This is a genomic window from Lampropedia hyalina DSM 16112 (assembly GCF_900129055.1).
Taxonomy (GTDB): domain Bacteria; phylum Pseudomonadota; class Gammaproteobacteria; order Burkholderiales; family Burkholderiaceae_C; genus Lampropedia; species Lampropedia hyalina.
This window is the reverse complement of sequence record NZ_FQUZ01000006.1, coordinates 44,756-128,183: the sequence shown is the minus strand read 5'-3', so window position 1 is coordinate 128,183 and position 83,428 is coordinate 44,756. Positions and strand designations below refer to the sequence as shown.

General features: G+C 62.8%; 71 protein-coding genes. 34 read left to right on the top strand and 37 right to left on the bottom strand.

The features are described 5' to 3' along the window. From BUE21_RS14785 to bamE, 4 genes are all read left to right on the top strand, one after another. Positions 1-1,417 (top strand): TolC family outer membrane protein (locus BUE21_RS14785; RefSeq protein ID WP_084522816.1); only part of this gene is annotated, 1,417 nt, incomplete at its 5' end. Further along, the gene (locus tag BUE21_RS03990) at positions 1,414-3,672 is read left to right on the top strand and encodes a type I secretion system permease/ATPase (RefSeq protein WP_084522814.1); all 2,259 of its coding nucleotides are present in this window, start codon (positions 1,414-1,416) and stop codon (positions 3,670-3,672) included. The genes BUE21_RS14785 and BUE21_RS03990, both read left to right, overlap by 4 nt. Next, on the top strand, positions 3,672-4,838 hold the full coding sequence (locus BUE21_RS03985; protein WP_073354864.1) for a beta-barrel domain-containing protein: 1,167 nt from the start codon (positions 3,672-3,674) through the stop codon (positions 4,836-4,838). Before BUE21_RS03990 ends, BUE21_RS03985 begins: the two co-directional genes overlap by 1 nt. A gap of 80 nt (positions 4,839-4,918) precedes the next feature. After that, positions 4,919-5,401 carry an outer membrane protein assembly factor BamE domain-containing protein gene (bamE, locus tag BUE21_RS03980; RefSeq protein WP_073354862.1) on the top strand — a complete coding sequence of 161 codons (483 nt, stop codon included), beginning with the start codon at positions 4,919-4,921 and terminating at the stop codon, positions 5,399-5,401. Here the strand turns inward: bamE and BUE21_RS03975 are convergent. From BUE21_RS03975 to BUE21_RS03965, 3 genes are read right to left on the bottom strand one after another with little or no spacing between them, the layout of a single operon-like run. Beyond that, entirely contained in the window at positions 5,384-5,941 is a 558-nt protein-coding gene (locus tag BUE21_RS03975) for a DUF2946 family protein (RefSeq protein WP_073354860.1), read from the bottom strand. The two genes, bamE and BUE21_RS03975, sit on opposite strands and share 18 nt — an antisense overlap. Positions 5,942-5,951: 10 nt before the next feature. After that, positions 5,952-7,358, bottom strand: coding sequence for a M16 family metallopeptidase (locus tag BUE21_RS03970; protein WP_073354858.1), 1,407 nt, complete (start codon positions 7,356-7,358; stop codon positions 5,952-5,954). Further along, a complete protein-coding gene (locus BUE21_RS03965; protein ID WP_073354856.1) occupies positions 7,355-8,797 on the bottom strand; it encodes a M16 family metallopeptidase in 1,443 nt (480 codons plus the stop codon). The genes BUE21_RS03970 and BUE21_RS03965 overlap by 4 nt, the downstream gene beginning before the upstream one ends. A 431-nt stretch (positions 8,798-9,228) precedes the next feature. On the opposite strand from BUE21_RS03965, the gene ftsY reads away from it, so the two are divergent. Further along, entirely contained in the window at positions 9,229-10,569 is a 1,341-nt protein-coding gene (ftsY, locus tag BUE21_RS03960; RefSeq protein ID WP_407656051.1) for a signal recognition particle-docking protein FtsY, read from the top strand. A 19-nt stretch (positions 10,570-10,588) separates the two neighbouring features. Here the strand turns inward: ftsY and BUE21_RS03955 are convergent, their stop codons facing one another. The 8 genes from BUE21_RS03955 to purU all read right to left on the bottom strand — a co-directional run bounded on the left by BUE21_RS03955 (position 10,589) and on the right by purU (position 16,585). Beyond that, a complete protein-coding gene (locus BUE21_RS03955) occupies positions 10,589-10,933 on the bottom strand; it encodes a DMT family protein (protein ID WP_073354854.1) in 345 nt (114 codons plus the stop codon). A gap of 159 nt (positions 10,934-11,092) precedes the next feature. Beyond that, positions 11,093-11,797, bottom strand: coding sequence for a pirin family protein (locus BUE21_RS03950; RefSeq protein WP_073354853.1), 705 nt, complete (start codon positions 11,795-11,797; stop codon positions 11,093-11,095). Positions 11,798-11,919: 122 nt separating this feature from the next. Further along, the gene (locus tag BUE21_RS03945; protein ID WP_073354852.1) at positions 11,920-12,864 is read right to left on the bottom strand and encodes a YihY/virulence factor BrkB family protein; all 945 of its coding nucleotides are present in this window, start codon (positions 12,862-12,864) and stop codon (positions 11,920-11,922) included. Between the two features lie 404 nt (positions 12,865-13,268). Further along, on the bottom strand, positions 13,269-13,925 hold the full coding sequence (gene adk / locus BUE21_RS03940) for an adenylate kinase (RefSeq protein WP_073354851.1): 657 nt from the start codon (positions 13,923-13,925) through the stop codon (positions 13,269-13,271). Positions 13,926-14,132: 207 nt separating this feature from the next. Then, positions 14,133-14,987 (bottom strand): 3-deoxy-manno-octulosonate cytidylyltransferase, encoded by an 855-nt coding sequence (gene kdsB, locus BUE21_RS03935; RefSeq protein ID WP_073354848.1) that lies wholly within the window; start codon positions 14,985-14,987, stop codon positions 14,133-14,135. Further along, positions 14,984-15,166 carry a Trm112 family protein gene (locus BUE21_RS03930; RefSeq protein ID WP_073354915.1) on the bottom strand — a complete coding sequence of 61 codons (183 nt, stop codon included), beginning with the start codon at positions 15,164-15,166 and terminating at the stop codon, positions 14,984-14,986. Before BUE21_RS03930 ends, kdsB begins: the two co-directional genes overlap by 4 nt. Before the next feature lie 63 nt (positions 15,167-15,229). Next, complete coding sequence (gene trmL, locus BUE21_RS03925) at positions 15,230-15,703, bottom strand: tRNA (uridine(34)/cytosine(34)/5-carboxymethylaminomethyluridine(34)-2'-O)-methyltransferase TrmL (protein WP_073354846.1); 474 nt, start codon at positions 15,701-15,703, stop codon at positions 15,230-15,232. Between the two features lie 30 nt (positions 15,704-15,733). Continuing rightward, positions 15,734-16,585 (bottom strand): formyltetrahydrofolate deformylase, encoded by an 852-nt coding sequence (gene purU / locus BUE21_RS03920; RefSeq protein ID WP_073354843.1) that lies wholly within the window; start codon positions 16,583-16,585, stop codon positions 15,734-15,736. A 406-nt stretch (positions 16,586-16,991) separates the two neighbouring features. Between purU and BUE21_RS03915 the strand changes: the two genes are divergently transcribed. After that, positions 16,992-18,227: an FAD-dependent oxidoreductase gene (locus BUE21_RS03915; RefSeq protein WP_073354841.1), complete on the top strand. Its 1,236-nt coding sequence runs from the start codon at positions 16,992-16,994 to the stop codon at positions 18,225-18,227. 24 nt (positions 18,228-18,251) lie between these two features. Here the strand turns inward: BUE21_RS03915 and BUE21_RS03910 are convergent, their stop codons facing one another. From BUE21_RS03910 to BUE21_RS03895, 4 genes are all read right to left on the bottom strand, one after another. Further along, positions 18,252-18,731: a tetratricopeptide repeat protein gene (locus BUE21_RS03910; RefSeq protein ID WP_084522812.1), complete on the bottom strand. Its 480-nt coding sequence runs from the start codon at positions 18,729-18,731 to the stop codon at positions 18,252-18,254. Then, complete coding sequence (locus BUE21_RS03905) at positions 18,728-19,507, bottom strand: ABC transporter ATP-binding protein (RefSeq protein ID WP_073354840.1); 780 nt, start codon at positions 19,505-19,507, stop codon at positions 18,728-18,730. Before BUE21_RS03905 ends, BUE21_RS03910 begins: the two co-directional genes overlap by 4 nt. Before the next feature lie 64 nt (positions 19,508-19,571). After that, entirely contained in the window at positions 19,572-20,411 is an 840-nt protein-coding gene (locus BUE21_RS03900) for an ABC transporter permease (RefSeq protein WP_084522810.1), read from the bottom strand. A gap of 81 nt (positions 20,412-20,492) precedes the next feature. After that, the gene (locus tag BUE21_RS03895) at positions 20,493-21,584 is read right to left on the bottom strand and encodes an ABC transporter substrate-binding protein (RefSeq protein ID WP_084522808.1); all 1,092 of its coding nucleotides are present in this window, start codon (positions 21,582-21,584) and stop codon (positions 20,493-20,495) included. 199 nt (positions 21,585-21,783) lie between these two features. On the opposite strand from BUE21_RS03895, the gene BUE21_RS03890 reads away from it, so the two are divergent. Continuing rightward, complete coding sequence (locus BUE21_RS03890; protein ID WP_159435795.1) at positions 21,784-22,575, top strand: transporter substrate-binding domain-containing protein; 792 nt, start codon at positions 21,784-21,786, stop codon at positions 22,573-22,575. A gap of 421 nt (positions 22,576-22,996) precedes the next feature. Next, positions 22,997-24,355 (top strand): branched-chain amino acid ABC transporter substrate-binding protein, encoded by a 1,359-nt coding sequence (locus tag BUE21_RS03885; RefSeq protein ID WP_234971040.1) that lies wholly within the window; start codon positions 22,997-22,999, stop codon positions 24,353-24,355. 21 nt (positions 24,356-24,376) lie between these two features. Here the strand turns inward: BUE21_RS03885 and BUE21_RS03880 are convergent, their stop codons facing one another. From BUE21_RS03880 to BUE21_RS03870, 3 genes are read right to left on the bottom strand one after another with little or no spacing between them, the layout of a single operon-like run. Then, on the bottom strand, positions 24,377-25,774 hold the full coding sequence (locus BUE21_RS03880) for a TolC family outer membrane protein (protein ID WP_084522804.1): 1,398 nt from the start codon (positions 25,772-25,774) through the stop codon (positions 24,377-24,379). Between the two features lie 2 nt (positions 25,775-25,776). Next, entirely contained in the window at positions 25,777-27,159 is a 1,383-nt protein-coding gene (locus BUE21_RS03875; protein WP_084522802.1) for an HlyD family type I secretion periplasmic adaptor subunit, read from the bottom strand. Further along, positions 27,156-29,033: a type I secretion system permease/ATPase gene (locus BUE21_RS03870; RefSeq protein WP_073354837.1), complete on the bottom strand. Its 1,878-nt coding sequence runs from the start codon at positions 29,031-29,033 to the stop codon at positions 27,156-27,158. The genes BUE21_RS03875 and BUE21_RS03870 overlap by 4 nt, the downstream gene beginning before the upstream one ends. 147 nt (positions 29,034-29,180) lie before the next feature. Between BUE21_RS03870 and BUE21_RS03865 the strand changes: the two genes are divergently transcribed. Beyond that, positions 29,181-29,426: a DUF6364 family protein gene (locus tag BUE21_RS03865; protein ID WP_073354836.1), complete on the top strand. Its 246-nt coding sequence runs from the start codon at positions 29,181-29,183 to the stop codon at positions 29,424-29,426. Then, on the top strand, positions 29,423-29,848 hold the full coding sequence (locus BUE21_RS03860; protein ID WP_073354834.1) for a PIN domain-containing protein: 426 nt from the start codon (positions 29,423-29,425) through the stop codon (positions 29,846-29,848). Before BUE21_RS03865 ends, BUE21_RS03860 begins: the two co-directional genes overlap by 4 nt. Positions 29,849-29,887: 39 nt before the next feature. On the opposite strand, the gene BUE21_RS14655 is transcribed toward BUE21_RS03860, so the two are convergent. The 9 genes from BUE21_RS14655 to BUE21_RS03820 all read right to left on the bottom strand — a co-directional run bounded on the left by BUE21_RS14655 (position 29,888) and on the right by BUE21_RS03820 (position 40,280). Continuing rightward, positions 29,888-30,025: a hypothetical protein gene (locus BUE21_RS14655; protein ID WP_159435794.1), complete on the bottom strand. Its 138-nt coding sequence runs from the start codon at positions 30,023-30,025 to the stop codon at positions 29,888-29,890. Between the two features lie 209 nt (positions 30,026-30,234). Then, positions 30,235-31,176, bottom strand: coding sequence for a calcium-binding protein (locus BUE21_RS03855; protein WP_143164407.1), 942 nt, complete (start codon positions 31,174-31,176; stop codon positions 30,235-30,237). A gap of 234 nt (positions 31,177-31,410) precedes the next feature. Beyond that, positions 31,411-32,745 (bottom strand): choice-of-anchor tandem repeat GloVer-containing protein, encoded by a 1,335-nt coding sequence (locus BUE21_RS14375; RefSeq protein WP_143164406.1) that lies wholly within the window; start codon positions 32,743-32,745, stop codon positions 31,411-31,413. Then, on the bottom strand, positions 32,729-32,923 hold the full coding sequence (locus tag BUE21_RS03845; RefSeq protein ID WP_073354830.1) for a hypothetical protein: 195 nt from the start codon (positions 32,921-32,923) through the stop codon (positions 32,729-32,731). The genes BUE21_RS14375 and BUE21_RS03845 overlap by 17 nt, the downstream gene beginning before the upstream one ends. A 42-nt stretch (positions 32,924-32,965) precedes the next feature. Then, positions 32,966-34,219, bottom strand: a complete 1,254-nt coding sequence (locus BUE21_RS03840; RefSeq protein ID WP_073354828.1) for a toxic anion resistance protein — start codon at positions 34,217-34,219, stop codon at positions 32,966-32,968. Between the two features lie 27 nt (positions 34,220-34,246). Next, on the bottom strand, positions 34,247-35,359 hold the full coding sequence (locus BUE21_RS03835; protein WP_234971039.1) for a hypothetical protein: 1,113 nt from the start codon (positions 35,357-35,359) through the stop codon (positions 34,247-34,249). Between the two features lie 119 nt (positions 35,360-35,478). Beyond that, positions 35,479-36,264 (bottom strand): 16S rRNA (adenine(1518)-N(6)/adenine(1519)-N(6))-dimethyltransferase RsmA, encoded by a 786-nt coding sequence (gene rsmA, locus BUE21_RS03830; RefSeq protein WP_073354826.1) that lies wholly within the window; start codon positions 36,262-36,264, stop codon positions 35,479-35,481. Positions 36,265-36,281: 17 nt separating this feature from the next. Beyond that, on the bottom strand, positions 36,282-37,715 hold the full coding sequence (locus BUE21_RS03825; protein ID WP_073354824.1) for a peptidylprolyl isomerase: 1,434 nt from the start codon (positions 37,713-37,715) through the stop codon (positions 36,282-36,284). Positions 37,716-37,796: 81 nt separating this feature from the next. Next, positions 37,797-40,280, bottom strand: coding sequence for an LPS-assembly protein LptD (locus tag BUE21_RS03820; protein WP_234971038.1), 2,484 nt, complete (start codon positions 40,278-40,280; stop codon positions 37,797-37,799). A 189-nt stretch (positions 40,281-40,469) separates the two neighbouring features. Between BUE21_RS03820 and BUE21_RS03815 the strand changes: the two genes are divergently transcribed. Together BUE21_RS03815 and BUE21_RS03810 are read left to right on the top strand one after the other, a co-directional pair. Then, positions 40,470-41,624 carry an aminoglycoside phosphotransferase family protein gene (locus BUE21_RS03815; RefSeq protein WP_073354822.1) on the top strand — a complete coding sequence of 385 codons (1,155 nt, stop codon included), beginning with the start codon at positions 40,470-40,472 and terminating at the stop codon, positions 41,622-41,624. Between the two features lie 14 nt (positions 41,625-41,638). Next, on the top strand, positions 41,639-42,412 hold the full coding sequence (locus BUE21_RS03810; RefSeq protein WP_073354821.1) for a 16S rRNA (uracil(1498)-N(3))-methyltransferase: 774 nt from the start codon (positions 41,639-41,641) through the stop codon (positions 42,410-42,412). A gap of 8 nt (positions 42,413-42,420) precedes the next feature. Here the strand turns inward: BUE21_RS03810 and yaaA are convergent, their stop codons facing one another. Further along, on the bottom strand, positions 42,421-43,209 hold the full coding sequence (yaaA, locus tag BUE21_RS03805) for a peroxide stress protein YaaA (RefSeq protein WP_073354819.1): 789 nt from the start codon (positions 43,207-43,209) through the stop codon (positions 42,421-42,423). 142 nt (positions 43,210-43,351) lie between these two features. Then, complete coding sequence (locus BUE21_RS03800) at positions 43,352-46,420, bottom strand: Rne/Rng family ribonuclease (RefSeq protein WP_073354893.1); 3,069 nt, start codon at positions 46,418-46,420, stop codon at positions 43,352-43,354. Between the two features lie 765 nt (positions 46,421-47,185). Here BUE21_RS03800 and BUE21_RS03795 point away from each other — a divergent pair. The 19 genes from BUE21_RS03795 (at position 47,186) to BUE21_RS03705 (ending at position 70,469) form a co-directional block, all read left to right on the top strand. After that, a complete protein-coding gene (locus BUE21_RS03795; RefSeq protein WP_084522798.1) occupies positions 47,186-48,205 on the top strand; it encodes an RluA family pseudouridine synthase in 1,020 nt (339 codons plus the stop codon). A 67-nt stretch (positions 48,206-48,272) separates the two neighbouring features. Beyond that, entirely contained in the window at positions 48,273-48,812 is a 540-nt protein-coding gene (locus tag BUE21_RS03790; RefSeq protein WP_073354815.1) for a shikimate kinase, read from the top strand. A 75-nt stretch (positions 48,813-48,887) separates the two neighbouring features. Next, complete coding sequence (locus tag BUE21_RS03785) at positions 48,888-49,415, top strand: sigma-70 family RNA polymerase sigma factor (RefSeq protein WP_073354813.1); 528 nt, start codon at positions 48,888-48,890, stop codon at positions 49,413-49,415. 6 nt (positions 49,416-49,421) lie between these two features. Continuing rightward, positions 49,422-50,414: a FecR family protein gene (locus BUE21_RS03780; protein WP_084522796.1), complete on the top strand. Its 993-nt coding sequence runs from the start codon at positions 49,422-49,424 to the stop codon at positions 50,412-50,414. A gap of 104 nt (positions 50,415-50,518) precedes the next feature. After that, a complete protein-coding gene (locus BUE21_RS03775) occupies positions 50,519-53,494 on the top strand; it encodes a TonB-dependent receptor (RefSeq protein ID WP_073354809.1) in 2,976 nt (991 codons plus the stop codon). A 40-nt stretch (positions 53,495-53,534) separates the two neighbouring features. Continuing rightward, complete coding sequence (locus BUE21_RS03770) at positions 53,535-54,422, top strand: ABC transporter ATP-binding protein (RefSeq protein ID WP_073354891.1); 888 nt, start codon at positions 53,535-53,537, stop codon at positions 54,420-54,422. 36 nt (positions 54,423-54,458) lie between these two features. Then, positions 54,459-55,145 (top strand): hypothetical protein, encoded by a 687-nt coding sequence (locus tag BUE21_RS03765; protein ID WP_073354807.1) that lies wholly within the window; start codon positions 54,459-54,461, stop codon positions 55,143-55,145. Beyond that, positions 55,139-56,413: a DUF4857 domain-containing protein gene (locus tag BUE21_RS03760; protein WP_073354805.1), complete on the top strand. Its 1,275-nt coding sequence runs from the start codon at positions 55,139-55,141 to the stop codon at positions 56,411-56,413. Before BUE21_RS03765 ends, BUE21_RS03760 begins: the two co-directional genes overlap by 7 nt. 135 nt (positions 56,414-56,548) lie before the next feature. Next, on the top strand, positions 56,549-57,163 hold the full coding sequence (gene bacA / locus BUE21_RS03755) for a biofilm formation regulator BacA (protein ID WP_073354803.1): 615 nt from the start codon (positions 56,549-56,551) through the stop codon (positions 57,161-57,163). A gap of 35 nt (positions 57,164-57,198) precedes the next feature. Beyond that, positions 57,199-57,954: a PspA/IM30 family protein gene (locus BUE21_RS03750; protein ID WP_073354802.1), complete on the top strand. Its 756-nt coding sequence runs from the start codon at positions 57,199-57,201 to the stop codon at positions 57,952-57,954. 24 nt (positions 57,955-57,978) lie between these two features. Then, positions 57,979-58,446, top strand: coding sequence for an RDD family protein (locus tag BUE21_RS03745; RefSeq protein WP_234971037.1), 468 nt, complete (start codon positions 57,979-57,981; stop codon positions 58,444-58,446). Between the two features lie 70 nt (positions 58,447-58,516). Then, positions 58,517-59,152 (top strand): hypothetical protein, encoded by a 636-nt coding sequence (locus BUE21_RS03740; protein WP_073354801.1) that lies wholly within the window; start codon positions 58,517-58,519, stop codon positions 59,150-59,152. A 21-nt stretch (positions 59,153-59,173) separates the two neighbouring features. Next, positions 59,174-61,222 (top strand): hypothetical protein, encoded by a 2,049-nt coding sequence (locus BUE21_RS03735; protein WP_073354799.1) that lies wholly within the window; start codon positions 59,174-59,176, stop codon positions 61,220-61,222. A 31-nt stretch (positions 61,223-61,253) separates the two neighbouring features. Continuing rightward, on the top strand, positions 61,254-62,249 hold the full coding sequence (locus BUE21_RS03730; RefSeq protein WP_084522794.1) for an alpha/beta hydrolase: 996 nt from the start codon (positions 61,254-61,256) through the stop codon (positions 62,247-62,249). Between the two features lie 16 nt (positions 62,250-62,265). Next, on the top strand, positions 62,266-63,804 hold the full coding sequence (locus tag BUE21_RS03725; protein WP_073354795.1) for an NYN domain-containing protein: 1,539 nt from the start codon (positions 62,266-62,268) through the stop codon (positions 63,802-63,804). Continuing rightward, a complete protein-coding gene (mntA, locus tag BUE21_RS03720; RefSeq protein WP_073354793.1) occupies positions 63,801-64,196 on the top strand; it encodes a type VII toxin-antitoxin system MntA family adenylyltransferase antitoxin in 396 nt (131 codons plus the stop codon). Before BUE21_RS03725 ends, mntA begins: the two co-directional genes overlap by 4 nt. Continuing rightward, the gene (gene hepT, locus BUE21_RS03715; RefSeq protein WP_073354792.1) at positions 64,186-64,599 is read left to right on the top strand and encodes a type VII toxin-antitoxin system HepT family RNase toxin; all 414 of its coding nucleotides are present in this window, start codon (positions 64,186-64,188) and stop codon (positions 64,597-64,599) included. Before mntA ends, hepT begins: the two co-directional genes overlap by 11 nt. Positions 64,600-64,613: 14 nt before the next feature. After that, the gene (locus tag BUE21_RS03710; RefSeq protein ID WP_073354790.1) at positions 64,614-70,040 is read left to right on the top strand and encodes a DNA repair ATPase; all 5,427 of its coding nucleotides are present in this window, start codon (positions 64,614-64,616) and stop codon (positions 70,038-70,040) included. A 63-nt stretch (positions 70,041-70,103) separates the two neighbouring features. Next, on the top strand, positions 70,104-70,469 hold the full coding sequence (locus tag BUE21_RS03705) for a helix-turn-helix domain-containing protein (RefSeq protein ID WP_073354789.1): 366 nt from the start codon (positions 70,104-70,106) through the stop codon (positions 70,467-70,469). Positions 70,470-70,574: 105 nt separating this feature from the next. Here the strand turns inward: BUE21_RS03705 and BUE21_RS03700 are convergent, their stop codons facing one another. Further along, complete coding sequence (locus BUE21_RS03700) at positions 70,575-70,919, bottom strand: zinc ribbon domain-containing protein YjdM (protein WP_073354788.1); 345 nt, start codon at positions 70,917-70,919, stop codon at positions 70,575-70,577. 130 nt (positions 70,920-71,049) lie between these two features. Here BUE21_RS03700 and BUE21_RS03695 point away from each other — a divergent pair, with 130 nt between their 5' ends. Continuing rightward, entirely contained in the window at positions 71,050-72,243 is a 1,194-nt protein-coding gene (locus BUE21_RS03695) for a zinc-binding metallopeptidase family protein (RefSeq protein ID WP_073354786.1), read from the top strand. Then, entirely contained in the window at positions 72,240-73,412 is a 1,173-nt protein-coding gene (locus BUE21_RS03690; protein ID WP_143164405.1) for a hypothetical protein, read from the top strand. Before BUE21_RS03695 ends, BUE21_RS03690 begins: the two co-directional genes overlap by 4 nt. Before the next feature lie 49 nt (positions 73,413-73,461). Here the strand turns inward: BUE21_RS03690 and BUE21_RS03685 are convergent, their stop codons facing one another. From BUE21_RS03685 to BUE21_RS03665, 5 genes are all read right to left on the bottom strand, one after another. Then, positions 73,462-74,895 (bottom strand): pseudouridine synthase, encoded by a 1,434-nt coding sequence (locus tag BUE21_RS03685; RefSeq protein ID WP_073354782.1) that lies wholly within the window; start codon positions 74,893-74,895, stop codon positions 73,462-73,464. A gap of 62 nt (positions 74,896-74,957) precedes the next feature. Further along, positions 74,958-75,251, bottom strand: coding sequence for a hypothetical protein (locus BUE21_RS03680; RefSeq protein ID WP_073354780.1), 294 nt, complete (start codon positions 75,249-75,251; stop codon positions 74,958-74,960). Positions 75,252-75,267: 16 nt separating this feature from the next. After that, the gene (locus tag BUE21_RS03675) at positions 75,268-76,248 is read right to left on the bottom strand and encodes a bile acid:sodium symporter (RefSeq protein WP_073354778.1); all 981 of its coding nucleotides are present in this window, start codon (positions 76,246-76,248) and stop codon (positions 75,268-75,270) included. Further along, on the bottom strand, positions 76,245-79,451 hold the full coding sequence (locus BUE21_RS03670; RefSeq protein ID WP_073354776.1) for an efflux RND transporter permease subunit: 3,207 nt from the start codon (positions 79,449-79,451) through the stop codon (positions 76,245-76,247). Before BUE21_RS03670 ends, BUE21_RS03675 begins: the two co-directional genes overlap by 4 nt. Positions 79,452-79,479: 28 nt before the next feature. Continuing rightward, positions 79,480-80,709: an efflux RND transporter periplasmic adaptor subunit gene (locus tag BUE21_RS03665; protein ID WP_073354889.1), complete on the bottom strand. Its 1,230-nt coding sequence runs from the start codon at positions 80,707-80,709 to the stop codon at positions 79,480-79,482. A gap of 198 nt (positions 80,710-80,907) precedes the next feature. Here BUE21_RS03665 and BUE21_RS03660 point away from each other — a divergent pair, with 198 nt between their 5' ends. Continuing rightward, on the top strand, positions 80,908-81,153 hold the full coding sequence (locus tag BUE21_RS03660; protein ID WP_073354774.1) for a helix-turn-helix domain-containing protein: 246 nt from the start codon (positions 80,908-80,910) through the stop codon (positions 81,151-81,153). A 138-nt stretch (positions 81,154-81,291) separates the two neighbouring features. Here the strand turns inward: BUE21_RS03660 and BUE21_RS03655 are convergent, their stop codons facing one another. Beyond that, positions 81,292-81,933 carry a hypothetical protein gene (locus tag BUE21_RS03655; RefSeq protein WP_073354772.1) on the bottom strand — a complete coding sequence of 214 codons (642 nt, stop codon included), beginning with the start codon at positions 81,931-81,933 and terminating at the stop codon, positions 81,292-81,294. Positions 81,934-82,238: 305 nt separating this feature from the next. Continuing rightward, positions 82,239-82,934 (bottom strand): hypothetical protein, encoded by a 696-nt coding sequence (locus BUE21_RS03650; protein WP_143164404.1) that lies wholly within the window; start codon positions 82,932-82,934, stop codon positions 82,239-82,241. Positions 82,935-83,428 lie beyond the last annotated feature (494 nt).

Sequence of the window (83,428 nt, the reverse complement as noted above, 5' to 3'; positions counted from 1 at the left end):
GACGGAGCAGACGGAGCAGACGGAGCAGACGGAGCAGACGGAGCAGACGGAGCAGACGGTTTCCGAAGCGGTGGGTGACGAAAGTTCCGTCGCGCAGGGTGGCGTTGCCGAAGGGGCGGGAGCCGCCACCGAGGCGCAGCCACCGGCAGAGGAGGAGGCCGGTCTGCCGCTGCTGGATATGCGCACGGCCGTGTACCAGGCGGTGAACTGGCATCCGGCGGTAGCAAATTCGGTCGGATCGCTGTTCCAGTCGGAGGAGTCCATCGAGGTGGCGCGGGCAGGCTATTACCCGCAGGTGCGGGCGGGCATTGGGTCTGATTTCAGCAACCGCAATATCGGCACGACCGGCAACCGGCGGCAGCACAGCCTGTCGTTGTCGGCCTCGCAGACGCTGTACGATTTTGGCAAGGTGGACAGCACGGTGGAGCGTGCCGGTGCGGGCTATACGGCCGCGCGTGCCCGGCTGCTGCTGTCGATTGACGATCTGATTCAGGATACGCTGCACGCGCTGGTGGAGGTACAGCGTTACGGGCATCTGGTGCGGCTGGCGCAGGCGCAGGCCAGCGGTGTGACCGCGCTGGCCGATCTGGCTCGGGAACGCCAGGCTCTGGGTGCGAGCACGCTCTCGGATGTGACCCAGGCGGCCACGCGCGAGGATGCGGCCCGTGCCACGGTGCTGGAGATGCAGGCGCAGTGGAGCCGCTGGAACACCAGCTTGCAGCATCTGACCGGCTTGCCTGCCGGTGCGGCGACCGTGGATGGGGACGATGCACCGGAGTTTCTGCATGGTGCCTGCCGACTGGAGGCCGTGAACTGGGAGGACTTGCCGACGGTGCGGCTGGCCCAGGCAGAGGAAGCGGCTGCGGTGGCCGGTTTGCGGCTGGCAGAGGCCAATACCCTGCCAACGCTGGCTCTGGAGGCGAGTGTGAGCCGCCGCCTCAACAGTGTGTCGCGGGCATCGGACAATGGCCGGCACGATGCGACGCTGGGGCTGAATTTCTCGGTTCCCTTGTATGAGGGTGGTGGCTTGCAGGCTTCTTCGCGCTCTGCCGCCCATGCGCTGACGGCCGCCGAGGCGGCGACGCGGCAGGCGCGGCTGGCTGCCAGCCAGAGTTTCGAGGATGCGCGCGAGCAGTCGCAGGGCTATGCCCAGCGCACGGCGGTGCTGAACACGCGCATCGGCAATATCGACCAGACGCGCGAGTTGTACCGCCAGCAGTATCTGGACATGGGCACGCGCTCGTTGCTGGATTTGCTCAATGCGGAGCAGGAGTTTCACTCGGCGTATTTCGATCAGGTGAACAATTTGTACGATTTGCGCCGTCAGCAGATTGCCTGCCTGCATGACAGTGGCCGTTTGCGCGAGGTGTTTGAACTGGAGGGTGCAGAGCTGTCCGGTGTGGAGATTCGACCATGAATATGGCCCAAGCTGGGGTGGCGGGGCGTCCTGCCAGTGGTGTGAATGCGGCCAGCGCGGCCGCTCCTGCATGGTTGCACGGCTGGCTGGATGCGATCTTGCAGGTGGCCAGCCATTACCGCGTGCCCTGTTCGCGCGAGAGCATCCGCACGGCGGCGGCCTGGGAGCAGAGCCGCGATGTGGAGCTGGCGGTGCGGCAGATGGCCCGGCAGGCGGGGCTGGCGGTGCGCTGGCTCAAGCCGGAGCTGTCGCAGGTGACGATCTGGCATTTGCCGCTGGTGGTGGTGCTGGACGACGGGCAGGTGGCGGTGATTACCGCGATGACCCGTGAGCAGGACTACGAGGTGCGCTTCAGCGGCGACCAGGGGCTGGCCGTGGTGCTGGAGGCCGAGGCTCTGCAACGGCAGGTGCGGCAACTGGCGGTGCTGCGCCCGGCGCAGTCGGTGCCCGATTCGCGCGTGGACGAGTACATCAAGCCCTATGAGCCGCACTGGCTGCGGGCGATTGTGTGGCGCGATCTGCGCCCGTATGCGCACATCATGCTGGCTTCGCTGGTGGCGAATGTGCTGGCACTGGCGGGGATTCTGTTTTCCATGCAGGTGTACGACCGGGTGGTTCCGGCGCAGTCCTTCCCGACGCTGTATGTGCTGTTCGGCGGGGTGATGCTGGCGATGGCGTTTGCATTCTTCATGCGGCAGGCGCGGGTGGCGGTGTCGGACATTCTGGGCAAGCGTGCGGATATGCGGGTCTCGGACAAGGTGTTCGGGCACGCGCTGCGGGTGCGCAATTCGGCGCGTCCGAAGGCGACGGGCACTTTTATCTCGCAGTTGCGCGAGCTGGAGCATATCCGCGAGTTCATGACTTCGACGACGATTGCCGCCGTGGCCGATCTGCCATTCTTCGCGCTGTTCTGTGTGCTCTTCTGGTATATCGCCGGGCCTTTGGTGTGGGTGCCGCTGGCAGCGGTGGTACTGATGGTGGTGCCAGGGCTGCTGGTGCAGGGCAGGCTGCACCGGCTGGCGCAGGAGGGGATGCGCGAGGGCGCGCTGCGCAATGCCATGCTGGTGGAGTCGGTGCAGGGCATGGAGGACATCAAGGTGTTGCAGGCCGAGCAACGCTTCCAGAACCAGTGGAACCATTACAACGCGGTGAGCGCGGAGTCGGGGCTGAAGCTGCGCGGTCTGGTGGGAACGCTGAACAACTGGACGCAGACGGTGCAGGGGTCGGTGTTCGTGGTGGTGGTGTGCGTGGGCGCGCCGATGGTGATGGAAGGCACGATGACCACCGGGGTGCTGGTGGCGGCATCGATTCTGTCGTCGCGGATGCTGGCTCCCTTGGCGAGTGTGACCGCGCTCATCAGCCGCTGGCAGCAGTCGCGGGTGGCGGCGGAGGGCGTGGGCAAGATTCTGCAACTGCCGGTGGACAACCCGGAGCAGCGGATGCTGATTCACCGCCCGCTGATTCAGGGCGAGTACGACATTCGCAATGCGGTGTTCAGCTACGACGGCAAAACGCCGGTCTTGCAGGTGGCATCCTTGCAGATTCGCCCCGGTGAGCGCGTGGCCGTGCTGGGCAAGAACGGGGCGGGCAAGTCCACGCTGCTGCAAGCCCTGTCGGGGCTGATGGAGCATGGATCGGGCACGGTGCTGCTCGATGGCGTGAACATGGCCCATATCGACCCGGCAGACGTGCGCCGCGATGTCGGGCTGGTGAGCCAGAATGCGCGGCTGTTCCATGGCACGCTGCGCGAGAATCTGCTGCTGGGCACGCCCCATGCTTCCGATGAGGAAGTGATTGCGGTGTTGCAGTCCACGGGTGCGTGGGGCTGGGTGCAGAAGATGGAGCAGGGGCTGGATTATCTGGTGCAGGAGGGCGGCCTGGGGCTGTCGGGCGGGCAACGCCAGAGCCTGCTGCTGGCGCGCACACTGTTGCGCAACCCCTGCGTGCTGCTGCTGGATGAGCCGACCGCGTCGCTGGACGAGGTGGCGGAGTCGCAGGTCATCCAGTCGCTGGCGGCACTGGGCAAGGGGCGCACGCTGGTGATTGCCACGCATCGCATGTCGATTCTCTCGCTGGTGGACCGGGTGCTGGTGCTGGACAATGGCCGCATCATCATGAACGACAGCCGCGACAAGGTGCTGGAGCGGTTGCGGGGCCATGCGCGGGCCAGCGAAACTCCGGCTGCTTCTGCGGCTGCCACGGGTGTGAAGGTGGCCGTGAAGGCACGGCCTGCGGGCGAAGGAGAGTCGCTGTGATGTATCTGCCGGATGAGATGGATGAGGTGCGTGCCAGCGGCTCGCGCAAGATCATTGCCCTGGTCGGTTTGCTGCTGCTGGTGTTTGTGGCCTGGGCCTGGTGGTTCGAGGTCGATGAGGTTTCCAGCGGTTCGGGCAAGGTGATTCCCACCTCGCGCGAGCAGGTGGTGCAGTCGCTGGAGGGCGGCATTCTGACCGAGTTGCTGGTGGCCGAGGGCGACATCGTCGAGAAAAACCAGATACTGGCGCAACTGGACGCGACCAAGACCGAGTCGAATGTGGAAGAGACGGCGGCCAAGTACCGGGCCGCGCTGGCCAGTGCTGCACGTCTGGAGGCCGAGGTCAGCGGCAAGGCCCGCATTGCCTTCCCCAAGGAGCTGTCTGGCTATGCACAGTTGCGTTCCACCGAGACGGCCCTGTTCAACTCGCGCAAGGCCAGTCTGTCGGAATCCCAGAGCGGCCTGAAGCAGGCCCTGACGCTGGTGCAGCGGGAGATGGATGTGACCCAGGCCCTGGTGAAGACCGGGGCGGCCAGCAATATGGAGCTGTTGCGGCTGGAACGCCAGCGCAACGAGATCGAGCTCAAGCTGGCCGAGCTGAATGCCGAGTACATGGTGCGCAGCCGCGAAGAGCTGGCGCGGGTCAATGCGGAAGTGCAGTCGCTGTCATCGGCGGTGCGCGGGCGCGCCGACTCCCTGACACGCCTGACGCACCGTTCGCCGGTGCGTGGCGTGGTCAAGGACATCGAGGTGACGACGATTGGTGGCGTGGTGCCGCCCAATGGCCGCCTGATGGAGATTGTGCCGCTGGACGAGCAGTTGCTGATCGAAGCGCGCGTGTCGCCCCGCGACATTGCCTTCATCCACCCGCAGCAGCCCGCACTGGTGAAGATCACCGCCTACGACTATGCCATCTATGGCGGGTTGGACGGCGAGGTGGTGACGATCTCGCCCGATACCATCCGCGATGAAGTCAAGCCCGAGGTGTTCTACTACCGGGTGTTCATCCGCACCAATTCGGACGCACTGGAAAATGAGGCCGGAGTGCAGTTTCCGATTGTGCCGGGCATGGTGGCCACCGTGGACATCAAGACCGGCAGCAAGACCATCTGGGAGTACCTCATCAAGCCGGTCAATCGGGCCAGAGAGGCATTGCGTGAGCGTTGAGGGGGCAAGGCATGCTCTTGCAGGAGTGAGGGCATGCAGTCGTTTGTTTTTGTTGAATGTATCAGTGAGAGGTTGATGTCATGAAAAAATCCATGGTGTTTCGCGCGGTCGTTGCCGCCGCAGTGTGTGCCGCCGCCAGCACGGCAGGCTGGGCGCAGCAGGTACAGCCCGCCACGACAGGGCCGGTGCTGGATTCCAGTCTGTCCTACGAGCGGGTCGAGGCGACCGTGCCGGAGCTGGACGAACCGTTCCGGCGCATCGGACAGCTTGCCGATCTGGGCAAGATTCATGCGGTGCAGCCGGGCACTTCTGCCCAGCAGGTGCAGGCATTGCTGGGTGAGCCTTTGCCTGCCGCGCAGGGCGGCGGTGGCAAGGGCAATGAATGGGACTACAACTGGAACCTGCGCACGGGCGAGCAGCGCAAGGATTTCATCGTCTGCCAGTACAAGGTGGTGTTCGACACTGCCAAGGATGAGGTGGTGGAAACCGCCTGGCGTCGCCGCCAGTGCAAGGCACTGGCCGACGAGTTTCTGGCAGCGCAGCAGTCACCGACCGTTCAGTGACTCGTTGCGGTTCAGGGCCTGCGGGCTGGGCACATAGCCGAACTGTGCGGGCAGTGCGTGGGCTGGAACCTCACGGGGCTGCCACAGGGCGTTGTCCGGTTGCTGTTCCTGCAAGCGGCTGAACGCGTAGATGTCCTGGCTGTGCACCAGCCCCAGCCCCAGCGGGGTGTGCAGGTACACGCGCCCCAGTTCGTCGAGCAGGCTGCCCTGTACGGTGACGCTCTGGCCGGTATGACTCAGGATGGTGCCATCGTCCTGAATGCGCCATATCCACGGGGTGCTTTCCAGTTCCACATAGACGCGCTGGGGGCCGTTCTGGAAGTACCAGCGGCCTTGGTCGTCGGCCGTGTAGTTGCGGCCGATGAAGGCGATCAGCCCGTCGTGCAGCAGGCGTGAGCCTTTGCTGTGGGCAAAGTCTCCCTGGGCCTGGGTGGCATCGTCGCGCATGTACCAGTGCCCGCGTGCGTCCAGCCCCAGCCAGCCGTAGCAGTCGGGGACGTTCGGCCATTTGGCCATTGCTTGTTTGACGATTTCATCCATGGCTGTGACCTCACGGGGTGGAAGGCTGGGGGGCGGCTGTCTGGCCCACGATGACGGTGGCCATGTGCTCGGGGTTCAGGTGCTTTTGCAGGGCGCGATGGATGTCGTCGGTGCCCAGGGCCTCGACGCGCTCGGTCCAGGTGTCCAGGTAGTCCAGCGGCAGGCCGTTCCAGGCGATGTTGCTGACGTTGCCCAGCAGCTTGGCGTTGCTGTCCAGCCGCAGCGCGAAGCCACCGATCAGGTTGTCCTTGGCGGCCTGCAATTCGGCTTCGGTCGGGCCGTTCTGCACGAAGTCGGTCAGGACTTCACGCACCAGTTGCAGGGCTTGCGGGGCTTGATCGTTGCGGGTTTGCAGGCTGATGGAGAATGCTCCCGCATGGCGGCCGGGGTTGAAGTCGCTGTACACGCCATAGACCAGACCGCGTTTTTCGCGCACTTCCTGCATCAGGCGCGAGGTGAAGCCGCCTCCGCCCAGAATGTGGTTGCCCACCAGCATGGCGAAGAAGTCCGGGTCGTCGCGCTGGATGCCGGGCTGGCCCAGCACGATGGTGGTCTGGGTGGAGGCCACCGGGATGGTTTTTTCCGAGGCTTGTTCCAGTGCGGCCACTGGCCCGATGTCGGCCAGCGGCGGGCAGGTGCTGCCGGGTGTGGCAGGCAGGTTGGCCAGCAGTTGCTGCACGATGCGGTCGGCTTCCTCGCGGTTCACCTTGCCCACCACGGTGGCGTGGGCGCGGCACGCACGCACGGCATCGGCATAGAAACGGCGCATGTCCTGCACGGTGATGCGTTGCAGGCTTTGCGGGCTGATCTGGTAGCCGTAGGGGTGACTGCCATAGACGGCCTGTGCGAAGGCTTCGGATGCCAGCGTGCTGGGGCGGGTGCGGGCTTCGGCCAGGCTGGCAATCCAACGCTGGCGGTCGCGTTGCCATACCGCTGCGGGCCAGGCGGGATGGCCGATCTGTCGCGCTGCCAGTTGCACGGCTGGCTCCAGCAGGGCAGGATCGGTCAGGCTGCGCAGGGAGAATTGCAGGGCATCGTTGCTGGCACTGGCAGAGAACTGCCCGCCCAGATCGGCCCATGCCTGCCCCAGTTGGTCTTCGTTGAGCGCGCGCTGGGATTGCCGTGCCGCCGTGCCTTTGGTGAGCAGGCTGGCGGTGGCCTGTGCCAGCCCGGCCTTGCCGGCAGGATCGCGGCGGCTGCCGGCATCGAACTGGATGCGCACATCCACCATCGGCAGGGCCTGGCTTTCCACCAGCCAGACTTTCGCGCCGCTGTCCTGCTGCCAGTGTTCGATGGGCAGCAAGGCCCAGGCGGGAGCCTGGGCCGTGAGGGCGATCAGCAGCAGCCCCAGACGGGGCAGTTGGGGGGCAGGAGCGCAGGAGCGAACGGGAGAGCGGTCAAGGGATGTTGCAGTCATGGCTTGCCTTTCGGGGCAGGGGCGCGGTTCGCGTCGGGTTTCTTGGGCACCAGGGTGGCCACGGTGAGCTGTTCGGGCTGGAAGTACTGCTGTGCCACGCGCTGCACGTCGCGGGGGGTGATGGTGCGCAGTTGTTGCACCAGCATTTCGGTGCGGTTGAGCGGGTCTTTCTGAATCCATGCCTGCCCCAGTGCGCTGGCCTGGGCGTACAGCGAGTCCTGTGCATACACTTCGGAGGCCGTCCACTGTGTCAGCACCCGTTGCAGTTCTGCCTCGGAAACGCCCGAGCGGGCAATGCGGCGGATTTCGGCCTGAAGCCCTTGTTCCAGCCGGGTGGGGCTGATACCCCGCGCCGGGATGCCGGTGAGCACGAACAGGCCACCACTGCGGCCGGTGACCATGGCGGAGCTGCCGACACTGTCGGCCAGGCGTTTGCCCCCGCGTGTGAGGGCGCGCTCCAGCCTTGCGCCATCGTAGCCATCCAGAATGGTGGACAGCAGCATCAGGGCCAGCGCGTCCCGATCCTGTGCATCGGGTGTTTGCAGGTTGCGCAGCAGCGGAGCCTTGTAGGCGAGTGTGAGCAGGTGCTGCTCGGCGCGGTCGTGCAGTTGCAGGCGGCGTTCGCCTTGCTGGGCAGGTTCCACAAAGGGTTTGCGCTCGGGCAGGGCGCGGGCGGGAATGGCCCCGTAGTGCTGCTGGGCCAGTGCCAGCACCTGTTCAGGCTCCACCTGCCCGACGACGACCAGTGCCATATTGCCGGGCACATACCATGTCTGGTAGAAGTCGCGCACGTCCTGCGGGGTGTAGGCGGCAATGTCGGCCATCCAGCCGATGATGGGGCGGCGTGCCGGGTCGGCCAGGAAGGCGGAAGCGAACATTTGCTCGAACAGCCGGGCACGCGGCTGATCGTCGATGCGGGCACGGCGTTCTTCCGTCACCACTTCGCGCTCGCGCAGGAATTCTTCGTCCGGCCATTGGTTGTGCGCCAGGCGGTCGGCCTCCAGTTGCATCACGTCGGCCAGCCGCTGTGCGGGAACCTGCTGGAAGTAGCCGGTATAGTCGCGGCTGGTGAAGGCGTTTTCCTGACCGCCCAGTGCAGCCACACGGCGCGAGAATTCGCCCGGTGGCAGGCTGGGTGTGCCCTTGAACATCATGTGTTCCAGCATGTGGGCGATGCCGGAAGTGCCATCGACCTCATCGATGGAGCCGGTGCGCACCCAGATCATCTGGATGGCGGTGGGCGCACGCCGGTCGGGCTTGACGATGACTTCCATGCCATTGCCCAGGCGGTAATGGTGGATGTCTCCAGTCTGTGCCACCAGTGTGGCGGGGGGGTGGCTGGCTGGCGCAGCCGATTCGGCGGATGTGCTGGACGGCACCGACGCGCATCCAGCCAGCCAGAGTGCCGCCGCAGCGGCAAGAAGGGTCAAACGTTTCATCAGAAGCAATTCCGGTTGGAAACAACCCCCTTCAGGGGGACAATGGAAAAGGGAAGCGGCGTGGCCCCTTCCCGGACTGGTCGCCCGATTCTGTCGGGCGTGGATTGAAACATAGAATCGGGGTAAGTGCCGCATCGCAGCGGCTACTGTTGCGAAAACACCGTGGCCCGTGCGATTGCGAGAGGCATACAGCCTCTGCATGCCGCTGGCGTTGCGGTTCATCACTTGTCAAAAGATTATTTATGTTCAGCTTTTTCAAGAAAAAATCCCCACCGGGTGGCAGTGACTCTCCCGCAGAGGCTGCACCGCCATCCGAGGCCCAGGGCCAGCAGGCAGGCACAGAGGCCGAAAGCGACAATGATAAACCCGTTGTGGCCGCACCGGCCAAGAGTGGATTTGCCGCCACGGCCATGGAGTGGCTGAACAAGCCGCTGTTTGGCACCGGCAAGGACAAGGGGAAAGACAAGGGGGCGGAGCCAGATGCACTGGCACCCGGTTTCGGGCTGGAGCAGGATACCCTGCTGGTTCCGCCACCACCGCCCCCGCCAGCAGCTTTTCCCGCTGAAGCTTCTGTGGCCCCGGAGCCTGTTGTGCCACCAGCCGCTGCCCCGCCCGCCATCACCGAGCTGCCGCAACAGCTTGCCCCGGTGGTGGCTGCACCCGCACCGGTGGTCGAGCCGGTGCCAGCACTTGTATCTGCACCGGCCGCCGTGCCTGTGCTGGCTCCTGAATCGGTCGCGCCCGTCTCTCGGCCAGAGCCGGTGGCCGTCCCCGCTGCTGTGGTTCCCGTGCCGCCGCCTGTGCTGGCATCGCCAGTGGCGGAACCCGCACCCGCACCCGCACCCGTGGTGGAGCCAGCCCCGGCTCCTGTGGAGCGCAAAAGCTGGATGGAGCGTTTGCGGGCCGGTCTGCGCAAGACGGGCAGCAGCATCTCCACGGTGTTCACCGGCACGAAGATCGACGAAGACCTCTACGAAGAGCTGGAAACTGCGCTGCTGATGGCCGATGCCGGGGTCAAGGCCACCACTTTTGTGCTGGACGATCTGCGCAGGCGCGTCAAGGACACCAAGACCACCAACCCAGCCGAAGTGAAGGCATTGTTGATCGACGCACTCACCGAGCTGCTCCAGCCGCTGGAAAAAGGGCTGGTGATTGGTGAGCACGAACCCACCGTCATCATGGTTGCCGGGGTCAATGGCGCGGGCAAGACCACCTCGATAGGCAAGCTCACGCGCCATCTGGCCGAGGCCGATGCTTCGGTGCTGCTGGCCGCTGCGGATACCTTTCGTGCCGCTGCACGCGAGCAACTGGGCGTATGGGCCACGCGCAATACCGTGGAAATCATCGGCCAGCAGGGGGGCGATCCGGCGGCCGTCAGCTTCGATGCCGTCAGTGCCGGCAAGGCGCGCCAGAAGGATGTGGTGCTGGTGGACACGGCAGGCCGCCTGCCCACCCAGTTGCATCTGATGGAGGAGCTGAAGAAAATCAAGCGCGTCATCGGCAAGGCCGAAGCCACCGCGCCGCACGAGGTGCTGTTGGTGATCGATGGCAACACCGGCCAGAATGCCCTCAACCAGGTCAAGGCGTTCGACGATGCCCTGCAACTCACGGGCCTGATCGTCACCAAGCTCGATGGCACGGCCAAGGGTGGCGTGCTGGCAGCCATTGCCCAGGAACGCCCCGTGCCGGTGTACTTCATCGGTGTGGGCGAAAAACTCGAAGACCTGCAAACCTTCAACGCACGGGAGTTTGCCCAGGCCATCGTGCCCTGAACAGTCTGGCAAGACCCCGTCAGGGGCTGCGGAACACGAAGTACACCGCCCCCAGGATGCACAGTGCGGCCCAGAGGTAATCCAGCTTCAGCGGCTCCTTCAGGTAGAAGAGTGCGAAGGGCACGAATACCGACAGGGTAATGACTTCCTGCAACATTTTCAGCTGGCCCACCGACAGCACGGTGTGGCCGATGCGATTGGCCGGCACTTGAATCAGGTACTCGAAGAACGCAATGCCCCAACTGAACAGGGCCGCCAGCAGCCAGGGCTTGCTGCTGAGTTCTTTCAGGTGGGCGTACCACGCGAAGGTCATGAACACATTGCTGAGGGTGAGCAAAAAGATGGTCAGTCCGATGGTGCGCATGGCGAAGCTGGAGGGCTGGAGGTGGAGTATGGAGGCCGTGGCGTGACGCAGACTGCAAAAATGGCGGGATGGTGTCGTATCCATCCCGCCATTCGTGGGCCATGCGTTGGCGTGCAGTCCGCCGGGCGGATTGTAGCGCAGGGCCTCTGGTGTATGCCTTTATGCCTTGCGGCTGTCCACCAGCACCAGTTCGGCTTCTTCGTGTGCGGTGATGCGGATCACGGCTTCGTCCTTGATGGCCGCACCGTCACGGGTGTGCAGCGATACACCATTCACGTCCACCGCTCCGGTGGCAGGCACCAGATAGGCGGCGCGGTCGCCGCCCAGCGCGTATTCCAGCGTCTCGCCTGCCTTCAGTGTCGCACCCAGCACGCGGGCATGGGCATTGATTGGCAGGGCACCTGCATCCCCTTCGATGCCGCTGGCCAATACCACGAACTGGCCGGAACGCTCCCCCTTGGGGAAAGGCTGGGTGCCCCAGGATGGCGTGGCTCCCCGGTAGTCGGGGAAAATCCAGATCTGGAACAGCCGCGTCACCACCGCTTCGCGGTTGTACTCGGAATGGCGAATGCCTGTGCCCGCGCTCATGACCTGTACATCACCCGCTTCGGTACGCCCCTGGTTGCCCAGGCTGTCCTGGTGGGTGATCGCGCCTTCGCGCACATAGGTGATGATTTCCATGTCGGCATGGGGGTGGGGTGGAAAGCCGGTGTGGGGCGCAATCGCATCGTCGTTCCAGACCCGCAAGGCTCCCCAGTGAACCCGCGCCGGGTCGTGGTACTCGGCAAACGAGAAATGGTGCTTCGCATCCAGCCAGCCGTGGTTCGCTCCACCCAGGCTTTCAAAGGGACGGCGTTCAATCATGGGGCAACTCCTTTCGTGTGCAACGGTATGGCTCCACTATAAGGATTTGTCGGCCCTGAATGAAGGGGCAGGAGTAGGACAGATTGTTGCGTTGCCGTCACTTGCCTTCGGCTAGGGCGAATCTAATGGATGACACGCCCTAGGGTGTCGCTTGGTTGCGCGTCGGCGTGTGGGGCGGCATCCGTGGCCGTCTGGCTGGCGGCTTTGGCACTGTCTGCCAGTGCCTTGGCACAACTGGCAGCCAGCAGCAGCACGGCACTGGTGAAGTACAGCCACATCAGCAGGGCCACCAGCGAACCGGCCGCACCATAGGCCGAAACCGCCGCCGCACCCGAGAGATAGCCGGTCATGAAGTGCTTGCCGATGGCGAACAGGGTCGCGCCGATGGCAGAACCCAGCATCAGATGCCGCAGTGCGGGCTTGGCCCCGTCACTGATGCGCATCATGCCGCAGAACAGCAGGGTGATGAACACGAAGCTGACCCCTTCATTCAGCGCAGACCAGAACCAGGGGTGGCTGATGTAGTCGTCCAGCCAGGTGGCCACCACCCGCAGCGCGGTACTCATGACCAGCGACAGCATCAGCAGGCCACCAAAGACCAGCATATAGCCCACGCCGCGCAGGCGGATCACCAGCATCCACCACCACGGCTGGCTGCCATCCTTCTGCTGTCCCCATATGACCTTGAGCGAATCCTGCAAGCCCACGAACACTCCGGTAGCCGCCGAGAGCAGCACGCCGGTGGCAATCAGCGAAGCAATGATGCCTTCGGACTTGGTGGTGGCACTGCTGAGGGCTTGCTGTACCAGGGCTGCCGTGCGCTCGCCGGTGAGGGCCTGCACCTGTTCGATGACATTGCTTTCCACCACCGAGCGATCCAGCCACCAGCCCAGCATGGCCACCAGCAGCACCAGCACCGGCGCAAGACTGAGCATGGCGTAGAAGGACATGGCCGCGCTCATGCGCAGGCCATCGGCCTGCAACCAGGACTGGACGGCCTGCACCAGCCAGAACTGTTCGGCGCGGGTCTTGAAGGTTTGGGCTTTTTCCAGATAGTGTCGGGGCATGGGCAGAACCTGTGTCGAAGTGAACGGATGCGACGAACGATCGCCGACGGCAGGCCGTCGCACGAGTCGATGCAGCCAGCCATGCGGGAATGATAAACAGGTTCGGTGAAATACCCTGGACGGGATGAGGGCTTGCGGGAGAAGATGCCCACCCCAAAAAGACGCGGCGCAGCAGCCTTGGGGGCTGTCTGCGCCGGAAAGAGAAGATGAAAGAAATCAGCTCTGGGGAGAATGGCACTTACTTAAGCCTGTTTCCCGTCATTCCGGGCTTGACCCGGCAATCCAGTGACAAAGCAAGCCAAGCCAAGATAAATGAACGTGTTTTTTCTCCATGTCCTCACTGGATTGCGGCCTTCGCCGGAATGACGGCGTTAAGTAAGCGGCATTCTCCCTGGGGCTGTATGTTATCCCTCCAGGGCGGCCAAGGCGCGGGCGGTGATTTCATCGACACTGCCCACACCGCTGATCTTGCGGTATTGCGGGGCGTGTGCCGCGCCGGTGGCGGCCCAGTCGGAGTAATACTGCACGAGCGGGCGGGTCTGTGCGTCATAGACTTCCAGACGCTTTTGCACGGTGTCTTCCTTGTCGTCGTCGCGCTGGATGAGCGGCTCGCCGGTCACGTCATCGATGCCTTCGGCCTTGGGCGGGTTGAAGCGCACATGGTAGGTGCGGCCACTGCCGGGGTGCTGGCGGCGGCCGGTGACGCGCTCGACGATGTCGGCAAACGGCACATCGATTTCGAGTACATAGTCCAGGTCGATGCCCGCTTCCTTCAGCGCGTCGGCCTGGGGCAGGGTGCGGGGGAAGCCGTCGAACAGGAAGCCGTTGGTGCAGTCGGGCTGGGTGATGCGCTCCTTGACCAGACCGATGATGATGTCGTCGCTGACCAGCGCACCGGCATCCATCACGGCCTTGGCCTTCAGGCCCAGCGGGGTGCCGGCCTTGACGGCGGCACGCAGCATGTCGCCGGTGGAGATTTGCGGGATGCCGAATTTTTCACAGATGAACGCAGCTTGTGTGCCTTTGCCTGCGCCGGGCGCGCCCAACAGAATCAGTTTCATGGAGTGTTTTCCTCTGGATTGTTGTTTCAGAAAATGGTCGAGAATGCTTGCCGTGTTCTGTCTCAGGTGGCGGTGGGCTGACCCGGAACATGGAAGAGGCAGGAAGTCGATGCGGGGTATCCCTGCTGTGCAGGCGGTATGGCAGGGCTGCTGCGGTCAAACGAATCAAGCATACCATGCGTGAAACAGATACAACGCTTTGCTTTATCAGGGATGATGCGGATGCGCGGGCGGTGCCGTTTGTGATTGGCGCAGGTGTGCGCGCACCCGTTCCAGGTCTTCCGGGGTGTCCACACCGGCAGCGGGGGCGGTGTCGCTGGTGTGTACGGCTATGCGGTGGCCATGCCACAGCACCCGCAGTTGTTCCAGGGATTCCAGTCGCTCGGTCGGGGCCGGGGGCAGTTGTGGGTACTGGCGCAGAAAGCCCGCGCGATAGCTGTAGATGCCCACATGGCGCAGGGGGCGCAACGGCGGTTGCTGGCCGGGGGCGGCCCAGAAAGGCGCGTTGGGGGTGGTCGCTGCATCCCTGGCAAAGGGAATGGGTGCGCGGCTGAAATACTGCGCCTGCTCCTGGGCGTTGAGCACCACCTTGACGATGTTGGGGTTGTGAAAATCGGCTTCGGTGTCGATGGGGTGCGCGGCCGTGCCCATGACGCAGTCGCGCTGTTGCAGCAGCAGCGCGGCGGTGGCATCGATGAGGGCGGGGTCGATCAGCGGTTCGTCGCCCTGCACATTGACCACGATGTGGCCATCGGCCAGTGCCAACTGGGTGGCGGCCTCTGCCAGCCGGTCGCTGCCGCTGGGGTGGTCGCTGCGGGTCATGATGCAGGCAATGCCGTGCTGCTCGCAGGCGTGCTGGATGCGCGCATCGTCGGTGGCCACCACCACGGCATCGGCCTGGCTCTGGCGGGCCTGCTGTGCCACGCGCACGATCATCGGCAGGCCCAGCAGGTCGGCCAGCGGTTTGTCGGGCAGGCGTGTGGATGCCATGCGTGCCGGAATCAGCACGGTGAAGGGCTGGTCGGGCGCGCCGCTGGCAGGGCGGGTCGCGGTCGTGGTCACTGCTCCAGTTCCTCGTCGCTCAGGGTGCGGGCTTCCTCTTCCAGCAGCACGGGGATGCCGTCGCGCACGGGGTAGGCCAGCCGCGCACTGCGCGAGATCAGCTCCTGCTGTTCGCGGTTGTAGCGCAGGGGGCCTTTGGTGACGGGGCAGACCAGCAGTTCGAGAAGTTTGGTGTCCATGAGGGTGATCCAGATCGGTGGCATGGTGAAGCAGCGATTGTGACACTGCACTGCACCATTTTGTCAAACAACCGCGCCGTCAAAGCTGTTTTGCCGCCATGCTTCGAACACGGTGACGGCCACGGCGTTGGAGAGGTTGAGGCTGCGCTGCGCGGGCTGCATGGGTAGGCGCAGGCGTTGCGCCGGGGCAAACTGCTCGCGGATGTCGGCTGGCAGGCCCTGGGTTTCGGAGCCGAACACCAGCCAGTCGCCTGGCTGGAAGGTTTGCGCGAACACGCTGTGGCTGCCCTTGGTGGTCAGCGCGAACAGGCGGTCGGGCGCGGGGCGTTGCCCTGCCAGAAACGCCTGCCAACTGGCGTGGCGCAGGGTCTGGGCGTACTCGTGGTAGTCCAGCCCGGCGCGGCGCATGTAGCGGTCTTCCATCGAGAAGCCCAGCGGTTCCACCAGATGCAGGGTGCTGCCGGTGTTGGCGCACAGGCGGATGACGTTGCCCGTGTTGGGCGGGATTTCGGGGTGAACCAGGACGACGTTGAACATGCGCGGGCAGGGGCTGGCTGGGGTTGCCGTTCAGCGGAAGATGACGGTTTTCTGGCCGTTGAGCAGGATGCGGTGCTCGCTGTGCCATTTCACGGCACGCGCCAGCACCTGGCTTTCGGTGTCGCGGCCCCGTGCGGTGAGGTCTTCCACGGTGTCGCTGTGGAAGGCGCGTGCCACGTCCTGTTCGATGATGGGGCCTTCGTCCAGATCGGCGGTGACGTAGTGCGCAGTCGCGCCGATCAGCTTCACGCCTTTCTCGTGTGCCTGGTAATAGGGCTTGGCTCCCTTGAAGCTGGGCAGAAAGCTGTGGTGGATATTGATGGCCCGGCCCGCCAGCTTGCGGCTGAAATCGTCCGACAGAATCTGCATATAGCGCGCCAGTACCACCAGTTCCGCGCCTTCGTCCTGAATGATCTCGTACTGGCGTTCCTCGGCATGGGCCTTGGTCGCGGCAGTGACGGCAATGTGGTGGAACGGCACGTTGTAGCTGGCCGCGAGCTGGTAGAAGTCGCGGTGGTTGCTGATGATGGCACGGATGTCGATGGGCAGCAGGCCGGACTTCCAGCGGAACAGCAGGTCGTTGAGGCAATGCCCCTCGCGGCTGACCAGCACCACGGTCTTGACGGGCGTGAGTGCGTCGTGCAGGCTCCAGCTCATCGAGAACGGCTGGGCGAATGCCTCCAGCGCGGTGCGCAGCGAGGCGGTGGAGACCGTGGGCACATCGAACTGCACCCGCATGAAGAACAGCCCGGTGGTGTGGTCGTTGAACTGGGCGGCCTCCTCGATGTTGGCCTCGTTGTCGAGCAGAAAGCCGGAGACGGCGTGTACCAGCCCCTTGCGGTCAGGACAGGAAAGGTTCAGGACGTAAGTGTGTGTGGTCATGGTGGCAGACCGTGCCCGCGTGGCTGGCACGAAAAATGCAAAGTGGTGTAGGGCATCCGGGCAGCAGCAATGGTCAGAACTGCCCAGGGTTTGCCGAAGTGGCGCAATTATAGATAGGCGTTGTCGCCCGCCTGCCTTCGGCGGTGCAGTGCAGCATGATGCCAGGGAAGGTCTGCCCGAATGCTCGCGCCGTGTGCATCTGCGGAATCGGGCGATCCACTTCGTTGCAAATGCTCGCAATAGCACTGCTATTGCTGCGCTTTGCGCCTCGTGGCTCATCCCGATCCGCAGCGCACACTTACCGCTCCATTCGGGCAGACCTTCCCTGGCCGCTGTGCTACATTGACCGGGCAAGTAAACACGTTCTAAGGCCATTGAAAACATCGGTATTTCAGGGGAGCAGGGCATGGATCAAACAGTCATTGTCGCCGGTGCGGGCATGGTGGGAACCAGCACCGCATTGCAACTGGTGCGCCACGGCTATCGCGTGGTGCTGGTGGATCGGCGCGAGCCGGGGCGCGAAACCTCCTACGGCAATGCCGGGCTGATTCAGAGCGAGGCCGTGGAGCCTTACGGCTTCCCGCAGGGCTTCGCGCCACTGTGGAAAGTGGTGCGCAAGGGCGGGGTGGACGTGAACTACCACCTGACGGCCTTGCCGGGCCTCGCGCCGGTGTTGCAGAAGTACTGGCACAACTCCACGCCGCACCGCTATGGCCAGATCGTGCAGGAGTTCAGCCGCCTGATCGCCCAGGCTATCCCGGCCCATGCCGAGCTGATCGAGGAGTCTGGCGCGGCGCATCTGGTGCGCAAGACTGGCTGGCTCAAGGCGTTCCGCGACGAACGCCTGCTGGCGCAGGCCGCCGAGCACGCGCAATGGCTGGTGCAGGAATTCGGCGTGCCCCACCAGCGGCTCGATCGCACCGCACTGACTGCGCTGGAGCCGGGCCTGCAAGGCATGAGCGGCGCGATTCACTGGACCGAGCCGTGGTGCGTGCGCGACCCCGGCGCACTGGTGGAGCACTATGCCCGCCGTTTTCAGGCACTGGGTGGCATTCTGGCGCAGGGCGATGCGCGTACCCTGCAAGCCAGGGGTGCGGGCTGGCAGGTGCAGACCACCGATGGCGTGGTGGAAGCGCGGCAGGCCGTTGTGGCACTGGGGCCGTGGGCGGCGGGCTGGACGCGCGGCCTGGGCTACCGTCTGCCGCTGTTCATCAAGCGGGGCTACCACCAGCACTACCGGGGTGAGCCACTGCATCACCCGGTGCTGGATGCCGAAAACGGTTTCATGCTGGTGCCGATGAACCAGGGACTGCGCCTGACCACCGGGGCCGAATTCGCGCGTCTGTACGACCGCCCCACACCCGTGCAGGTGGCCAAGGCCGAGAGAGTCGCCCGTACGCTGGTAACCTTGGGCGAGCCGGTGGAGCCACAACCGTGGATGGGCGCGCGCCCCTGCACCGCCGACATGAAGCCCGTCATCGGCGCAGCCCCGCGCCACAAAGGGCTGTGGTTCCACTTTGGCCATGCCCACCAGGGCTTCACGCTGGGGCCTGCCACCGCCCGCCTGCTGGTGCAGTTGATGAGCGGCGAAACACCGTACACCGACCCGGCTCCGTATTCGCCGTTGCGGTTCGGGCACTGAGTGGCGGGGCAGGGTGCCGCCGCGTTACGGTGCCTGCACCGGATGTCCCGCTTTGGCCAGTGCCTTGCCCAGTTGTTCCAGTTCGGGGCATTTTTCTGTGCCGCAGAGGATTTGCAGGTAACGGTGGTTTTTCTGCGCATTCTCGATGTCTCCCAGCGAGATGAACAATTCGCCCTGGTATTCGAGGGTGGCACGGTGCGTGGCATCGAAGTACAGCGCGCGCCGGTACCAGTGCGCGGCTTCGTCGTAGCGTTGGATGTTGCGCAGGCTGAAGCCCAGCAGGTTGTACACGTCGGGGTGGGCGTTGTCGCCAGCGGCTTCCACCAGTTGCTGCAATTCCTGCACGGCGGTTTCGTATTCGCCGGAATAGATTTGCGCCCGAATCGGCCCCAGTTCGGGCAGGTCGGCAATCGGGGCGGTATCGGCAGCGTGCGCACTTCCCTGTGCCACCAGCAGCAGGGTGGAGAGTGCAAGGGCCAGCGGCAGGCGGTGGGTCAGCCTCATGCCGCCTCCCGCAGTTTTTCGTATTCGCCCATTGCGTCCAGCACTTCGCGCTTGATGCTGGTGAATTCATGGCTGGCGCGGTCGCTGCGGTTGGATAGATTCACGTCCACTTCGCGCACGATGCGCCCCGGATTGGCGTTCATCACCAGAATGCGGTTGCTCAGGTAAATGGCTTCGTCCACGTCGTGCGTGACCAGAATCATCGTCACGCCTTCGGCACGCCAGATGCGCAGCAGTTCTTCCTGCAAGCGCACGCGGGTGAGCGCATCGAGCGCGCCCAGCGGTTCGTCGAGCAGCAGGATTTCCGGCTGGCCGACGAGGCCGCGTGCAATGGCCGCACGTTGCGCCATGCCGCCCGACAACTGGTGCGGAAATGCGGTTTCAAAGCCCGACAGCCCCACCAGCTCAATGTGCTCACGCACGGCCTTGGCTTTCTGGTGTGCCGTCCAGCGGGAGTTTTCCAGAGCCAGATCGATGTTGCGCTCCAGTGTCAGCCAGGGCAGGAGGCGGTGATCCTGGAACACGATGCCGCGCGACAGGCTGGTGCCGGTGATGCGCTGGCCGTTGAGCAGGATGTCACCGTGGTAATCCTGATCCAGCCCGACGATCAGCCGCAGGATGGTGGACTTGCCGCAGCCGCTGGGGCCGACGATGGAGACGAAGGAGCCAGGCTCCACGCTGAAGCTGGTGTCGGACAGCACCTGCAACGGGGGCCGTCCTTCCACGTCATAGTGTTTGGAAATGTGCTGGATTTCGAGTTTGGCGGGCGTGGCCATGAAGGGTGTCTTTCACGCGGAGTGGATGAGTGTGTGTGCCGGGATGGGGGTGAGGGCGGCTGCATCAGCCGTCGTAGCCTTGCTTCCAGCGCAGCACGCGGCGTTGCAGGGCGTACATGCCACGGTCGATGGCAAAGCCCACCACACCGATGATGACCATGCAGACGATCAACTGGTCGGTCAGCAGCAGGCCCTGGGCGCGGAAGATCAGAAAGCCCAGCCCTTCCAGCCCGCTCAGGCCCTCGGCCACCACCACCAGTGCCCAGGCCAGCCCGGCGGAATAGCGCAGCGACACCATGATGCTGGGCGCGGCCGCAGGCAGGATGATCTTGCGAATCAGTTGCTGGCGGTTGAGGGTGAGCACCCTGGACAGTTCAATGTGGTTCTTGTCCACATTGCGGATGCCTTGCAGGGTGTTCAGGAACACCGGGAAGAACACCGACTTGGCAATCACCAGAATCTTGGCCGGTGCGCCGATGCCCAGCCACAGTACGATCAGCGGCAGCCAGGCAATGCCCGGAATGTGGCGGATGGTGTCGAACGTGGGGCCGAAGAAGCGTTCCACCTTCTGCGACAGCCCGGCGGCAATGCCCAGCACCAGCGCGGCGGCTGAACCATAGATGAATGCCTGCCCGACGATGCTGATGCTGGTGAAGAAGTCCAGCAACAGGTTCTGCTTGGTCAGCATCGTCCAGAATGCGGTCACCACCTTGAGCGGCTCGGGCAGGAAGATCTTGTCCACCCAGCCAAAGCTGGCCGATGCCTGCCACAGAGCCAGGATGATGGCGGGCAGAATAAGGCCGATGTAGCTGCGTTTCTTCAGGGCATCACTGGCTTTGCCCAGCAGACCGGCGCGCGGGGCAGGCCGGGTGGCGGGGAGGGAATGGGCGACGGTGCTGCTCATGGTGTGTTTTTCGTGCGGAGAAAGGGAAAGAGCGCGCCCCGACTGTGGGAGCACAGGGGGCGCGAGTGGTGGGCTGGTGGGTTACTGGTAGATGGTGTGGCTGCCGCCCACGAAGAACTTGCCATCCACGAAGGCGTCCACCTGGGTGTCGCTGAGCCGTCGCTCGTTCAGAATGTCGTCGCCGTGGTCGATGTACCATTTCTGGAAGGTCTTGATGGACTCGCGCACACGGTCGGCACTGGCCTCGCTCTGCATGAAGTTGGTGGAGCCGGCGTGGGTGATCTGGAACTTGGCCACATCCAGTGGCACGCGGGTCTGCTTGGCGACGATTTCGGCGGCTTCGTCCACATGATCGAGCGTCCATTGCAGCGTGCGTTCACGCGCGCTCAGGAATGCCTTGATGACATCCGGGTATTTCTCGGCAAAGTCCCGCTTGGCAAAGTACACCACGCGCCCGGCATGGTTCACATACACGCCATCGTCGGGCGAGTGCCCCACCACCTTGAGCTTGCCCGACAGCCAGGCACCGACAAATGCCCCCGTGGTCAGGTGGGCGGTGGTGGCATCGTTCGCGCCCGACAGCACGGCCGAAATGGCCACCGCCGAGTTGTCGATGGACTCATAGCGGATGCGGCCTTTTTGCTCGCGGGAGTCGAACGTCAGGCCGGCCTTGCTGGTAGCCTCGAACGGCGACGACCAGTAGCAACTGATGCGGCTGCTGCCGAACTTCTTGCCATCCAGATCGGCAATGCTGTTGATCTCATCGTTGTCGGCACGCGCCAGAATCGGTGCGCGGTAGCGGTTGGAAACACCCGACGACCAGATGATGACCCCGTCCAGCCCATTGGCACGGTGCACGGTGGCAGGGTAGATCATGCGCTGTGCAATCGCAATCGCGCCATTGTTGATGGCTGCCGCCTCCGCACCCAGCAGTTCCGCGCCCCCGGCGGCGATCAGATTGACCTTGGTGGTGCCGACCTTGTCGAAGGCTTCCTTGAAAAAGCCTTTTTCGCGGGCAATCACCGTCCACGGCGAGAGTTGCAGGTTGATGCTGGGCAAGGCTTCGGAAGCAAAACTGGCCACACTGCCCAGTAAACCGGCCAGTGCCAGACCCAGGGTGCGAAGGGAACGCAGCGGACGGCGCGTGCCCCGCTGCCACAGAGGCTTTTGCATGATGGAACTCCTGAAACGAAAGAGTGATTCGGTATGAATGACTGCGGATTCTAGATAAATCCCTATTCATCAAAAAATAATCATTTTTTATTTGCAAATTCAATATATAAAAATATGATTTGTTTATAAGTATTTGTATTTTATGGTGATGTTGATTTGTGATAATTTATGGGCTGAAAATGGGTTTTGTATTTTTTATATGAAAATAAATGCTGAATATATATGGTGCCGTATCGCGCTGTTCCTGGGCATAGGCTGGAGTGCGGCTTCGCCAGCGGATGCTGCGGTGTTGCGCATCGGGTTGTTGCCGTCTGCCATGCCATTGCAAAGCGACACACGCAACTACACGGATGCGGGCTTTGAAGGCGTGCTGGCCAGGGAGCTGGCCCAGCAGTTGGGTCAGTCGCTGGAGCTGGTGCCGGTGGCGGCAGAGCACCGGCAGCAGGCATTGCAGCAGGGCGAAGTGGACGCGCTGCTGCTGCCTGCCGGGGATGGCCTGCCTGCCGTGCCAGCGACCACGCTGCTGCCTGCCGGGCATGACAGTGGCTACAGCGTGGCCATGCGTTCCGATACCACCGTTCGTACCTGGTCGGATCTGCGTGGGCGCACCGTGTGCGTGGCGCAAGGGCACCGCCATTGGCAGGATGCCATTGCCGCACTGGGGGCACAGGTGCGCTGGTTCGATGCCCCGGCCCAGGCACTGGTGCTGGTGCGCACCGGAGAATGCGATGCCGCGCTGGGCGAACAGGCGCAGTTGCAGCAACTGTTCCGGCGCAAGGAATGGCAGAAATTCTCTGCCACTTTGCCACCGCGCAGCCCTGCCAAGTGGGTGCTGGTCGTTGGCGCATCGAACCGGGACTTGCAGCAGCAAATAGCCCCGGTATGGGCGCAACTGGCACAGCCCGCACGCTGGCAGCAACGCCTGCACCAATGGGCGGCAGATGTGGCCTTCGAGGTGTATTTCGACCAGATCGGGCCGGATTGCCATTGAGGAAACGCTCGCCAACCTCCTGACCCGACCCCACTGCTGCCCGGAACGTTTTGAGAGGGCTGCCAATGGTGTCATTGCCCCCGCCATCGACACACAAACCGCCGTCATTCCGGCGCAGGCCGGAATCCAGTGACGACGTTGCAGCAAACACCGATATTGCCGAATGGAACAAGGGGTCACTGGATTCCGGCCTGCGCCGGAATGACGGTGCGGGGTAGGTTGATGAAGTGCAAAAATTGGAGTCCGGGTTTGCCTGAAACGCATTAAACCCAGCCATAACAAGGCATTGAGAGGCACGCCTGAATTGATTCCGGACAGCAGTGGACCCGACCCGGTTGCCAGGGTGGCTTTTGTGGCAATGTCTGCGCCATGTCCTAAACTCCCAGGCTTTGTGACTTTCAGAGAAAAAGGATTGCAGAACATGCGCAAGAACAAGATGTCCCTCCCGTCGGCCCAGTCGGGGCTGCTGCGTCGCACGGTGCTGACGGGTGCCGTGACACTGTGTGCCAGCATCGGCACGGGAGCCTGGGCCAGCACGGCGACCGCAAACACAAACGCAAATGCAAATACCAGCGCGGCGAGTGGCGAACCGATCCGGCTGGCACTGGTGGAAAGCCTCTCCGGGCCGTTTGCCAACACCGGCGAAGCCGTGTTCCGCAACCTGAGCTGGGCGATCGAGCGCGTCAATGCCCGTGGCGGCATCCACTTGCCTGCCGAGCAGGGCGGCCAGCGGCCACTGCAACTGCTGCGTTTCGACAGCAAGGGCCAGACCGAGGAAGCCTTGGCGGCCCTGCGTTCCGTGGCCGATGCCGGGGTGCATTACATCCTGCAAGGCAATTCTTCTGCCACCGCCGAGGCCATCCTGAACGCCGTCGAGAAGAACAACCAGCGCAACCCCCAGCACAAGCTGCTGTACCTGAACTATTCGGCCACCGATCCGGCATTGACCAACGAGAAGTGCAACTTCTGGCATTTCCGCTTCGATGCCCATGCCGATATGCGCATGAACGCATTGATGAGCGTGCTGGAGCAGGACAAAAGCATCCAGAAAGTCTATCTGTTCGGGCAGGACTACAGCTTCGGCCATCTGGTGCTGAAAGAAGCCCGCCGCCAGTTGGCCGAACGTCGCCCCGACATCGAGATCGTCGCCGAGGAATACCACCCGATTGGCAAGGTGAAGGACTTCGCCCCCTATGGCGCGAAGATCAAGGCCAGCGGTGCGCAGGCCGTGATTACCGGCAACTGGGGCAACGACCTGACCCTGTTCGTCAAGGCCGTCACCGAGGTCGGTTTTGATGGCAGCTTCTACACGTTCTACGCCAACGCACTGGGCGCACCGGCAGCCATTGGCGACGCGGGCATCGGCAAGGTCGTGGCCGTGGCCGACTGGTTCCCCAACAACCCCACTGCCGAAAGCCGTGCCTTCTACGAATCATTCCGCGCCCGCTTCCCCAACCCGCAGGATGACTATGTGCACATGCGCATGCAGTTGCTGATCGAATCGCTGGCGCAGGCCTTCGAGAAGGCGCAAAGCACCGACCCGCAGAAAGTCGCCTACGCGCTGGAGAACGTCGCGGTGGAACTCCACGGCCAGAAGGGAGCCATGCGCGCGGCCGACCACCAGTTCCAGCAATCCCTGCTGGTAGGCCGCATGCAGAAGGCCGGAACCGGCACTGTGCCCTTTGACGTGGAAGGCTCCGGCTACGGCTTCGAGGTCATCCGCACCCTGACCCCCGAACAGGCGTCACAGCCGTTCACCTGCGAGATGAAACGGCCCTGAGAACCTGTTCTGAAATTGTCGTCAGTCCGGGGACGGAAAATACGCAGCCAGTTCCTGCAAGTCCCCGGCATCCAGGGTGCCGGTGCGCCAGCGCAGTTCCAGCCGGGCGTTGATCGTTTCGTAGATCACATTCGACAGATCGCGCCGGGCGCGGTACATCTGCTGGATGGCATCCAGTACATCCAGATTGGTGCGTTCACCCGCCATCACGCTGCGGCGGTTGCCTTCCAGTGCCAGTTCGGCTGCCCGCATCGCCTCCAGACTGGCGGCAATGCGTGTGGGGCCACTCTGGCTGAGACGGTGCTGCTTGCGTAATTCCAGCAATACCGTCTGCGTTTGTGCCTCCAGTGTGTGGCGGGCACTTTCGTGCAGATGGGCCGATTGCCGGGTGGCTGCGGCAGTACCGCCACCGGCATACAGTGGCATGTTCAGCACCACCCCCACGGTATTGGTGCGGTAGTTCTGGTTGTAGGCTGCTGCAATGTCAGACTGGTTGCGCGAGTGCTGCACAAATGCCCGCACCGTGGGCAGATGCGCTGCCTTCTGTACCCGTACATCCTGCCGCGCTGCTTCCAGTGCGTGACGCTGGGCCGCCAGTTCAGCGTTGTGCGTCAGTGCCAGTTGCTGCCAGTGGGCAAAGTCCTGCGTTTCCAGTTCAGGAGCTGTGGCGTCGGCAAAGTCGGCCGCCAGTGCATCCAGTGGCGGCAGGGCCGGTTGTTGCAGCCCGAGCATCGACTGCAAGGCCAGTTGCGCCACCTCCAGGGCGTTTTCGGCGGTAATCACATCCACCTCGGCCTGCTTGAGTCGTGCCTGGGTTTGCGCCATATCGGTGCGTGTGCCATCGCCGTGCTCGAATGCCTTGGTGTTGCGCTGCAACTGTTCCCGATACACATCGTGCTGGGCATGTGCGAAAGCCAGTTGCTCCTGTGCCAGCAATACTCCCGTATAGCCCTTGACCAGACGCAGTACCAAGTCCTGGGCCTTGCTGCGGTACTGTTCGTCGGCCATCAGGGCATAGGCCCCGGCCTTTTTCCAGCGCGCCCATGCGGCCGCATCGAACAGCGGCTGGGTCAGTGTGACGGAACCGGCATGGCTTTTGTACTCCCGGTCGTCTTCCTGAAACTGACCGTTGCTGGCTTCATAGCGAATGTGTTGCCGGTTTCTGGGCGCATTCTGATAGCTCAACGACACCTGTGGCAGAAGCCCGGCGCGGCCAATGCCTCTGTTCTCCAGCCCCGCATCGCGGCTGGCGCGGGCCGCCTGAAACGTGGCATCGTTTGCAGTGGCCAGTGCATAGGCTTCCAGCAACCCCAGCGCGTGTGCCGGTGTGCCCATGCCCACCACCATGCCTGTGCCGATCAGCAAGGCTACGCACCAGTGACGTGCGTGCTGCCAACGTGCAGTTTTATGCCATGCCATTCTCACTCCTCCCCCAGTGCCAGATGGAAACGATCCGTCAGCGGTTTGAACAGATACGACAGCAATGTGCGCTCCCCCGTGCGAACCAGCACCTGCGCGGGCATGCCGGGGCGCAAATCCAGCCCGGCCAGCTTTTCCATGCCTTCGGTCGTCACCTCCACCTCCATCGGGTAATAGGGCAAACCCGTGCGCTCCTCCTCCAGCCGGTCGGCACCCAGCACCTTCACGGTGCCGGGAATATTGGGCGTGCGGTTCTGGTTGAACGCCGTGAACATGATTTCCACCTCCAGCCCCGGATGCACCTTGTCGATCAGATTCACGGGTATCTGCGCCTGTACCGTCAGGGGCTGGCCACCGGGCACGACATCCATCAGCTTCTCGCCTGCACGGACATAGCCGCCTTCGGTGAACACATTCAGCCCCACCACATTGCCCGTGGCCGGTGCCGCAATGGTGGCATGGCCCAGTTCATACTCTGCTGCCGCCAGCCGCTCTGTCGTCGATTCTGCCTGCACGCGCGCGTCGGCCAACTGGGCGCGGACATCCGCCTGATACTGCTGGCGACGCTGCACAATGCGCAAGCGTTGCTCGGCAATCTGCCGCTGCAACTGCCCCAGTCGCCCCGATTCTTCGGCCAAGGCCCCTATCGTCTGTGCCAGCAGCCGCTCTGTATCCAGCAGACGGTTGCGCGACACATAGCCATCCTGTGCCAGGGCGCGCAGGCCCGTCACCTGTTCCTGCAAAGCCTGCTGCTGCTGGCGACGTGCCGCCAGCGTCTCGCGCAGCCCGGCCAGTTCCGACTCATGGCCTGCCACGGATTCCTGCATGGCGTTGATTTCGCTCGCCAGTGCCTGCCGCCTGGAGGCAAACAACTGATGCTGCAACTCCAGTGCTGCCTGCACCCGCACATCGGCACCGGTTGCTGCCAGATCGGCCAGATCGGGGGTGAATGTCACCCTGTCGGTGCCGTCGCGCTCTGCTGTCAGACGTGCCGCACTGGCGCGCAGCGTGGCCCACTGAATGCGTAGCGAATCGGCTGCTGCCCTGGCCGAGGTTTCATCCAGATGCAGCAACGGCTGGCCTTCCTGCACGGCCTGCCCATCCTGCACCAGAATGCGCGCAATGCGCCCGTCCACCGCGCTCTGCACCACCTTGCGATGACCTGAAACCGTCACCGTCCCCGTCGCCGGAATTCCCTTGTCCAGTGGGGCCAGTGCCGCCCAGGCCACGAAACCCACAAAACCCAGCAGCACCACCAGCCACCCCCAGCGGACATACGCTTTTTCATCCAGCCTGATGCCTGCTGTCGTGGCAGAACTGTTTTGCGGTGCGGTTTCAGTCAATACGCCACTGTTGTCCCTGTTGTCACTGTTGCCGCCGCTCATTGAATGCTCTCCTGTTGGCTGCCTGCCGTTGCTGCATGGTCTGCTGTGCCCGGCTTGAGCCGATAGGCCAGAGATGACTGGTACATGGCAGGGCCATCACCTGCGGCCGGTTCTGCCGCCATCCCCTTGTCCCTGTGGGCAATGGCTTGTCCGCCACCGAGGGAACCCGCTGCCGCATTCCGCAAGGCCGCCAGCACCTTGTCCGTCGGCCCGAATGCCGACGGCTGCCCAGGGCGCAGCACCAGCAGGCGATCACTCTGTGCCAGCAAACCCTGACGGTGCGTCATCAGCACCACCGTCGTCCCGGCTGCCTTCAGTGCTGCAATGGCCCGCTCCAGTGCCGCTTCTCCTGCCTCGTCCAGACTGGCATTGGGCTCATCCAGCACCACGAAAACCGGCTCGCCATACAGGGCGCGAGCCAGCCCGACGCGCTGCCGCTGCCCACCGGAAAGCCCCGCGCCGCCTTCGCCCAGCAGCGTATCGTAGCCCTGTGGCAAATGCAGAATCAGCTCATGCACCCCCGCCAGTTTGGCCGCCGCCACCACCCTGTCGGCATCCACCGCTCCGAAACGGGCAATGTTCTCGCTCAGACTTCCTGCAAAAAGCTCCACATCCTGCGGCAGATAACCAATCGCCGGGCCAAGCTGTGCCTTGTCCCACTGGTACACATCTGCGCCATCCAGCCGCACATGCCCCGCTGCTGGAGCCGCTACCCCCACCAGCAGGCGTGCCAGAGTCGATTTGCCTGCGCCCGAAGGCCCGACCACCGCCAGCACCTGGCCCGGCTCCAGCTTCAGGTTCAATTGCGAAAACACCGCCCGCGCGGGCTGGCCGGGCCTTGTCCCCGGCGCAATGGCCGCCACCGCCTCCAGCACCAGTTCCCCGGTCGGACGTGGCAGGGACATGCCAGCATCCCGCTGCGGATGCGCCGCCAGCAGTTGATCCAGCCGCCCCCATGCCAGCCGTGCCGTGCTCCATTGCTTCCATACGCCAATTACCTGCTCGATGGGGGCCAGCGTGCGCCCCATCAGAATCGACGCTGCAATCATCATTCCCGGAGTAATCTTGCCTTCCACCGCCAGCAAGGCCCCCAGCCCCAGAATCAGCGATTGCAGCGACAGCCGTGCTACCCGCGTCATTGAGGCAATCACCGCAGCCCGCTCGCTGGCCGTTTGCTGACGTTGCAGAAAACGCAGATGCAGCGATAGCCAACGCTCGAACAGCGCAGGCAACATCCCCAGCGCAGCAATCACCTCTGCATTGCGCAAATGGGCCGAAGCCACCGCCCCAGACTGAATGTGCAACACCCCTGCCTCGGCCAGCAATGGCCCGGAAACACGTTCATTCAGCCACGCCAGCACCACCAGCACCAGGGCACCGGCCAGAGCCAGCACCCCCAGCCACGGATGGAACAGGAAAATCACCGCCAGATAAATCGGAAACCAGGGCACATCAAAAAATGCAAACAGCGCATTGCCCGTCAGAAACTGCCGCAAGGTTGTCAAATCCCCCAGAGTCTGGCTGGCCTGCAACGCACCCCCGCGCAAATTCGCCTCGAAAGTGGCACTGTGGACGGCACCATTCAACTGCAAGTCCAGCCGACTGCCCGAACGAATCAGCAACATGCCGCGCAAATACTCCAGCAAACCCATCAAACCATACAGCCCCAGCAGAATCAGCGTCAGCATCAGCAAAGTCATCTCATTGCCCGATGGCAAAACCCGGTCATACACCTGCAACATGTAAATGGCCGGAACCAGCATCAGCACATTGATGACCGCGCTGAACAGGCCCACACTGACAAACACCGACCGAAACGATCTCAGCACCCCGGCCACCGGATTACGCCCCGGACGGTTGAAAACCCTGCTCATGAAAAAACCCTTGTGAAAGAGAAAGAAACCCCTGATCGCAGGGTGCTGTCAGCCGAAGGCATAAGCCATCGTGTTGTGTTTGCAGGCCTGTTGATCTGCAAAAAGACGTACAATAAAATCATAAATACACGTCAAATGGAGCATGCCATGCAAACCAAACTCACCCTGCGGCTGGAAGCGGGCCTGATCGAGCAAGCCAAGGCACAGGCACGACAGAAAGGCAAATCCCTCTCCCAGCTTGTGGCCGACTATTTCGTGCAGCTTGAGCACCCCCCTGCACAGCCGCCACTGCCGCCGCTGGTTACCTCCCTCAAGGGTGCGCTCAAAAACACCCAGGGCAAACTGCCTGATGAGGAGGATTACCGTGCCTACCTGCAAGCGAAACATCAATGAGCATCCTTTTCGACACCAACATCGTCCTCGACGTACTGCTGGACCGCGAACCCTTTGCGCTGCACAGTGCCCAAACGCTGGCACTCGTCGAACAAGGCCAGATCAGGGGTTATCTGTGCGCCACCACCATCACCACCCTGTTCTATCTGTGCAAGCGAGCACAGACGGCACAGCACGCGAAGCAATCTATCGACACACTGCTGAAGCTGTTTGACATCGCCCCTGTCAATCGCACCGTCCTGAGCCATGCAATCGAGACAGGTTTTGCCGACTTTGAAGACGCCGTTCTTCACGAAGCCGCCCGCCTTACCGGCTGCCATGGCATCATCACCCGCAACGTACGAGACTTCGCCTGCGCCAGCCTGCCCATCTACACCCCGGAAGAATTCCTTGGCATCTGGACGAATGGCCCAAGAACCTGACGCCCCAACTACACCACATCATTCCGGCACCCCACCACGTCATGCCGGACTTGATCCGGCATCCAGTGACGACACTTGCAAAAAAACCTTGCTTGCCAATAGCTTGCGTTGCGACTGGATGCCGATCAAGTTCGGCATGATGGCGTTTACTGCTTTGAGTAAGGCTGCAATGGTCACTTGGCAAACACCTGCCAAAACGTCACGGACAGCAGTGGGCCTGCGCCGGAATGACGTGGTGGGGCGTGATGCCTTGCATGAAAATTCGTGTCGATTCCGCAGCAAATACCGAAAAACCAGACCTTGCCTGGCACCATGACGCTTGCCCAAAAAATCTGTACATACGGCAGGAATGCCGGGACAGACCCGGCATCCAGTGCACTGTGCAATTACACAATCACCACGTCACTGGTGGTCAGCGAAGACACGCCTGCCAGCACAATCGCATTGCTCAGGTCATAGGCCAGCACGCCGAAGAAGAACGAATCCACCGCGTCCTGTGCCGTGGCGAAAATGTCGCTGGAGAACACCAGCTTGTCGCCCTGGGCACGCGAGAAATCGGTAATCACATCCCAGCCGAAGTTGCTGCTCTCGTAGGTGAACTGGTCTGCGCCAGAGCCGCCGCTCAGCACATCGAAGCCTTCGCCACCAATCAGCACATCGTTGCCCGCCCCCCCGAACAGAAGGTCTGCGCCGGAGCCGCCATTGAGCACATCATTGCCGGTGCCACCGTAGAGGATGTCATTGCCTGCGCCGGAACTCAGCGAATCATTGCCCGCATTGCCGCGCAGAATGTCGTTGCCATTGCCCGACACAATCACATCGTCACCACTGCTGCCGTCGATGTCCAGATCGCGCTCGAACAGGTAGCTGCGCAGTGCGCTGCTGTCGTGGTTCTGAAGACCATTGACGATCTCGTGCAGAGGGTCGGTCTTGTAGAGGTTGTCGGTGATGCCCAGATCGCCGATTTCCACGTCCAGCAGAGTAGCGTCCACACTGGAGAAGAAGCTCAGGCTGTCCAGATTACCGGTGAGCGTGTGGGCACCGCCGGGAGCAGAGGCATCACGGAAGGTGTAGTCGAGATTGTCACTGTTAGCACTCCAGGCCTGAACTGCCGGAGCGGAAGTCAGTGCCTGGCTCAGAAACTGGGTGCCACCAAAGTGCCCGGCAGGAGTAGGAGGGGTTGCCGTACCAGAAAACGTACCCGTGCCGTTTTGCTGATACAGCGCATCGAAGTTACCGAAGAACGTGCTCGTGGTTTGCGCACCGGCAGTTACATCAAAGTTGCGGCCTTCGGCAGTCAGGCCGTTCAGGTTGATCTTGATTGACATGAAAAACTCCAATTGAAATGGTCGGAAAAAACCACGCCGCCAAAAACAGGGCCATTAAAATGCCGCGTTCCCGGCAACGGGGCGTGAAGTGCAGGCAGGATGACCATCCCCGCCTGCACTGCGCAGGCTCCCTGACTGGTCAGTTGGTTTTGAAAGGTTGGCTGACCAGCCAGGAAAGCAGCGTCTCTTGCAAGCCCAGCCGCTTCTGCGCTGGCCTTTTCTGATCTCACAGGCTTATTGCGGCAGCCCTCCTGCACGGCGGCGACGCAGCAAGGCCAATCCGGCCAGCGGAACCAGCAGCCAGGCCAGCGGGCCACCGCCTTCGACCTTGATGCTGTCGCCACTGCCACCTCCGTCATTGCCGCCTGTCTGCGCTGTCGTGACGGTTACGGTGGTATTCAGGCTTTGCTCATCACCGCCCCGGCCCTTGCAGTTCAGCGTGTAGGTTTTCTCGCCCGGTTCTGTACTGGGGCTGAAGTCTGCCCAGCCGGATGCCAACTGGTCGGCTGGCAGGTTGCTTCCAGACCACGAGCCAGTGCAGGAAACCGCGTTCTGCGTGGCCCAGCCAAAGCGCACGCTGCCGCCCGATTCGATGGTGGATGGTGTGGCACTGAAGCTGCTGATGGCAACCGGCGGCGGTGGTGTAACGGCCTTGACCACCACGGTTTGAGTGGAAGTGGCATTCTCCAGCCCAGAGCCGTTGTCGCAGGTCAGCGTGTAGGTGTTGTTGCCTTCGCGCAAAACGGTCACTTCCTCGCTGCCGCTGAGGTCTTTGGTGCCCGACCAGTCGCCGCTGGCGGTGCAAGTGGTGTAGCCCGTTGGGCCTGTCACTTCCCATGTCAGTCTGGTCTTTGGCTGATTGGCATCGCCCAGCCAAGTCACTTCTGGCTGATTGGATGCAAAGGATGCAATGATGGGATTCGGTGGTGTATGGCCAACATTCAAGGCATAAACAACCGCCCCATTCACATTTGACAATGGGCCGTATAGCTTACCATTTGGGGCAGATTTAAGTCCAACAGGACTTTGTCCATCGATATTTGCATCTCCAGTAAAACTGTAAACGAGCGTTTCTACCTTGCTTGCTCCTTCTATATCCGAAGGTTTTATACGGTAAACAGTGCCACGTCCTGTTGGCCCACCTCTTACGGTGACACCATAAATATAGCCGTCACCATTCAATGCCAGCGAACCTTGAGGATTATCACCTGTGGTGGTGTCAAAGTGATGCAGTAACTTGATTTCTTCGTTGCCATTTTTGCTGATTCGGAAAATGGATCCTTTGTTGAATTCTCCTCCTGTATTTAATGCGCCATAAATGTAATTTCCATGCTCTACGATATTTGTATAAATTCTAGATTGCTGATAGCCTGTTGTTTCGTTAAAGGTGGTTAATTTTTTGAAATCATTGCCATTTGTGCGAATTCGGAAGATGTATCCGTCCGTTGATGCGCCTCCTGCATTAAGGCCGTATATCCAATCACCGTCCTGGCTTATGATTAAAGATACAGGGTTTATTTTTTGAGTGTCGAAGTTTTCAATATCATTGAAGTCATATATCTGAACCAATTTTTGATTTGATTTCCGATCCGGCCAGTATGCGCAACGGGGCCGCAGCGGTGGCCGGGGCGGCGGTGTCGGTCGTCGTGTTGCCATCGGGGGCCGGGCGGTTCTGCCACCACAGCAGCAGGGCGATGAGCACCACGGGCAGCAGGCGCAGCAGCAGGGGGGATTTCTTGCGGGACATGGGTCAGCCTTGGTTGCCGGGGACGGTGTGCATGACACGCTTTCAGAGCTGCACCTGCCCCAGCGGATTGTTGCCGGGCAGTTGTGCCAGTTCCTGCTGGCGCACGCGGTCGAGGTAGCCGCGTGCCTTGGTGACTTCGCCGCTGAGGGTATCGACGGTGGTCTGCATGGAGGCCAGTGCCTTGATCTTGAAATCGGCAATGGTGTCCATCGTCTGGTAGATGTTCTGGAATGCCTGTTGCAGTTTGGCAATCTCGATGGTGCTGGAGGCGGCCTGCTGGTGGATGGCACTGCTTTGCTGGCGCAGCAGTTCGCTGGTGCCCTGGATGAGGTTGCCGGTGGTGGTGTTGAGTGCGCTGATCTGGTCGAGCACCAGTTTCTGGTTGGCCAGTGCCTGGGCGACGATGACGGCGGTGCGCAGTGCCGATACCGTGGTGGTGGTGGTACGATCCACGCCCTTGCTCAGTTCCAGATTGTTCTTGCGAATCAGGTCCAGGGCCAGATAGCCCTGCATGTTCACGCTCATCTGGGTGAGCAGGTCGGTGGTTTTCTGGCGGGTGTAGAACAGCATTTCCTCGCGCACCACGCGCGCCTTGGCAGGGTCGGATACGTCCAGCGCAGCGGCCTTGGCTTCCAGTTCGGAGTCGAGTTTTTTGCTGATGTGGATGTATTTCTCCAGCCGCTCCATCAGCGTCCAGAGGTTGATTTTTTCCTGCTCGATGGCGGTGTTGTCGCGCAGCAGCTCGTCCTTGCCGCGCTTGAGGCTTTCGATGATGGCGTTGAGGTGGCTTTGCGAGGACTGGAAGCGGTCGAAGTAGTCCACCAGCCGGTTGCCCAGCGGGATGAAGCCCAGCAGCTTGCGCGGCGAGAACAGGTCGCCCTGGCGCGTGGGGTCGAGTTCCTCGATCTGGCGGCGCAGGTCCAGCAGGCTCTGGCCGATTTCGGAGCCTTGGTCGAACAGGCCGTTGTTGAGGCTGCGCACGGGCCGCTCCAGCATGCGGTTGGAGACGCTGGCCGAGGCTTGCACGTCCTTGTTGCCCATGCCGTGGATGCGCTCGACCGCCTGCCGGAATTCGGGCGAGTGGGCATCGTGCGCGGTGATGGTGTCGATGAAGGCCTTGACCTGTGCGTCCAGCTCCTGCACTTCGTCGGGCTTGAGGCGGACGTGGCCGCTGGCGGATTCGGCTGGGATGCTGGGCACGGGGGCGGGCGGCTCCAGCGTGAAGGCCTGCGGGGGCTGCAAATCCAGGGTCGGTGCGGTGGCCGTGGCGGTCTGGGTCTGGAGGGGCTGGTTCATGGGGGTTCCTTGGGGTGAGCAGGGTTCTTACTGGAAGGCGCGCTCGATGCGCTGGATCAGGCGTTCCAGCCATTCCTGGCTGGGTGGGTCGATCACGTCCACGATGACTTCCGGGGTCTTGATGCCGTGTTCGGCCCACAGCTCCGGGCCTTTGCGCGCGCCGCCGGTGCGGTAGCCGTATGCGTGGATGAGTTCGCGCAGTGCCGGGTCGTTTTCCAGCACTTCGCCCAGTCGCACCCCGGCGGGGGTGTAGGGAATCAGCACATGCTTGGAATAGACGGTGGGCTGCGGGTAGAGAATCACCATCGGGCTGCTGATGGCATCGGGCTGCTGGAGCCAGAATTCCAGCATCTGCGATTCATAGGCCATCAGCAGCGGGGCCTTGCCCATGCCCAGGGCCAGATAGTCCTCGAACGGGGCGGCAGAGGAGGATTCCTGAAAACCCTGGCGCAGGAACAATGGTGTGACCTGTGGCAGCACCCGCTCGATGTCGGCCTGGCTCTGCACCACCTGTTCGCCGTTGGCCAGATAGCTGGCCAGTGCCAGATACATGGCGGCACTGTTGGAGGTGCGCACGTCGGTGGAGTGGATCAGCACCGATTTGCTGGTGGCAAATGCGTTGCTGTGTGGCAGGTCGCGCCAGCGCGTGCCCTGGCCGATGACCTGCATCAGGCGCGGCATGTCGTGGACGTAGTAGATGCCGTCTTCCTTGCGGGCCATGCCGTTGGCCACCAGAATCTGCGCAATCGGCTCCCAGCTTGCCAGTACCATCGGGGTGTAGAAGGGGTTGAAGACCTGCCCGGCCTTGGCCTGCTGTTGCAGTTGGGCAGCGGCAGGTGCGCCGGAGGGAAAGCCGAAGTCGTATTGCTGCGGGTCGTAGCGGCTGGCAATGCTGCGTGAACCGGCTTTCTCCACCTGTACGGTGATGCCGTGGGCCAGCAGGGCCTGCTGTACGCGCGGGTCGGCAAAGAAGGTTTCTTTTTCGGAACCGATCAGGCCGCGCACCGTGACCTGCCGTGCCTGTTCCTGCTGGCTCTGGCGGGTGTTGCCCAGTTGGGTGTGGGAATACCAGATGCCACCGCCGACGGCCATCAGCAAGGTGGTCAGCAGCAATGGTGCAATGATTCTGCGCAGTTTCACTGCGGTGCTCCTCCGGCAGGTGGCCTGTCAATTGGGGATATGCCCCAGCCCGACTGTATGTCCCGGAGGTGACGGTTTTGTGACGGCGCGTCAGGCCGCTGGTGCAGTGCGCAGTGCGTTTATGCCGGTGCGGGGGCAGCGGGCACTTGTCCGGCCAGTTGCACGTATTCGTCCACGGGAATTTCTTCGGCGCGGCGTTGCAGGTCGAATGTGCCGCCGAACTGCCGCTGCTCCAGCCAGCGGCCCAGGGTGTGGCGCACCAGCTTGCGTTTCTGGCTGAAGGCCACGCGCACCAGTTCTTCCAGCAGTGGCTGGTCGAGCGGGGCGAAGCTGCCGGCCGGGCGTGGAATCATGCGTACCACGGCACTGTCCACACGGGGGGGCGGGTCGAAGGATTCCGGCGGCACGAACAGCACGTTCTCCATTGCATAACGCCATTGCAGCATCACCGAGATGCGCCCGTAGGCGGAACTGGCGGGCTGCGCGACCATGCGATCAATCACTTCTTTTTGCAGCATGAAGTGCTGGTCTTGCACGATGTCCACGAAGTCCAGCAGGTGGAACAGGATGGGCGAAGAGATGTTGTAGGGCAGGTTGCCGACGATGCGCAATTTGGCCGCTTGCAGCTCGGTGGCCAGCGCGGCAAAGTCCACCTTGAGCACGTCGCCCTGTACCACGCGCAGTTGCGGGTGCATTTGCAGGCGCAGGATCAGGTCGCGGTCGAGTTCGATGACGGTCAGTTGCGGCAGGTGCTCGGTCAGTGGCTGGGTGAGCGCGCCGGTGCCGGGGCCGATTTCCACCATCGCATCGCCCGCACGCGGGGCAATGTGTTTGACGATCTGGTCGATGATGCCGGTGTCGGTCAGGAAGTGCTGGCCGAAGCGTTTGCGGGGAATGTGCTTCATGGAGGCGGCCACCGTGCTCAGGACTGACCGTCGCGGATTTCGATGTAGGCGCGGCTGCGCAGTTGCGTGATCCAGTCGCCAAAGGCTTTTTCGGCCTTTTTCTCGCGCACCTGTTCACGCACCATTTCGCGGCGGTGCTGCTGGGTCATGGGAATGTGCCGACGCTCCAGCAACTGGATCAGGTGCATGCCAAAGCGCGAGACGATGGGCGCGCTGACTTCGCCGGGCTTGAGGGTGGCCAGCACTTCCTCGAATTCAGGCACGAACTGGCCGGGGCTGCTCCAGCCCAGGTCGCCGCCGTCCGGGGCACTGCCCTTGTCCTGCGAGTATTCGCGCGCCAGCATGGCAAAGTCTTCGCTACCCTGCACCACGCGCTTGCGGATTTCCTGCAAGCGTTGCGTGGCGGCGCGTTCGTCCATGCCCGACGAGGGGCTGATGAGGATGTGGCGGGCGTGGTTCTGCGCAATCACGTCTTTCTGGCCTTGCTCGCGCTCCAGCACCTTCAGCAGGTGAAAGCCTGCACCGGAGCGCACCGGGCCGACCAGCGCGCCCACGTCGCGCCCGGCCACGCTCTGCACGAACAGTTCCGGGTACTGGTCGATGGCACGCATTCCCAGTTCGCCGCCTTTGCTGGCTTCGGTGGCTTCGGAGTATTGCGCGGCAACGGCGGCAAAGTCCTCGCCACGCTCCAGCCGCCGGGCGGCTTCGGTGATTTTCTCGCGCAGATGGGCTTCCTCGCTGGCCGAGGGGTTTTCGGGCACGGTCACCAGAATGTGTCCCAGGTTCAGGCGGTCGGGCACGTTGCTGCCGCCGGGCAGCGGGTTGTCGCGCAGGTGCTGGTCGAGTTCCTGGTCGGAGACGCGCACCCGCGCATCGACGGCGCGTTCGCGGATGCGCATGAGCACGAGCTGGTTGCGCAACTGGGTGCGGAAGCTGTCGCGGTCGATGCCTTCGGCGGCCAGTTCCTTGTACATGTCGGCAATGCTGGCACCGTTTTGCTGGGCGACGTTCTGTTCGGCCTGGTCGAGGGTGAAGTCGTCGATGGTGGTGCCGGTGTCACGCGCTTCCTGCAATTGCAGGCGTTCGGCAATCAGGGTGTCGATGGCTTCGCGCTGGAGCACGCTGTCGTCCGGGATGCTGTAGCCCTGTGCCTGCAAGAAGGCCAGCGCGCGCTGCTTGCGCGTCTGCACTTCGTGCTGGGTGATCGGTTCGGAATTGACCAGCGCGACGATGAAGTCGGCCTGCTGGGTGTTGCGCTGGCTGGCGGCAGCGGCATTGCGGGCGGCGGTGGCCAGCCCGCCTTCGCGCGGCTGCGGGGCGTTGCGCGTGGCAGTGGCGGGGGCATCCGTCAGGCGCAGGCCCTGGGCGTGCAGGGGCTGCGACAGCAGCGGGATTGCCAGCCCCAGTGTCACGACGAGGGGAGAGAGGGTATGGCGCAGAGTGTGTTGCATCGGCGTAGGAGTGCCCGGTAGGGGGAAAGTTTCGGTCAGTGGCTGCATCGGCCCTGGGGATGTGCAGCCAGCGCGGAGGCGTTATTCGTACTGGTCGGAGCGGCTGCCCGAGCCAAAGCTCTGGCCGGTCAGCGGCTGGTAGCCGGGTACGTTGCTGCGCAGTGCGTTGAGCGGGTTGGAGCCGACGCTCAGGCGCGAGAGGCCCACCAGTTCGATCTGGAACAGCAGGCGGGTGTTGGCGGTGTCGTAGCTGTTTTGCAGGCGTTCGAGCACCACGCGGCCAATCCAGCAGCAACTGTCGTATTCGAGGCCGACGATGGTATCGACCAGGCGTTTGTCGCGCATGCTGTAGTTGAGCCGCCCGACGCTGTACCAGCGGGGGCGGTCGCGCCCGATGGCGGCCTGCTCGCCGCTTGGGCTGTTCCAGAACGCGGTCAGCGGCCATTGCCAGCCCACGTCAATGTGCTTGCTGGCATCGCGCTTCATGCGGTAGCCTGCGCTGAGGCTGCGGTATTCGCCCGGCTGGTACTGGGCCGAGAGCGTGTAGCGCACCGATCGCTGATCCTTGTAGTTGTACTGGATGACCCCGTTGCTCGACCACCGGGGACTCCAGTTCACGGCACCGCCCAGCAGGATGTCCGACCAGCGGTCGGTGACCACGTTCTCGCCGATGGCAGAGACGCGCTGATCCTTGAAGCGCAGCCGCTGGGCCAGGCCGATGCGGGCGATTTCGCCGCCGGTTTCCGGGTCGATTAGCTTGGAGTTGGCCCCCAGCGTCAGCAGGTTGTTGTCGGCGAAGCGGTCGTTGCCCACGAAGGCGTTGGGGCTGTAGATGCTGGCGAAGGTGAAGTCCAGCTCTGCCGTGTCGTACAGCGGCAGCATGCTCTGGTCTTTGTAGGGCGTGTAGGTGTAGAACGCGCGCGGCTCCAGGGTCTGGATGGTGTTGCGGCCCCAGAAACTGGTTTCACGCTCGAAGAACAGGCCGCTGTCGATGCTGGCCGTGCCGATGACGCGGTTGTGGTTGCCTGCCGGGTTCAGTGGTGTGCTCTCCAGCCGGTAGCTGCTGGCATGCACTTGCAGCGAAGGGGTGACGAAACCGTGCGGGGCCAGGAACGGGCGGCTGACGCGCAGCAGGGCATAGCTGCGGTCGCCATCGGTCAGGTTCACGGCGTAGCGGTCGTCGGCGCGAAAGCGCGTGGTATCGAGTTCGCCATACACGTCCATGCCCGCCAGCGGCTGCTGAGGGGTGTAGCGCGCATTGAGTTGCGGCAGCATGTCGTAGGGCGGGGTGATGATGGAGTCGGGGTCTTGCAGGGTTTGCCATTCCAGTGCCCGCAGGCGCACGCTCACGTCCTGGTGGCTCCACTGCAACTGTCCTTCGCTGGAGAGCAGGCGGTCGGTCAGGCTGTGGGAGGTGCGCGGGAAGTCGCGCCAGTGGTTGTCGTCGCCCACGCGGTTGAGGTTCAGGTTGGCCTGCATCTGGCCCACCGGCACAGCGATGTCGTGGCGGTGCTTGTAGGCGTAGCTCCAGCGGTTGCGGTCGCGCAGGCGGTCGTCGGGCATGAAACTGCCGGAGAGTTCACCGCTGAAGTCGCGCTCCAGGTAGCGGAATTCACCACCCACATTCACGCCGCGCCGCGCCATGATGCTGGTGGACAGGATGGCATCGCGGTTGGGCGAGATGTTCCAGTAGTAGGGCTGCTCGTATTGCAGGCCCGAGACGCTGTCCAGCCCGACGGTGGGCGGCAGAAAGCCGGACTTGCGCTGGTCGGAGACCGGAAAGCTCAGGTATGGCACGGGCAGCAGCGGCACGCCCTGAAACTCCAGCACGGCCCCGCGCGCCGTGCCGACATTGTTGGCGCGGTCGATGTGCAGGCTCTTGGCATGGATTTGCCACGCAGGTTCCCAGTCGGGGTCGTGCTCGACGCGCTGGCAGGTGGTGTAGTTGCCCTGCTGCACGGCCAGTTCCTCGCGCCCCAGAAAGTCCACCCGCTCGGCCGTGCCATGCGCCTGGTTCTCTTGCAGGCGGTAGTTCACATCCTGAAAGTAGCCCTGGTAGGTTTGCAGGTTGATGTCGAGGTCGCTGCCCTCATACACGTCGCCCGCCTGGTTGATGTGGACGTTGCCCTGTGCCCGCGCCTGCTGGTCGCTGGATTCGTATTCCACGCGGTCGGCACGCAAAAAGGTGGGGCCTTGCTGCAATTGCGCATCGCCTTCGAGCGTGATGGTGCTGTCCTGGGTGCCGTGAATGCGGTCGGCTTCCAGGTGGATGGGGGGCTTTTCCTGTGCCTGGGAGGCTGCGGGTGCGTGTTGTTGCAGGGTGTGGCTTTTTTGCAGGCTCAGAATCAGGGAGTTGAGGCTGTCTTCGCGGGCCGGCGCGGAGCCGGGCTGCTGCGCCAGCGCAGTGCCCGAGACCAGCAGCAGCCACCACAGCCGGTTGAGGCGAAAGTGCGCCCGCGTGGCCGCAGGGGGCGTGCCGCCGCAGGGCGTGGGCTGGCCGCAAGGGCCTGGCAGACCTTCCCTTGTTGTTGAACGCTGTTTCATCCGCACAGAAAAATCAACCACGAAGCACCCGCCTGCAAAAATCCGTTCCACGAAACGCCCCCTGTTGCCGGGGCAGCCAGTGGCCGATATTACCAGCGCGAGCCGCAATTCATGGCATTGGCGGTGTAATAATCGCCGGTTATTTTCGACAATCGCCTGCTGTTGCGGGCAGGGCGGTTCGGTTTTTCGGGCAAGCGGGGGACTTTGGGTATGGCAGATGCAATGATCTGGCCGGATGCGGCACGCGAACAGGCGTTTTCCGGGTGGCTGGCCGTGCAGGCCCCTGCATTCGGGCTGGTCGTGCCCTCGTTGCGGCTGGCGGCCAGCGATGCCGGTTTTCGCCGCTATCTGCGCATCGACAGCCAGGCGAACGGCGTGGGCGCAGGCCGCAGCTTCATCATCATGGATGCGCCGCCGCAGCATGAAGACTGTCGGCCTTTCGTGCATGTGCAGCAATTGCTGGCGCAGGCGCGGCTGCATGTGCCTGTGGTTCACGCCTGGGATGAGGCGCATGGATTCATGCTGCTGCAAGACCTGGGCCAGCAGACCCTGCTGCAATGGTTGCTGGCGCAGCAGCAACAGATTCAGGGCGATGCCCAGCCGCAAAGCCTGTACCAGGCGCAGGCATGGCAGGCCGCGCTGGTGCAGCGGGCGCAGCCTTGGTTCCTGCACGCGGTGGATACCCTGGTGGCACTCCAGCAGGCGGTACCTGCCGGGCAGGTGCCCCCTTACGATGCCGCTGTGCTCCAGCGCGAACTGGCCCTGTTCCCGCAGTGGTATGTGCAGGCGCACCGCCAGTACACGCTCAGCGAGGCACAGCAGCACAGCCTGCAACAGGTGTTCGACCGCATCGTCGCAGAAAACCTCGACGCGCCGCAGGTGCTGGTACACCGCGACTTCATGCCGCGCAACCTGATGATGCCACCCGATGGCCAGGGGCCGCTGGGCCTGCTGGATTTTCAGGACGCGCTGCACGGCCCCATCACCTACGACATTGCCAGCCTGATGCGCGATGCCTTCTGGAGCTGGGAGGAGGACTTCGTCCTCGATGTCACCGTGCGCTACTGGGAGCGTGCCCGCAAGGTCGGGCTGTTGGCGGGCAAGCCCGAATGGGAGAGTGACTTTGGCCAGTTCTACCGCGCGGTGGACTGGATGGCCTTGCAGCGGCATCTGAAGGTGGCAGGCATTTTTGCGCGGCTGGGACTGCGCGACCACAAGCCGCGCTATCTGGCCGATACGCCCCGCTTCATCGGCTATATCCGCGCCACCGCCAGCCGTTACCGTGAACTGGCTCCGTTGTTGCGGCTGGTGGACGAGATCGAGCAAACCCCCGTGACCGAAGCGTTTTCCTTTGGTCGCCTTTGACCGGAGCCGTTGCCATGCCCCGCTTCCATTGCCCTGAACCTTTGCAGACCGGCGCGGAACTCGATCTGCCTGCCAGCGCGGCGCGGCATGTGCAGGTGTTGCGGATGCAGCCGGGGCAGAGCCTCACGCTGTTCCCCGGCGCAGAGCCGCACAGCAACGCCCAGTACCAGGCCACCATCGTGCAGATGGGCCGCCAGAACGTGCGGGTACACGTCGATTCGGTGGAGCATGCCGACCGCGAGGCGCGCCCCACCATTCACCTGCTGGCAGGCATGCCCGCCAACGAGCGCATGGACTGGCTGGTGGAAAAAGCCACCGAACTGGGTGCGGCCTGCATCACGCCGATTGCCGCCGAGCGCAGCATGTTGCGGCTCAAGGGTGAACGCGCCGAGAAAAAACAGGCGCACTGGCGGGCGATTGCCATTGCCGCCTGCGAACAAAGCGGCCGCAATACCGTGCCAACGGTGGCCGCCTCCATCAGCCTGAAGGACTGGCTACAGGCACAGCCCGCGCCAGACGACGGGCATGCCGTGGCGGTGCAGCGGCTGGTGCTGACCCCGCAGGGTGCGCAGCACAGCCTGGCGCAGTGGTGGCAGCAGCGTCAGGCAGCAGCGGCTGAGGGCAGCGTGGATGCCGTGCAGGTGCTCACTGGCCCCGAAGGGGGCTTGAGCGAGGCGGAACTGCAACTTGCCGTGGCCCACGGCTTTGTGCCCGTCAGTCTGGGCGCACGCATTTTGCGTTCCGAAACCGCGCCGCTGGCCTGTCTGGCCCTGCTGACTGCGGCCTGAGAACCTGTTCAGGCCGGAATATCGCCTTCCTGACGCTGGAACACCAGCCGTGCATCGTTGGACAGGTCGGGCGCGAAGCGATAGCCGTTCAGGTTGAAGCCGGAGAGTTCGTCGGGGGTGTGCAGGTCGTTTTCGATGGCATAGCGCACCATCAGGCCCCTGGCGTGCTTGGCATAGAAGCTGATGATCTTGAACTGGCCGTTTTTCTCGTCCTGGAACACGCAGTCGATAATGCGGGCCTTGAGCCGCCGGGATTGCACTGCCTTGAAATACTCGTTGGATGCCAGATTGACGACGATGGGCACTTTCTTCACTTCCAGTCGGCCCACGATGTAGTCGGTGATGGTCTGCTGCCAGAAATCGTACAGATTGCGGGCCTCGCCCACGGCCAGGCGCGTGCCCATTTCCAGCCGGTAGGGCTGCATGAGGTCCATCGGGCGCAGCACGCCATAGAGGCCGCTGAGAATCAGCAGGTGTTCCTGCGCCCAGTGCAATTGCGCATCCGTCAGGCTGGCGGCATCCAGCCCTTCGTACACGTCACCGTTGAAGGTGAACACGCAGGGGCGGGCGTTCTGCGGGGTGAACGGCAGGCTCCAGTCGCGGAACCGCTGCACATTCAGCTCTGCGAGCCTGGGGCTGATGGACATCAGCTCGGCCAGCTCCTGTGGGGTTTTCTGGCGCAGCAAGCGGTTCAGGATGGCAGACTTTTCCAGGAACAGCGGGGTGGTGGCTTCGATGGAGGGTGGGAGCGGGCTTTCCCAGTCAAGTGATTTGGCTGGGGAGAGGAGAAACAGCATGGTGATCCTGCGGCGAGGCGCAATGAGGAAGTGGCGGGGCAGACGGCGGCAGGGCTGGCGTGTGGCCTGCCACCGTCTGCCCGAAGGCATGGCGAGGCTCCATCATCCGGGGGCGAACGATGAAGCCCCTGCCATCACAGGGTCATGATTCCTGTGTGCCTGTGGCAGGCGGTGCATCGAAAGGCAGGCGCAGGGCAGCCAGATCCTTGCGGGTCTCCACCAGTACCAGCGGGCCTTCATCCAGCACCTGCACCACGGGCCGTGGGCGTGGCACATGGACGGGCAGCGGCTCGGCGGCAATGGCGGCCTGGGCAGCGGCGACCTTGTCATGGTCGGAATGCACCCACTCCAGCCCGGCTTGCCGCACCAGGGCATCCAGTGCCTCGGTGTCCAGCACCCACGCACGGGGAACGGGCGATTCGGGTGGCACGGCGGGGGTGTCGATGCTGGTCGCGTCGTTGCCGGTGGTGGCTGGCAGGTCGGCTGGAACATCGGCTGGCAGTTCGGCCTTTGGTGCGATGGCTACCGGTTCTTCACTGACAGCGGTTTCGCTGGCGATGGGAGCCGGGAGCACGGCTGGCGGGCTGTCCGCATCGACCTGCTCGTTGGCCACCTTGGCCTGGCCTTGGCCACCCTGACCGCGCTGGGCAAAGTAGCTGCGCGAGGCAGCCGCTGGCGCGCTGGGCGCGTCGTCGCCGCTTTCGTCCACCGGCAGTGCCGCGCCGCTGGCATCGGCTGGGGATGCGGCATCGTTCTGGACACGCGGCTTGCGGCGGCGTGGTTCCGCAGAGGCGGCTTCCGCGCGGCTGTCCACGTCGTCATCGATGGCCGTGGAGGGCGCGATGCCATCTGCATCGGCTTGCGTGGCGGGGGCACGCTCGCGGTCGGAGCGGCGGCGGTCGCGGCCATGCTGGCTGCGGGAGCGGCGTTCGCGGCGTGGCTCCTCTGCCGTGGCTTCGTCGCGCTCGATGCCTTCTGTCTGCGGGGCATCGGTGTCTGCATCGACGGTCGCGGTGTGGTTCAGCGGGCTGTCCACGCCATCGGCGGAGAGCAGACGCTGCTTGCGCGGTGCGCGCGAACCCCGACCCCTGCGCTCGCCAGTGGCACTGTCTTCGCTGGTGGCGATGTCCTGTGCGTCGTAGCCAGCTTCATTGCCGCGTTCGGTTTCGCGTGCTTCCACGGAGCGGCGGCTGCTCTGGCGCGTGCGGTTGCGTGGCTCTTCCGTGTTGCCGTTGTCTGCCACGGGGCGACGGTTGTCGCGGTGGCCGGAACGGCTGCCCTCGCGTGTTTCTTCGCGTGCCACCGGGCTGCGGGGGCTGCGCTCGTTGCGGCCACCGCGCTCCTGGTTGCTGGGCCTGCGGCGATGGTTCGGGTTGGACGCGTCTGCCGCGCTGGCGCGGGGAGCTTCACTCGGGGCCTCGCTGGTGACGGCGGGTTCCACCTTGGTGCCCAGCAGCACGGCCTTGATGCGTTGCAGCAGGCGGCTGAAGAATCCGGCCCCCGGCAGTCGCCAGCCGCTGGCGGCAGGCGCGTGGGAGTGGGCCTCGGGCTGTGGCGCATCCTGCCGGTCTGCGCCACGGGCCGGGCGCGGCGGCACCACGGGGGGCGGGGCATCCGGGAACAGGCCCTTGAGCACTGGGGTTTGCCGGTTGGTCGGCTCCTTGGAGCGGCGCGTGGCTGCCACCGGGTCCTGCATTTCCTCGGCCAGCTTGTAGCTGCTGTCCACGTCGTCGAGGCGGGCATCGTCGCCCTTGAGGCGTTCGAGCTTGTAGTTGGGGGTTTCCAGCGTCTTGTTGGGGATGATGAGCACATTGACGCGCTGCTGGATTTCCACCTTTGCCACTTCGGTGCGCTTCTCGTTGAGCAGGAAGCTGGCCACCTCCACCGGCACCTGGCAATGCACGGCGGCCGTGCCGTCCTTCATCGACTCTTCCTGGATGATGCGCAGGATTTGCAGCGCGGAGCTTTCCGTGTCGCGCACATGGCCGGAGCCGCCGCAGCGCGGGCAGGGGATGGACGCGCCTTCCGAGAGGGTGGGCTTGAGCCGCTGGCGGCTCATTTCCAGCAGGCCGAACTTGCTGATGGAGCCAATCTGCACGCGGGCGCGGTCTTGCTTGAGTGCGTCGCGCAGGCGGTTTTCCACGGCACGGCGGTTCTTGGCATCCTCCATGTCGATGAAGTCGATCACCACCAGCCCGCCCAGGTCGCGCAGGCGCATCTGGCGTGCCACTTCGTCGGCGGCTTCCAGGTTGGTGCGGGTGGCGGTTTCCTCGATGTCGCCGCCCTTGATGGCGCGGGCGGAGTTCACGTCCACGGCCACCAGTGCTTCGGTCTGGTCGATGACGATTGCCCCGCCCGAGGGCAGTTGCACGGTGCGGGCGTAGGCCGATTCGATCTGGTGCTCGATCTGGAAGCGCGAGAACAGCGCGGCCTGGTCGCGGTAGCGTTTCACGCGCCCGGCGTGCTCGGGCATGACGTAGGACATGAACTGCGAGGCCTGCTCGTAGATGTCGTCCGTGTCGATGAGGATGTCGCCGATGTCGGTGTTGAAGTAGTCGCGGATGGCGCGGATGACCAGGTTCGATTCTTGGTAGATCAGGAACGCGCCGCGCCCGTCACGGGCGGCACCGCCCACGGCATCCCAGAGCTTGAGCAGGTAGTTCAGGTCCCATTGCAGTTCTTCGGCGGTGCGGCCGATCCCGGCGGTGCGGGCAATGATGGACATGCCCTTGGGGTATTCGAGCTGGTCCATCGCCTCTTTCAGCTCGGCACGCTCGTCGCCTTCGATGCGGCGCGATACGCCACCGCCGCGCGGGTTGTTGGGCATCAGCACCACATAGCGACCGGCCAGCGAAATGAAGGTGGTCAGGGCCGCGCCCTTGTTGCCGCGCTCTTCCTTCTCGACCTGCACCAGCAGTTCCTGGCCTTCGCGGATGGCCTCGTTGATGCGCGCCTGGCTGACGGATACGCCTTCGGCAAAGTATTGGCGCGAGATTTCCTTGAACGGCAGGAAGCCGTGGCGTTCCTCGCCGTAATCGACGAAGCAGGCTTCCAGACTGGGTTCGATGCGGGTGACCACCGCCTTGTAGATATTGCCCTTGCGCTGTTCGCGCCCTTCGATCTCGATCTCGTAATCCAGCAGTTTTTGCCCATCCACGATGGCCAGGCGACGCTCTTCTGCCTGCGTTGCGTTAATCAGCATCCGTTTCATGATGCGTTCCTTCTTGCAGATGCAGTGCAGGTGCGCGGGCATGGCCCCCTTCGGGCCGCCAGACGCATCTGCCTGCGGGTGATTCAGACAATCAGCCGGTTAAGGCTCCCAATGCCGGGCCGCTGGCAGGGAAGAACATGAAACGGAAGACGGAGGGCACGCAGGCCACCCGTCGCAGAGGGACACTCCCGCCCTGTGGCCGGTGGTCTGCTGAACCAGGGCGAGGGCTGTGGGGTTCGAGGCCGGGCCTGACAGGCAGGCAATGTATCCCCGCGTGGGAGTGGTGCGGGTGTGGGACAGACATGCCGCATGGTGCACACCCTGGCGCGCGTGCGTGCGAACGGCTGCGCCAGTGGCTGCGTCATCAGCAGCCACCGCAGAGCCAGCAGGCAGATTGCCATCGGTGAGATCAGGGACATGTTTGCTTGGGGTCCGCGACGGCGGCGTGGGCTGTAGGGCCGGTGCATAAAAGGCATTCGGCGCAATGGGAGAGAACTACAGATACGGGCAGCGACACCCGCCGTTCGAAAAAAATTCCGGTTCATGGATTCCGTGCGCAGGCGCAGTGCCATATTCCTCTGGTGCGACCGGGAGCAGCAAGGCCCACTGGGGTATCGGCAACGTCCACGGGAACAGGGACAGGCTCGGCATTCATTCACTGCGTTTTCTTTTTCGGGAGCCAACTGCACTACACTTGGCTGGCTACCGCCTTTTTTATTGGGGAAAACACAGTTGAGCGCGATTATAAAGGGAAAGCCCAAAGCCATGTCACAAGCTCCGCAGAGACCGCCCGCCCAGGCCGACGCGCCGCAGGTGCGGCTGGTGCAGGTGGGCGAGGAATGGGAAGGACAGCGGCTGGACAACTTCCTGTTCCGCGAGATCAAGGGTGTGCCCAAGACCCACCTCTACCGCCTGATTCGCAGCGGCCAGATTCGCATCAACAAAGGGCGTGCCCAGGCCGACACGCGCTTGCAGGCAGGCGATGCCATCCGCATTCCCCCGGTGCGCACGGCACAGACTGCCGCGCCCACTGATGCGGAACGTTCCGATGCCCCGGCCCGCAGCTTCCCCGTGCTGTGGGAAGACGACATGCTGCTGGCCATCAACAAGCCTGCGGGTGTGGCGGTGCATGGCGGCAGTGGCGTGAGCTTCGGGGTGATCGAGCAATTGCGCCGCGCACGGCCCGATGCGCGTTTTCTGGAGCTGGTACACCGGCTGGACCGCGAGACTTCCGGCATTTTGCTGATCGCCAAGAAACGCAGCGCGCTGGTCAAGCTGCAAGACCAGTTCCGCGCCCGTGCCACCGGCAAGACCTATCTGGCCTGGGTCAAGGGACATTGGCCTGCCGCGCACAAGGTGGTGGATACGCCCCTGCGCAAATACCTGCTGCCCGATGGCGAACGCCGCGTCAAGGCCACCACCGCTGCCGACCCCGATGCCATGCGCGCGCTGTCGCTGGTGCAGGTGCGGCAATGCTGGCCCCACCATGCCAGCAGCGGCATGCCCGCCACCAGCCTGCTGGCCGTGACCATCAAGACCGGCCGCACCCACCAGATTCGCGTGCATCTGGCCTCGTGCGGCCACCCGATTGCGGGCGATGACAAGTATGGCGACTTCGACTGGAACAAACGCCTGCAAAAGAACCGGCTCGATCGCATGTTCCTGCACGCCTGGCGGTTGCGCTTCCAGCACCCGGTCGATGGACGCGAGATCGAACTGGAGTGTCCGCTCGGCGAAGAATTGCAACAGGTGCTGGCGCATCTGGACGGCCTGCCGCCGGTGTGAGAACGGTGTGAAGACCGTGTAGCGACCCACTGCCGGGGCAGGGGCGGAATGCCCGACAATACACCCCATGAAAATTGCATTGATCGGCATGCCAGCGATTGGCAAAACCAGCATTGGCCGCAAACTCGCGCGGCACTGCGACTATCCCTTCATCGACCTGGACCAGCGGCTCACGCAGGACTTGGGCTGTTCCATTCCCGAATACTTCGAGCGCATGGGCGAAGCGGCTTTCCGCGATGCCGAAGCGCGGTTGCTGGCGCAACTGGCCCAGCAGCCGGGCGACTGCGTGCTGGCCACGGGCGGCGGCGTGGTACTGCGCCCGGAAAACCGCGCCATCCTGACTGCGCACTACCATGTGATTTACCTGACGGCCAAGCCCGAAGCCCTGTTGCGGCGGGTACGCAACGACCAGACCCGCCCGCTGCTGAAAGTGGCCGATCCGCTGGCCAAGTTGCAGGAGCTGTACGCCCAGCGGCATCCGCTGTACGAAGCCACCGCCGATGTCCAGGTGGCTGCCGATTGCGTGGCCATGCGCAGTGTGCTCAAAACCATCGAAACCGATTTGTGCACGCTGGGCGTGGAGTTGAAAGACATCGACCAGGCTTGATCGGGGTCTGCCCCTTGCGACTGTAGGGTGACAATATCAACGGCATTACAATGATATTTATTTTCATTCATTGTCATGACCGTTCACACCGAAACCGCCTCGCCTGGCCTGTGGCGGGAAATCTGGCTCCAGATTCACCAGGAAGATTACCCTTGGGTGGTGGCAAGGCTCTACAGCAGGCTCCAGAACTGGGAGGATGCGCAGGACATTGCCAGCGAAGCCTGCATTCAGCTCGTCACCTCGCCCAGTCTGGAGCAGGTGCGCGTCAAGCGTGCCATGCTGATGACCATCAGCGAGCGGCTGGCATGGAAGCAGTGGCGGCGGCGCGAGCTGGAGGCTTCCTGGCGCGAGCACTGGCAGTTGCAGGCCAGCGCGGACTGCGCCCTGTCGGCACATGAATACCTGGAGATTTGCGAGGCCCTGCATGCCGTCGATGCTGTGTTGCAAAGCCTGCCGTTCAAGGCACGCACGGCATTTGTGTGCAGCCAGATCGATGGTATGAAGCACGCGGAAATTGCAGCCCTGCTCGGCATTTCAGTCAGTTGCGTGCGCAAGTACATCACCAAGGCACTGCTGCTGTGCTGTCAGGCCTGTGACGGCTGAGCCATTATGGGAGAACTTCGCAGTCGCCAATCCGGCAAGGCACAGTCCGCGTCACCGATGCTGGAGCAGGCCGTCGCCTGGCATGTGCGCCTGAGCGACAGCCCGCTGGATGCCGACGAGCAGGCACAGTACCGGCAGTGGCTGGCCGCCGATCCGGCCCATGCCCAGGCACTGGAGCGCGTGGCGCAACGGCTGGGCCATGCCGTGCAGCCGCTGAAAATGGCACTGGCAGCCCCGGACAGCGGACTGCGCCAGACCTTTCTGAAACCGGCCCGTACCCGCCGGCACTTTCTGGGCAAACTGTGCGTGGCAGGTGGTGTGGGCGGGGTTGCCCTGTGGCTGGTGGATCACAGCCATGCCCCGGTTGCTGGCTGGCTGGCAGACTATGCCGCTCCCACTGCCACGCGCCGCCATTTCACCCTGCCCGATGGCAGCCAGATGCTGCTCGATGCCCGCAGCCAGGTGGATTTGGCGTTTTCCGGGCAGTGGCGTGATGTGCATCTGCGCACGGGAGCCTTGTATATTCAGGTGGCACAGGATGCCGACCGCCCCTTGCGGGTGCATACCGAAGAGGGGCTGGTGCAGGCACTGGGCACACGCTTTGCCGTGCGCCAGGAGGACGGCTTCAGCACCGTGGCGGTCGAGCAGCACAGCGTGCGGGTACAGCCCCGAGCGGGGGCGCACCATGTTCTGCGTGCAGGGCAGGGCATCAGTTTCCGCCGTGAGGGGGTGGATCGGGCGGCACGCGAATGGCAGTCCGTCTTGCACTGGAAGGATGGCATTCTGGAAGTGCATAACCGCTCGCTTGGCGAGGTGGCTGCTGCCTTGCGCCCGTACTACCCCGGCATTCTGCGGGTGGAACCCAGAGCCGCAGCTATCCGCGTGTCCGGCGTATTCTCGCTCGACGACCCCCAACGCACCCTGCTGGCACTGGTGCACACCACACCCATCCGGCTGACCCAGTACAGCCGCTGGATTTCGGTGATCGAGCATCTGTAACCGGCTGGCAAGCAATTCAGAAAAATTTTTGCCAAGGCGTGTGACTTTTTCCGTTTCACGGTACATGGAATATGAAGGTGTACTTCATGCACCGCTCCTGAACCATGAACCCGAAACTGGAAAAACCGCTTATGCAGCAACATGCCGTGGCGCACCGCCGCCGTTTTCTGACTCCCGTGGCCTTGGCCGCCTTGCTGGCCCTGGGGCTGGGCCACAGCCTGCCCGCACAGGCCCAGACTGCCACCACGCAGACCTACAACCTCCCCGCTGCGTCGCTGGAGAGCACGCTGGCGCAGATTGCCCGCCGTGCCGGGCGCATGGTGTCGTTCGCTCCTGAACTGGTGGCAGGCAAGCAATCGGCCCCGGTCAAAGGCCAGTATGAAGTGGCCGCCGCCCTGCGACAGGCACTGGCAGGCACCGGGCTGGAACTGACCGAAGCTGCCGATGGCACGTTCTCGCTGCGCCGCACACCGGTGGCAGCAGTGAAGCCCCGCGCTTCGGCACCCGCTCCCCGGCAGGGAGATCAGACCTTGGGGCTGGTGCTGGTGGAGGCCACTTATCCCAAGACCATCAGCCGTGAAATGCTGGACAAAATTCCCAATCGCACGCGCAGTACAGAAGATGCGTTGCGCATTTTCTCGGAGGTGCAGTTTGACGACCAGTCGCTGGTATCCGATCAGGGAGGGGAGATCAAACCACCGTTCATTGCCATTTCAGGCGGCAAGCCATACGAAAACAGCTATGTGATCGATGGTCTGGGCAATAACAATTATGTGATTCCTCCCACATTTTCCAATAACGGTCGCGTGTATCACCCTTCGTACATCAGCACGTTTGGGCACAGTTCCGAACCCATGGGTATGGTGCAGAACTACAGCTTGAATCCAGAGTTGATTGAGCGCATTGATTTGCTGGACGCGCGGGTTCCAGTGAATTACAGCGGTTTCACTGGCGGTGTGGTCAGTGCAATTACCCGCAAGCCCAGTACCGACCGTATCAAGGGCAATATGTATTGGGGACATTCGCGCAGCAGCTGGGAGAAAAGATTCTACGACCCATTGGCCATGGAAGGAAGCAACCCCGAAGAGACCTACGATGCTTCCTGGCAGCCTAAATATGAGAGAAACTCCATGGGGGTCAATCTGAATATCCCAGTGAGTGAACGGTTGGCGGCAATTGTGTCTTATGACACCACCCGGTCAAAAATACCGATGCGCTATTATTCCGGGGATGAGGCGGTGCATGAGGACAAGAACCAGCGACGCCAATCGCATACGCTTTTCGGCTCTGTCGGTGGCGATCTGGGGGAAGGGCTGGACTTCAAGCTCACCGGTGTTTATTACCTGTATCGGGGTGATTATTTCGGCAACCGTGCCATCAATTCCGAGTCGCGGCAGGAACAGGAGAATTTTGATTTCTCGCTGAATGCGAACAAGCGTACCGACCAGGGTACTTTCCACCTGAAGTCGAAATATGGCGACATGACATCGCGCCGTGATGTCTTGCAGGGACACACCTATCTGGCATGGATGACCTACGGTGACAAGAACTGGGGTTATCCGAACGGAGAATTGTCCTGGAACGACGACCCGTCCAGTGCAACCTACGGGCGCATCTGGGGGCCGGGTTATTCGGTGGATGGTAACTTCTATGCCTACGATCAGGACTACAAGCAGCGCACATTCAACACCGCACTGGATTTCGATGTCGATCCTGTGAAATGGGGCAGCACCACCCATCGCATCAATGTGGGAGCCAGCACGGAAATTGTCTGGGCCGATGTGGATGCCGGTGCAGGCACCGTTTACAACGGTTTGAATTACCTTTCGCCCAACCAACCTCTGGCCCCTGGGCAGGATGGTGTGTCATACAACTGGGAGCGCACGGGTGGGCAGCTTTATGACCATTATCTGGATGTCAAGGATGTGATGGAGCCATTCCAGCGCAGTGCCAGCACCAGGACGTTTTCGCTGTGGGTGCAGGACTCCATCGGCTGGAAGGATTTTGTTTTCCGTCCAGGGGTGAGAATGGACTATGACGACCAGTACCAGAATTACAACCTGGCACCGCGCCTGACCACGGAGTGGGATGTCATGGGCAAGGGAAACTCGTTGTTGAGTGTAGGGTTGGCGCGCTATTATGGCGGTCCCAATATGTATTACAACCTTTACAAATACTATAGTTACAAGCGATTCACGCGGCAAAGCCCGAATAAAATAGGGCCGGATGGTTATCTGCCTTGGACGGAATATTCGATTTCTGCCGGGTATGATTATGATGCCAGTGATCTGAAAACCCCATATTCGGATGAGTTCAGCCTGGGGCTGGATCTGAAACTGGCGGCTGGGTTCGGACTGGATTACAACTTTGTGCGTCGCCACCACAAGGATGGCATCATGCAGCAGACCGTGAAAATCGGTGTGAATGAGCGCGGGCGTGATATCACGCAGACGCAGGCTTCCAACGGTGGACGCAGCTATTACACGGGGCATACGATTTCCCTGACCAATAACAGCTTTGACGGACATTATTTCCGCTTGGGCACCACATGGTCGGACTCTTCTTCGAACTATATCGACTACAAGTCCTATTCGGGAGCGTATTACGATGAACGCGATGGTCGGGATCGCTCCAGGGTGATCTATAACGGCCAGCTCATGGATGCCGCCAAGCTCGACATGAGCAAATTCAACCGTCCGCTGCAACTGGTGGGCCATTACCAGGGCAAGCTGGCACACAACCTTGACCTGGGAACCACGCTGATTTTCACGCGGCGTGCACCGATTCTCATCAGTGGCGACAACGAAACCCTCTCTGATGGCAAGAAGGTCAATACCTACACCAGCAGCCACCTGCCATCGAGCTTGCGCGTGGACATGAACCTGGGCTGGGATGTCATCCGGCACAAGGATCAGACATTGCGTCTGTCGCTGGATGTCCAGAACGTGTTCAACCGCAAGGTGCCCAGCGGGCGTGGACAGTTCTATAAATGGGTGGATGGCCAGGGCAATGTGTTGAACTTCTTCAACTATTACGCACGGGGTCGTTCTTTCAATGCCCGGGTGGATTACCGTTTCTAAGAGCGGAATGTGTGAATGGATTGACTTGAGCATTGCCACAATGACCCATTTGATCGAATGCCGCCAACTGACCCACAGCTATGGCGAAAAACAGGTGATCGACCACCTGTCCTTCCAGATTCCCAAAGGCGGTATCCATGGCCTGCTGGGCAAGAACGGGGCGGGCAAGACCACCACCATCAACATCCTGATGGGCTTTCTGGAGCCGTCGGGAGGGCAATGCACGGTGCTGGGGGAACCCAGCCACCGGCTGCGTCCGGCCACGCGCCAGCGCATCGGCCTGCTGCACGAAGGGTTCACCCAGTACGACTTCATGAGCATTGCCGAGCTGGAGCGGTTCTACCGCCACTTCTACCCCGGCTGGCGGCCCGAGCTGTTCCACGACCTGACGCGTCGCCTCAAGGTGCCGCCCACGCGGCGCATTTCGCGCCTGTCATGCGGCCAGCGTTCGCAGGTCTGCCTGGGCCTCATCATGGCGCAGGTGCCGGAGTTGATGATTCTGGACGACTACTCGATGGGGCTGGACGCAGGCTATCGCCGCCTGCTGCTGGACTATTTGCAGGACTACGCCCGCGAGTACCAGACCACCGTGCTGCTGACTTCGCACATTGTGCAGGACCTGGAGCGGCTCATGGACGGCATGCTGGTGATTCAGGAAGGGCGGCTGCTCTACCAGGCATCGCGCGGGGCCTTCTTTCAGGGCTTCGGGCAGTGGCGTTTCCAGCGTTGCACGCAATCCGATGCACTGGAGCCGGATGCCGTGCTGCATGCCGTGGAGCACTCCAGCCAGCACACCCTGGTGTGCAGCTTCCAGCCGCCCGAAGCCGTGCGCCAGCACCTGCTGGCACGCGGCCTGTCGCTGCAAGGCTGGCAGGACGTACCGATGAATTTTGAAGATGCCTTTCTCTCGCTGACAGGCAAGTACTGACTGCCTCGCGCTGAATGCTTCGCACCAAAACACACCATGAATACCTTGCTTCCCTATCAGGGTCTGCTCTACAAGGAGTGGATCAAACTGCGTTATCTGGGGCTGTTGCCCTTTGCCCTGCTGTTGCTGGCACTGGGCGAATCCTTCTACAGCATGAATAACCTCCATGCCGCCAGTGGTGGCCAAAGCCTGTGGACGCAGGTGCTGTTCCGCTCCCGCATGTACTTCGAGCGCATGCAGTACCTGCCGCTGTTCACTGGCATCTGGCTGGCGGGCGTGCAGTTCCTGCCCGAATGCCTGAACAAGCGACTGCGCCTGTTTTTCCATCTGCCGGTGCACGAGCAGAAGGCCCTCGCGCTGATGCTGGGCACGGGGTTCGCGCTGCTGCTGGGCTTCAGTGCGTTGTTCTGCGTGGTGCAGGCCCATATCGTCAGCCGTTTCCTGCCCACTGAAGTGGCGCAACTGACGGTGCAAACCATTCTGCCGCTGTGCCTGTCGGGCTTCGTTGCCTATCTGGCCACGGTGCTGGTGCTGATCGAGCAGCGGCCCTGGCGGCGTTGCTGGCATGCCATGCTGGGCTATGTGCTGGCCACCGCGCTGTGCAACCTCAATGGCTATGGCCGTTATGTGGACAACCTGCCGGTCTTTGCCTTGCTGGCACTGGCCCTGCTGCTGGGCCTGCCTGGTGTACTCGACCGCATCCGAAGGGGGCTGACATGGTGACTCTGTCGCGTATCGTACTGGCACTGCTGTCGGTGCTGCTGCTGGCCAAGGTGCTGCCGGAATATGCCGCGCGCATGTTCCCCAAGGACTACGAGGCCGTGTATGTCTCCTACAGTGCCGACCAGGACCGCTTGGTGCTGGAGCGGTTCCGCAGCGGCAACCGCAGCTATTCCGATACCGAGGGCAACCCGCTCACGGAGGATGAAATGCGCCTGGCCCTGCCGTTCTCCAACCTGAACTATCTGGACAAGACCGGCCAGTTGCCCGAGACGGTGGCAGGCTGGCCGCTGGATGTGGAGGCGGTGTTCCGCGCCGGAGCGCGCATGCGCCACCACCCCTTCAGTCTCGACCAGGCCCATTTTGGCCTCTACACCCTGCTGGAGTCCGAGCGCGATGTGGAGGGGCGGCTGCTCACCCCGCCCGATATGTTCCGCATGAACACGCGCATGGAATTCATCCTGGCGGCCACCAACGCCGTGGACGAAGCCAAGACCACGCAGTTCACCACCGCCTTGCAGCAGGCGGGCTTTGTCTTCCCGGCGCGCATGGTGGCCGACAGCCCCAGCACCCGCAAGCCCTACGACAACGGCGCATTCCTGGTGGATGCCCAGCGGCGCGTGTTCCATATCTGGCAGATTCAGGGCCAGCCCAAGGTGGTGCGCACCCCCGTGGTCTTGCCCGAGGATGCCTTGCAGATTCATGTGCTGGAGCAAACCCGCCGCGAATACCACGGTGTTTATGCACGCCCCGACCGGCTGGTGCTGCTGGACTGGCAGAACTACGCTGAAACCACCATTCCGTTGCAGGACTACCGCCCCGATCGGGACTTCTTCGCAGGCGATGCCGATCCGCTGAACTGGCAGTTCTCGCATTCTGCCGAACGCTCCGGCTTCAAGCAGGTCGTGGTCACCGACCCGCAGCTTCAGCCGCTGCACCGCTACACCTGGCACCAGGGCGAGGAAGACCAGCGCAAACGCCGCGTGCAGGCCAATGTCATGGGCTTTCTCTTCCCGTTCCAGGTGGAATTCAATGTGCGCGAACGCACCCAGCGCGGCCTGTACCTCAGCCTGTCGCAAGCCCTGTGGTGGCTGACACTGGCGGGCATCGTCAGTGCATGGTGCGCCTATGTGGGCTGGAACTGGTGGCGTTGGCGACGCATGCCGCACTGGCTGGACAGCGTGTTTGTCGCACTCACTGGCTGGCCCGGAGCCATCAGCCTGGCCATGCTGGGGCCGCTGGCAGTGCGCAGGCGGCGCATGAACGCTTGAACACCTGATGCGTGTGAGTTGAAAACGTATCGCCGGACGGGAACATGCCCGCCCGGCGATTTTTTTGTGGTTTTTTGGGCAGATTGGTGCATTACATGTAGAATTCATCACATGTAATTTATAAAATATCCCCACATGGAACGAAAAACTTCGGCTTATTACCAGCGTCTGCACCGCCAGCGTTTGCGCGACCGGGGGCTGGTAAAGAAAGAATTGTGGATATTGCCTGAATACGGGCAGGATCTGCTCGCGGTGGAACAGCAAATGCGCCAGCCGCGTGGCGCGCAACCTTTGACAAAGGACGGCATGATGAACCAAACAGCACCCTGGACGATTGACTCCCTGCAAGAGGCATTGCAGCAAAGCGATCTGGTCAAAAGCGATGCGGCAGTGCTGGAACTGCTTGACGGCGCAGAGGCCAGCCTGCTCATCACCATGAAGGAATACGGCGATCTGCCGCTGTTCCTCGCCGTGGCCGGGCGGCAGATTGTGGTGGAAGCCTATCTGTGGCCCACCAGCCAGGTGCGCGACACCATCAGCTTCAACGAACAGATTCTGCGCATGCAAAAGGTCTTCCCGCTCTCCACCGTGGCACTGGAGAGTTTTGCGAATGGCGAAGCCGCCTACATGGTGTTTGGCGCGCTCAGTGCCGCATCCAGTCTGGCCAATGTGGTGTTCGAGATCGAGACGCTCTCGGACAACGTCATCAAACTGACCGAAGCCTTCGAGCCTCTGCTGCTCACGGCCTGACTGCCCACCGAAACAACGTTGATGGAGAACATGCGATGAACGTCTGGAACAAACTCATTACCGCGCTGCGTGGCGGCGCACACGAAGCGGGCGAAGCCCTGATCGACGGGCAGGCCCTGCGCATTCTCGACCAGGAAATCCGCGATGCGGATGCCGACCTGCGCAAGAGCAAGGAGGCACTGGCCGAGATCATTGCCAAGGAAAAACTCGCCCGCGCCAAGACCGAGAAAACCACCACGCAACTGGCCGAGTACGAGGGCTATGCCATCCGCGCACTGGAAGGCAGCGACGAGGCCCTCGCCCTCGAAGTGGCGGGCAAGGTGGCCACGCTGGAGGCACGCTTGCAGGAAGAGCAGGGGCAGGCCACCCAGTTTGCCGACAGTGCCAGCGCACTGCGCCAGGCGATTGCCCAGGCCGAGGCCCACATTCGTCGGCTCAAGCAGCAGGCCGATACCGTCAAGGCCACCGAGAACGTGCAGCGTGCCCAGGCCGCCGTGGCCGAGCGTTACAGCGGCTCCGAATCGCGTGTGCAGACCGCGCTGGATTCGCTCGAGCGCATCAAGCAGAAACAGGCCGAGCGCGGCGCACGCTTGCAGGCGGCGGCCGAACTCGCCCGCGAAGGATCGGAAGACCCACTCGATGCCCGCCTGCGCCAGGCCGGCATCACCCCCAGCGCGCAGAGTGCCGCTGCGGTGCTGGCGCGGCTGAAAGCGCGTTCGGCGGCGGGCAGTGCCCATCCGGCAGCACCTGCGGCCCCTGCTGAACCTGGCGCAGCTTCCGACCGTTCCTGATGGTGAGCAAGGAGAGATAGCATCATGAATAGCCCATTCAATGACCGAGACCTGCGCGACTTGCAGCAGATGGCAGGCCCGCAATATGCCGGTTTCTGGATTCGCGTGGCGGCTTCCATCATCGACTCGCTGCTGATCGCCTGCCTGACCACGCCGTTGGCGTACCTGTTCTATGGCGCGGAATACTGGAGCAGTGACGATTTGGCAGCCGGGCCGGTCGATGTGCTGCTGACCTGGGTTCTGCCCGCCGTGGCGGTGGTGCTGTTCTGGCTCTACCGTCAGGCCACGCCCGGCAAGATGCTGTTTGGCCTGCGCGTGGTGGATGCCCGCAGTGGCGCAACCCTGGGCGTGGGGCAGGCCATTGGCCGTTATCTGGCCTATTTCGTGGCCGCGATACCGCTGCTTCTGGGCCTGATCTGGGTGGCGTTTGATGGGCGCAAGCAGGGCTGGCACGACAAGCTGGCCGGCACGGTGGTGGTCAAAAAGGACTGAACGGGTTCTGAACCCGCGCGGCATTCACAGGCAGAATGCAGGCGCGGGTGTGTAACCTCAGGAGGCATCAATGGGCATTTTTCTACAGATCGTCGGGGGCTTTCCAACGGCCATCTACACGGTGCTGCTGGCACTGGTGCTGCTGTACTGGCTGGTGACCATCACCGGCCTGCTGGAAATGGACGCGCTCGACAACCTGCTGATGCCCCATGACGATGGCATGGACATTGGCGCGCTGGCTTCGCTGCTCAACCGGCTGGGGCTGGGGGGCGTGCCGCTGACCATCATCGGCTCGCTCATCACCCTGTTTGCCTGGATGGCCAGCTTTGCCGGGGTGCGGCTGCTGCTGGCGTGGATGGCGGTTCCTGGTCTCAACCTGGTGCTGGGGGCCGGGGTATTCGTGGCAGCGGCAGTGGCCGGGCTGCTGCTCACCATCGTGGCCTTGCGGCCGGTGCGCGCGGTGCTGCGCCGTGTGCCGCGCGAGGAGGCCAAGGTGGTGCTGGGGCGGGTGGGCGTGGTGCGCAGTGCCAGCGTCACGCCCCAGTCGGGCTACGCTTCGGTGGAAGATGGTGGTGCGGGTCTGGTGTTGCAGATACGCACCGTGCGGGGGGAGTTGCCACGCGGCACGCGCGTGGTGCTGATCGAGCCGCTGCGCGATATTCAGGCGTGGCGGGTCGTCAGCGAAGACGAGTTTTCAGGACAGTAAACATCGCTTGGAGAAGCAAAAATGGAATGGTTGATTCTGCTGGGGGTGGCAGCCCTCGTCGTGGTGGTCGTGGTCGTGGGCTTTCTGGCCGCGCTCAAGGCGTTCTACATCAAGGTGCCGCAGGGCACCGCGCTCATCATCAACGACCTGTCGTCACAGCCCAAGGTGAAATTCACCGGCGGGCTGGTCTGGCCGGTGATCCACAAGAAGGAGTTCATGAAGATCTCCCTCATCACGCTGGAAGTAGACCGGCGCGGCAAGGAGGGCCTGATCTGCAAGGACAACATGCGTGCCGACATCACCGTGGCCTTCTATCTGCGCGTCAATGAAACACCGGAAGACGTGCTGAAGGTGGCCAAGTCCATCGGCGTGGAGCGTGCCTCTGACAAAGCTGCGGTGAACGAGCTGTTCAACGCCAAGTTCTCGGAAGCCCTCAAGACCGTCGGCAAGCAGATCGACTTTGTCAAGCTGTTCGAGAACCGCCAGGAATTCCGTGACCGCATCGTGCAGGTCATTGGCGAAGACCTCAACGGCTACGCGCTGGAAGACGTGGCAATTGACTACCTGGAGCAAACGCCCAAGGCTGCGCTGGATTCCAACAACATCCTTGATGCCGAAGGCATCCGCAAGATCACCGAACTGACGGCAGCGCAGAACGTGGTGACCAATGAACTCGAACGCAACGAGGAAATGGCCATCACCAAGAAAAACGTCGAAACCAAAGAGGCCTTGCTGGCACTGGAACGCCAGCAGTCCGACGCAGAAGCACGCCAGAAACGCGAAATTGCCACCATTCAGGCCCGCGAGCAGGCCGAAACCAAGCGCGTGCAGGAAGAAGAACGCCTGAAGGCTGAGCAAGCTCGCATCCAGACCCAGGAGCAGATCGACATCCGCGAGGAAAACCGCCTGCGCGAAGTGGAAGTGGCCCAGCAGAACCGCCAGCGTGCCGTCGTCATCGAGGTGGAAAAAGTCACCCGCGCCAAAGACCTGGAAATCGTCTCGCGCGAGCGTGAGGTGGAATTGCAGCGCATCGAGAAAGAAAAAGCCCTGGAAGTCGAAAAGGCCAACATCGCCAACGTCATCCGTGAACGGGTGGCCGTGGAAAAAACCGTGGCGCAGGAGGAAGAACGCATCAAGGAAGTGCGCCAGGTCTCCGAGGCCGACCGCCTCAAGCAAGTCACCGTGCTGGCGGCCCAGGCCGAGGCCGAGGAGGCAATGGTCAAGCAGATCAAGAAAGCCGAAGCCGACGAAGCCGCCTCGCGCCACAAGGCCGTGGAAATCACCGTGGTTGCGCAGGCCGAACTCGAAGCCGCCACCCAGCAGGCCGAAGCCAAGAAACGCCTTGCCGAAGGCATTCAGGCCGAACGCGCCGCCCCCGGTCTGGCCGATGCCCGCGTGCGCGAAATCACCGCCGCCGCTGTGGAAAAAGAAGGTTTGGCGCAAGCCAAGGTCACGGCGGAGAAACTCATTGCCGAAGCCAAGGGCCTGGAAGAAAAGGGCCTGGCCGAAGCCCGCGTGATCGACGCCACCGCCGATGCCATCGAGAAACAAGGTCTGGCCGAAGCCAAGGTCGAAGCAGAAAAACTCATTGCCGTGGCACGGGGCGAACAGGAACAGGGGCTGGCACGCGCCAGGGTGACGACTGAAGTCGGTAATGCCGAAGCCGCCGTGCTGCGCGAAAAGTTGCTGGCCGAGGCACAAGGTCTGGCCGAGAAATTCGCCACCCTCGACCGGCTGGGCGACACCGCCCGCAACCACGAGGAATTCCGCCTGCAACTGGAGAAAAACTTCGAGCAGGCCCTGGCCGGCATCGAAGCCAGCAAGGACATTGCCCGCGAACAGGCCGAGGTGCTGTCGTCCGCCCTCAGCAAGGCCAACATCGACATCGTTGGCGGCGAAGGCGCGTTCTTCGACAAATTCGCCAGCGGCCTGTCAGTGGGCAAGTTCCTGGAAGGCGCGGCAGGCAAAAGCCCGATCGTGAACGATCTGTTGCAGAAGTTCATCGGTGGCAATCAGGCCCGCGACGTACTCAAGGCACTGGGCGGCTCCGGCTCCCAGGACACACCCTGACCCCAATCCCGCACCGGCACAGGAGCACCGCATGGCATTCCCCTTCCGTCTGCCTTCAGGCCGAGCCATGGCATTGGCAGCGGCACTCTGTTTGCACTGGAGTGCGCAGGCCGCCGACGCGCCGGTGCAGATGGCCGTCGATGGCGGTCGCTTGCACGGTAGCCTGAATGTGCCGTTGGGCGCATCCACCCCTGTGCCCACCGTGTTGCTGATTGCAGGCTCCGGCCCCACCGACCGCGACGGCAACAGTGCCCTGATGTCCGGTCGCAATGACAGCCTGAAATGGCTTGCACAGGCACTGGAAGACGCGGGCATTGCCTCGCTGCGCTACGACAAGCGCGGCGTGGCTGCCAGCCAGGCCGCTGGTGGGCCGGACGAAGCACAGCTTCGCATCGAAACCTATGCCGACGATGTGTGCCGCTGGCTGGACTGGCTGGCGCAGGATCGGCGACTGGGCCGCGTGGCCATCGTCGGGCACAGCGAAGGCGCGTTGATTGGCTTGCTGGCGGCACGCCAATGCCCCGGCAAGGCCAGTGCCTATATCTCGCTGGCGGGAGTGGGCAGCAAGGCGGCCGATGTCATCCGCTGGCAATTGCAGCAGCAGGCCGTGTCCGAGCGCGTGCGCGAACGCAGCGAAGGCATCCTGCAATCGCTGGAAAACGGCCAGACCACCGAGCCGATTCCCCCATCACTGCACGGCATGTTCCGCCCGTCGGTGCAGCCCTACCTGATCTCGTGGTTCCGCTACGACCCGGCACAGGAACTGGCGCAACTGCGCCTGCCCACGCTCATCGTCCACGGCGACACCGACATCCAGGTCAGCGTGCAGGAAGCGCGCAAACTCGCCGCCGCCCAGCCAGCCGCACAGTTGCTGATCGTCCCCGGCATGAACCACGTCCTCAAGACCGCACCGCTGGACCTCGCACAGCAACAAACCACCTACACCAACCCCGATCTGCCCCTGCCCGGCAGCCTGACCCAGCCGCTGATCGGGTTCCTGAAACGGCATTTGCAGGCGGGGCGGTAACCGCAACGCAATACACATGAGCAGACTCGCTATATTCATCGATGCCGACAACTTCAACGACAGCACTGCGCTGGACTATGCCATGCAGGAAGTGCGCAGTCTGGGCGAGCCGGTCGCGCTGAAATATGCCTACGGCAATGCCAGCAGCCTCAAGGGCATCGAAGTGGTCATGGGCAAATATGGCATCCGGCCAGTCAGCAATCTGGTGGTGGGCAAGACTACCACGGATGTGGCATTGGCGATTGGTGCGATGGAAATGGTGTGCAGCAATCCACAAATCAAGGTGGTCGTGATCTGTTCCGGTGATGCCGACTTTGCACCACTGGCATTGCGCCTGCGGGAAATGGGTTGCAAGGTCATTGCGGTGGGGATGAGCCACAACCTTTTTACCAGTGCCGAGGTGTTTTACGACGATGTACTGACGATTCAAGTCGTGGATGAACCCGTCGTTCCGAAGCCGCCAGCGCCAGCACCTGTCTTGCCTGTGCGGCAAGCTGCGCCCGCTGCTGCCAAACCAGCTCCGGTTCCGCCACCTGCGGCTGTGGCTTCGTTGGTCACCCCGGTGGTGGTTCAGGCACCATTGAAAATACCGCCAGCGGCCCAACCGGTTAATCCAGTGAAGACCCCTGTCAAGGAGACGGGCCATTCCATCCCAGCGGCAGTCCCCGCTTCTGTTGCACCCATCAACGTCCATGCTACCGTGCAGCAGGTGCTGAAAGTCTGCCTAGCTCTGCGCAATGGTTCCTGGCAGCATTTGAGCCAGATCGTGCAAGCCTTGCGAGCGAATGGCATCTTGCCCCAGAACGCCAAAAGCAGCGCGTGGTTCGCCAGGCTGGCTCCACACTTTGAATTGACACCTGCCATCAAGCCCAATCAGGTGCGCTATCGCATGGGGTGTGCCGCCAGTCCAAAGACGGCACCCGTTATGGAGGCAGGTGTGCAAGAGGCATTGGCTGCATACCCAGTTTTAAGTGATGGCTCATGGCAGCCATTGAATCAGGTCATTGCCGCATTGCGGCAGTCCGGTCTGCTGGGAAACACCAAAAGCCTTGCGTGGTTTGAGGTGCACAGTGCGTATTTCGAAGTGGAGATGAAACCCGGGCGCACCCATCAGGTACGCTATCTCCAGAAAAAGGCCAAGCCAGCAGCATCCCCTCAAGTCGCTGAACCAGCCTCGCTGAAACCCACTGCGGCATCCACCCCAATACCCCCACCAGTCATCCAGAGCTGGCACATCAGCCACAGGCGCGAAGCAACGGTTCCTCTGCCTTCACATTGGAATGCCTTGCGACAGGTATTGGTGCAGGTGGCGGCACAGCGGGTTTGTGTGGCCGATATTCTGCTGGCCGCCCCGGAGCTTCTTCTTGGTCAGCCCTGCTCCTACCCTGCGGTGGCAAGCCGTTTTCGGGAGAAGAAGCTGGTGCTTCCCAACCAGACCATTCTGAAAATCCTGCAACGCCACCCCCAATCATTCAAACTCGATAATCCCCAATCGCCGAAATCACTGATTTATCTGGGTGGCTGCGGGGGTGGATATACAGGGAGCAAGCCTTGAAAAAAGACATCTTGGTGCAGGTGCTGAAAGACCGAATTCCCAAGCTATTGGCCATCTACGCTTTTGGCAGTCGGATTCAAGGTACGGCGGGGCCGGACAGCGATCTTGATCTGGCCGTTCTGGTGGCAGGTTATGCCGATGTGATGGTGCTGTTTGATGTGGCTGGTGATCTGGCGGACATTGTCGGGTGCCATGTCGATCTGCTGGATTTGCGGGCAGCTTCCACAGTCATGCAGTATCAGATCATTACTACAGGTCAGTGTTGGTGGCAGGCCGATCATCAGGCTGCATTGTTTGAGGCTGCGATTTTGAGTGAAAAAACTGCATTGGATGCTGCCCGTGCAAGACTGCTGTCTGATATTCAGGAAAGAGGGACCGTTTATGGTCGATGACGTTTTACTCAATAAAGCAGCAACGATTGAGCGTTGTGTGGCCCGTGCCCGCGAAGAATACGCCACCGACCCAGCCGGTTTTGCCGCCGATTTCACCCGTCAGGATGCCGCTATTCTCAACATTCAGCGTGCCTGTGAAGCGGCATTGGACATGGGGCAGCATGTGATTCGCCGCGAGCGGTTGGGTGTGCCACAAAGTGCACGCGACGTATTCGCTCTGCTGGCCCAGGCAGGCTGGATTTCCTCCGATCTGGCTGCGGCACTCCAGCGCATGGTGGGCTTTCGCAACATTGCCGTACACGATTACCAGAAGCTGCACCTGCCCATTGTGGTGCGCATCATTGAGCAGCATCTGGATGAATTCCTGCAATACAGCCAAAACTTGCTGTTGCACGACCAGTAAAAGGAACCCAAGCCATGTCATCCCAGAAAAACAGTGCTGAATCGAGCAATACCTCCCTCATCGACCAGGCCGTCGCCAGCGGTGGAGCCTACGAAGTGCTGCAAAAACGCCTGGCCGAGCAGGGTGGGCGGTTGCATGGGCTGGCGCAGCAGGTCAATGAACTGCGGCTGGCCGAATTCGGCAGCAGCCAGATGGCCCTGCTGGGGCGTTTGCGGGTGCGCACCGACAACAACTGTGTTGGGCGCGACATTGTGCAGGTGGGCGATACGCTGCTGTTTGGCTACAACGTTTTTCTGGGGCTGAAGCAGGAAACGCGCATTGAAGATGTGTTTTCCATGTACCGCCTGCAAGAGGGCGCGGATGCAGAAGGCAGCGAGGCGGGCTACGACGTGGTGCCGGTGGATGTGCGCCAGACCTTCCTGGGACAGCAGAGCTTTGTGCAGGATTTTCGCGAGTTGTACACCTATTACAAGGGCGCACGGCTGCTGCAACTGACCGTGAAAGATGGCAAGCTGCTGGCGGCCTTCCAGATTGGCGAGAAGCTGGGCGACAACCGCGTGTTTCGCTGGTCGATTTCGCCCGATGGCAAAACCGTGCAATACATCGACAATCGTGGCGAGCGCGACATTGCCCTGCCCGCGCCGTTCGATTTTGAATGGACGGCGGTGGGCCGCGAGAATGCCGTGCAAGGTCGCTACCCGCACCTGAACATTCTGGATACGGTGTTTGTCGATACCATCGGCGGCGACCTCACCGTCAAGATTCAGGACAACACCAACGATGGCCTTGGCATCTGGCGCGAAGCCGTGCAGGATGCTTCGCAATCACTGGACGATGCCAAGGTGGAATACGCCCGCGTGGGCAGCCTGATCCTGCTCAAAATCCTGCCCTACCGCGAGCAGGACTGGCGTTACCTCGTCTATAACACGCTCACGCAGAAAGTGGTGCGGATTGATGCCATCGGGCTGGCTTGCATCCAGTTGCCCGAAGACCACGGCATCATCTTCCCCGGTGGTTATTACCTGCAAAACGGTGAATACCGCACGTTCACGCAAGACATGAGCGGCATGCGTTACAAGCGCAGCTACCGTTCGCCCAATGGCGAAGATGTGCTCTACGTTTTCTACGCGCCGGAAAGCGGCCGCATGGCCCTGTTCACCTACAACCTGATAGCGCGGGAGTTGCAGGCACCGCAAATCGGCCAGGGCTATGCGCGGCTGGAAGATGGCCGCATGGTCATCTTCAGCAGCGAATCGGGCGAACCGACGCGCATCCACGCCATGCAAATTTGGCGCACGCCGTTTGCCACGGAAGAATTCGCCGCACGCCAGCCCGCCCGCAACACGCCGCTGGGGCGCATCGGCAATGCCGAGTTGGTGCGTGGTATCTCCGAACTCGTCAGCCTGGTGCGCGAGATCAATGCCGATGAGATCTCTGCCAACCGCTACGAACGCCTGATCGACAGCACGCGCCGCCTGTTCGAGCGTTACCACTGGATGGAAGAGGGTGGCCACTTCCAGAAGCTGCCCAAGCTGCTGCACGAAATTGTTGCCACCGGCGAAGCCGTGCTGGACGAATACGAAAAAGTCGAAAGCATCCGCGCCGAAACCACGCGCCAGATGACTGAGGTGCAAACCCGCCAGCGCAGCCTGCTGGCCGAAATGCGCCGCGCCGACTGGAAGCAAACGCGCGACTACGTTCAGGCACTGGCGCAACTGGGCCAGCAACGCGGCCGCCTGATGACCGTGCGCGATTTGCGCTACATCGACACCGCCGCCGTCGATGCCATGCAGGCCGAGCTGGAAGCCGCGCACACCGAGGTGGCCGCCCGCACCGCCACCTTTCTGGCGGGCGACGATGCCCTTAAACCCTATACCGAAGGCTTGAAGGCACTGGACGACGCGGTGCAGAAAGCCACCACCACGCCGCAGATCAATGAGCCACTGGCGCAGATGCAGGCCGTTGCTACTGAGCTGGATACGCTCTCGGAGCTGATGGCCGTGCTGAAGGTGGACGACCCCACGCAGCGCACCCGCATCGTCGAGGGCATTTCCGAGATTTATGCCGCGCTGAACCAGAGCCGTGCCCGTGCCGAGCAAAAACGCCGGGGTATGGGCGCAGCCGAGCAGGTGGCGCAGTTCGGGGCGCAATTCGCGCTGTTCGGCCAGAGCATTGCCAGCGGCCTGGCCCTTGCCACCGACCCGGAAAAATGCGACGAGCAACTCTCACGCCTGCTGGTGCAACTGGAAGAACTGGAAAGCCAGTTTGGCGAGCACGAGCAATTCCTCACCGACATCATCGGCAAGCGCGAAGAACTGCTGGAGAGTTTCGAGACTCATAAGCAAGCCTTGCTGGACGAACGCCAGCGCAAGGCGCAAGGCGTGTTCGATGCCGCCGTGCGCATCCTCGACGGCCTGCCGCGCCGCACCGAGCGTGTGCAGGACACAGACACGCTCAATGCCTTCTTTGCGGGCGACGCGCTGATTCTGAAACTGCGCGAACTCGCCGACCGTCTGCGTGAACTGCAAGACAGCGTCAAGGCCGACGATGTGGAAGCCCGTCTCAAGGCCGTGCGCGACCAGGCCGTGCGCGCACTGCGTGACCGCAGCGACTTGTTTGAGGGCGGTGGCAACGTCATCCGGCTGGGGCGGCATCGCTTCTCCGTCAATACCCAGGTGCTGGATTTGACGCTGATGCCCCGCGCAGGCAACCTCAATCTGCATCTGGTCGGCACCGATTATTTCGAACCATTACAACGCCCGGAACTGGCCGAACTGCGCGAGTATTGGGACGTGGCACTCGAATCCGAATCCGCCCAGTTCAGCCGCGCCGAATACCTCGCGCTGCAAATTCTGCAAGCTCCGGCGGCGCAGAATGATGAGCCAAGCCTCACCGCCGATGCGCTCGCCGCGCTATTGCCCAAACCCGACGAACTGGTGCGTGCCGTGCGCGAATTTGCCGCGCCACGCTACCGCGAAGGCTACGAACGCGGCATTCACGACCACGATGCCGCCTTTATTCTGCGCGCGCTGCTGCCGCTGCAAAAGCAGGCAGGCGTGCTGGCCCACGATGCCCAGGCACGCGCCTTGGCCGTGCTGCTATGGAACGAAGTGCAGGCGGGCAGCGATACCGCATTCAAGATCAGCGCGCAAGCCCGCCACTGGCCGCAACGCGCCCGCAACGCTGCGCACATGCGCAACCTGCTGGGCAGCACCGATGCGCATCAGGCACTGGTGGCAGAAGTGGCGCACGCCCTGCAAACCTTCGCGCAACACAACCAGCTTCACCCGCTGGCCGATGCTGCATTGCCTGCACAGGCCGCGACTTATCTGGTGCAAGAGCTTGCCCAGCCCGCACCGCGCCTGCACTTCTCGCGTCATGCCGCAGCACTGCGCGATGCCTTGCGAAACACCTTGCAGGCCGATGCCCTTTGGGACGAACTGGAAAAAAACCTGCACGATGCCAGCCAGCCCCTTAACGCCCGGCTGGAACTCGCGCTGCACTGGGCTCAGGCACTTGCTGTCCGCCCGGAACACGCCGCCCATGCCGCCTACGCCACTGAAGCCGCAGCCCTGCTGCTGCTCCAGCCGGAACTGCCGCACGACATCTTGCAGGTGGAACTGCGCACCACCATCACTGGCCTGCTGGGACAACACCCGCGCATTCATGAAGGCACGCTGGAACTGGGCGTAGACGACTTCGCCCGCCGCGCCCACTGGCACCAGCACCAGTTCCTGCCCGGCCTGCGCCGCTACCAGCAACTGCGCCAGAGCATCCTCACCGAACAGCGCGAAGCCATGCGGCTGGAAGAATTCAAGCCGCGCCCGCTCACCAGCTTCGTGCGCAACAAACTCATCAACGACGTTTATCTGGGCGTGATTGGCGACAACCTCGCCAAGCAAATGGGCACGGTGGGCGAGAACAAGCGTACCGACCTGATGGGCTTGCTGATGATGATCTCGCCGCCCGGCTATGGCAAAACCACGCTGATGGAATACGTTGCTAACCGGCTCGGCCTCATCTTCATGAAAATCAACGGCCCTGCGCTGGGTCACGAAGTGCGCAGCATCGACCCTGCACAAGCCCCGGATGCCACTGCCCGCCAAGAATTGGAAAAGCTCAACCTCGCGCTGGAAATGGGCAACAACGTCATGCTCTACGTCGATGACATCCAGCACACCCACCCGGAGTTCTTGCAGAAATTCATCTCGCTCTCAGACGGCACCCGCCGTATCGAAGGCGTATGGCGCGGCCGCACCAAAACCTACGACATGCGCGGCAAGAAGTTCTGCGTCGTCATGGCCGGCAACCCCTACACCGAATCGGGCGAAGTCTTCAAAATCCCCGACATGCTGGCCAACCGCGCGGACATCTACAACCTCGGCGATGTGCTCGGTGGCATGGAAGACACCTTCAAACTCAGCTACGTTGAAAACAGCCTCACCAGCAACCCGGTACTTGCCCCGCTGGCCACGCGCGACCTCAAGGACTTGTACCTGCTGGTGGGCAAGGTGCAAGGCAGGGACTTCTCCAGCAACGAACTCAGCCACGACTACAGCGCGGCAGAACTGCGCGAAATCGAAGCCGTGCTGGAGCGCATGTTGCAGGTACGCGAAGTTGTGTACCGCGTGAACCAGCAATACATCGCCAGTGCCGCACAGGCCGATGCCTACCGCACCGAGCCACCCTTCAAACTGCAAGGCAGCTACCGCAACATGAACAAACTGGCCGAGAAAATCACCAGCGTCATGAACCCGGCAGAAATGCAGCAACTGCTCACAGACCACTACCAGGGCGAATCGCAACTGCTCACCACCGGCGCGGAAGAAAACCTGCTCAAACTCGCCGAACTGCGCGGCCATGTGAGCGAAGACCAGCAAGCACGCTGGCAGGAGATCAAACGCAACTTCCAGCGCACTCAGGCCATCGGTGGAGCGGATACGGATACCGGCGGCAAGATCGTTGCGCAATTGCTGGACTTGGTGGAAGCCACGCGTGCCCATGCCGCATGGCAACAAAGCCAGCCCATCCCAACGGCCACCCCGTGGGATGCCCTGCTGCAAAGCCTGCAACAGCTTGGCTCCGGCCAGCAACAAGCCAGCCATACCCTGGCCCGCACCGTGGCCGCTATCCTGCAACAACTGCACGAGAGCACCCAGCAGCCCGCCACAGCAGCAGCCGACAGCTCCAACGACCAGCACCTGCAAGCCGCCCGCGAACTCGGCCAACTGGTCGCCACCGCCCTGCACCCGGTACAGCAACACCTGGCCGACAGCCGCCGCCAGCAACTCGGACTGCACCGTGTATTACTGCAAATCGCCACCGCGATTCAGGAACAACTGGACATCTTGAGCACCACCACGGGAAAAAAGAGCGAACGGGTGCGACATACCGAAGTGGTGGACAAGGCGTTTGAGCGGATGAATTTTGATGATAAATAATTTTTATATTATGTCAGATGCGCAGTTGTAGATGTTATTTAAATCAAATACGAAACTCGTGACATGAATTTCGAGACTATGCACAGCAGTACCGTTTTAGGCCGCAGGATGCGGTCAAGGCGTGAGATGTTGGAGTGGTCGCAGGAAAAAGTGGGTGTGCAGATCGGCATCGACGAGTCTGCCAGTCGGGCCAGGATCAGCCGATATGAGTTGGGTACCCATGAGCCGCCAGTGAAAACAGCAAGACTGATTGCACGGGCACTCGGTGTGCCTTTGGCTTATCTGTACTGTGAAGATGACGAAACAGCCGCGCTGTTGTTGCAATTGGAAAACTTGCCGCAGCCGCAGCGGAGAATGATGTTGGCGAGCTGGAGAGCCGAAATAGAAGACGCGATCTGTGCAACAACACTAATGGATAACGCGCAATAGTGACACTTTGATGCGGCGGGTTCTAGGGCGGGTCTTGACCCGCCTTTTAATGGATGGTTGGGGCAGGGGGGTACTTCCCCTGCCGTTGTTGTTGGCAGCAAGCCATCAGGCTTTCTTCACAAACTCGGATTTGAGCTGCATGTTGCCGATGCCGTCGATCTTGCAGTCGATGTCGTGGTCGCCATCGATCAGGCGGATGTTGCGCACCTTGGTGCCTACCTTGACGACCTGGGACGAGCCTTTGATCTTCAGGTCTTTGATGACGGTGACGCTATCGCCGTCTTGCAGCAGGTTGCCTACCGCGTCTTTGATGATGCGTGTTTCTTCGGCATCGACCGCTTCCGTTGCCTGGGCAGGCCATTCATGGGCGCATTCGGGGCAGATCAGCAATGGCCCGTCGGCATAGACGAATTCGGATTGGCATTGGGGGCAGGCGGGTAGTGTGGACATGGGGTGTGGGTTCTCGGGAAGCTCCAAAAGGAAGGCTCCAAGCATACCGCATGCGGTGGCCCGAATCGCAGTGGTTGAAATTCCGTCATCCGTGTAGGATGGAAGTCCATTTTTTCAGTGGAGGCCCGTCATGAAGAATTTTCAGTGTTCCTGCTGCAATAGTCTGGTTTTTTTCGAGGACAAGGTGTGTGTGCAGTGCCAGCATGCCTTGGGGTTTGATCCGCAGTCGCTGGCGGTGTGGGCGGTTCAGCCGGTCGAGGCAGGTGCATTGCCGCAGTCCGCTGGCGAGGCCGGTGGGGCGGTGAACGCGCTGCCTGCCGCGCTCCTCTGGCAGGTGGTGGGTGGGGCTTCGGGTGGGTCTGTGCCTGCGGGCCTGTTTCGCTTTTGCCGCAATGGCATCGATTACGGCTCCTGCCATTTTCTGGTGGCGGTGGATGATGGTGATGGGTTCTGTGCTTCCTGCCGCCAGACCCAGGTGATTCCGAATCTGTCGGTGGAAGGCAATCTGGCGGCCTGGACGACAATCGAGGATGCGAAACGCCGTCTGTATTACACGCTGGCCAAGCTGGGGCTGGAGGCCGGGGTGCGGGGCGATGTGGGGGTGCAGACGCCGGTGTATGAGTTCATGGAGGATGTGCCGGGCGAAGACCCGGTGATGACGGGCCATGCGTCGGGGCTGATTACCATCAATGTGGCAGAGGCGGATGATGCCGAGCGCGTGCGGCGGCGCGAGGATTTGCACGAGCCGTACCGGACGCTGACGGGGCATTTCCGGCACGAGGTCGGGCACTATTACTGGGATCAGTTTTTCCTGAACGATGCGCAGGCCCTGGAGGAGTGCCGGCAGGTGTTTGGCGACGAGCGGCTGGATTATGGCGAGGCCCTGCAACAGCATTACCAGAACCCGAAGCCCGACTGGCAGAGCGCGTACATCAGCAGCTATGCCACGGCGCACCCGTGGGAGGACTGGGCGGAGACCTGGGCGCATTACCTGCACCTGATGGATTTGCTGGAGACGGCGGCAAGCCACCAACTGGCCTTTGCAACCCACGGGGCGCAGGGCGTGTCGGCCATCCAGTGTCAGGATCCCTATGAGGTGATGTTGCAGGCGGAACAGGCGGATGCAGGGCAGCAGGATCAGGACATCACCGCACTGCTCAATCAGGGCATGGGCGTGTCGTTGCTGCTCAACAATCTGAATCGCAGTCTGGGGCAGGACGATGCCTATCCGTTTGCCCTGGCTACGCCGGTGTTGCACAAGCTGGGCTTCATCCACAACATTGTGCGCCGCAAGACGCGGGGGTATCAGGTGGAGCTGGCTTGACGGTGGCAACTCGGGTGATGGTATCGCGCACGGCTCCAGGGGAGGTCTGGGGCTTTGCCTTGCTGTATCTGCTGGTGTCGGGGTTGGCAGTGTGGCGTTCTTTGCCATGGTGGACGCCGGTGTACGCCAACACTGCGTGGTGGATTGACTACGAGCAGGGTTTCGTCAAGCGCGGTTTGGTGGGAGAGGTGCTGCGGCAGTGGGAGCTGGTGCCCGATGCGGGTTGGATTCGGGGGGTGAGCCTGTCGCTGACGGCGGCGGTCTGGCTGCTGTTCACCTGTTTGTTCTGGCGTTTGTATCGGCAAAGTGGATGCGATCGCGGTGTGGCGTGGCTGGCTCTGCTGTTCGCTGCCAGCTCGGCTACGCTTCAGCACATGGTGCTGGATGAGGGCCGACTGGACATGCCCGCGCTGGCACTGGTATTGCTGGCCATGGGTGCGGTGCATGGCTTGCGTCAGGGGGCTTTGCTTTTTGCGGTGGTGACGGTGCTGGCATGGCTTGCGCTGTGGGTGCACGAGGCGAGCTTGCTGCTGTTCATCCCACCGCTGTTGTCGTGGTGGGTGTATCGGCATGGCCGTGCCGGGTGGGGATGGTATGGGGCGTTTGTCGCTTGCATGGCTTTGAACATGGCCCTGGTGCTGGGGTTTGGGGCGCGTGACGGGGGGCTGCTGGAGCAGGATTTCGCACGGCAACAGGCACTGGCCGGAGGCTGGCTGGTGCGCGAATCCTTTGCCGTGGTGTATGCGGGCAGCGGGCAGCAGAACTGGGCGTGGGTGCTGGAGCGTGTGATGGCACGCGATCAACTGTTTGACCATCTGGCTCTGGCGGTTTTCTGCATCGTGCCGTATGGCTGGCTGGGGGGCTTGTGGCTGCGGCAGTTGCATCGCACCGGGCAGGCACGCCTGCTGTGGGTGTGCGTGCCTGCATTGGCGGCACTGGGCCTGTATGCGGTGGCGATTGATTTTTACCGCTGGTGGGCCTGGGCTGTGTTCAACCTGCATGGACTGACGCTGCTGCTGTGCCTGTGCGACCGCCGTGCCTGTGCCTCACTGTGCCAGGTGCTGCGCACGCAGGGCTGGGCGGTGGCGTGGCTGGTGCTGGGTTCCCTGTATCTGGGGGGATTGGGCTGGGATGTGGCCTATCCGCTGGCAGACCTTCCCTGGCCCTGAGTGGTGCGCGGGGGGGCGCGCAGGCTTGCCTACCCCCGTGATTCTGGATTTACCGCCTGCCCTGTTGCCGCTTCTGTTTGCGGCGGTGTTGCTCCATGCTGTCCTGGCCGATGTAGTTGGTGGCGGGTTTCGCTGGTTTGGACTGGTTGTTGCGGTCGCGGTCACGGTCGCGCCCTGGTGCGGTTTTGTTGCCTGCGGCATTGCGGTTGCGTGGGGGGCGGCCACTGGCATCGGTGGCGGGTGGGCCGCTGCGGCTGCGCGCGGGTGGCCCGTCCTGGCGGTTGCCTGCCGGGCGGCGCGGGGCTTCATCGTCGGCGGGGCGTGGTCTGGGTGGGCGTGACGGGCTGTTGTTGCGCAGGCCGGGGCGGGCACCTGCGGGTGGGCGGGACTGGCCGGGGGCAGGCGGGGCTTCCATGCCCGCTTCCTGCATGAGCCGCTGCACGTCGCGCTCGCTCAGGTCCATCCACATGCCACGGCGCAGGCCGCGCACCAGTGCGACATTGCCATAGCGGATGCGGATGAGGCGGCTGACGGCGTGGCCGACGGCTTCGAGCATGCGGCGCACTTCGCGGTTGCGGCCTTCCGAGATGGTGACCTTGTACCACTGGTTCACGCCTTCGCCGCCGCCGTCCTGGATGGTGCCGAAGCTGGCATCGCCGTCTTCGAGGCGCACGCCGTCGAGCAGGCGTTGTTTCTCGTCGTCGGAGAGCGCGCCGAGCACGCGCACGGCGTATTCGCGTTCCAGCCCGAAGCGGGGGTGCATGAGGCGGTTGGCCAGATCACCGGAGTTGGTGAACAGCAGCAGCCCTTCGGTGTTGAGGTCGAGTCGTCCCACGGCCTGCCATTTGCCCTGGTGCAGGTGTGGCAGCTTGCGAAATACGGTGGGGCGGCTTTGCGGGTCGTCGCGGGTGACGACTTCACCGGCGGGCTTGTGGTAGGCCAGCACGCGCACGGGTGGTGGCGCAATGCGCAGGAAGATGGGTTTGCCATTGACCTTGACCTGGTCGCCGTACTGCACCCGCTGGCCGACGTGGGCCGGGGCGTTGTTCACGGAGATTCGGCCTTCCAGAATGAGGCGTTCCATCTCCAGCCGCGAGCCTATGCCTGCCTGGGCCAGCACCTTGTGCAGCTTGGGCTGTTCGGCATCGGGTTGCAGCACGCGCTTGTAGGGCTGGGGCGCGGCATCGGCGGGCACGGCGGTGGTTTCGGCGGCATCGAGTTCACCGGCGACCACGTCGCTGAAGTCGATGCGTTCGTCGGCGATGTCGTCGGTTCCTGCCGCAGGGGCTTCGGGGACGTGGCCTGGTTCGGGCAGTGGGCTGGGTTCGTTCTGGCGGCGTTGCGCGGCTTTTTCTGCCAGTTTTTCGCGCAGGGCGGCCGGCCCCCGGCGCAGCCCTTTGCCGCGTGGAGATGGTGATGGATCGGTGGAGGCGGTGGATTCTGGTGCGGACGCTGGGTCGCGGTGGTCAGGATGGGTGGGCATGGTGTGTCGGTGAAAATGTCGTCGTGGGCTGGCGGTGCGCAGGGGCGGCGGGTTCCCGGCGGTCAGGCATTCGGGTGTGCTTGCCCGGCCTGGGCGGAGCCGGTGGCCCAGTCGCGCAGCAGGGTGGCTTCTTCTTTCAGGCAGGCGGTGAGCTGGTCGCGCAGGGCTTCGGGAATCGCCCCCTGGGTGTGCAGGCCGTCGATGGCTCCCACGGCATCGGCTGCGATGCTGTTCATGAGTGTGGTGATGATCTGTTCCTGTTGCGCCAGTCCGCGCGTTCCCAGAGCTAACAGTGTCGAGAGCGTGTAGCGGTGGATGAGGTTGATGGCGCGTTGTTGGGTTTCAAAGTCGTTCATGGGTTGGGCAAGAGGGTCAGGATGGGTGCCGCCAGCGGGGCAGCCACCAGAGAAACAGCACCATGCCCAGCAGTTCCACCAGCGATTGCAGGACGATGGCGGCGGCGGCCAGTTCCATGCCGGGTGGCAGGGCCAGTGCCAGCGGCAGCACCACAAAGGAGTTGCGGGTGCCGAAGCTGAAGGCCAGCACCCGAGTCTGCGCCAGTGGCAAATGCCAGATTGTGCCCAACAACCGGGCCAGTGCGGCGGCCAGCAGCAAAAAAGCCACGAAAACCGGCACCAGCCCCAGCAGAATGCCGCCCGACTGGGCCAGCAGCGGGGCTTGCGTGGCGGCAATCAGTCCGACGACCAGTGCCAGCAGCGGCACCGGCAGCCAGGCCAGCGCGCCCAGCAGGGCGGCCTTGCGTGGGGGATGGCCGCGCCAGGCGAAACGCTCGGTCAGAAAGGCCAGCAGCAGCGGCAGCAGGATCAGCCCGCCGAAGGCCAGCAGCATTTCCCGCTGCACCAGGGCTGCACCCCAGTCCATGCCGGTGCGGGCATCGGCTCCCAGGAACAGCGAGAGGTACAGCGGCAACAGCAGCAATTGCAGCAGCAGGCTCAGCGGCGCGAAGGCGATGGCATCTTCGGTGGCTCCCTGTCCCAGGTGGGTGAAGCTGATGAACCAGTCGGTGCAGGGCACGAGCAGCACCAGCAGTACGCCCAGCCGGATGGCCGGGTCTTGCGGCACCCAGGGCAGCAGCAGGGCCACCAGCAGCGGCAGCAGCACGAAGTTGCCGATGACCGCGAGGGCCAGAAACCGCCGGTTGCGCAGGCTCTGTCGCCATTGCCGCAGCGGGGTCTGGCAGAAGGTGGCGAACAGCAGCGCGGCCAGCAGCGGCCAGTGCAGCCCTTCCAGCCCGGCAGCCAGCGCGGGCGATTGCCGACCCAGCAGCCAGCCCAGTGCAATGCTGGCCAGGTAGAGCCAGACCTGATGGCGTTCCAGGGCTGCGCGCGTCAAGTGGGAGTCCTTTCTCTTTCTGCTGGCGCGGTGCTGAATCTGCGCCGCAGCCAGTGGCCCAGGTCGTCCAGATAGCCATAGACCACCGGCACGACCACCAGCGTCAGCACGGAGGAGGTGATGACGCCGCCAATCACGGCTTGCCCCAGCGGGCCGGAGGATTCGGAGCCTTCGCCGCTGGAGAGGGCCAGCGGCAGCATGCCGAAGATCATGGCCAGCGTGGTCATCAGAATCGGGCGCAGCCGCACCCGCGCGGCCTTGAGCAGGGCTTCGTCGCGCGGCAGGCCGGGAACCTGCTGGCCGTCGTCGTCCTGGTGATCGCGGCGGGCGCGGTTGGCAAAGTCCACCAGCAGGATGGCGTTCTTGGTGACCAGCCCCATCAGCATGACGATGCCGATGATGGAGATCATGCTGATGCGCGAGCCGAACACCAGCAGTGCGCAGACCACGCCGATCAGCGTCAGCGGCAGCGACATCATCAGGGCCACGGGTTGCAGAAAGCTCTGGAACTGGCTGGCCAGAATCATGTAGATGAACACCACGGCCAGCGCGAGGGCCATCAGCGCGTACTGGAAGGACTCGGCCATGTCCTTGGTGGAGCCACCGAACTCGTAGCTGTAGCCTGCGGGCAGTGGCGTGGCATGGAGCACATTCTGGATGTCGGCAGAGACTTCTCCCAGCGAGCGCAGCGAGGTGTTGGCGGTGACTTTCACCTCGCGCTGCATGCTGTGGCGGTCGATGGAGTCGGGCGTGCTTTCCTCGTGCAGCGTGGCCACCTGCTGGAGGGTGAGCAGGTGGCGTGCGCCGGTTCTGTCGTCGGTGACGCTGAAGGGCAGTTGCGCCAGTGTGTCGAGGTGCTGGCGCGCTTCGGGAGCCAGGCGCACGTTCACATCGTAGGTCTGGCCATCGGTGGCGCGCCAGTTGCCCACGGTCTCGCCCGCCAGCAGAATGCGCAGCGGCTGGGCGATGGCCTGCACCCCCAGCCCCAGGTCGGATGCCTGTTCGCGCAGCACGTTCACGGTGACGATGGGGCGGCGGTTCTGCGTGCGCGCCTCCACGTCCACCAGCCCGTCGATGTGGGCCAGCTGCTGGGTGATCTGTGCCGCCAGCCGCGACAGTTCATCCAGGTCTTGCCCCTTGATGGAGAATTCCAGTGCCTTTTGCCCGCCCACCGGGTCGAGCAGGCCGACGTGGGTGATGGTGATGCCCGCCATCTGCCCCAGTTCATGGCGCAGGTGGCGCGACATTTCGGCGACATTGCGCGTGCGTTGCTGGCGGTCGATCAGCCGCACATACATGGATGCGTAGTTCTTGCCGGTGGCGTTGCCGCTGTTGAGGGTGGTGAGCGTGTAGCGCACTTCGGGCATGGCGCGCACCACGGCTTCCACCTGCCGCACCTTGGCTTCGGTCTGCTCCAGCGAGCTGCCCATCGGGGTATGGAACTGGATGGTGGCCTCCGAGTAATCGGATGCAGGCACGAATTCCGACCCCACCAGCCGCACCATGAAAATGCTCAGCACGAAAATGCCCCCTGCCAGCCCCAGCGTGAGCAGCCGATGCCGCAAGGCCCAGCGCAGCGCGTCCTGGTACAGCGCGGACAGGGCCTGCGTGAGCTGGTCGAACCATTGCGTCAGCCGCCCCAGCGTGTGGCGGTACAGGCGTTGGCGGCGCGAGGCGGGCGCGTCGCTGGCCCCTGCCAGCGACGGCTGCATCACCTGCGGGTCGTGCCAGACGCTGGAGAGCATCGGGTCGAGCGTGAAGCTCACGAACATGGAGATCAGCACGGCGGCGGCAATCGTCAGGCCGAATTCATGGAAGAACTTGCCGATGATGCCGCCCATGAAGCCAATCGGCAAAAACACCGCCACGATGCACAGCGTGGTGGCCAGCACCGCCAGGCCAATTTCCCGCGTGCCATCCATTGCGGCCGCGTAGGAGGTCTTGCCCATTTGCAGGTGCCGCACGATGTTTTCGCGCACCACGATGGCATCGTCGATCAGTAGCCCCACGCACAGGCTCAGGGCCATCAGCGTGAGCATGTTGATGGAGAAGCCGAACAGCCCCATGAACATGAACGTGCCGATCAGCGCAATCGGCAGGGTCAGCCCGGTGATGATGGTGGAACGCCAGGAGTTGAGGAACAGGAACACGATCACCACCGTCAGGATCGCGCCTTCCACCAGTGTGCGCTGCACACTCGCCACCGACAGCCGAATCTGGCGCGAGTCGTCCGTCACCGCCTGTAGCGATACGCCCGGCGGCAGGCTGGCCTGCAAGCTGGCAATCGTCTCGTTCAGGCCATCGACCACGCCAATGGTGTTTTCGTCCTGTGCCTTCTGCACGTTCAGCAGCAGCGTGCGCTGGCCGTTGAACAGGGCCAGCGACTCCAGTTCGGCGGCACCGTCACGCACCTGTGCCACCTGCTCCAGCCGCACCGCCTCGCCATTGCGCCGTGCCACGATGAGGCGAGCAAAGTCCTGCGGCTGTGCCATGCGCCCCATGATCTGCACGATGCGGTCTTGTTCGGCCGAGCGCACCGTGCCCAGCGGCAGCTCCTGGTTCTCGGTGCGCACGGCATCGGCCACTTCCTGGGGGCTGATGCCGTAGGCCTTCAGGGCATCGGGGTTGAGGTAAATATTGATCTCGCGTTCCGTGCCGCCGACGATGTTCACCGCACCCACGCCGCGCACATTCTCCAGCCGGGGCTTGAGCACCTGATCGGCCCAGTTGGTCAGCCATACCGCATCCATGACCGCCCCTTCGGCCTGCGATACCACGGCCACCGACCAGATCGGGCGGTCTTCCGGGTTGAAGCGTTGCACCACCGGCTCTTCCACCTCGTCGCGCAGGCTGGCACGGATGCTGGCGATCTTCTCGCGCACGTCCTCAGCGGCCTTGCGCCCGTCCATCGTCAATTGGAACTGGATGATGACCAGCGACAGGTTATCGTAGCTGCGCGAGGTCAGCGTGCTGATGCCTGCAATCGTATTGACGGCTTCCTCGACTTTCTGCGTGACCTCGCTTTCCACGATGGCCGCCGACGCGCCGGGGTAGTTGGTGGCCACCACCACCACCGGAAACTCGATGTTGGGGAATTGATCGACCTTCAGCCGCTGGTACGAAAAACTGCCCAGCACGACGAAGGCCAGCATGACCATCGTGGCCATGACCGGGTTTTGCAGACTGACGCGGGTAAACCACATGGTGCGTGTTCCGATTCAGACAGGGAGATCAGGGCTGTGCCGTGGCACTGGTCCCATCGGCTGCCGCATCCACTGCATCCAGTTGCACGGGCGTGCCATCCTGCAACAGCCCGGCACCTGCCAACAGCACGGGCGTGCCAGCCTCCAGCCCCTGCACGATCTGCCAGGCCACGTCCTCCACCAGTACCCGCGCATCCGGTTGCACGGGCCGATGGCGCACGGTGTAATGACCGGTGCCTGGGTTGTCTGCATCGGCTTGCAGCCACAGCACATAGGGCTGGGGTTTGTCGTTGCGAATTGCCGATGGCGGCAGGGCCAGGGCCTGCACCTGCCCGGTGGTGATGGTGCCGCGTGCAAACAAGCCGTCGCGCAGTTGCAGCGGTGGCACGGTCGATGCGGCATCGGCATCGGTGGGCGATGGTGTCTGGATGCGCAGATACACGGCAATCGTGCGGCTGCCCGCCTGCGCCATCGGGCTGACGCGCACCACCTCGGCAGGCAGAGTGTGCGACGTGCCCTCGACCTGAAGCTGCGCTGCCTGCCCCATGGCGACCTGGGTGGAGTCCTGCGCAGGCAGGCTGGCGTGCAGCTCGAAGCTGCGCAGGTCCACGATGTCCAGCACCGCTTCTCCGGCATTCACCACCTCGTGCGGCTGCACATGGCGCGTGGCCACCACCCCGCTGAGCGGGCTTTGCGCCCGGCTGTCTTCCACCGACTTGCGTGCCACGTCCACCCCGGCCATGGCCGCGCGGTAAGTGGCCTGGGCGGCCTTCAGGCTGGACTCGGCATTGCGCAGGGCCGTCTCGGAGATGAAGCCATGGGCGGCCAGTGCGCGATGGTTTTCCGCATGGCGTTGCGCCACATGCTGTTCGGCCAGCGCGGCCTGGGCCTGCTGGCTGGCCTGTTGCAGGCGTGCGGCGGCATCGGGCGCGGCAATGCGGAACAGCACCTGCCCCTGCACCACGCGCTCGCCCTCGCGCACCTGCAAGTCCAGCACCTCGCCACCATACTGCGCCCGCACCGAAGCATGGTGCCGGGGCCGCACCGTGCCGCTGATGGCCATTTGCAGTGGCAACTGCTGCGGATGCACCCGCATCACCTCATCGTGCGAAAGCCGCAGGCGTGGATTCTGGCGCACCAACTGGTCTTCGGCCAGCGCGGCCTGATGATCCTGCTGGCGTTGCCAGGTGCGCGAGCCACCCCAGAGCAACAGCAGCAGGGTTGCCAGGATGAGAAACCACAGCAAGGGGCGTTTCATGGGCATGGGCAAGGGAATGGAGAAAGATCGCCACTATAACGAAGCCAGACCCATGTCCTGGCTTTGCCACTGCGCAGAAAGTGGTGGATGGCGGCAGTGCACGGGCCTGTTTGCCTTTTGCCTGATCGGTGGCATGCAGTCTGTGATGGGTATTAAAAGCCGTGGATTTAAAGGCATCGGAAAGATAGGGTTCACCCCATGGCAAAACCGTCTGTTCGCTACGCAAAAAATGTGCATCTGGTCGCATTTGGCTTGGCCGTGCGTGCGGTGCGGCAACGCTTGGGAATTTCTCAGGAAGAGCTGGCACTGGCGGCGGAACTCGATCGCTCGTACCTGGGCAGTGTGGAGCGGGGTGAGGCCAACCTGGCACTCATCAACATGGTCAGGATTGCCATGGCCTTGAATACCAACGTGGAATTGCTGATGAAAGAGGCGCAGTTGTAAGAGCCTGCTCACGATCTCAGCCTGGCGAAGCAAATGCCTTTCCATTTCCATTTGGAGTGCGCCTTGTATCCACCGCTTGCCGGGCACAGCAGCAACTGTACCCAGGCCCTTGCAGGGCTTTTTTCTATGTCAGCAGGTTCATGTGGGCTGGGGTGTGATGGCCAGCACTTTTTCCACCAGTGCGTTCAGGCGATTGCCATCGCAGGTGCGGTAGATGACTTGGGGATGGAGGGTGTCGGGCCGCAGCGGGGTTGCCACAGGGGGGTGGGCCAGCGAAAGACGGACGTTGTAGCCGCAGGCCCAGGGGGTGGGCAAGGCAGGGTCCAGGGTCAGCAGCGAGCACAGGCATTGCTCACCAGAGACTTCAATTCCTGGCACCAGCATCCAGCGCACAGCCCCTGGCAAGGCCAGGCACAACAGTGCCATGCCCCCGCCGTCAAAACATTGCTGTACGGCCAGGGGCCAATTGGTTTGCGGAGCCTGCTCCTGCACGCAGTGGTGCGGCAGCTGTTCCTGGAGCCAGGCTGCGCAAGGGCTCGGGTGGGGCGCGGCCGTTACCTGCTCGGAAAGTGTAGGCCATTGCCCTGTCAGGATTCTGACGGCCTGCTGTGCCACAAACCATTCACTGATGCTGTGGATCTGGAGGCTGCAATCGGATTCTTCTGGAAACCAGGGCTGCCAGATGCCCTCGGTGTCCAGCACTTCCAGATTGGTGTCGAAACGCAGCCCAGGCACAAAGTGGTGGGTCAATTTGGAGCGGGTGGGAAAAGGTGCATTCATTGGTTCACCTCTGAAGAAAGAGGGACAGCAATGTCTGCCACTGTGCGTATGCTCATGTTGTTAGACTCCTTGACAAGTGGTGTGGCTACCGTTGCAGATAGCCGTTATCCAGCCCCGGACCATCGGGGTCAGGGCATGGGGAAACCGCGCTATCGTGGCGGCTGGAACGCTTGTCTTGGAAGGTGTTTCAGGCACCTGGAGAATTATGCCCAATTTGATACGGGCAATCCAGCAGATGCAAGCTTGCCGGTGGCTGGACGGCTGGATCGGCTGCCTTCAGCCTGTGGGATGGGTGCGACCGGTTGTTACGGGGACTCCGTGGCCACCGGCAGGCTTTCGGCCAGCTTCTGAAGCCACTGCGCGGTGCGCTGCGAGGCATCGTTGGCCAGCAGGGTCAGCACCTTGTTGCCTTCGCGCCAGATCAGCACGCTCTGGCTGTTGCCGCTGGTGCTGCTTTTCAGGCGCAGCAGGATGGCTCCGCGCGACTGGCCGCCGATGGTCAGCGGCAGATTGACCTGTTCGCGCACCAGCATGACCCAGGCATCGCCATGCCGCAGGGCCTGCTCCTGCAATACCAGCAGGGGTGACGAAGGGCAGTTCAGCACCCGTTGCAGGCCAGAGAAACGCTCGTCGTGCAGCACGCCAATCGCGCCCTGCTGAAGCTGCTCGCATGGTTCCAGCAAGGAGCCATTCAGGCTGGTGGGCTGGATGGCCAGTGCGGGCAGGGCCGGTGGTTCAGGGGGTTCATCCGCCAGTTCGGCGCGCAGTTGATTGTCGCTTTGCAAGCGTGCCTCTGTCTCGCGCACTTCGTCGGCGCGCTGGTGCTGGAAGGCAGCGAAGTTTTCGTCGATGGGGCTGTCGTCCGCATCTTGCACCGAGACGATCTGATCGGCCTGCATGGAAGCCCACAGCATCTGCCGTGTCGGGAATTCGGTGGACTGTGCCCATGCGGCATGGCCCATGAACATACAAAGGCCCAGCAGCCATGGTTTCAATTTCAATTCGTTGCGCATTGCGACTTTCCCATATGCCATGGAGCCATCACCCAATCCTTGCTTGGCACACCTGATTGGTTTGGATGAAGACACAAAGCGCACCACTATACCCAAGGATGTTTGTGCGGCTGTGCTGGTGCGTGTGCGTTAGAACCTGTTCACGATCTTTTCATGGGGTACGCACGATGCCAAAACTGTTCCAATCAAGGCGCGCGGCGCAGCACAGACTGGGCGTCTGTGCAAGCCGTGCAACGCCGAGTGGGGCAGTTTTGGCATCGTGCCCTTGGGGTTGCCCCGTCAGGCAGGCCACTGCGGCGTTGCAAATCCTCGCCGGGCCACCAGCCCGCCTGCGGTTTGCGCCTTGCATTGACCCGCCTGACGGGGCAACGTACCCCATGAAAAGATCGTGAACAGGTTCTTAGACACGGGTTTTGTCAAAGAAAAGATACTTCTGGGACAAAATGCAAGTGGTTCTTACCCTGAGTGGGGCCTGCGAAACA

What these genes read in the sequence shown, in the direction of transcription:
- BUE21_RS03990 (WP_084522814.1), top strand. Translation starts at nt 1,414, where the DNA reads ATGAATATGGCCCAAGCTGGGGTGGCGGGGCGTCCTGCCAGTGGTGTG.
- BUE21_RS03985 (WP_073354864.1), top strand. Translation starts at nt 3,672, where the DNA reads ATGTATCTGCCGGATGAGATGGATGAGGTGCGTGCCAGCGGCTCGCGC.
- bamE (WP_073354862.1), top strand. Translation starts at nt 4,919, where the DNA reads ATGAAAAAATCCATGGTGTTTCGCGCGGTCGTTGCCGCCGCAGTGTGT.
- BUE21_RS03975 (WP_073354860.1), bottom strand. Translation starts at nt 5,941, where the DNA reads ATGGATGAAATCGTCAAACAAGCAATGGCCAAATGGCCGAACGTCCCC.
- BUE21_RS03970 (WP_073354858.1), bottom strand. Translation starts at nt 7,358, where the DNA reads ATGACTGCAACATCCCTTGACCGCTCTCCCGTTCGCTCCTGCGCTCCT.
- BUE21_RS03965 (WP_073354856.1), bottom strand. Translation starts at nt 8,797, where the DNA reads ATGAAACGTTTGACCCTTCTTGCCGCTGCGGCGGCACTCTGGCTGGCT.
- BUE21_RS03955 (WP_073354854.1), bottom strand. Translation starts at nt 10,933, where the DNA reads ATGCGCACCATCGGACTGACCATCTTTTTGCTCACCCTCAGCAATGTG.
- BUE21_RS03950 (WP_073354853.1), bottom strand. Translation starts at nt 11,797, where the DNA reads ATGATTGAACGCCGTCCCTTTGAAAGCCTGGGTGGAGCGAACCACGGC.
- BUE21_RS03945 (WP_073354852.1), bottom strand. Translation starts at nt 12,864, where the DNA reads ATGCCCCGACACTATCTGGAAAAAGCCCAAACCTTCAAGACCCGCGCC.
- adk (WP_073354851.1), bottom strand. Translation starts at nt 13,925, where the DNA reads ATGAAACTGATTCTGTTGGGCGCGCCCGGCGCAGGCAAAGGCACACAA.
- BUE21_RS03930 (WP_073354915.1), bottom strand. Translation starts at nt 15,166, where the DNA reads ATGGACACCAAACTTCTCGAACTGCTGGTCTGCCCCGTCACCAAAGGC.
- trmL (WP_073354846.1), bottom strand. Translation starts at nt 15,703, where the DNA reads ATGTTCAACGTCGTCCTGGTTCACCCCGAAATCCCGCCCAACACGGGC.
- purU (WP_073354843.1), bottom strand. Translation starts at nt 16,585, where the DNA reads ATGACCACACACACTTACGTCCTGAACCTTTCCTGTCCTGACCGCAAG.
- BUE21_RS03915 (WP_073354841.1), top strand. Translation starts at nt 16,992, where the DNA reads ATGGATCAAACAGTCATTGTCGCCGGTGCGGGCATGGTGGGAACCAGC.
- BUE21_RS03910 (WP_084522812.1), bottom strand. Translation starts at nt 18,731, where the DNA reads ATGAGGCTGACCCACCGCCTGCCGCTGGCCCTTGCACTCTCCACCCTG.
- BUE21_RS03905 (WP_073354840.1), bottom strand. Translation starts at nt 19,507, where the DNA reads ATGGCCACGCCCGCCAAACTCGAAATCCAGCACATTTCCAAACACTAT.
- BUE21_RS03900 (WP_084522810.1), bottom strand. Translation starts at nt 20,411, where the DNA reads ATGAGCAGCACCGTCGCCCATTCCCTCCCCGCCACCCGGCCTGCCCCG.
- BUE21_RS03895 (WP_084522808.1), bottom strand. Translation starts at nt 21,584, where the DNA reads ATGCAAAAGCCTCTGTGGCAGCGGGGCACGCGCCGTCCGCTGCGTTCC.
- BUE21_RS03890 (WP_159435795.1), top strand. Translation starts at nt 21,784, where the DNA reads ATGAAAATAAATGCTGAATATATATGGTGCCGTATCGCGCTGTTCCTG.
- BUE21_RS03885 (WP_234971040.1), top strand. Translation starts at nt 22,997, where the DNA reads ATGCGCAAGAACAAGATGTCCCTCCCGTCGGCCCAGTCGGGGCTGCTG.
- BUE21_RS03880 (WP_084522804.1), bottom strand. Translation starts at nt 25,774, where the DNA reads ATGGCATGGCATAAAACTGCACGTTGGCAGCACGCACGTCACTGGTGC.
- BUE21_RS03875 (WP_084522802.1), bottom strand. Translation starts at nt 27,159, where the DNA reads ATGAGCGGCGGCAACAGTGACAACAGGGACAACAGTGGCGTATTGACT.
- BUE21_RS03870 (WP_073354837.1), bottom strand. Translation starts at nt 29,033, where the DNA reads ATGAGCAGGGTTTTCAACCGTCCGGGGCGTAATCCGGTGGCCGGGGTG.
- BUE21_RS03865 (WP_073354836.1), top strand. Translation starts at nt 29,181, where the DNA reads ATGCAAACCAAACTCACCCTGCGGCTGGAAGCGGGCCTGATCGAGCAA.
- BUE21_RS03860 (WP_073354834.1), top strand. Translation starts at nt 29,423, where the DNA reads ATGAGCATCCTTTTCGACACCAACATCGTCCTCGACGTACTGCTGGAC.
- BUE21_RS03855 (WP_143164407.1), bottom strand. Translation starts at nt 31,176, where the DNA reads ATGTCAATCAAGATCAACCTGAACGGCCTGACTGCCGAAGGCCGCAAC.
- BUE21_RS03845 (WP_073354830.1), bottom strand. Translation starts at nt 32,923, where the DNA reads ATGTCCCGCAAGAAATCCCCCCTGCTGCTGCGCCTGCTGCCCGTGGTG.
- BUE21_RS03840 (WP_073354828.1), bottom strand. Translation starts at nt 34,219, where the DNA reads ATGAACCAGCCCCTCCAGACCCAGACCGCCACGGCCACCGCACCGACC.
- rsmA (WP_073354826.1), bottom strand. Translation starts at nt 36,264, where the DNA reads ATGAAGCACATTCCCCGCAAACGCTTCGGCCAGCACTTCCTGACCGAC.
- BUE21_RS03825 (WP_073354824.1), bottom strand. Translation starts at nt 37,715, where the DNA reads ATGCAACACACTCTGCGCCATACCCTCTCTCCCCTCGTCGTGACACTG.
- BUE21_RS03815 (WP_073354822.1), top strand. Translation starts at nt 40,470, where the DNA reads ATGGCAGATGCAATGATCTGGCCGGATGCGGCACGCGAACAGGCGTTT.
- BUE21_RS03810 (WP_073354821.1), top strand. Translation starts at nt 41,639, where the DNA reads ATGCCCCGCTTCCATTGCCCTGAACCTTTGCAGACCGGCGCGGAACTC.
- yaaA (WP_073354819.1), bottom strand. Translation starts at nt 43,209, where the DNA reads ATGCTGTTTCTCCTCTCCCCAGCCAAATCACTTGACTGGGAAAGCCCG.
- BUE21_RS03800 (WP_073354893.1), bottom strand. Translation starts at nt 46,420, where the DNA reads ATGAAACGGATGCTGATTAACGCAACGCAGGCAGAAGAGCGTCGCCTG.
- BUE21_RS03795 (WP_084522798.1), top strand. Translation starts at nt 47,186, where the DNA reads ATGTCACAAGCTCCGCAGAGACCGCCCGCCCAGGCCGACGCGCCGCAG.
- BUE21_RS03790 (WP_073354815.1), top strand. Translation starts at nt 48,273, where the DNA reads ATGAAAATTGCATTGATCGGCATGCCAGCGATTGGCAAAACCAGCATT.
- BUE21_RS03785 (WP_073354813.1), top strand. Translation starts at nt 48,888, where the DNA reads ATGACCGTTCACACCGAAACCGCCTCGCCTGGCCTGTGGCGGGAAATC.
- BUE21_RS03780 (WP_084522796.1), top strand. Translation starts at nt 49,422, where the DNA reads ATGGGAGAACTTCGCAGTCGCCAATCCGGCAAGGCACAGTCCGCGTCA.
- BUE21_RS03775 (WP_073354809.1), top strand. Translation starts at nt 50,519, where the DNA reads ATGAACCCGAAACTGGAAAAACCGCTTATGCAGCAACATGCCGTGGCG.
- BUE21_RS03770 (WP_073354891.1), top strand. Translation starts at nt 53,535, where the DNA reads ATGACCCATTTGATCGAATGCCGCCAACTGACCCACAGCTATGGCGAA.
- BUE21_RS03765 (WP_073354807.1), top strand. Translation starts at nt 54,459, where the DNA reads ATGAATACCTTGCTTCCCTATCAGGGTCTGCTCTACAAGGAGTGGATC.
- BUE21_RS03760 (WP_073354805.1), top strand. Translation starts at nt 55,139, where the DNA reads ATGGTGACTCTGTCGCGTATCGTACTGGCACTGCTGTCGGTGCTGCTG.
- bacA (WP_073354803.1), top strand. Translation starts at nt 56,549, where the DNA reads ATGGAACGAAAAACTTCGGCTTATTACCAGCGTCTGCACCGCCAGCGT.
- BUE21_RS03750 (WP_073354802.1), top strand. Translation starts at nt 57,199, where the DNA reads ATGAACGTCTGGAACAAACTCATTACCGCGCTGCGTGGCGGCGCACAC.
- BUE21_RS03745 (WP_234971037.1), top strand. Translation starts at nt 57,979, where the DNA reads ATGAATAGCCCATTCAATGACCGAGACCTGCGCGACTTGCAGCAGATG.
- BUE21_RS03740 (WP_073354801.1), top strand. Translation starts at nt 58,517, where the DNA reads ATGGGCATTTTTCTACAGATCGTCGGGGGCTTTCCAACGGCCATCTAC.
- BUE21_RS03735 (WP_073354799.1), top strand. Translation starts at nt 59,174, where the DNA reads ATGGAATGGTTGATTCTGCTGGGGGTGGCAGCCCTCGTCGTGGTGGTC.
- BUE21_RS03730 (WP_084522794.1), top strand. Translation starts at nt 61,254, where the DNA reads ATGGCATTCCCCTTCCGTCTGCCTTCAGGCCGAGCCATGGCATTGGCA.
- BUE21_RS03725 (WP_073354795.1), top strand. Translation starts at nt 62,266, where the DNA reads ATGAGCAGACTCGCTATATTCATCGATGCCGACAACTTCAACGACAGC.
- hepT (WP_073354792.1), top strand. Translation starts at nt 64,186, where the DNA reads ATGGTCGATGACGTTTTACTCAATAAAGCAGCAACGATTGAGCGTTGT.
- BUE21_RS03710 (WP_073354790.1), top strand. Translation starts at nt 64,614, where the DNA reads ATGTCATCCCAGAAAAACAGTGCTGAATCGAGCAATACCTCCCTCATC.
- BUE21_RS03705 (WP_073354789.1), top strand. Translation starts at nt 70,104, where the DNA reads ATGAATTTCGAGACTATGCACAGCAGTACCGTTTTAGGCCGCAGGATG.
- BUE21_RS03700 (WP_073354788.1), bottom strand. Translation starts at nt 70,919, where the DNA reads ATGTCCACACTACCCGCCTGCCCCCAATGCCAATCCGAATTCGTCTAT.
- BUE21_RS03695 (WP_073354786.1), top strand. Translation starts at nt 71,050, where the DNA reads ATGAAGAATTTTCAGTGTTCCTGCTGCAATAGTCTGGTTTTTTTCGAG.
- BUE21_RS03685 (WP_073354782.1), bottom strand. Translation starts at nt 74,895, where the DNA reads ATGCCCACCCATCCTGACCACCGCGACCCAGCGTCCGCACCAGAATCC.
- BUE21_RS03680 (WP_073354780.1), bottom strand. Translation starts at nt 75,251, where the DNA reads ATGAACGACTTTGAAACCCAACAACGCGCCATCAACCTCATCCACCGC.
- BUE21_RS03670 (WP_073354776.1), bottom strand. Translation starts at nt 79,451, where the DNA reads ATGTGGTTTACCCGCGTCAGTCTGCAAAACCCGGTCATGGCCACGATG.
- BUE21_RS03665 (WP_073354889.1), bottom strand. Translation starts at nt 80,709, where the DNA reads ATGAAACGCCCCTTGCTGTGGTTTCTCATCCTGGCAACCCTGCTGCTG.
- BUE21_RS03660 (WP_073354774.1), top strand. Translation starts at nt 80,908, where the DNA reads ATGGCAAAACCGTCTGTTCGCTACGCAAAAAATGTGCATCTGGTCGCA.
- BUE21_RS03655 (WP_073354772.1), bottom strand. Translation starts at nt 81,933, where the DNA reads ATGAATGCACCTTTTCCCACCCGCTCCAAATTGACCCACCACTTTGTG.